Origin of the sequence: Oceanobacillus jordanicus (assembly GCF_022095695.1) — a bacterium.
In the GTDB taxonomy this organism is placed as follows: Bacteria; Bacillota; Bacilli; order Bacillales; family Amphibacillaceae; genus Oceanobacillus_B; species Oceanobacillus_B jordanicus.
Window position 1 is genome coordinate 1 of record NZ_JAIFZM010000001.1, and the last position, 115,343, is coordinate 115,343.

General features: G+C 38.6%; 112 protein-coding genes, 2 pseudogenes and 1 riboswitch. Of the genes and pseudogenes, 72 read left to right on the forward strand and 42 right to left on the reverse strand.

Annotated elements, in window-relative coordinates:
- Positions 1 to 228: 228 nt before the first annotated feature.
- The gene (locus K3T81_RS00005) at positions 229 to 588 is read right to left on the reverse strand and encodes a Lin0512 family protein (RefSeq protein WP_238017194.1); all 360 of its coding nucleotides are present in this window, start codon (positions 586 to 588) and stop codon (positions 229 to 231) included.
- A gap of 284 nt (positions 589 to 872) precedes the next feature.
- On the opposite strand from K3T81_RS00005, the gene dacB reads away from it, so the two are divergent.
- From dacB to K3T81_RS00030, 5 genes are all read left to right on the forward strand, one after another.
- Positions 873 to 2,402, forward strand: a complete 1,530-nt coding sequence (gene dacB, locus K3T81_RS00010; RefSeq protein WP_238017196.1) for a D-alanyl-D-alanine carboxypeptidase/D-alanyl-D-alanine endopeptidase — start codon at positions 873 to 875, stop codon at positions 2,400 to 2,402.
- Positions 2,403 to 2,623: 221 nt separating this feature from the next.
- Complete coding sequence (locus K3T81_RS00015; protein WP_238017198.1) at positions 2,624 to 3,376, forward strand: AAA family ATPase; 753 nt, start codon at positions 2,624 to 2,626, stop codon at positions 3,374 to 3,376.
- Between the two features lie 125 nt (positions 3,377 to 3,501).
- Positions 3,502 to 4,053: a glycerol-3-phosphate acyltransferase gene (locus tag K3T81_RS00020; RefSeq protein WP_238017199.1), complete on the forward strand. Its 552-nt coding sequence runs from the start codon at positions 3,502 to 3,504 to the stop codon at positions 4,051 to 4,053.
- Positions 4,054 to 4,081: 28 nt separating this feature from the next.
- Positions 4,082 to 5,680, forward strand: coding sequence for an aminotransferase class V-fold PLP-dependent enzyme (locus K3T81_RS00025; protein ID WP_238017201.1), 1,599 nt, complete (start codon positions 4,082 to 4,084; stop codon positions 5,678 to 5,680).
- Positions 5,680 to 7,533 carry an LTA synthase family protein gene (locus K3T81_RS00030; RefSeq protein ID WP_238017204.1) on the forward strand — a complete coding sequence of 618 codons (1,854 nt, stop codon included), beginning with the start codon at positions 5,680 to 5,682 and terminating at the stop codon, positions 7,531 to 7,533. Before K3T81_RS00025 ends, K3T81_RS00030 begins: the two co-directional genes overlap by 1 nt.
- Before the next feature lie 106 nt (positions 7,534 to 7,639).
- Here K3T81_RS00030 and K3T81_RS00035 read toward each other — a convergent pair whose 3' ends face one another.
- Entirely contained in the window at positions 7,640 to 8,050 is a 411-nt protein-coding gene (locus K3T81_RS00035) for a hypothetical protein (protein WP_106898386.1), read from the reverse strand.
- A gap of 229 nt (positions 8,051 to 8,279) precedes the next feature.
- Here K3T81_RS00035 and K3T81_RS00040 point away from each other — a divergent pair, with 229 nt between their 5' ends.
- Positions 8,280 to 8,726 carry a hypothetical protein gene (locus K3T81_RS00040; RefSeq protein ID WP_238017206.1) on the forward strand — a complete coding sequence of 149 codons (447 nt, stop codon included), beginning with the start codon at positions 8,280 to 8,282 and terminating at the stop codon, positions 8,724 to 8,726.
- Between the two features lie 263 nt (positions 8,727 to 8,989).
- Positions 8,990 to 9,676, forward strand: coding sequence for a hypothetical protein (locus K3T81_RS00045; RefSeq protein WP_238017209.1), 687 nt, complete (start codon positions 8,990 to 8,992; stop codon positions 9,674 to 9,676).
- 231 nt (positions 9,677 to 9,907) lie between these two features.
- Here K3T81_RS00045 and K3T81_RS00050 read toward each other — a convergent pair whose 3' ends face one another.
- Complete coding sequence (locus K3T81_RS00050) at positions 9,908 to 11,158, reverse strand: LysM peptidoglycan-binding domain-containing protein (protein ID WP_238017212.1); 1,251 nt, start codon at positions 11,156 to 11,158, stop codon at positions 9,908 to 9,910.
- A 297-nt stretch (positions 11,159 to 11,455) separates the two neighbouring features.
- Between K3T81_RS00050 and K3T81_RS00055 the strand changes: the two genes are divergently transcribed.
- Positions 11,456 to 11,983 carry an NUDIX domain-containing protein gene (locus K3T81_RS00055; protein WP_238017215.1) on the forward strand — a complete coding sequence of 176 codons (528 nt, stop codon included), beginning with the start codon at positions 11,456 to 11,458 and terminating at the stop codon, positions 11,981 to 11,983.
- Positions 11,984 to 12,038: 55 nt separating this feature from the next.
- Positions 12,039 to 12,305 carry a hypothetical protein gene (locus K3T81_RS00060; protein WP_238017218.1) on the forward strand — a complete coding sequence of 89 codons (267 nt, stop codon included), beginning with the start codon at positions 12,039 to 12,041 and terminating at the stop codon, positions 12,303 to 12,305.
- Between the two features lie 40 nt (positions 12,306 to 12,345).
- Here K3T81_RS00060 and K3T81_RS00065 read toward each other — a convergent pair whose 3' ends face one another.
- A complete protein-coding gene (locus K3T81_RS00065) occupies positions 12,346 to 13,548 on the reverse strand; it encodes a S8 family peptidase (protein WP_238017221.1) in 1,203 nt (400 codons plus the stop codon).
- A 313-nt stretch (positions 13,549 to 13,861) separates the two neighbouring features.
- A complete protein-coding gene (locus tag K3T81_RS00070; RefSeq protein ID WP_238017224.1) occupies positions 13,862 to 14,575 on the reverse strand; it encodes a DUF421 domain-containing protein in 714 nt (237 codons plus the stop codon).
- 130 nt (positions 14,576 to 14,705) lie between these two features.
- On the opposite strand from K3T81_RS00070, the gene K3T81_RS00075 reads away from it, so the two are divergent.
- Positions 14,706 to 14,861 carry a hypothetical protein gene (locus K3T81_RS00075; RefSeq protein WP_238017226.1) on the forward strand — a complete coding sequence of 52 codons (156 nt, stop codon included), beginning with the start codon at positions 14,706 to 14,708 and terminating at the stop codon, positions 14,859 to 14,861.
- Positions 14,862 to 14,908: 47 nt separating this feature from the next.
- Here K3T81_RS00075 and K3T81_RS00080 read toward each other — a convergent pair whose 3' ends face one another.
- Together K3T81_RS00080 and K3T81_RS00085 are read right to left on the reverse strand one after the other, a co-directional pair.
- On the reverse strand, positions 14,909 to 15,346 hold the full coding sequence (locus K3T81_RS00080) for a GNAT family N-acetyltransferase (protein ID WP_238017228.1): 438 nt from the start codon (positions 15,344 to 15,346) through the stop codon (positions 14,909 to 14,911).
- 24 nt (positions 15,347 to 15,370) lie between these two features.
- Complete coding sequence (locus K3T81_RS00085) at positions 15,371 to 15,694, reverse strand: hypothetical protein (protein ID WP_238017230.1); 324 nt, start codon at positions 15,692 to 15,694, stop codon at positions 15,371 to 15,373.
- 177 nt (positions 15,695 to 15,871) lie between these two features.
- Here K3T81_RS00085 and K3T81_RS00090 point away from each other — a divergent pair, with 177 nt between their 5' ends.
- On the forward strand, positions 15,872 to 16,222 hold the full coding sequence (locus K3T81_RS00090; protein ID WP_238017231.1) for a DUF2200 domain-containing protein: 351 nt from the start codon (positions 15,872 to 15,874) through the stop codon (positions 16,220 to 16,222).
- A gap of 238 nt (positions 16,223 to 16,460) precedes the next feature.
- Here the strand turns inward: K3T81_RS00090 and K3T81_RS00095 are convergent, their stop codons facing one another.
- From K3T81_RS00095 to K3T81_RS00105, 3 genes are read right to left on the reverse strand one after another with little or no spacing between them, the layout of a single operon-like run.
- The gene (locus K3T81_RS00095; RefSeq protein WP_238017233.1) at positions 16,461 to 17,231 is read right to left on the reverse strand and encodes a hypothetical protein; all 771 of its coding nucleotides are present in this window, start codon (positions 17,229 to 17,231) and stop codon (positions 16,461 to 16,463) included.
- Positions 17,228 to 18,097: an ATP-binding cassette domain-containing protein gene (locus tag K3T81_RS00100; RefSeq protein ID WP_238017235.1), complete on the reverse strand. Its 870-nt coding sequence runs from the start codon at positions 18,095 to 18,097 to the stop codon at positions 17,228 to 17,230. The genes K3T81_RS00095 and K3T81_RS00100 overlap by 4 nt, the downstream gene beginning before the upstream one ends.
- A complete protein-coding gene (locus K3T81_RS00105; protein WP_238017237.1) occupies positions 18,087 to 18,470 on the reverse strand; it encodes a GntR family transcriptional regulator in 384 nt (127 codons plus the stop codon). Before K3T81_RS00105 ends, K3T81_RS00100 begins: the two co-directional genes overlap by 11 nt.
- Positions 18,471 to 18,758: 288 nt before the next feature.
- On the opposite strand from K3T81_RS00105, the gene K3T81_RS00110 reads away from it, so the two are divergent.
- Positions 18,759 to 18,905 carry a hypothetical protein gene (locus tag K3T81_RS00110; protein ID WP_238017239.1) on the forward strand — a complete coding sequence of 49 codons (147 nt, stop codon included), beginning with the start codon at positions 18,759 to 18,761 and terminating at the stop codon, positions 18,903 to 18,905.
- A gap of 22 nt (positions 18,906 to 18,927) precedes the next feature.
- Here K3T81_RS00110 and K3T81_RS00115 read toward each other — a convergent pair whose 3' ends face one another.
- Both K3T81_RS00115 and K3T81_RS00120 read right to left on the reverse strand, forming a co-directional pair.
- Entirely contained in the window at positions 18,928 to 19,410 is a 483-nt protein-coding gene (locus K3T81_RS00115) for a DUF4188 domain-containing protein (RefSeq protein WP_238017242.1), read from the reverse strand.
- A 14-nt stretch (positions 19,411 to 19,424) separates the two neighbouring features.
- Positions 19,425 to 19,964 carry a PadR family transcriptional regulator gene (locus tag K3T81_RS00120; protein ID WP_238017244.1) on the reverse strand — a complete coding sequence of 180 codons (540 nt, stop codon included), beginning with the start codon at positions 19,962 to 19,964 and terminating at the stop codon, positions 19,425 to 19,427.
- A gap of 172 nt (positions 19,965 to 20,136) precedes the next feature.
- On the opposite strand from K3T81_RS00120, the gene K3T81_RS00125 reads away from it, so the two are divergent.
- From K3T81_RS00125 to K3T81_RS00135, 3 genes are all read left to right on the forward strand, one after another.
- Positions 20,137 to 20,682 carry a GrpB family protein gene (locus K3T81_RS00125; RefSeq protein WP_238017247.1) on the forward strand — a complete coding sequence of 182 codons (546 nt, stop codon included), beginning with the start codon at positions 20,137 to 20,139 and terminating at the stop codon, positions 20,680 to 20,682.
- Positions 20,683 to 20,921: 239 nt separating this feature from the next.
- The gene (locus tag K3T81_RS00130) at positions 20,922 to 21,062 is read left to right on the forward strand and encodes a hypothetical protein (RefSeq protein ID WP_161464866.1); all 141 of its coding nucleotides are present in this window, start codon (positions 20,922 to 20,924) and stop codon (positions 21,060 to 21,062) included.
- A gap of 90 nt (positions 21,063 to 21,152) precedes the next feature.
- Positions 21,153 to 22,562, forward strand: a complete 1,410-nt coding sequence (locus tag K3T81_RS00135; protein WP_238017249.1) for an NAD(P)H-binding protein — start codon at positions 21,153 to 21,155, stop codon at positions 22,560 to 22,562.
- 41 nt (positions 22,563 to 22,603) lie between these two features.
- Here the strand turns inward: K3T81_RS00135 and K3T81_RS00140 are convergent, their stop codons facing one another.
- A complete protein-coding gene (locus tag K3T81_RS00140; RefSeq protein WP_238017252.1) occupies positions 22,604 to 23,236 on the reverse strand; it encodes a pentapeptide repeat-containing protein in 633 nt (210 codons plus the stop codon).
- Between the two features lie 193 nt (positions 23,237 to 23,429).
- Here K3T81_RS00140 and K3T81_RS00145 point away from each other — a divergent pair, with 193 nt between their 5' ends.
- Complete coding sequence (locus K3T81_RS00145; RefSeq protein WP_238017255.1) at positions 23,430 to 23,609, forward strand: helix-turn-helix domain-containing protein; 180 nt, start codon at positions 23,430 to 23,432, stop codon at positions 23,607 to 23,609.
- A gap of 122 nt (positions 23,610 to 23,731) precedes the next feature.
- The gene (locus tag K3T81_RS00150; RefSeq protein WP_238017258.1) at positions 23,732 to 24,526 is read left to right on the forward strand and encodes a hypothetical protein; all 795 of its coding nucleotides are present in this window, start codon (positions 23,732 to 23,734) and stop codon (positions 24,524 to 24,526) included.
- 87 nt (positions 24,527 to 24,613) lie between these two features.
- On the opposite strand, the gene K3T81_RS00155 is transcribed toward K3T81_RS00150, so the two are convergent.
- Positions 24,614 to 24,817 carry a hypothetical protein gene (locus tag K3T81_RS00155; RefSeq protein WP_238017261.1) on the reverse strand — a complete coding sequence of 68 codons (204 nt, stop codon included), beginning with the start codon at positions 24,815 to 24,817 and terminating at the stop codon, positions 24,614 to 24,616.
- A gap of 209 nt (positions 24,818 to 25,026) precedes the next feature.
- On the reverse strand, positions 25,027 to 25,449 hold the full coding sequence (locus K3T81_RS00160) for an organic hydroperoxide resistance protein (RefSeq protein ID WP_238017264.1): 423 nt from the start codon (positions 25,447 to 25,449) through the stop codon (positions 25,027 to 25,029).
- A 121-nt stretch (positions 25,450 to 25,570) separates the two neighbouring features.
- Between K3T81_RS00160 and K3T81_RS00165 the strand changes: the two genes are divergently transcribed.
- Complete coding sequence (locus K3T81_RS00165; protein ID WP_238017268.1) at positions 25,571 to 26,005, forward strand: MarR family winged helix-turn-helix transcriptional regulator; 435 nt, start codon at positions 25,571 to 25,573, stop codon at positions 26,003 to 26,005.
- Between the two features lie 356 nt (positions 26,006 to 26,361).
- Positions 26,362 to 26,841 (forward strand): 23S rRNA (pseudouridine(1915)-N(3))-methyltransferase RlmH, encoded by a 480-nt coding sequence (gene rlmH / locus K3T81_RS00170; RefSeq protein WP_238017271.1) that lies wholly within the window; start codon positions 26,362 to 26,364, stop codon positions 26,839 to 26,841.
- A gap of 140 nt (positions 26,842 to 26,981) precedes the next feature.
- Here rlmH and K3T81_RS00175 read toward each other — a convergent pair whose 3' ends face one another.
- The gene (locus K3T81_RS00175) at positions 26,982 to 27,179 is read right to left on the reverse strand and encodes a hypothetical protein (protein ID WP_238017274.1); all 198 of its coding nucleotides are present in this window, start codon (positions 27,177 to 27,179) and stop codon (positions 26,982 to 26,984) included.
- A gap of 744 nt (positions 27,180 to 27,923) precedes the next feature.
- Between K3T81_RS00175 and K3T81_RS00180 the strand changes: the two genes are divergently transcribed.
- From K3T81_RS00180 to K3T81_RS00210, 7 genes are all read left to right on the forward strand, one after another.
- On the forward strand, positions 27,924 to 28,136 hold the full coding sequence (locus K3T81_RS00180; RefSeq protein ID WP_238017277.1) for a type II toxin-antitoxin system Phd/YefM family antitoxin: 213 nt from the start codon (positions 27,924 to 27,926) through the stop codon (positions 28,134 to 28,136).
- A 19-nt stretch (positions 28,137 to 28,155) separates the two neighbouring features.
- On the forward strand, positions 28,156 to 30,846 hold the full coding sequence (locus tag K3T81_RS00185) for an N-6 DNA methylase (protein ID WP_238017280.1): 2,691 nt from the start codon (positions 28,156 to 28,158) through the stop codon (positions 30,844 to 30,846).
- Complete coding sequence (locus K3T81_RS00190) at positions 30,840 to 32,039, forward strand: restriction endonuclease subunit S (protein ID WP_238017283.1); 1,200 nt, start codon at positions 30,840 to 30,842, stop codon at positions 32,037 to 32,039. The genes K3T81_RS00185 and K3T81_RS00190 overlap by 7 nt, the downstream gene beginning before the upstream one ends.
- A gap of 13 nt (positions 32,040 to 32,052) precedes the next feature.
- Positions 32,053 to 35,178 carry a type I restriction endonuclease subunit R gene (locus K3T81_RS00195; protein WP_238017286.1) on the forward strand — a complete coding sequence of 1,042 codons (3,126 nt, stop codon included), beginning with the start codon at positions 32,053 to 32,055 and terminating at the stop codon, positions 35,176 to 35,178.
- Positions 35,171 to 35,893, forward strand: a complete 723-nt coding sequence (locus tag K3T81_RS00200; protein ID WP_238017289.1) for a M48 family metallopeptidase — start codon at positions 35,171 to 35,173, stop codon at positions 35,891 to 35,893. Before K3T81_RS00195 ends, K3T81_RS00200 begins: the two co-directional genes overlap by 8 nt.
- A gap of 3 nt (positions 35,894 to 35,896) precedes the next feature.
- Positions 35,897 to 37,483, forward strand: a complete 1,587-nt coding sequence (locus tag K3T81_RS00205; protein ID WP_238017292.1) for an ImmA/IrrE family metallo-endopeptidase — start codon at positions 35,897 to 35,899, stop codon at positions 37,481 to 37,483.
- A gap of 452 nt (positions 37,484 to 37,935) precedes the next feature.
- Positions 37,936 to 38,340 (forward strand): phage holin family protein, encoded by a 405-nt coding sequence (locus K3T81_RS00210; RefSeq protein ID WP_238017294.1) that lies wholly within the window; start codon positions 37,936 to 37,938, stop codon positions 38,338 to 38,340.
- Between the two features lie 580 nt (positions 38,341 to 38,920).
- Here K3T81_RS00210 and K3T81_RS00215 read toward each other — a convergent pair.
- The 3 genes from K3T81_RS00215 to K3T81_RS00225 form a co-directional block, all read right to left on the reverse strand.
- Positions 38,921 to 39,148 carry a hypothetical protein gene (locus K3T81_RS00215; RefSeq protein ID WP_238017297.1) on the reverse strand — a complete coding sequence of 76 codons (228 nt, stop codon included), beginning with the start codon at positions 39,146 to 39,148 and terminating at the stop codon, positions 38,921 to 38,923.
- Positions 39,138 to 40,127: a DNA/RNA non-specific endonuclease gene (locus K3T81_RS00220; RefSeq protein WP_238017300.1), complete on the reverse strand. Its 990-nt coding sequence runs from the start codon at positions 40,125 to 40,127 to the stop codon at positions 39,138 to 39,140. Before K3T81_RS00220 ends, K3T81_RS00215 begins: the two co-directional genes overlap by 11 nt.
- A gap of 141 nt (positions 40,128 to 40,268) precedes the next feature.
- Positions 40,269 to 40,637 (reverse strand): Swt1 family HEPN domain-containing protein, encoded by a 369-nt coding sequence (locus K3T81_RS00225; protein WP_238017302.1) that lies wholly within the window; start codon positions 40,635 to 40,637, stop codon positions 40,269 to 40,271.
- A 289-nt stretch (positions 40,638 to 40,926) separates the two neighbouring features.
- On the opposite strand from K3T81_RS00225, the gene K3T81_RS00230 reads away from it, so the two are divergent.
- From K3T81_RS00230 to K3T81_RS00245, 4 genes are all read left to right on the forward strand, one after another.
- Positions 40,927 to 43,389, forward strand: a complete 2,463-nt coding sequence (locus K3T81_RS00230; protein WP_238017304.1) for an AAA family ATPase — start codon at positions 40,927 to 40,929, stop codon at positions 43,387 to 43,389.
- A complete protein-coding gene (locus K3T81_RS00235; RefSeq protein ID WP_238017306.1) occupies positions 43,364 to 44,431 on the forward strand; it encodes a 5-methylcytosine restriction system specificity protein McrC in 1,068 nt (355 codons plus the stop codon). Before K3T81_RS00230 ends, K3T81_RS00235 begins: the two co-directional genes overlap by 26 nt.
- Positions 44,432 to 44,517: 86 nt before the next feature.
- Complete coding sequence (locus K3T81_RS00240) at positions 44,518 to 44,658, forward strand: LURP-one-related/scramblase family protein (protein WP_238017959.1); 141 nt, start codon at positions 44,518 to 44,520, stop codon at positions 44,656 to 44,658.
- A gap of 214 nt (positions 44,659 to 44,872) precedes the next feature.
- Entirely contained in the window at positions 44,873 to 45,376 is a 504-nt protein-coding gene (locus K3T81_RS00245; RefSeq protein WP_238017308.1) for a hypothetical protein, read from the forward strand.
- A 245-nt stretch (positions 45,377 to 45,621) separates the two neighbouring features.
- On the opposite strand, the gene K3T81_RS00250 is transcribed toward K3T81_RS00245, so the two are convergent.
- From K3T81_RS00250 to K3T81_RS00260, 3 genes are all read right to left on the reverse strand, one after another.
- Positions 45,622 to 46,074 carry a staygreen family protein gene (locus tag K3T81_RS00250; RefSeq protein WP_238017310.1) on the reverse strand — a complete coding sequence of 151 codons (453 nt, stop codon included), beginning with the start codon at positions 46,072 to 46,074 and terminating at the stop codon, positions 45,622 to 45,624.
- A gap of 397 nt (positions 46,075 to 46,471) precedes the next feature.
- On the reverse strand, positions 46,472 to 47,335 hold the full coding sequence (locus K3T81_RS00255) for an RNA polymerase sigma-70 factor (protein ID WP_238017312.1): 864 nt from the start codon (positions 47,333 to 47,335) through the stop codon (positions 46,472 to 46,474).
- The gene (locus K3T81_RS00260) at positions 47,322 to 48,608 is read right to left on the reverse strand and encodes a phytoene desaturase family protein (protein ID WP_238017314.1); all 1,287 of its coding nucleotides are present in this window, start codon (positions 48,606 to 48,608) and stop codon (positions 47,322 to 47,324) included. The genes K3T81_RS00255 and K3T81_RS00260 overlap by 14 nt, the downstream gene beginning before the upstream one ends.
- 693 nt (positions 48,609 to 49,301) lie before the next feature.
- Here K3T81_RS00260 and K3T81_RS00265 point away from each other — a divergent pair.
- Positions 49,302 to 49,796 carry an LURP-one-related/scramblase family protein gene (locus K3T81_RS00265; protein WP_238017317.1) on the forward strand — a complete coding sequence of 165 codons (495 nt, stop codon included), beginning with the start codon at positions 49,302 to 49,304 and terminating at the stop codon, positions 49,794 to 49,796.
- 63 nt (positions 49,797 to 49,859) lie between these two features.
- Here the strand turns inward: K3T81_RS00265 and K3T81_RS00270 are convergent, their stop codons facing one another.
- Both K3T81_RS00270 and K3T81_RS00275 read right to left on the reverse strand, forming a co-directional pair.
- Positions 49,860 to 51,242 (reverse strand): M24 family metallopeptidase, encoded by a 1,383-nt coding sequence (locus K3T81_RS00270; RefSeq protein WP_238017320.1) that lies wholly within the window; start codon positions 51,240 to 51,242, stop codon positions 49,860 to 49,862.
- Positions 51,243 to 51,255: 13 nt separating this feature from the next.
- Positions 51,256 to 52,020 (reverse strand): DeoR/GlpR family DNA-binding transcription regulator, encoded by a 765-nt coding sequence (locus K3T81_RS00275; protein WP_238017323.1) that lies wholly within the window; start codon positions 52,018 to 52,020, stop codon positions 51,256 to 51,258.
- A 385-nt stretch (positions 52,021 to 52,405) separates the two neighbouring features.
- Here K3T81_RS00275 and K3T81_RS00280 point away from each other — a divergent pair, with 385 nt between their 5' ends.
- A complete protein-coding gene (locus tag K3T81_RS00280; RefSeq protein ID WP_238017327.1) occupies positions 52,406 to 52,924 on the forward strand; it encodes a TetR/AcrR family transcriptional regulator in 519 nt (172 codons plus the stop codon).
- Positions 52,925 to 53,323: 399 nt separating this feature from the next.
- The gene (locus K3T81_RS00285) at positions 53,324 to 54,283 is read left to right on the forward strand and encodes an SDR family oxidoreductase (protein WP_238017330.1); all 960 of its coding nucleotides are present in this window, start codon (positions 53,324 to 53,326) and stop codon (positions 54,281 to 54,283) included.
- 116 nt (positions 54,284 to 54,399) lie between these two features.
- Here the strand turns inward: K3T81_RS00285 and K3T81_RS00290 are convergent, their stop codons facing one another.
- Complete coding sequence (locus K3T81_RS00290; RefSeq protein WP_238017333.1) at positions 54,400 to 55,509, reverse strand: hypothetical protein; 1,110 nt, start codon at positions 55,507 to 55,509, stop codon at positions 54,400 to 54,402.
- A gap of 125 nt (positions 55,510 to 55,634) precedes the next feature.
- On the reverse strand, positions 55,635 to 56,837 hold the full coding sequence (locus tag K3T81_RS00295; protein ID WP_238017336.1) for an MFS transporter: 1,203 nt from the start codon (positions 56,835 to 56,837) through the stop codon (positions 55,635 to 55,637).
- Between the two features lie 57 nt (positions 56,838 to 56,894).
- Positions 56,895 to 56,993, reverse strand: a riboswitch (purine riboswitch).
- A gap of 374 nt (positions 56,994 to 57,367) precedes the next feature.
- On the opposite strand from K3T81_RS00295, the gene K3T81_RS00300 reads away from it, so the two are divergent.
- Positions 57,368 to 57,586 (forward strand): hypothetical protein, encoded by a 219-nt coding sequence (locus K3T81_RS00300; protein ID WP_238017338.1) that lies wholly within the window; start codon positions 57,368 to 57,370, stop codon positions 57,584 to 57,586.
- A gap of 47 nt (positions 57,587 to 57,633) precedes the next feature.
- Here the strand turns inward: K3T81_RS00300 and K3T81_RS00305 are convergent, their stop codons facing one another.
- Entirely contained in the window at positions 57,634 to 58,428 is a 795-nt protein-coding gene (locus K3T81_RS00305) for a serine/threonine protein kinase (protein ID WP_238017341.1), read from the reverse strand.
- A gap of 273 nt (positions 58,429 to 58,701) precedes the next feature.
- Between K3T81_RS00305 and K3T81_RS00310 the strand changes: the two are divergent.
- Both K3T81_RS00310 and K3T81_RS00315 read left to right on the forward strand, forming a co-directional pair.
- Positions 58,702 to 58,973, forward strand: a pseudogene (locus tag K3T81_RS00310) (23S rRNA (pseudouridine(1915)-N(3))-methyltransferase RlmH); the annotation flags it as partial.
- A 258-nt stretch (positions 58,974 to 59,231) separates the two neighbouring features.
- Positions 59,232 to 60,227 carry a virulence RhuM family protein gene (locus K3T81_RS00315; protein ID WP_238017342.1) on the forward strand — a complete coding sequence of 332 codons (996 nt, stop codon included), beginning with the start codon at positions 59,232 to 59,234 and terminating at the stop codon, positions 60,225 to 60,227.
- Positions 60,228 to 60,641: 414 nt separating this feature from the next.
- On the opposite strand, the gene K3T81_RS00320 is transcribed toward K3T81_RS00315, so the two are convergent.
- Positions 60,642 to 66,458 (reverse strand): DUF3320 domain-containing protein, encoded by a 5,817-nt coding sequence (locus K3T81_RS00320; protein ID WP_238017344.1) that lies wholly within the window; start codon positions 66,456 to 66,458, stop codon positions 60,642 to 60,644.
- A 560-nt stretch (positions 66,459 to 67,018) separates the two neighbouring features.
- Here K3T81_RS00320 and K3T81_RS00325 point away from each other — a divergent pair.
- Positions 67,019 to 67,417 (forward strand): MetQ/NlpA family ABC transporter substrate-binding protein, encoded by a 399-nt coding sequence (locus K3T81_RS00325; protein WP_238017346.1) that lies wholly within the window; start codon positions 67,019 to 67,021, stop codon positions 67,415 to 67,417.
- Positions 67,418 to 67,528: 111 nt separating this feature from the next.
- On the opposite strand, the gene K3T81_RS00330 is transcribed toward K3T81_RS00325, so the two are convergent.
- The gene (locus tag K3T81_RS00330; protein WP_238017348.1) at positions 67,529 to 68,560 is read right to left on the reverse strand and encodes a hypothetical protein; all 1,032 of its coding nucleotides are present in this window, start codon (positions 68,558 to 68,560) and stop codon (positions 67,529 to 67,531) included.
- Between the two features lie 232 nt (positions 68,561 to 68,792).
- Here K3T81_RS00330 and K3T81_RS00335 point away from each other — a divergent pair, with 232 nt between their 5' ends.
- The 5 genes from K3T81_RS00335 to K3T81_RS00355 all read left to right on the forward strand — a co-directional run bounded on the left by K3T81_RS00335 (position 68,793) and on the right by K3T81_RS00355 (position 73,473).
- Positions 68,793 to 69,164, forward strand: coding sequence for a DUF956 family protein (locus K3T81_RS00335; protein WP_238017350.1), 372 nt, complete (start codon positions 68,793 to 68,795; stop codon positions 69,162 to 69,164).
- 457 nt (positions 69,165 to 69,621) lie between these two features.
- Complete coding sequence (locus tag K3T81_RS00340; RefSeq protein WP_238017352.1) at positions 69,622 to 70,590, forward strand: mannose/fructose/sorbose PTS transporter subunit IIA; 969 nt, start codon at positions 69,622 to 69,624, stop codon at positions 70,588 to 70,590.
- A 35-nt stretch (positions 70,591 to 70,625) separates the two neighbouring features.
- Positions 70,626 to 71,432 carry a PTS mannose/fructose/sorbose transporter subunit IIC gene (locus K3T81_RS00345; protein WP_238017354.1) on the forward strand — a complete coding sequence of 269 codons (807 nt, stop codon included), beginning with the start codon at positions 70,626 to 70,628 and terminating at the stop codon, positions 71,430 to 71,432.
- A gap of 18 nt (positions 71,433 to 71,450) precedes the next feature.
- Positions 71,451 to 72,362 (forward strand): PTS system mannose/fructose/sorbose family transporter subunit IID, encoded by a 912-nt coding sequence (locus K3T81_RS00350; RefSeq protein ID WP_238017356.1) that lies wholly within the window; start codon positions 71,451 to 71,453, stop codon positions 72,360 to 72,362.
- 94 nt (positions 72,363 to 72,456) lie between these two features.
- Positions 72,457 to 73,473 (forward strand): oxidoreductase, encoded by a 1,017-nt coding sequence (locus K3T81_RS00355; RefSeq protein ID WP_238017359.1) that lies wholly within the window; start codon positions 72,457 to 72,459, stop codon positions 73,471 to 73,473.
- A 229-nt stretch (positions 73,474 to 73,702) separates the two neighbouring features.
- On the opposite strand, the gene K3T81_RS00360 is transcribed toward K3T81_RS00355, so the two are convergent.
- Positions 73,703 to 75,148 (reverse strand): DEAD/DEAH box helicase, encoded by a 1,446-nt coding sequence (locus K3T81_RS00360; protein ID WP_238017361.1) that lies wholly within the window; start codon positions 75,146 to 75,148, stop codon positions 73,703 to 73,705.
- 293 nt (positions 75,149 to 75,441) lie between these two features.
- Here K3T81_RS00360 and K3T81_RS00365 point away from each other — a divergent pair, with 293 nt between their 5' ends.
- The 9 genes from K3T81_RS00365 (at position 75,442) to K3T81_RS00405 (ending at position 83,818) form a co-directional block, all read left to right on the forward strand.
- On the forward strand, positions 75,442 to 76,206 hold the full coding sequence (locus K3T81_RS00365) for a TSUP family transporter (RefSeq protein WP_338044584.1): 765 nt from the start codon (positions 75,442 to 75,444) through the stop codon (positions 76,204 to 76,206).
- An 82-nt stretch (positions 76,207 to 76,288) separates the two neighbouring features.
- Positions 76,289 to 77,179, forward strand: coding sequence for a LysR family transcriptional regulator (locus K3T81_RS00370; protein ID WP_238017364.1), 891 nt, complete (start codon positions 76,289 to 76,291; stop codon positions 77,177 to 77,179).
- Between the two features lie 57 nt (positions 77,180 to 77,236).
- Positions 77,237 to 77,635 (forward strand): cytidine deaminase, encoded by a 399-nt coding sequence (locus K3T81_RS00375; protein WP_238017367.1) that lies wholly within the window; start codon positions 77,237 to 77,239, stop codon positions 77,633 to 77,635.
- 186 nt (positions 77,636 to 77,821) lie between these two features.
- Positions 77,822 to 79,102, forward strand: a complete 1,281-nt coding sequence (locus tag K3T81_RS00380) for an alcohol acetyltransferase (protein ID WP_238017370.1) — start codon at positions 77,822 to 77,824, stop codon at positions 79,100 to 79,102.
- Positions 79,099 to 79,764 (forward strand): DUF6320 domain-containing protein, encoded by a 666-nt coding sequence (locus K3T81_RS00385; protein WP_238017373.1) that lies wholly within the window; start codon positions 79,099 to 79,101, stop codon positions 79,762 to 79,764. Before K3T81_RS00380 ends, K3T81_RS00385 begins: the two co-directional genes overlap by 4 nt.
- 602 nt (positions 79,765 to 80,366) lie before the next feature.
- Positions 80,367 to 81,629: a cytosine permease gene (gene codB, locus K3T81_RS00390; RefSeq protein ID WP_238017376.1), complete on the forward strand. Its 1,263-nt coding sequence runs from the start codon at positions 80,367 to 80,369 to the stop codon at positions 81,627 to 81,629.
- Between the two features lie 40 nt (positions 81,630 to 81,669).
- On the forward strand, positions 81,670 to 82,941 hold the full coding sequence (locus K3T81_RS00395; RefSeq protein WP_238017377.1) for a cytosine deaminase: 1,272 nt from the start codon (positions 81,670 to 81,672) through the stop codon (positions 82,939 to 82,941).
- Between the two features lie 144 nt (positions 82,942 to 83,085).
- A complete protein-coding gene (locus K3T81_RS00400; RefSeq protein ID WP_238017379.1) occupies positions 83,086 to 83,223 on the forward strand; it encodes a hypothetical protein in 138 nt (45 codons plus the stop codon).
- Positions 83,224 to 83,392: 169 nt separating this feature from the next.
- Positions 83,393 to 83,818: an SRPBCC family protein gene (locus K3T81_RS00405; RefSeq protein WP_238017381.1), complete on the forward strand. Its 426-nt coding sequence runs from the start codon at positions 83,393 to 83,395 to the stop codon at positions 83,816 to 83,818.
- Positions 83,819 to 83,944: 126 nt separating this feature from the next.
- Here the strand turns inward: K3T81_RS00405 and K3T81_RS00410 are convergent, their stop codons facing one another.
- Positions 83,945 to 85,522 (reverse strand): Na+/H+ antiporter, encoded by a 1,578-nt coding sequence (locus K3T81_RS00410; RefSeq protein WP_238017383.1) that lies wholly within the window; start codon positions 85,520 to 85,522, stop codon positions 83,945 to 83,947.
- 367 nt (positions 85,523 to 85,889) lie between these two features.
- Between K3T81_RS00410 and K3T81_RS00415 the strand changes: the two genes are divergently transcribed.
- Together K3T81_RS00415 and K3T81_RS00420 are read left to right on the forward strand one after the other, a co-directional pair.
- Positions 85,890 to 86,153, forward strand: coding sequence for a CD3324 family protein (locus K3T81_RS00415; protein ID WP_161465161.1), 264 nt, complete (start codon positions 85,890 to 85,892; stop codon positions 86,151 to 86,153).
- Positions 86,154 to 86,350: 197 nt separating this feature from the next.
- The gene (locus K3T81_RS00420; protein WP_238017943.1) at positions 86,351 to 86,986 is read left to right on the forward strand and encodes a FusB/FusC family EF-G-binding protein; all 636 of its coding nucleotides are present in this window, start codon (positions 86,351 to 86,353) and stop codon (positions 86,984 to 86,986) included.
- Between the two features lie 52 nt (positions 86,987 to 87,038).
- Here K3T81_RS00420 and K3T81_RS00425 read toward each other — a convergent pair whose 3' ends face one another.
- On the reverse strand, positions 87,039 to 88,214 hold the full coding sequence (locus K3T81_RS00425; protein WP_238017385.1) for an MFS transporter: 1,176 nt from the start codon (positions 88,212 to 88,214) through the stop codon (positions 87,039 to 87,041).
- Positions 88,215 to 88,294: 80 nt separating this feature from the next.
- Here K3T81_RS00425 and yeiL point away from each other — a divergent pair, with 80 nt between their 5' ends.
- Positions 88,295 to 88,966: a transcriptional regulator YeiL gene (gene yeiL, locus K3T81_RS00430; protein ID WP_238017387.1), complete on the forward strand. Its 672-nt coding sequence runs from the start codon at positions 88,295 to 88,297 to the stop codon at positions 88,964 to 88,966.
- Between the two features lie 48 nt (positions 88,967 to 89,014).
- Here the strand turns inward: yeiL and K3T81_RS00435 are convergent, their stop codons facing one another.
- The 5 genes from K3T81_RS00435 to K3T81_RS00455 all read right to left on the reverse strand — a co-directional run bounded on the left by K3T81_RS00435 (position 89,015) and on the right by K3T81_RS00455 (position 94,837).
- Positions 89,015 to 90,139 carry an NADH-dependent flavin oxidoreductase gene (locus K3T81_RS00435; protein WP_238017390.1) on the reverse strand — a complete coding sequence of 375 codons (1,125 nt, stop codon included), beginning with the start codon at positions 90,137 to 90,139 and terminating at the stop codon, positions 89,015 to 89,017.
- A gap of 150 nt (positions 90,140 to 90,289) precedes the next feature.
- Positions 90,290 to 91,168, reverse strand: a complete 879-nt coding sequence (gene rbsK, locus K3T81_RS00440; protein ID WP_238017392.1) for a ribokinase — start codon at positions 91,166 to 91,168, stop codon at positions 90,290 to 90,292.
- 46 nt (positions 91,169 to 91,214) lie between these two features.
- Complete coding sequence (locus K3T81_RS00445; RefSeq protein WP_238017395.1) at positions 91,215 to 92,417, reverse strand: MFS transporter; 1,203 nt, start codon at positions 92,415 to 92,417, stop codon at positions 91,215 to 91,217.
- 206 nt (positions 92,418 to 92,623) lie between these two features.
- Complete coding sequence (locus K3T81_RS00450; RefSeq protein WP_106898606.1) at positions 92,624 to 93,166, reverse strand: NADPH-dependent FMN reductase; 543 nt, start codon at positions 93,164 to 93,166, stop codon at positions 92,624 to 92,626.
- Positions 93,167 to 93,550: 384 nt separating this feature from the next.
- Positions 93,551 to 94,837, reverse strand: coding sequence for an MFS transporter (locus tag K3T81_RS00455; protein ID WP_238017401.1), 1,287 nt, complete (start codon positions 94,835 to 94,837; stop codon positions 93,551 to 93,553).
- Between the two features lie 226 nt (positions 94,838 to 95,063).
- Between K3T81_RS00455 and K3T81_RS00460 the strand changes: the two genes are divergently transcribed.
- The 14 genes and pseudogenes from K3T81_RS00460 (at position 95,064) to K3T81_RS00525 (ending at position 107,741) form a co-directional block, all read left to right on the forward strand.
- Positions 95,064 to 95,813: a hypothetical protein gene (locus K3T81_RS00460; RefSeq protein ID WP_238017404.1), complete on the forward strand. Its 750-nt coding sequence runs from the start codon at positions 95,064 to 95,066 to the stop codon at positions 95,811 to 95,813.
- Positions 95,814 to 95,899: 86 nt separating this feature from the next.
- Positions 95,900 to 96,880, forward strand: coding sequence for a Gfo/Idh/MocA family protein (locus K3T81_RS00465; protein ID WP_238017407.1), 981 nt, complete (start codon positions 95,900 to 95,902; stop codon positions 96,878 to 96,880).
- A gap of 342 nt (positions 96,881 to 97,222) precedes the next feature.
- On the forward strand, positions 97,223 to 97,549 hold the full coding sequence (locus K3T81_RS00470) for a YrdB family protein (RefSeq protein WP_238017410.1): 327 nt from the start codon (positions 97,223 to 97,225) through the stop codon (positions 97,547 to 97,549).
- Positions 97,550 to 97,594: 45 nt separating this feature from the next.
- Positions 97,595 to 98,296: an MBL fold metallo-hydrolase gene (locus tag K3T81_RS00475; protein WP_238017413.1), complete on the forward strand. Its 702-nt coding sequence runs from the start codon at positions 97,595 to 97,597 to the stop codon at positions 98,294 to 98,296.
- A 12-nt stretch (positions 98,297 to 98,308) separates the two neighbouring features.
- Complete coding sequence (locus tag K3T81_RS00480; protein ID WP_238017416.1) at positions 98,309 to 98,872, forward strand: TetR/AcrR family transcriptional regulator; 564 nt, start codon at positions 98,309 to 98,311, stop codon at positions 98,870 to 98,872.
- 75 nt (positions 98,873 to 98,947) lie between these two features.
- Positions 98,948 to 100,342: a DUF1565 domain-containing protein gene (locus K3T81_RS00485; protein ID WP_238017419.1), complete on the forward strand. Its 1,395-nt coding sequence runs from the start codon at positions 98,948 to 98,950 to the stop codon at positions 100,340 to 100,342.
- Between the two features lie 263 nt (positions 100,343 to 100,605).
- Entirely contained in the window at positions 100,606 to 101,388 is a 783-nt protein-coding gene (locus K3T81_RS00490) for an ABC transporter ATP-binding protein (RefSeq protein WP_161464165.1), read from the forward strand.
- Positions 101,389 to 101,391: 3 nt separating this feature from the next.
- Positions 101,392 to 102,399, forward strand: a complete 1,008-nt coding sequence (locus tag K3T81_RS00495; protein ID WP_238017421.1) for an NAD(P)/FAD-dependent oxidoreductase — start codon at positions 101,392 to 101,394, stop codon at positions 102,397 to 102,399.
- Positions 102,400 to 102,402: 3 nt separating this feature from the next.
- Positions 102,403 to 103,380, forward strand: a complete 978-nt coding sequence (locus tag K3T81_RS00500; RefSeq protein WP_161464163.1) for an ABC transporter substrate-binding protein — start codon at positions 102,403 to 102,405, stop codon at positions 103,378 to 103,380.
- A 4-nt stretch (positions 103,381 to 103,384) separates the two neighbouring features.
- Positions 103,385 to 105,370, forward strand: a complete 1,986-nt coding sequence (locus K3T81_RS00505) for an iron ABC transporter permease (RefSeq protein WP_238017424.1) — start codon at positions 103,385 to 103,387, stop codon at positions 105,368 to 105,370.
- Positions 105,371 to 105,452: 82 nt separating this feature from the next.
- On the forward strand, positions 105,453 to 106,016 hold the full coding sequence (locus K3T81_RS00510) for a helix-turn-helix domain-containing protein (protein WP_238017427.1): 564 nt from the start codon (positions 105,453 to 105,455) through the stop codon (positions 106,014 to 106,016).
- Positions 105,959 to 106,843: pseudogene (locus K3T81_RS00515) on the forward strand (IS3 family transposase); the annotation flags it as partial. The gene K3T81_RS00510 and the pseudogene K3T81_RS00515, both read left to right, overlap by 58 nt.
- Before the next feature lie 269 nt (positions 106,844 to 107,112).
- Positions 107,113 to 107,322 carry a helix-turn-helix transcriptional regulator gene (locus tag K3T81_RS00520; protein WP_106898306.1) on the forward strand — a complete coding sequence of 70 codons (210 nt, stop codon included), beginning with the start codon at positions 107,113 to 107,115 and terminating at the stop codon, positions 107,320 to 107,322.
- The gene (locus K3T81_RS00525) at positions 107,319 to 107,741 is read left to right on the forward strand and encodes a hypothetical protein (protein ID WP_238017429.1); all 423 of its coding nucleotides are present in this window, start codon (positions 107,319 to 107,321) and stop codon (positions 107,739 to 107,741) included. Before K3T81_RS00520 ends, K3T81_RS00525 begins: the two co-directional genes overlap by 4 nt.
- Positions 107,742 to 108,039: 298 nt before the next feature.
- On the opposite strand, the gene K3T81_RS00530 is transcribed toward K3T81_RS00525, so the two are convergent.
- Positions 108,040 to 108,360, reverse strand: a complete 321-nt coding sequence (locus K3T81_RS00530; RefSeq protein WP_238017432.1) for a hypothetical protein — start codon at positions 108,358 to 108,360, stop codon at positions 108,040 to 108,042.
- A gap of 112 nt (positions 108,361 to 108,472) precedes the next feature.
- Between K3T81_RS00530 and K3T81_RS00535 the strand changes: the two genes are divergently transcribed.
- Both K3T81_RS00535 and K3T81_RS19435 read left to right on the forward strand, forming a co-directional pair.
- Positions 108,473 to 108,775 (forward strand): YfzA family protein, encoded by a 303-nt coding sequence (locus K3T81_RS00535; RefSeq protein WP_238017435.1) that lies wholly within the window; start codon positions 108,473 to 108,475, stop codon positions 108,773 to 108,775.
- 10 nt (positions 108,776 to 108,785) lie between these two features.
- Entirely contained in the window at positions 108,786 to 108,911 is a 126-nt protein-coding gene (locus K3T81_RS19435) for a hypothetical protein (protein ID WP_275949809.1), read from the forward strand.
- Positions 108,912 to 108,947: 36 nt separating this feature from the next.
- Here the strand turns inward: K3T81_RS19435 and K3T81_RS00540 are convergent, their stop codons facing one another.
- Positions 108,948 to 109,619: an SIMPL domain-containing protein gene (locus tag K3T81_RS00540; RefSeq protein ID WP_238017438.1), complete on the reverse strand. Its 672-nt coding sequence runs from the start codon at positions 109,617 to 109,619 to the stop codon at positions 108,948 to 108,950.
- A 173-nt stretch (positions 109,620 to 109,792) separates the two neighbouring features.
- The gene (locus K3T81_RS00545) at positions 109,793 to 110,857 is read right to left on the reverse strand and encodes an aldo/keto reductase (RefSeq protein ID WP_238017441.1); all 1,065 of its coding nucleotides are present in this window, start codon (positions 110,855 to 110,857) and stop codon (positions 109,793 to 109,795) included.
- Between the two features lie 525 nt (positions 110,858 to 111,382).
- Between K3T81_RS00545 and K3T81_RS00550 the strand changes: the two genes are divergently transcribed.
- Positions 111,383 to 111,667: a CD3324 family protein gene (locus K3T81_RS00550; protein ID WP_106898299.1), complete on the forward strand. Its 285-nt coding sequence runs from the start codon at positions 111,383 to 111,385 to the stop codon at positions 111,665 to 111,667.
- Positions 111,668 to 111,986: 319 nt separating this feature from the next.
- Positions 111,987 to 112,283, forward strand: coding sequence for a hypothetical protein (locus K3T81_RS00555; protein WP_238017444.1), 297 nt, complete (start codon positions 111,987 to 111,989; stop codon positions 112,281 to 112,283).
- A 208-nt stretch (positions 112,284 to 112,491) separates the two neighbouring features.
- Here K3T81_RS00555 and gnd read toward each other — a convergent pair whose 3' ends face one another.
- Together gnd and K3T81_RS00565 are read right to left on the reverse strand one after the other, a co-directional pair.
- Positions 112,492 to 113,892: a decarboxylating NADP(+)-dependent phosphogluconate dehydrogenase gene (gene gnd / locus K3T81_RS00560; protein ID WP_420830763.1), complete on the reverse strand. Its 1,401-nt coding sequence runs from the start codon at positions 113,890 to 113,892 to the stop codon at positions 112,492 to 112,494.
- A gap of 15 nt (positions 113,893 to 113,907) precedes the next feature.
- A complete protein-coding gene (locus K3T81_RS00565; protein ID WP_238017945.1) occupies positions 113,908 to 115,266 on the reverse strand; it encodes a gluconate:H+ symporter in 1,359 nt (452 codons plus the stop codon).
- Positions 115,267 to 115,343 lie beyond the last annotated feature (77 nt).

The window sequence follows — 115,343 nt, forward strand, 5'->3', positions numbered from 1 at the left end:
GTGGCGCGAGAAGAGCCGAAAGTGGCGCGGGAAGAGTGAAGAGTCGCGCGAGAAGAGTGAAAGTAGCGCGGGAAGAGTGGAGAGTCGCGCGAGAAGAGCAGAAGTCCCGTGTGACCACTTAAAAGCGAAACCAATTTAAATACACCAAAAAACAGGACAAGGGGCGTATGCCAGCCTTGTCCTGCTTTGGGTGGGAGAAAACCAGAAAAACCTTAAGATCAAAAATTCTTAATAGCCTACTTCAACCGCAGCATTCACAATATACATTAAGTCATTTTCATCGCCTTTGTCTTTCAGGGTGATCCCACTGGATGTGGCCATTCCACCATCTGTAACATCTACCGAAACGGAGCCGTACGGGATTGCCTTTTTAACGCTTTCCGTATCCAGCTGCTCTCGTTCAAGCGGTACAGCCAACTTCACATTTACTTTCATATTCTCCAATTGTTGTTCAGGAAGGCTTTTCTCAATGCCTGGCATGGAGTTAAACCAGATCGCATTTTCTACTGCACGGACAGCTGCCTTCGTTATATTCTGTCCATGAACGTCGATACCAGTTCCTGTTTGAATAAAAAGAACTTGATTCATTATAAAACTCCTCTCTTTGAAGGATGTATCGTTCATATTAGGCGGTTCCCGAGCTGGAGCGGAATCAAACACGGGATCTTGAAGACAAATCAAATAGAATAGAATAGACAGCTCATCTTGCCGCATTTCATAGAATAAATAACTAGGATAGAGGAAACCCTTCTATGGTTGGATCTTTGCATGATACCTAGGCCCATGTAACCCTTTTCTATTAGAACTCTACTAAGCAAAGATATTTTACTGTATAATTTAAATATTCAAAATTTAAAGGGGTGTACAAGGGTATGATGTCAAAGATGCGTTTGAAACAAGTGCTATTTTTATTGATCATTGCTGTCCTCGCCGTTTTTCCATTTCTTGATCAAGGTGGACAATCTGTTCAAGCAACCGATGAGATAACCGACATAGAATTTGCCGAAGCGAACTTGGAAGAAAAGTTGCGCCACATCCTAGATAATGAACAGTTGGACGGAGCAATAACAGGTGTAAACATCATGCAAGCTGAGACAGGAGAACAACTCTTTTCACAGGATGGAGATATTCGTTTACATCCAGCCTCCAATATGAAAATCCTTACAGCTGCAGCTGCTCTGGAAACATTGGGAAAAGATTATCGGTTTTCGACGGAAGTACTGACAAACGGAAAAAAACGTGGAAAAGTCCTACATGGAGACCTCTATCTGAAAGGGAAGGGAGATCCTACGCTATTAAAAGAAGATCTTGATCAATTTGCTAAAGAACTGAAAACTCAAGGCATTCAAAAGGTAAAAGGAGATCTAATTGGTGATGACACATGGTATGACGATGTGCGGCTTTCCCAGGACTTAAATTGGTCGGACGAACCTTTTTATACAGGAGCCCAAGTCTCTGCACTAACGCTCTCTCCAAATGAAGATTATGACGCAGGTACAGTTATTGTCCAAGTAAGCCCTGCCGATGAGCCCGGTGGAAAGGCGGAGATAAGCCTAAGCCCTGAAACAGATTATGTCACAATAGAAAACAAAACCAAGATGGTCCCTGCAGATGAGAGTAAGGATATCTCCATCCAACGTGAGCATGGTACTAATACGATTGTCGTAGAGGGAACGATGCCGGTGGATGGATCGAATTCTCGTTCGTGGGTATCTGTCTGGGAACCCACAGGTTATGCTCTAGATGTGTTTAAGAAAGCATTGGAAGAAGAGAACATTCAATTTATAGGTAAATCTGAAGAAAGGACTGGCACGACTCCTGAAGATGCTCAGCTGCTTACATCCAAGCAGTCAATGCCACTTCATGAGCTGTTGATTCCATTTATGAAACTAAGCAATAACGGCCATGGTGAGGTGCTTACCAAAGAAATGGGGAAAGTCGTCGCCGGAGAAGGAAGCTGGGATGAAGGTCTGGACGTAATCGAAGACGTGGCAGCCCAGTTTGGAATGGATAAAGATACGATTCAATTACGCGATGGATCTGGCATGTCGCATAAGACGATGATACCAGCAAGTGATCTTGCCCAGTTTTTATATGAAATTCAAGCAACAGATTGGTTCTCAGAATTTCAATATGCGCTCCCTATTGCTGGTGAATCAGATCGGTTTGTCGGTGGAACGTTGCGTAACCGGATGACAGAAGAGCCTGCAAAAGGGAATGTCACGGCCAAAACAGGATCGCTAACCGGCGTATCCACGCTATCTGGCTATGTAACGTCAGCAGACGGAGAGGAGCTCATTTTCTCTATTATGATTAACAACTATCTCGGATCAAGCTCCGGTGCCCGCGCCATAGAGGATGACATTGCAACCACCCTGGCAGAGCATCAATTTTCCGAATAAGTAAAACGAACGAAAGCTGCCCTTCTGTATGGAGGGTAGCTTTTTAGTATTTAGGCTTGCAAATAAGAGCGTGCTGTACCAAAGTAGGAAAATGAATCGAAATTGGCCAAGGAGAATCGTCAGCCTCCAAAAGTGAATCGAGCGAATACTTAAGCCTACCCACGCAAACTCTCCCAAAAGGCAAACAATTCTGTTAAAATAAAGAAAAAAGAGGTGGAACGATGCGACTTGATGAATCAACGGCTTTTATAAAAAGCATGGAATTAAAAAGAGATCATATTCCAAGCTATAATCGATTTCCCTTTGATCTTCCAGTTATTCGACATTTGGATAAGCTAGCTTTCCACCCAAATGTGACCTATATTGTAGGAGAGAATGGGATGGGCAAGTCAACCCTGTTAGAGGGGATTGCTGTTGCATTGGGCTTTAATCCGGAGGGTGGCACACGTAATTTCAATTTTTCCAGCTATGATTCCCATTCTGAACTCGACAATTATTTGCGAGTGGCGAAGGGCCCGTTACGTCCAAGGGATGGCTTCTTTTTTCGAGCGGAGTCGTTTTACAATGTTGCCACAAATATTGAGGAAATGGACAAGGAGATAGGGGGCAGACGTATAATTGATTCCTTTGGTGGCCAGTCGCTCCATGAGCAATCACACGGTGAGTCCTTCTTTGCGGCTTTTCTGCACCGATTCTCTGGCGAAGGGATTTACATATTGGACGAGCCTGAAGCTGCACTCTCGCCATTAAGACAAATGTCCATGCTTGCACGAATTCATGAGCTTGTTAATGAAGGAGCCCAATTTATTATTTCGACCCATTCCCCCATTCTGATGGCTTATCCTGGTGCAAAACTAATCGAACTGACAGAGGATGGCATGCAAGAAACCGCATTAGAGGAAACGGGCCACTACCGCACTATGAAGCAGTTTTTTGAGAATAAGGATAGGTTGCTGCATCATTTGTTTGAATAACAATAAAGAATACCCTTATTTCTTACAATGTATAGCGATATAATGGAGTTAAACGTGTACCATTTTCTGGCTAAAGTACAAGAATACTATTTCTAAACAAAGAGTGACTCGTTTGGGGGGAGCATATGGGTTGGAAGGTTATGTTAATCGTTCTGCTGTCTTATAGCCTTGGAAGCATAACGGGTGCTTTTTATATAGCGAAATGGATGATCGGAAAAGATATTCGCAAGCTTGGGAGCGGGAATGTTGGCGCAAGAAATGCAGGAAGGCAGCTCGGGAAGAAAGGGTTTATGTATACCCTTCTTATTGATGTTGTAAAGGTGATGATCGCCCTTTCTATAACAACTATCTTATTCCCGGAAGATGACATCATGTTATTGATTAGCACTTTCTTCTTGTTGATTGGGCACATTTGGCCGGTACAGCTTGGCTTTAAAGGTGGAAAAGGAGTCGTTGTATTTTTGGCCGCCACATTGTATTGCCTGCCACTTGCGATTGCCGTGTTAGGAATATGTGTAGGCATAGGTTATCTCCTTATCCGCAACTTTCAAATCATTGGGTTGGTCTCGATGACTTCCATTCCTATTACAGCTTGGATATTGGAAGAAACTGATTTAGCTATTGGTCTATTACTATTATTAATCGTGGTTATCATCCCACATATTATAAAGAAATAATATCCTACATGAATTGAGGAGGTTGGACATGGAACACCATACCTTAACATATAAAATAGCATCAGAACCAGAAGAAATGGAGCAAATCTATCAGCTAAACTATGAAACCTTTGTAGAAGAAATTCCGCAACATCAACAGAATCAAAGGCGTCGCTTAATCGACAAATTTGATAGGGAAAATACATATATTATTGCAAAGGATGAAGAGGAAGTAGTTGGGATGATTGCTGTTAGTGCTAATCGTCCATTTTCCTTAGATCATAAGTTAGAAAATCTAGATGATTATCTCCCGAAACACGCAACACCGTGTGAAGTGCGATTGCTTTCTGTGAAAAAAGCATATCGAAAAAGCATGGTGTTTTATCAATTGGTAGATTTGCTTGTTAGTTATTGTTTGGAAAAGAATTATAATATGGCGCTTATCTCAGGTACTGATCGACAAATCAAATTGTATAAAAGAATCGGCTTTGAATCGTTCGGTCCAATGGTAGGAACGGAAGGTGCAATGTACCAACCTATGTACTTAACCAAAGAGAAATTTGCCACCACTTCAAGAGCCTTTACTAAAATGATGCTACAAAAAAAGAAACCCAAGCAAATTAACTTTCTGCCTGGTCCCGTAGCAATAAATAAAGAGGTGGAGCGAGCATTCAAGAATACAGCTATATCTCATCGTTCAAAAGCATTTATTGATGAGATGAAGCACGTTCAATCAAAGCTTTGCGAACTGGTAAATGCCAATAATGCTCAAATCGTCGTTGGGACAGGTACACTTGCTAATGATTTAGTGGCTGCGCAAATGAAAAAACTACCTGGAAAAGGCCTAATCATTGCCAATGGAGAGTTTGGGTACCGGCTAATTGACCATGCAGAAAGGCTGGACTTACATTACGTTAAATTAGAAAAACAGTGGAACGAGAAAGTGACAATACAAGAGATTGAGCGTTACCTAAAAACGGATCGTGAAATAAGTTGGATCTGGACAGTACATTGCGAGACATCAACAGGCTATCTTTATGATTTGGATAAAATTTCTCAACTAGCAATACATTACAATGTGAAATTATGTGTGGACGCATGCAGTTCTGTTGGAGTTGTCCCAGTGGATTTACAAAATGTTTTTTTAGCTAGTACGGTAAGTGGCAAAGGGCTGGGTGCTTATCCAGGATTAGGCATTGTTTTTCACCAAGAGCCAATTGAACCTAGTAATGCTATACCAAGATATTTGGATTTAGGGCAGTACACAAAAACGGATAGCGTTCCATATACGCATTCATCAAACCTCATTTTGGCTTTAAGTGAAGCCGTAAAAAGGGTGAGTTTAGAGGGAAAGCAAACGTTAGCAAATGATGTAAGGAGCATGCTAACAGAAGCAGGCTTTGACTATTTAGGAATGGAGGATTATTCACCTGGCATTATAACCCTTCCGCTTCCAAGTAGTGTTTCCTCTAGAACCATAGGAGATCGGTTGAAGGATAAAGGAGTCATCGTCAGTTATGAAAGTGATTACTTGTTGAAGCGGAATTGGATCCAATTTGCCTTAATGGGAGATCATTCGTTGGCGGAGTTTGCGGAAGCACTTGCTATTTTAAAGCAAATTATAAACAGTAAGGTTGCGTTCGTTTAATGATGTCACAATATAAAAGGTTAGCAACCACGTCAGGAACACAATTTACCTTATTAGTAACTAGCATTCTTTGGTTAAAGACAGTTGTCACATGCTTTGTCGGCTTTAATCTTAGTATGCATTCTTTTTTTGATATTATCTTAACCTTAACCAGTTCGATAGGTTCCCTCTTACTCATTATGGGTTTTAGTTTCTATTTTGGTAAAAAGGTAAATAGATTTATACTGTTTGGCCTCCTCGTAATCGGGACAGGTATCCTCTATGGGGATCTGCTATACTATCGTTTTTATACAGATTTTGTTACGATACCAATTCTTTTTCAGTTTGATAATGTTGGTGGCTTGAGTGCCAGTACAGTTGAATTAATGAGTCCATGGGATATTTTTATGTTTATCGATTTATTTATAGTAGGATGGCTCCTTTTCAAAACCAAATCGAACCTTACTGTGTCAAAACAAAGGAAGAGGCGCTATATTCTAGTTGGCTCAACGCTTGTCGTGATGACAATTTGTTTAGGATTGGTTAAATCTGTCCACCTTTTCTCCGAATCGTATGACAGGGAGCAGATGGTGAAGACATTGGGACCACTGAACTACCATGTATACGATATAGCTTTAGGGGTAAAAGCTCCTCTACAGCGGGTAGTTGCTAATGAGACAGATGCCGTCACATCACAAAAGTATTTACAGCAAATTGATTCCAAACCAACGGATCTATTCGGCATAGCAGAAGGAAAAAATGTTGTCTTCATCACATTGGAGTCGACCCAAGACTTTGTTATAAATCAAAAAGTAAACGGAGAAGAAGTGACCCCATTTCTAAATGATTTAATTAAAGATAGTTTCTATTTTAACCAAATCTATGATCAAACAGCACAGGGAAAAACATCCGATGCTGAATTTATCGTGGATACGGGCCTCTATCCCTTAGCAAGTGGCTCTGCATTTGTAAGAAGGCCAGAAAATACGTATTTGAGTCTCCAGCATATATTAAAACAGAACAATGACTATTATGCAGCCACATTTCACGGGAATGATCGGACATTTTGGAATCGGGATCAAATGTATGAAGCACTCGGTTATGATACGTATTTTTCAAAAAAAGATTATAACGTAACAGAGGAAAACTCCATTAATTATGGGATTAAAGATATTCCGTTTTTTAATCAATCCGTTGATCATTTAGAGGAGCTATCAGAGCCTTATTATGCTAAATTCCTTACGTTAACGAATCACTTCCCTTTCTTGTTAGAGGAAGAGGATACATTGATTGATGAAGCGGATACCGAAGTGGGTGTCGTAAATCGTTATGTTACGACAGTGCGTTATTTAGATAAATCTATTGAAACATTTTTTGAAAAGCTAAAGGAGAAAGGTATGTACGAGGATACCGTCTTCATCCTAGTTGGGGATCATTATGGTATTTCTAAAAAATATGAACAAGGTTTGAGTGAATTATTAGATGAAGAGGCTGATATTGTTAACCATATGAACTATCAACAAGTTCCATTAATTATCCATGTCCCAGGGCAAGAGGGGCAAACAATTGAGACAAAAGGTGGACAAATTGATATTCGGCCAACGCTTCTTCACCTTCTAGGCATAGAAACAGATGACCTCTATTCTTTCGGGCGTAATCTCTTCACAAGAGATAATGATCATCCTGTCATTTTCCGAGATGGTAGTTTTATATCAGAGGATTACATTTATAAGGATAATGTTTGTTATGGGAAAGAAAATGGACAGGAAGTAGACAATCAGTATTGTGAACCAGACTCAGAAATAGTGAGACAAGAGTTGGAGCTATCAGATAACATCATTTTTGGTGATTTATTAAGGTTCCTTGTTGAGTAATATTTATGGCAGTTAGTTTTTAGTGGGAGTAAACGGACGCTAACACCCCGATTCGTTCAACTAACAATCAGTGGGGGAATAATGAAAACACCCACTGATTGAAGTTTCACTTTATCATAATCCCGAAACTGATGAGTAGTTTATCCATGATACGACTTCTGAGTACATATAGGGAGGCTTTGCTATAGCCGATAGTCTGAGCTGTCTTTTCAATGGAATAGTTCCGAAAATATCTCAAATTAATAAATTTCTGTTCGATCATATCTAAGTTTGAAATGGCATTTTCAATGGAATTTTCTATTAGGAGCGTTTCGTTTAACTTTTTGCGAATGATGATGATCTTTTCTTTTTCATCTGAATTCATAGAGAGGTGGCTTTGGTTTTCATCTGGTGTAAGGTACTGAAGCTGTCTTTGTAGATTATCATTCGCAACTTTAAATGTTGTGTAATTCTTTAAATAGTACTCTATTAATTTTATTTTATCCTTTTTTTCTTTCTTGGTGAGTTCCATCTGCAAACTATACCCCTCCTAAAAATAGAACATACATTCTGTTTTTATTGTACCATTGCCTTTTGCTAATTAAAAGGATAATTTTTCCAAATCGGATGATTTGGAAAAATACTGTACTTTATCCGTAGAATAGGTTGAGCTTTCTTGTAGCAACTTTTAATTAGATTAAGACTTCTTACTTCATATAATCCCTTAGCATTAAAAGTAATAAGTAGAATTACAGGGAGGTTTGCTAATGAATGGGAGTCTAAGGAAGGCAGAAAAGGATGAGATAAAGAAGCTAGAAACCCATTTGAAAAATTATACGACGTATAAAGTGGCAATAAGCATTATAAAGAAGCAATTAAATCACCTGGTCCCGGGCTTTGATTCACGCTATGAAGTGGATGGTAAGGTTACGATAGAATCTTTAGGCGAAGAATTGGATAGATTATCAAATGTAAAAGTTCTTAAGCTATACGAAGAATGGTTGCATTACCATATAATCGTTACATCTATTGAGGAAGCGATCGCGGAATTGGAAGAGACAGAATCTCAATTTGTAACATCTCGCTATCTAAAAGGGAAGACAATCGTGCAGACCTCTTTTGACTTGGGGTATAGTGAAAAATATGTCTTTAACATAAGAAAAGTAACGCTAAATAAATTGCTAATCTCCCTTAGATGTCTTATTTTTTTGTAGAGAATTAGAAAAAGCTACTATAAAAGCTTCCATCATAATAAATCTCAATTTATGATGAAGGCTTTTTACCGTTTTGCCGTGAACTACCTATATTGATCAATGAAAATTTTAACAAAAAATGTAACTTTATCTGTTATGGGGCGACTAATCATGCAGGTAGATTCAATGCGATTTGCGTTTTTCTCATTGCCATCTACTTGCCAAAGTTAACTTGACTCTAACGTGTAGTATGGTATCTTTTGATTGAAGAAAGGGATGATTGGATGAAAAGGCATACAAAGAAATATGATGGTAGTTTCCTATTACTTTTGCTTGTTCTATTGCTTGCTGGATGTGGCGGAGGTTCAGATGAAGAAGCGGATACAACAGAAAGTGACAATGCTTCACAATCTGAAGAGCAAACGAACGAGACAGATGAAAATGAATCTGACGTTGAGGAAGAGTCAGAAACGGCTACTACTGAAGCGGACGAAGATTCTAATGATACTTCTTCAGAGGAAACAGGAAACCAGGATGAAGAAAGTAATTCTGAAGACAAAGAAGATAAGGATAAGTCGCTTGAGGATTATTCTTCAGAGGAAATTGAATATGCGCGAGTTTGGCTAGAGCTTGGTCCTAACCAAGAGATCGATGAATTAAATGTTCGGCATATTGCTGCGGGAGAGCCGATTAATCCTAACGATGAAACCAGTGCGAATTATCCAGAAGATGTCATCCAGCTAGCAGGTTCACGCTTGGTTGATGGCTCCGTTACATATAGTGGTAATGGGGATGGCACGATTAATGTTTACAATGTTCCTTTACGTTGGGATAGTAGTGACGCGGAGGTAGATGAAGACTTCATGAAAGAGTACACAGAGCGTTTAATCAAAGAAACAGAGCTAGTGAAAATTGATCCAGGCAATGAGGAAGAAATTATAAAGCTCATCGACATCATGAAGATTCACTAGAAGTTCGTGTTCAAAAAGGAGGATAAAAAGGACCGAGAAGTTCGAGGCGGCGTAGCTTTGAGTACCGGAACGTATGCAATTAATACGTGAGGAACGGAAAAGCAAGCCAACGAAGAAATTCGATGTGTCATTTTTACTGGACTTTTTGAACAACCACTAGAAAGAAATAAGGGGCGGTTCACAAATCTGTGAGCCGCCCCTTGCTGTTATTTTTGATCTGTTTCTATTCACTTAGAATACTTGAAGGCAGCGGTTATAATACATTCTTCGATCCTCTAATCCATTGTAACCACCATTAACTCTTAACGTTACAGCCTCGACTGATGGATTCGTATCACAAAGTGCATTCATATTATTTAAGTCCCACCAGAATCCGGCGCTTGTCCATGGATAATTAGCAGCAACGTAATCAACACCTTGGTTTACAATTTCTGGATCACCAATATCATTGGAAAATCGTGTGTAATTATAGCGACCTGTCAATTGAATATAACCTCCACCTTTGAATTTAGGGCCATCACCAGGTTGGGTGTTCCCTAAATCTGTTCGGCCTTCGTAATCCCAACCGGATGCTAGTTCTTTTGTCCATCGACCAGCTCCCGACTCGTGGCTACATTGGCTAATAAAATGGCATAGTCGCGATGTTGTTGTAATATTATATCTTTCTAAGCATCTATTTAAGTCTTCTAAAATGGCGTTTGAAAGATAGGTGCTAGACCACCCAATTTGATTTAGTTGGCTTTCCGTTACATAGAGATCACCATCACCTGGTGGCAAACCACTATCCCCGTTATCATAAACGAGCAGCTCTTGTCCCACCTGAATAAGGTCCGGGTTACTAATGTTGTTTAATGCCATGATTTCATCCAACGTCATCCCAAAGCGCTCTGCAATCCTTCCCAACACATCGCCTGGCTGGACGATATAAATGATCGTGTCAGGAGAAGAACCACCATCGTCATTCCCATCACTATAAACAAGTAACTCTTGTCCCACTTGAATGAGATCAGGATTACTAATGTTGTTAAGAGCCATGATCTCAGATAATGTCATTCCAAATTGTTCCGCAATCCTTCCTAACACATCGCCTGGCTGGACGATATAAATGATCGTGTCAGGAGAAGAACCACCATCGTCATTCCCATCACTATAAACGAGCAGCTCTTGTCCCACTTGAATGAGATCAGGATTACTAATGTTGTTAAGCGACATAATCTCAGAGAGAGTCATTCCAAATTGTTCCGCAATCCTCCCCAATACATCCCCTGGTTGTACCACATAAACGGTGGTGCCAGGATTTGATCCACCATTTCCATTACTATAAACGAGCAGCTCTTGTCCCACTTGAATGAGATCAGGATTGCTAATGTTGTTAAGCGACATGATCTCAGATAACGTCATTCCAAATTGTTCTGCAATCCTTCCCAATACGTCTCCTGGTTGGACAATGTAAACCGTAGTACTTGCAATAGTTGTTGTCATCCTATTAACTCCTTTTTCTTAGTTTTTTATCTTCCTTGTCTACGTGCACGTAGAGGATGGTTCTATTAACCTTCATGAAGACTATGTACTTATCATAAATCTGGATAGCGTTTAATAACTGCCCGTTAAGTAAGGTAAATGTATTGTAAAACTATAGAATAAGTGAGAAGGCTTTTACATTTGAGGGAGAGCTTCAATTAGACATAGAACGTTCAGTGAGTAAGTTTATGCTACAATATATTTTGAATAGTAAGTACTTTGATTTGTGAAAGAAAAGTTATGCTATAGGGGGAATACATGACTACAAAATATGTTAAATGGGGAGAAGCGCAAGTAAAATTAACTTGGAACCGTAATACCAAACAGCTCCCACCAAGGGAACAAATAACTAGTGTTCATGGGTATTGTTTTATGGATGATAAATTGTTATTAATTAATTTAAGACATAGAGGTTGGGATTTTCCGGGAGGTCATATTGAAGAGGAAGAGACTCCTGAGGAATGTTTAAAGCGTGAAGCATATGAAGAAGCGTATATAACAGGGAGTTGTTCTCTCTTAGGTTATATAGTGGTTGATCATAATGAAAATCCAAACTGGGATGAGAATAGCCCGTACCCTTTAATTGGATATCAAGTCTTTTATCGTTTGGATATTGACCAATTACATGATTTCAAAGCACAGTATGAATCAAAAGAAAGAGCTCTAATAAATCCAGAAAACATAATTAGATATCATCATGGCTGGGATGATTTATACCAAGAGATACTTAATTATGCTTTGCAAATAAATACGAACCGTGATCTGCTGGAAGTAATTAACTCGTAAAAAGTTAAATAAGAAGAAAATTCATATACATATAAGGTAGAAAAAGGGGATTTAGATGGTTCACATAATTTTAACTATAATACTAATAATCGCTCTTATCTTTTCTGTTTATATTGTCATCCAAAAGAGAAAAAAGTTTGGAATAACAGGGATAAAAAGTGCTATCCCCTCAATTTGTTTTTTCCTTATCGCGATAACCCACCTCTCAGCTTATTGGTTTCATTTTGCTGGGATATTGAGTTGGTCAATGACGATTGTCTTGTTGATGATAGGTGCCTATTTCATAAGATATATGCCAGAATTCGTAAAATCTTCTACCTGAAAAAAGTAGCACCCAGATGGATGCTACTTACAAAGACTTCTTAGTATCGTACGGAATCTAACACATTAATCATTCCATAACGGACATAATAGCCGGTGCCACTAACACTGTCGGCTGTATTTTGTATTGCTGCGCGCACTTGCGCATTGCTCTTACCTTGACCAGTCAATAAAGCCGCTTGACCAGCAACATAAGGAGAGGCCATGGAAGTTCCGGACATATAGGTATAGCTATTCCCTGGATAGGTGGAAGCAATATCGACTCCTGGAGCAGACACATCTACCCACGTTCCATAGTTAGAGAAGCTTGCTTTATTATTATTCCGATCAACAGCGCCAACAGCAATTGCATTTGCATAAGATGCTGGCTGGAATTGTTGAGATGTACCGTCATTTCCTGCAGCAGCTACCACAACAGAGCCATTATTCCATGCATAATTAACGGCAGATTCTAACGTTTGCGTGTTACATGCACAACCTAAAGAGAGGTTTATTACCTCTGCACCATTGTCCGCTGCATAACGTATACCATTGGCTATGTTGGCAAGTGAGCCATTTCCGCTTGCATCTAGGACACGAACGGCTAATATTTTGGTGTTCGGCGCCATGCCAGCAATTCCGGTACCATTATTTGTTTCTGCTGCTGCAATTCCTGCAACATGGGTACCGTGACCATTCGCGTCAAAAGGAGTATAATCACGGTCCACAAAGTCATAGCCGCGGTTTGTTTTTCCGTCTAAATCTGGATGGTTATAGTCTACCCCAGTATCAAGAACAGCAACTTCTTGGGAGGAGCTTCCCCTTGCATAATCCCAGCCTTGATTTGCAGATGTATTAAATAACCCATATTGATACGATGTGCTGAAGTACGTATCATTGGGATTCCAGGTTGCTTTTAATACATAATTCGGTTCGGCGTATTCCACATTCGAATTCTTACTTAATGTTTTTACAACACTCTCCACATCCCCCACTTCTAACACGACAAACGGCGACTTCACGACATTGGGACTTGGTTGAACCTTTGCATTTAATTCGTTTAAAATCTGTTCTTGACTGTTTAATGAAACGCTATCCTTAAATTTAACGATAACTTCTCCTTTAATATAAGCATTCTTTTCAATACCTACATTAACAGAAACCTTCTCCCCATCTAATGGCTGATTCTCCTCGGCAAAACCTACTAAAGGAAAAGCCACCACCAAAAGCAAAAACACTAAAAAACTAAAGCCCTTCATTTTCATCTACTTTCCTCCCTTTTTTTGACTACAAAAAACTATATGGCAAGGAGGCTACCTTCATGTGTATATCCAAGCTGTTGCCATGTTGGGAATAATCGAAGAGAGGGACAAATAAATTGCGTTCCCTTTAGACCTATTTTTTCCTAAAAATGGAATATTTCAGCCAAAAGTAATGAAAGGACAGAGTTTACCGTTATACGGGGAGGAAATATCGTGGAAGGGGGAAGTGAAAAACAAGTAAAAAAAAAGGGCCTTTAAGCCCTCTTGCTTTAATGGAACCAAGCAATTAGGTTAAAGACCATAATAATGAAAAGGTTTATTCGGAGTTTTCTCCTCTTATATGCACGAACAATGTCCCATCTGTCTGGACTTGCCCGAATAATACGTCTGATGCGGAGGTTATACTGTGCTGCTGTAATTGCTGCTGAACCCAATTCGTATCAAGCTTTAACTTTTTCAAGTTCTTTGTTAGAATTCTGCCATCAGATATAACCTCTGTAGGAATAGGAAATGTTTTTGGTGTGATCGGTACATTCATATCTAACTTCGTTACAGGTTTTTTGGGGTCTAAAGGGAGAACGGTTAATTTCCCATTGGTTTCTAAAATAGCATAATCGACGTCAGCTATAGAAAAGATATTCTTTTGTCTAAGTAAAGCATTTAATGAATCCAAATCTAACCTGGTTGATTGAAGCGTTCTGTTGACGAGCTTCCCTTCCTTGATGACTACTACAGGGGTTCCGGAAATAACTTTTCGTGCGTTTTTAGATTTTAACTCCACGACCCCTAAAATGTACGTAATAATTGCCCAACCGACAATTGCCAACACGCCATTTAGAATGCTTAAATTCTGGTTGACGACAAGGTTTGCTGTAATGGATCCAATGGCGATAGCCGAAGTAAAATTTAAAAAGGTCATTTGACTAATTTCTTTCCTTCCAAGCCATCTCGTCATCGCAAATAGCACAAAAAAGCCGATCACGACTCTTAAAATTAGCTCATTAATATCCATATGTAATGCACCACCCATCTCGTTTTCCCACTTATTATGTGTAAAAGTTTAAAGATTAACCACCTATTGAGGGATGTTTAGCAAGCCAAAACAGTTGATTAAACTAAATACAGTGGGGCATTTTAATGGGGAAAGGAGACGTTTCATAATGGTTAATACAGACTTTGGAAAATTTATTAAAGCGCAAGGGAAAGACAGATCCATCTATCCTGGTCACGGGGAACGTGCAAAGAATACGGATCCGAAAACCAATAATACTAAAACCTCAAACCAACACCCAGGTACTTCAGGGAGAGAACTATAAATAGCTGTAATCAAAAAAAGGCCGCACAATGAACGTGTGGCCTTCACTTATTTTATCGATGATTTAAATACAAAACTAACTTTGTCATAATCCATTTTTTCTTCATAAAAACGATGTGCGTCGGTTCGCTGTAGTCCAGAAGATAATGCTACACTCTCATAGTTGTTGTCCTTAGCCCATTTATGAACGTATGTCAGCAGCTTTTCTCCGTATCCCATTGAACGCTTATTTGTATGTGTAACAAGATCGCAAACCCAAACAAACCGCCCGTAATAAAGGGTAATCATCGGTTTGAAGCCGATTACTGCTACTATTTCTTCTTGATCCATTAATGCAACTAGTTTGTAGCTATCTTTCTCTTTTGCTTCTAAAACTAATTCAAGGTATGTTTCTGCGTCGAGGTGAGTTCGTAATTGCTTCATGACCGGAAATGCGTCCATAATGTCATGTTGAGATTGCAGTTCTTTGATTTCTAAAGAGTCCATCGTAAGCCCCTTTTCGTCATATATTTAATCGGTAACGCGCCCCTTATGTTTCTTAAATAAAGTGAAGTCAAGAAGGATGGTTATAACGTGAATGAGCAACGCTACAATCAGTATCCCCGTCATCACATTGAATTGGTAGCTTTCGTGAATTTGAACAATATCCGATAACGGTTTTAAGAAAGATACAGCCCTGTCTCCACTAGGACTAAGCCTGAAAATATGCCAGCCATTATGGTAATCCCCGATAACAGAAAATGTTAGCTGGATGGATAGAAAAACAATGAGATGAAGAACCAGACCTAGCAGTGCCTTCTGTCCCTTTCGCAATTTCAACTTTTTCTTCGTCATGACCTTCCCTCACTTTAAATCCCCTCAATTTTTGCCCGTTCCGATATATGTTGCTATATATTCATTTTACCTTATTTGAATAAGGTAGTGGAGGTATTGTGTTAAAATAATACATAAGTAAACGGCGATATCTCTGACCGCGAGTTAGGATTGTATATACGCTAAGGAGGATGTAGCATGACGAAACACAGGGTCTTTACAACAAGTGTCGCAAGTGTCTATCCACATTACGTTACCAAAGCGGAGAAAAAAGAACGTACAAAATCAGAAGTCGATGAAATTATCCGTTGGTTAACAGGTTATACCCAAGAAGAATTAGAAGAGCAATTGGAAAAAAAGACAGACTTTGAGACCTTCTTTGCGGAAGCACCAAATATGAATCCTTCACGCGATCTTATTAAAGGTGTGATCTGTGGTGTCAGAGTAGAAGACATCGAAGAACCAACGATGAGGGAAATTCGTTATTTGGATAAATTGGTCGATGAATTAGCAAAAGGAAAAAAGATGGAGAAAATTTTGCGGAAGTAATAAAGTGAAACTTCAATCAGTGGGGGGGGTTTCATTCTTATCCCACTGATTGTTAGTTGAACGAATCGGGGTGTTAACGTCCGTTTACTCCTACTTAAACAACACGATTTCACCTCATGTTTTGAAGTGGGAGTCTTACGGACGGTTGCACCGGGATAAATACTAACGAAGAACTTGCTCCCATTTATATCGATACAAAAGGGTAACCTTTGTGTGGCTACCCTTTCTTTAGATTCAGTTACATTCGAATAGAAACACGTTTTGTCAAAACACGGATTAAGTAAAACATGCCAAGAGGAATAAGGAGTAGGGCTACAATAGCGATTCCTTCTGGCACCTCAAGGAAAGCAAATCGATTAGGGATTGGCAGGCTTAATATCGATCTAAGGAGTACATTTTCCACTGTTAGAAGAACGATTGAAATAGCAATAGCCCCTAAGCCGGCAATAACCGAAAATTTATAAAAGGCGGCACTAATTAACCAACCAGCCAAATAATAGACTAAAATCTTTAAACTAAAGATACCAATCGCCAAAACCCAATTACTCTCAGGCTCCACAAAGGGCGTTACAATAAGAAACTCAACAATATCCCCTATGAAATTACTATCTTCTGTAGATACATCCATATTGGGTTCTCTAAATGAGAAACTCGTAACATTTTCAATAATGAGTTCTGTTATGACGGAAGTACCCCAAATGATAAACGGGAGGATAACGGTCAAACCAACCAAGGCGAGCGTCGCCCCTTTAAAGTAATTCTTCCTTGTCACACCAAGTCCCACATAGTGTGGGAGGTAGTATGTGGCCATGACCCCAATAACAAAGACGAAAAAAGTCGCTACAACAAAGAAGGAATTATACAAATTATCTTGGCCGTTTTCTTGCATATGAAAGATGAGCCTTACAAGTCCTATAATCAGCATTACCCCCATAATGCCAAATGCCCAAAATAGCTGTATTAAAAACATATCCGTCATCACTTTGAGATAGTTATTATGTTTTTTCATTCCGCTTCCTCCTCGGTTAAGTGGACAAATAGTTCATGGAGCGATAGTGGTGCGATTTCCAACCCTTTAGCGATTGCAGCCTGTTTTTCCTCTTCGCGTAACGTGCCATAAATCATGACCGATTTGGTCCCACCTAATTGCGTTTCATTTATCTGTTCCATGTCTTTAACGAACTCCTCCACGATCTCCTTGCTCCCTGTAATAGATGCACCTTTAGCAAGAAGTGTATCGTATTCCTCGTGAAGCAAAAGCTTTCCGTTGTTTAATAACAGCACGTCATCAAATAGATAATCCATTTCGGAAACGAGATGTGTGGAAAGAATAATCATTCTTGGATGCTCTTGCTGATCTGCTAATAATTCTTTATAAAAGATATCCCGTGATGGGGCATCCATACCAAGGTATACCTCATCAAAAATTGTGATCGGTGTTCTGCCCGCGAGACCAATGATGACATTGAGAGCGGACTGCATTCCTTTTGAAAAGTGTTTAACTGCTTTATCTTTGGGCAGTTTAAATTTTGCAACAAGCTCTTCTGCATAATCCATATCAAAATTAGGACGATAGTGCTGAACATCTTGAAGTAAGGAAACTATCTTATCTGTTTCATCCTTATAGTCTTTATCATATAAAAAGGCGACCTGTTGCATAATGTCCGCATTTTCAAAAGGGGCTTTCTCGTTAATGGTAAGCGAGCCACTAGACTGCTCATTAAAGGATGCGAGGATGGATAACAGACTTGTTTTCCCAGCACCATTTCTGCCAAGCAGACCATAGATTTTCTTTTCTGTTAACGCAAAGTTTATATCATGCAGGGCGGTATGATTCCTATAATGCAGACTCAAGTTCTTCACTTTAATAGTCATTTTGATCACGGCCTTTTACTTTTTTTATTAATTGAATGATCTCATTCTCTTCAATTTCCAGTTTGTCAGCTTCCTGAACTAATTTGACAACATAGTCCTCCATGAAGGAGAGCTTACGCTTTTCCTTCAGCTTTTCCTTTGCCCCAACGGCAACAAACATTCCAATCCCTCTCTTCTTATAAAGGATCCCTTCCTCCACCAGCGGATTAATCCCTTTCGTTACGGTGGCATGGTTAATCTTATAAAAATCAACCAACTGATTGGTGGAAGGTGCCTTCTCCTCTTCTTTTAATTGATTATTTAATATCTGATCTTCCAATCTTTCACGCACCTGGACATATATCGGTTTGTCTTGCGTAAATGCACCTCTCATGTTATCTCCCACAATCCTTTTTTGTGTTATACACTTATATGGTTATATACTTATGTGTATAACCATAACAGGTAATTTTTTTGAAGTCAATATAAACTGTGAAAGTTGGGTGGAGGGGTTTTATGGGAACAAAAAAAACCACACATAGCCCATTAAGCATGACGTGTGGCTTTGGATGTATGCTGCAAGAAGCGTTAATGAAAGTAAAGGTTTACTAGAGAATCCTAGTTTGCTTATCTATATGTTGTTACAATAAAGGAGATGAAAAAATCTAAGGAGGTGAAGGTTTTGGAAATGGCATGGATTATCATTATTATTATCGTGGCATACCTTCCTATGTTCTATCGAATTCATAAACGGCTTGACCATTTAGAAAAAGAAGTGAAGAAATTTAATAGCGGGCAAACGGATTATAAAAAGGGACCGAAAGCCTAGAGCAAGCAATGAGTGTGGGGCATTATTTAGCCGACGATGTTAGGCGCTTCCTAGCTGATCTTTTCTCAGGATTAATTGGAACGTGGGGCATGGCTTTTGCCAACCCATACTGTGGCATGTTGCCATAAACAGATTCATAGTTGCCTTGCTTCACTACATAGTTTTCATGGTAGATGCCGACTGCGGGATTGTCCCCCACTTTTTTGTTGAATTTTCTCCAAGCCTTTAAATGGTTGCTCCCTTTCGCATAGGCAAGCAGGTCTTCCGTAGAGCGCCAGTACTGGATCATGACGGTTGTGCGAAGACCGAAGAAACTTTCCATAGATAGGAAGCCAAGCTCTTCCTTGTTCGAGTATAGTTCTCTAATCATAGGTGGCATAGATTTCATGACAGGGAGCCATTTATGGATAGCCCTTCGCTTGTTAATGCGCATTCCAATAATAAATACAACAAGGTTTTCCTCATTCTCTGTTGTAAACCTTCCACTGAAAATGGTTTTACCCATTTTGTTTCCTCCTTTTAAATTGCTTTTATTGTGGCATTGCACCAATCGATGGCAGCCGCGGTAGTCCGCTTTCCATAATCGAGGGTGAATAGCCAATATTGTGCATCAGGGTCAGTCTCGTGATTTGTACGAATTGCTTGCTCAATCGAAGTATAAGTCTGCAGTCGTTCCACTAACTTTTGTTTATAGTCCTCCAGTTGGGCGAGCGTTTTATCTGTGGGCTGATGTCTCCCGAAAAAAAGTTTGAGTAGAACTTCATTTCGTTCCACTGGAGTCTGCTCAATTGGTTGTAAGAGCCACTTTTCCAATGCTTCCATTCCTTTGCTAGTGAGATCATATTCCTTTCTATCTGGCTTTCCATCCTGCGTGGTTGTCGTGACGGTGACTAATTCGCTCTCCGTTAGCTGTTTTAGTGTGGGATAGATCTGGCCATAACTAATTTTCCAGAAGTGGGATAGGCTCCGGTCCATAAGCTGCTTAATGTCGTAACCTGATTTGCATCCAGTTGTAAGAATCCCAAGAATTGCGTAGGTTGTATTATTGTACTTTTCCATGAAATTCATCCTATCTTTATGTTATGTATCATTTAGATATATAGTATATGAAAAATGTAGTAAAGGGAAGTTTTAATTTAAAGATTTACAAGGAAGTTAAATTGTTAGTAAGTCTAAACAGTAGTAATATACAAATAACTTAATGTAGTAAACCTTTAGAAAGGGGTACAATATGAGTAATATTCATGATGAATCTACATGGCCGATATGGGCTACAGAAGAAGTTGAGATCGAGGAGCCAAACCAAGCTTGGTTAGAAAAAGGAGAACGAGAGAAACAGTTACTTCTAGATCTTTTAGACCCTATAGGAATACAGGAAATCGAACACTATGGAAGTACATCTATCCCCAACTTACCATCTAAGCCAATTATCGATCTAATGGCGAAGGTTGATTCCTTTAAAAGCCTAGAGGATAAAGCACTCTCTATATTAAGTAATCATAACTGGCACTATGTACACCCAGATTTAGACCAGCGACCTTGGCAACGGTTTTTCGTAAAAGTAAGTAATAATAAGCGGGAAGCGCATCTACATTTATTGCTAAAAGGTGATGATAGGTGGGATAAACAGTTATTGTTTCGGGATCGATTACGATCTAACCAGGATCTGGTGAATGAATACGCAAAACTAAAAAGGAACTCAGCCGTAAAATTCAAAAATGATCGGGAGCAATACACAAAGTCTAAAACAGAGTTTATAAATTCTATTATAAATTAATTATTTAGAGTTTGGCGTATTGATGAAAGGGGAAAACGGTGTGAATTCTATAACATTTAGATTCTCCAGTAAACGAAAGGTTGTTTTTCTATAAAAGAACCTTACCAAATATTTGCGGCGATTTCATACTCTGTAAGGGATGATATAATTGTTTAATCTAATACTTTTGTTCTATCACGCTAGTTTAATATAATTTGGATAGACTAGCTTTTTCAAACCCTACTAAAAGGAGGGCTTTTATGAGTCGAAATAGTAACGATCGAGAAAGGGAAGATAAACAAGACACTTTTGACAGAGCGTTTGTAGGAAAGCCTGGCTTTATGATTATCCTTACTTTATTGGTCATTATAGGTAGTATAGTAATTAATTATTTTAAGTAGCATTCCTTTTAAATGAAATTAATGCCCATTGGTTACAGCCGCCCTTTAGAGGGTACAACCTAGTAGAAGAGATTAAAAGGATGTGGACCTATGTCAGAAAACAAACCCGTCGTCGCAGTAGCCGGAGCGAGTGGTTATATTGGACAGAACTTACTTGCCAAGCTACGTGGACGCATGAACATTATTGGGCTTTCTCGAAACGGAGATAAGCGTGAGGATACAGAAGATATCACGTGGCGTTCCTGTGACTTGTTCTCCTTAAAGGATGCGGAAAAAGGTCTAGAGGGAGCGGACATTGCAGTATACCTCGTGCATTCCATGATGCCCTCAGCTAAACTTACACAGGGTCATTTTGCAGATATGGATGTGATCCTTGCTGACAACTTCGCGCAGGCTGCAAAGAAGCAAGGTGTTAAGAAAATTATCTACCTTGGCGGCATTGTGCCTGAAGGGGTAGAAAAGCTTTCCGCCCATCTGAAAAGTAGATTGGAAGTGGAGCGCATTCTCCGGGCATATGGTACGCCGGTGACTGCATTACGTGCAGGGCTGATTGTTGGGCCAAAGGGATCTTCCTTTCCAATTCTAGCTAAGCTAGTTAAGCGTCTGCCGATTATGATTCTACCAAAATGGACACGCACCAAGACACAGCCTATTGCGTTACCGGATGTGCTGAACTCCTTGGATACAACGGTTTCAGAAGAGAAGGCAGTCAATGATTCCTATGATCTTGGTGGTCCGGAGGTTATGACATACCGCCAGATGATGGAGCAAACGGCAGAAGTCATGGGGAAAAAGCGGGTCATGTATAATGTTCCCTTCTTCTCCTTGTATCTGTCCCGTTTATGGTTACGAATAATTACGCAAACACCAAAGGAAACGGTTTATCCGCTTTTGGCGAGTCTAAAGCATCCCTTAACTGCCAATAAAGATGCAGATGGAGTCAGCCATGGAACGATTTCCTTTAAAGAAGCGGCAGCATATTCGCTAAGGGAGGGGGAAAATAAGCGCAAGCTATTTCCAAAACCTGAAATCGGACCATTGAAAAGAGATGTGCGGTCCGTTCAGCGTATTCCACTACCAGACGGCTATCGTGCCGATGAGGTGGCAAAATATTACGTGCAATGGCTGGAACGATTCCTAAATCCATGGGTTCGTACAACGGTTGATGAGGATCTAAATTGCCAGATTGGCTGGATTGGTAACAAGAAGCCTTTGCTGGAGCTTGCCTATGCACCAGAACGTAGTACAGAAGATCGTACGCTTTATTATATAAGTGGTGGCTTTCTGTCAGATTCCAGCCGGAATGAACGCGGCCGCATGGAATTTAGAAAAATACCAGAATCGAACGAAGCGATCATAGCTATTCACGATTACCTACCGTCCCTCCCATGGTTTGTCTATCAATACACCCAGGCTCACGCTCATCTATTTATTATGACTTGCTTCCGACACCATATGAAGCGGCTTGGTAAACAGCAAATGAAAGAACAACTGACCTGATAAAGAGCGATACTTTGAGGTATCGCTCTCACCTTCGAAATTTATCGAATATCCAACCCCAACATAGACGCAAAGTAAATGGCTTGATGCTGGGAAACGATGCAGTCTTTCAAGTCTTCCATCTTAACCACAAGGGTTTCAAAGTAAGATGTACTAATATCAATCCCCTTCAGCTTGGTGCTATCAAAACTAACCCCATTCAAATCACAATACGAATATAACGTTTGTTTCAGTTTGCAATTGAAAAAGTCTGCACTCTGCAGGTTGGATTCGGTAAACTGTGTTTTTTCAAATTTGGAGTCACCGAAATTACACATGGATAGCAAGCAATTTTCAAAGGAAACATTGCCAAAGCGTCCCTCGACAAACTGTACACCTAAAAGCTTACAGTTCTTGAACATAACGCGATGAATGCTCGCTGTGCTTAAATTAGCATTGGAAAAATCACAATTCTCAAAGTGGACGTCCGTCATATCAATATTCTCAAAAGACGTATTGTGAAACGTCGAATGCTTAATCACCATGCCATTTAAATGGACACGATCCAGTACCTCGTTATCAAAATAAGAGCCTTCAATTTCCATATTACTTAGATGCGGATCTTCCTCAAATAAAATATCTTGAAAATTCCCCTTCGGTAGTGCTTCTAATATGTTCGGTTTAGTTAATTTCATATTTTCCACCTTCAATTTTAAAGTAGTAGTAAAAAACGGTGCATGTCATTTCTACCGATATTATACCATTTCAATAAAAAACACTGCCTATAAAAAGTTTTTTTAAAGAGATGCCCCCAAAGCGTCTCTTTTTTCGATTATAGAAGTGAGTAGGAAAAATAGAAGGATTATAGCGTAGGGAGGAGGGAGCATGATGAACCGTACAACATTATGTGTAAGAGAAGTTGCAGCATATCTTGGCATACATAGAGACATGGTTTACTTATTGGTGAAGCGAAACAAAATACCACATTTGGTCATTCTTAATACAATCATATTCACGAAGGAATCGCTGGACGTTTGGGCTGGGGGTAGCGGATGTAATGGCGCATGAGCATTCCAACTATAACCTAAAGTAAATAACGAAATTTGAAATTAAAATACCGCACGCAAGGTCTGTCTCAGCGTTATTGGGAGGATGGCCTTTTCGCCTGCGAATAAAAGGGATGGACAAGTATGAATTATATTGAAAAAAACCGTAAAGAATCTGGATTCGTTAAGATTGGTAACCAAACAGTGCAAAAAGACTTAAATGACTTGGCGGCAATTGGATTACTCACACACATTCTAAGTCATTCTCCAACTTGGAGAATACGTAAATCAGAGCTACATAAGCAATTCACTCGCCGAAAGGTGGATAGTTCTTGGAAGGTGTTGCTTGAGCATCGATACATAATGGGTTTTTTCTGTCATGTGGATGGACACCATGAGTATTTCTATAAGGCAGCAGATCATCCTTTTTCACAAAGCTACTTTGAAACATTTATTGGGGAACAGAAAAAGGAGCTTGAAGAAAAAGGTCTAGCCGTGTTTAATATTAAAGCGATTAAGGACTCGCCCCTTGTAGTACCTGATTTTTTTTCTAATTTACAAAATGTACAATGCAAACCGGACAGTGCAAAAAGTGCTACTAAAAATGAAACAAATACAAAAGAAATACATACAAAAAAACATTCATTAGCAACTGTTAACAAGCCAGCCAATAAAGTGGATCAAATTATTAATATCGCCAATGAATTTTATGCAGACTTCGCTGCAGGGAGGTGGGCGAAGGAACAGTGGCATAAAATTATCGAAAAATACGCAAGAGAGTTCGTGGACAATGATCGAAACGTTCCTGATAATAAGCTAAAGGCATACGTATACGGGTCATTGAAGAAAATAGCCGAACATCATGACTACAAAAATTCCGAGGAATATGCGGATTATAAACGGGTTGTAAAAGAAATGTTTGTGGATCATGGTGTTTAAATTATTAGGTGTCGAATGCTAAAAATTAGTACACCTAGCAAGAAGAAAGGTCGCCGCATATTCCACTTTACTATTTTTCAATTTGCATTACGTCTGTTTTGTAAATCTCTCATACGCTCTTGACGTGATGGTTGAAATATAGAGAAGGCTTGCAAATGATACAGCTGCTACAAAAGGTAAATATAATGCCTTATTCATCAATGGCATATCGACGGAGAAAAAAGCAGCTATTGTAATAACGAAAGAAATGACTAATGCTTTCACTACATTGCGTTTTCTTACTTTTTGCATGGTTTTCGATCCTCCTTATCCCAAGTATATATTTATAGTACAAGGAAACGAATATTTTGCAAACTTATAAATGAGAAAAATATTACCGTGGTGGGAAATAGTTGTTTACATTAGACTACTCAATAAAAATTTAACGCAAAAAGCCCCATAAAAGGGGCCATTGCGGTAATAAGGGAGATTCAAACTGAAACGCTTTAACTTCCTCTTCTTTATTTCGCGATTGCTGTTTTCTTCACTTTTACATTTCCTTCAATGGCGCGAGAATATGGGCAAGCTTCATGCGCTTGATCCATTAGTTCCTCTGCTTCTTCTTGTGTAACGCCTTCCATCTCAGCTTTTAGCTTTACACTCAAGCCAAAGCCTTTCAGTTGTTTTTCAATGCTTACTTCTGCTGTTACTTCTGAGGTGATTTTTTTCTTCGCATTCCCGGCAACCATTTGCAAGGCACTGTCAAAGCAGGCAGCATAGCCAGCTGAGAAGAGCTGTTCTGGGTTTGTGGTGCCTTCTTTTTCATTTCCACCCAATCCTTTTGGTAAAGATAAAGCTAGATCCAATGTGCCATCAGATGATTTCACCGTTCCTTGACGACCACCTGCTGCAGTTGAAGACGCTGTGTATAATGCTAATCCCATAATAAAACACTCCTCTTTTTTGTATTGTGCACAATTCGATTGTACACAATTAAATAGTGTGACGTCAATTATTATAATTCTGTTTCGTAACTTGTTATAATAAGTCCAGGAGTGATCAACAATGGCAAATGAAATATTAAAATTAGATAATCAAATATGCTTTCAACTATATGCAACAACACGCGAAATGACGAAGCGGTATCGTCCATTATTAGAGGAATTGAACGTCACCTATCCACAATACCTAGTGTTACTTGTCCTCTGGGAAACAGATCGCATCTCGGTAAAAGCATTAGGTAAACGACTCTTCTTAGATTCTGGAACACTGACACCAATGCTGAAGCGGATGGAAGAGCATGGTCTAATACAGCGAGCGCGTTCAAAAGAAGATGAACGAGTCGTAGAAGTCGTCTTAACAGAACAAGGGCAGCAAGCAGAAAAACAAGCAGAACAGATCCCACTACAATTTATTGAACAGACCAATCTAAACGAAGAAGAAGTGATCCAGCTAAAACAAACCTTGTCTAAAATGCTTGCTCAGTTGGATGAGGCGTAGATTTGTGAAAAAATGTTAAAAGCCTAAGTGTCCTTTTGTGATAACTAGGCTTTTACTATAGAAATATAGAGTAGAGTGATTTCGAAGTGGGAGGCTGGTTATGAAGGAGAAGCTTATTTCAGTTGTTGCTTTTTTTATGCTGTTTTGGATCCTATTAAAAATCTTTGTATCTTACTGGGGGAGCTTTATACCGTAGACCCCTGTATCGGATCTATGGAGTTTATTGGTGGTTTTTATTCTTCTAGTTCCGTTGGCTGCCATATTAGCAAGGCTACTCGTCAACGCGATCCCGCGTTAACTATAGAATAACTGTGGTAAAATATAGGGAATAAAAGACGGCAAAGGATGTAGCTACAATGAAAATAACCCTCGTATCAGTTGGAAAATTAAAAGAAAAATACCTCAAGCAAGGCATACAGGAATATTTGAAGCGGTTGAGTGCATATGCCAAGGTAGATATTGTGGAAGTCGCTGATGAAAAGGCTCCAGAGAATATGAGTGATGCAGAAATGCTAGAAGTGAAACGAAAAGAAGGCGAGCGCATCCTCTCCCATATTAGCCAGGATACCTATGTCATCACCCTCGAGATCAACGGAAAGATGCTAAGCTCTGAACAGCTTGCAGCAAAAATGGACGAGCTTGCGACCTATGGGAAAAGCAAGATAGCTTTTGTGATTGGCGGATCATTGGGGATTAGTGAAGATGTGCAAAAACGAAGTGATTTGGCTTTGTCTTTTTCTAAAATGACGTTTCCTCATCAGGTTATAAGGTTGGTATTATTGGAGCAGGTTTATCGGGCGTTTCGGATAAATCGAGGTGAACCTTACCACAAATAGGTAGCGGTTTTCTTTAAAATTTAATCCCCTAAGTATGAGGGGAGAGCTTTTCGTAACCATATTATGTAGTGAGGAGTCATCTGGACTTCTGCTACTTTCTGGTATATGGGCAATAAAAGAAAATTGAATATCTTTTAATTCTAGAATTCTTTTAGTTGCTCTTTTAAGAAGTCTGTACTAACTTCTTTCATTATATTTTCATTCGTTTCTTGTGTGTTCTGTAATTTTGATAATGTATGCTTTAAGTCATATTCCTCTTCTCTTAGTTCTGCAATTCTTATTTTAGCTTCTTCACGAGTATAAAAACCGGATCCCGTTATTACCTCATCTTGAATCACTTTCTTTTGAATTCTTTTAAATCAAGGGATTAGCATGTGTTGATAAATCAACATTCTTACTAAGTAATAGAGGGTTGGAGCATCAGTGTCAGAATGACGGTTTTTCATTACCCGAAGGGATTTAGTCTAACGTAATGACAGATTTTTAATGTTTTTACTCATGAAGATTGACATAGCCGGGGCACGAATATTTATAGAAAGAATAATAACTAGTACCTAGTAGGGGCAGGAAATTTTTATTATTTTCTCTTTTCTATATGGAACTTTTATTTGAGTGTTTTAATTTCTATTTAGAGTGTCAAAGGAGCAATCCTCTCTGAAGACCATCTTTATAACCTCTCGATTTTATAAGAATTTACCGCAAATCTTTTTACGGAATCTATCAAATCGTTACGATATGCGCAAGGAAGAGATAGACAATTTAGTGGAGGACTAGTAGTGACAGGTACGCTTCTGATGAAGAAACCCAACAGATAATTAAAGAAGACGCGGACATGAATATGTCTGAAAATGCGTATATTGTGAAGAGTCACGCGGAGTGCGCGTTGACAGAGTTAACCCTAAATAATGAAGTGCGTTTTATGCTCCCTCAGACTAATGGTTCGGGGGATTTTTGACCTCCGAGGTCTAACTTTCTCGCGGTAGATAACATAATATTTGAGTTGAAAAGGTAATTACATTTCGAGTATAAATAGGCATTTCAATAAGCTTGTGGTAAAATAAGAAGAAAAAGTAGGTGAGAAAATGGATAGTCAAGATAAATTACAAAAACAGCCTATGGACTTTTATAATATGTCAAATTTTTTAAAAGGACAATCTTCGAAATTAATAACTAAATTATCTGATGAGGATAGGACAGCTTTCGTTTTAAAAAATGGAAAGCCTATTGCTGTTCTAATTTCTAATGAACGCTATGAAAGGCTTTTAAAATCAGGAATTGATATAGCAGAATATTAAAGACAGTGAGGTTAAAAAAATGGCAGTAAAAAAATCAGAATTGTATTCTCTATTATGGGAGGCTTGTAATAAATTAAGAGGTGGTGTGGAACCGTCAAGATACAAAGACTACGTTCTTGTATTATTATTTTTTAAATATGTATCAGATAGATACAAAGGACAACGCTTTGCTGAGTTTACAGTAAGTGAAGGCGCATCATTTGATGACTTGATTGCTGCAAAAGGTAAAAGCGATGTTGGTGAGCGAGTAGATAAAATAATTCAAAAATTCTTAGAAGAGAACCGTCTTCAAGGTTCTTTACCTGATGTTAGTTTTAATAATCCAGATGAACTAGGTTCTGGTAAGGAACTAGTTGATAAAGTTTCTGGACTTATTGCTATATTCCAAAACCCTGCTATCGACTTCAAAAATAACAGAGCTAGTGGCGATGACATCATCGGAGATGCTTATGAGTATTTCATGATGAAATTTGCTCAAGAGTCTGGTAAGAGCAAGGGACAATTCTATACGCCCAGTGAGGTATCACGTATTATTGCTAGGCTTATCGGTATTGGTGACATTAAACAAGAAATGGGCAAAAAGTGGACGCTTCATGACCCTGCAGCGGGGAGTGGTTCTTTACTAATTCGTGCAGCAGATGAAGCTCCTACAGATGAAAATGGTGACTCTATCGTTACAATATTCGGACAAGAAAAATACCCTGATACTGCAGGTTTGGCAAAGATGAACTTTATCCTTCACAATAAAGGTACAGGTGAAATTAAGAGCGGTAATACATTAGCAAACCCCGCATATACGGATGATTTTGGTGGACTTAAGAAATTTGACTTTATTGTTATGAATCCACCATTCTCAGATAAGGATTGGATTGATGGAATTAAACCATCAGAAGATAAATATAAAAGGTTCGATGGTTATGGCATTCCACCAGAGAAGAGTGGTGACTATGCTTGGTTTTTACATGTTTTAAAGGCATTAGAGAGTAATGGTAAGGCAGGCATTATTCTACCTCATGGTGTACTGTTTAGAGGGAACGCTGAAGCAACTATCAGAAAAGCAGTTCTTGATAAGCGATATATCAAGGGTATCGTTGGGTTGCCTGCAAACTTATTTTATGGTACAGGAATTCCTGCTAGTATCATCATCATTGATAAAGAGAATGCTGATAAACGTGAAGGTATCTTTATGATTGATGCAAGCCATGGATTTATGAAAGACGGAAATAAGAACCGTCTTCGTGAACAAGATATTGAAAAGATAGTACAAACCTTTGTTAATAAAGAGGAAATTGAGGGATACTCTCACTTTATTACTTATAAAGAAATTTTAAAAGAAAACGATGGAAATCTAAATGTGCCTCGTTATATTCAAAAATCTGATGATACATTGCCACAAAACATCACATCACATCTTAAAGGTGGTATTCCAGAAGCTGATATTGATTCAATAGAAAGGTTATGGAAAGTATCACCGCAGTTAAAGCAAAAGATTTTTAAATGTAATGATGGAAAAGACAGTATCTATACCCTTGCAATTTCACCAAATGAGATAGAAACGGTTATCTCTGAAGATGAAAAGATCAAGAGCGAAAAGGAAAACGAATGCGGAGAGTTATTCAGTGCATGGCGAAATGAAATAAAAGATATGATGCTAAACATCAATGCAGATATAAATCCAAAAGAGTTAATCCGTAATATTGGTTTACAAATATTACACAGATTTGAGTCAGCGCAACTTTTAGATAATTACGATGTGTATGACTTTCTGCTTAATTACTGGAATGAGAGTATGCAAGATGATGTATATATAATTAAAGCTAGTGGGTATGAGGCAGGTGGTGAAGTTGAATATGTATATGCTCAAAAGAAACAAAAAGACGAGAGCGGTGAAACTGTATCAGTTGATGATACTACTAAAATGAAATCTTTTGAAGGGGCGCTAATTTCAAGAGAGGTTATTGAAAATGAGTATTTTGAAAAAGAGCTATTAGCACTTAAAGATCTAATTGAAAAGTCAGCATTGCTTGAATCTGAACTCGATGAAATGCGTGAAGAAGAATCGGGAGAGGACGGTTTACTTGTAAATGCCTTAAATGAAAAAGGAGACAGTATTCCTAAGGCGAATCTTAATAAGCAAATTAAGGAACTCGAGAGTAGAAAGACATCATCTGTAATGAGCGACATTACAAAACTGATTGAATTATTGGATGTAGGCGACACAGACGAAATGGAAAAAACCGTAAAAGCTAATAGCGAGCTAAAGGGTTACGAACTTAGAAATAAGAATGGTTCATTTGGTAAGTCTAAGTTAAAAGCGGCCTTAAAAGATGCAATTCATAATGCAGTCATGCCCGAAGTTTATGCTGATGAATATAAAGCATTGCTTGCATTTCAAGCGAAGATGACAGAAAAGGAAGAAGTCGACAAAGCAGTAAAAGAAACACAAAAAGCGTTTGAAGAGCTAGTGCTTGAAAAATATGGGGAACTATCAGTAGATGAAATTAAGTATTTGCTTTTTGATAAGAAGTGGATGGCAAAGCTTGAGGATGATATTACTGATGCGATAGATCAAGTACTAAATGATCTTGCATCAAGAGTTGTACTAATTGCAAAACGCTACGAGCATACTTTAAGTGAGCTTGAGGAAAAAGTAGTTCAGTCTAAAGTAAGAGTAAAATCTGCTTTAGAAAGGATGGGGTACTCATGGTAACTTATCCTGAGGATTGGAAAGCTTTGCAATTAAAGGACATTGGCAATATACAAATGTGTCGAAGAATTTTCCAATACCAGACTAAAAAAAATGGTCAAATTCCTTTTTATAAGATAGGGACTTTTGGTAGAAATGCGGATGCATATATTTCGAGAGAACTCTTTGAACAGTTTAGAAAGATGTATCCATATCCTTCAAAAGGTGATGTTCTATTATCTGCTGCTGGGACGGTAGGAAAAGTAGTTTTATTTGATGGACGTGAATCGTATTTTCAAGACTCTAATATTGTTTGGCTCAAAGTAGATGAAAGTAAAATAGATAAAAGGTTCTTATACTATTTTTATAAATCTTTTCCTTGGAAGGCTTTAGAAGGAACAACTATCCGAAGACTTTATAACAATATAATATTAAATACAGACATTTTTCTTCCTCCTCTCTTAGAACAACAAGTCATCGCCTCAGTTTTATCAGATTTCGATGTGCATATCGACAACCTAACCGAACTAATAGAAAAGAAAAAAGCTATTCGTGCTGGTGCTTTGGAGGATTTGGTTAGTGGTAATACTAGACTTGGTGGATTTGATGGAGAGTGGGAAACTGTTGCATTTAACGATGTAATTACGCCTAAGGCTAGAATAGGTTGGCAAGGTTTAAAGAAAGGTGAGTATTTGAAGCGTGGTTACAGTTATTTAATAGGAGGTACAGATTTTCAACGTGGAACTATAAATCTCAATGATATTTCATATGTAACTAAAGGTAGGTACGAAATGGATTCTAACATTCAAGTGGAACAAGATGATGTACTTGTTACAAAAGATGGAACAATCGGCAAGGTTGCTTTAGTCCCTGAAATTAGTAAACCCGCAACATTAAATAGTGGTGTATTTGTATTTAAAACTAAGGAACGGTTGAAATCAATATTTTTATTTAGGATACTAATGTCGTCAGTTTTTAGAGATTTCATAGCAATTCTTTCAGCTGGTTCGACAATTAAACATCTATATCAAAAGGATCTTAAAAACTTTGAATTTAAAATTCCTGTTGATGTCGCGGAACAACAAGCCATCGCTCAAGTCCTAACAGCGATGGATGAAGAAATCGAGTCACTTGAAACTGAAAAAGTCAAGATGATGGGTATTAGAAAAGGTGCAATGGATGACCTTTTAACTGGTCGTGTACGTCTTAAAGTATAAGGAGGTTAAGTTTATGTCTGTAGATTTGGAAAGAAAATTACAAAACAAAGTCCTCCACTGGTTAATAGATGAAGAGAAAGATGGTGGCTTAGGTTACACATATCTTGGCAATCTTGAAGACCAAGACAACACACCAATTAAAGAGGATTTGCTTAAGAAGAATCTTGAAAATCGTGGCTACAATGAAGATCAAATTTCAAAGGCAGTAACTGAAATAGTATCAAAAGCAAGCAATCAAGTAGACAATCTTTATCAAATTAATAATGAAGTTTACTCTCTTCTTCGTTATGGTAAACAAGGTGTCAAAGATGAAAATAGAAATCGTCAAACGGTGCATTATATCGATTGGGATAATGTGGAAAATAATGATTTTCATGTTGCTGAAGAAGTAAGTGTTCGTTGCTTTGATCATGTGACAAGAAAGCGCCCCGATGTGGTGCTATTTATAAACGGCATTGCTCTGGGAGTGTTTGAATTAAAGCGTTCATGCGTAAGCATAGGCGAGGGCATCCGTCAAAACCTTACTAATCAAAAGAAAGAGTATATTCAAAGTTTCTTTAGCACTGTTCAATTACTTTTTGTCGGTAACGAAGCAGAGGGTCTTAAGTATGGGACAATTGAGACATCTGAGAAGTATTATCTAAAGTGGAAAGAAGATAATAAAGCGACAGACGAACTATCTACTGCAGTCAAGAATATTCAATCTAAAGAAAAAAACAAGCTAAGAAATGCAATCGTTTCTCTTTGTCAAAAAGAACGCTTTTTGTCATTGATTCACGATTTCATTATCTTTGATGCAGGTGTGAAGAAGGTAGCTAGGCATAATCAATACTTCGCTAATATCGCAGCTAGAAAAAGGATTCTTTCAGATGAAGGCGGTATTATCTGGAATACCCAAGGTTCAGGTAAGTCCTTGATTATGGTCTGGCTTACCAAGTGGATTATTGAAAATGTAGCAGATAGCCGTGTAGTCATCATTACAGACCGTGACGAACTTGATGATCAAATAGAGAGCTTGTTTATTGATGTTAACGAGAAAGTAAAAAGAGCGAAAAGTACATCCGATTTAAGAGATTTACTGAATAAAAATGAGGATTCTATCATATGCTCTTTGATTCACAAGTATGGGCATAATGCAGGTAAACAATCTGATGTGGATCAGTACCGTAAAGAATTATTGAAAAATTTGCCTGCTGACTTTAAAGCAAAAGGAAACATCATTGCTTTTATCGATGAGTGTCACCGTACAAATTCTGGGAAATTGCACGAGGCTGTTAAGGTGCTTATGCCAGAATCTTTACTTATCGGTTTTACAGGAACACCACTTCTGAAAAAAGATAAATCTACTAGCATCGAAACTTTTGGTCCATATATCCATACCTATAAATTTAATGAGGGCGTAGAGGATGGAGTGGTTCTTGACTTGCGTTATGAGGCAAGAGATGTTGACCAAGAATTAAGCAATGAAAAAAAAGTTGATTTATGGTTCGATAATAAGACCACAGGCTTAACGGATAGAGCGAAGACAAAACTAAAGCAAAGTTGGACTTCTATCAATAAGTTATACAGTTCAAGACAAAGACTTGAAAAAATTGCTGGCGATATCATCTTTGATATGAATTTAAAACCACGTCTTAAAAAAGACCGTGGAACAGCTATGCTAGTTGCAAATAGTATTTACGAGGCTTGCAGATACTGGGATATCTTTACGAGCCACGGCTTTAATAGGTGCGCAATTGTTACTTCGTATGATGCTTCTGATGCAAGTGTTAGAACTGCTACAAGCGACTTAAATTCAGAAGGTGAAGAAGAGTACAAGAAGTCCATTTATGAGCGTATGCTTAGAGGTAAAAAACTGTCTCAGTTCGAAAAAGAAGTAAAGGAGCAATTCAAAAAATACCCTGCCAAAATGAAACTTCTTATTGTGGTGGATAAACTTTTGACAGGTTTCGATGCTCCAAGTGCGACATACTTATATATCGACAAATCCATGAGAGACCACGACTTGTTCCAAGCGATCTGTAGAGTGAATAGACCAGATGGTGAGGATAAAGACTTTGGATATATCGTTGATTATATGGACTTATTCCGTAATGTGCAACTTGCGGTTGCTGATTATACAACTGAGGCGTTTGATAACTTTGATAAAGAAGATGTTGATGGACTTATTAAAAATCGTTATGATGAGGCGAAATCTGAAATGGTAGGTGCAATTGCATCGCTTAAGGATTTGTTTGAAAATGTCAATGCACCAAAAGAAGACATAGATTATATTGAATATTTCTGTGGTGAAAATAGCGAGGATGATGAGAATACAGGTCGTAGAGATATTTTGTACGCTTTAACTGCCTCTTTGACTCGTTCATTTGCGAATTGTTGTGACAAACTTGTGAGCGACTATGATTATTCAGACGATCAAGTAAAACAACTTAGAAGTAATATTTCTGGATATAATAAAATAAAGGAAATGGTTAAACTTGCTAGCTGTGATTATATCGACCTAAAGCCCTACGAAGCTGATATGCGTTATATCCTTAACACCTACATCCGTGCAGATGATTCTAAAATAGTTAGCGAGCTTGGCAATATGTCATTGGTTGAGTTACTACTAGACAACACAACTACAACGCCAATAGATGCATTAGTGAAAGAACTGCCAGGAAGTGATAACGTAAAGGCTGAGACCATTGAAAATAACTTGCAACATGAAATCGTTAAGAAGATGTCTTCAAATAAAGTCTACTATGGTAAGCTATCGGAAATGCTCCAAATAATCATTGACCAAAGACGAATTGAGGCTATGAGTTATGAGGAGTATCTTCGTCAAGTTGTAGAATTAGCACAGGCGATTTTACATCCGGAAGAAAATTCTGGTTACCCTGATGCTGTTAAAAATAGCGAAGCAAGAAGAGCTTTCTTTGACTACTTTGATAGAGATGAAAAACTGGCTGTAAATATTGATAGTGCTATCCGTAATGCAATACGTCCTGATTGGTTGAGGAATTTCCAGAAACAACAAATTATAAGACTTGCTATATATCAAAATCTATTGGTATATGGTTATGACGAAGACGAAGCAACTGAAAAAACTAATGCCGTCTTCGATATAGCTGGAAGGCAGGTAGAATACGATGAGTAGTGAAGCAATAATTGGTGGCATGCCAATAGAAATTATCAAAAAGAAAAATCTTAAAAATCTTTATATAAGAGTTAATCCGCCAGAAGGAAATGTAACTGTCAGTACTCCTAGCGATTATCCTGATGAAGAAATAAGGCTTTTTGTTTTGAAGAAAATGCCAGAGATTACCAAGGTGAGAGATAGGATGTTGGCACAACCACGTCAAACTGAACGTGAATATGTATCTGGCGAATCACATTATTTATGGGGAAAGCCGTACCGTTTGCAGGTCGTCTATGAAGGAAACAAATACGAAATTACTAAACTACCAAATAAGATTATTTTAACTGCACCCGAAAGATCAACCAAAGAATCTAGGGAGAGTGCTTTTAACGAATGGTACAGAGAAGAACTTAAACGAGTATTGAATGGTGTTATTTCAACGTGCGAGTCAAAGACAAATCTGCATGCTAATGAATATAAAATAAAGAACATGAGGACAAAGTGGGGCGCTTGTAATATTAATAAAAAAAGAATATGGATTAATTTGCAGCTTGCTAAAAAGCCAGTTGAATGTCTTGAGTATGTAGTTATTCATGAACTGGTACACTTGATAGAAAAGAATCACACTAATAGATTCCATGCACTTGTTGAGGAGTTCTACCCTACTTGGAAAGAGGCAAGAAAGCTATTAGCAGAGATGCCTTTAGATTATATTGAAAAAGGAGAAGGGTAGAGGATGAAAAGCAAAATAACAACTAGTGATATTTTTGATATTAATAGAAAATCAGGAGCTTTAATTCTTGGTAAAAACAGACTAGACGATTATGCAACTAAATTTCTAACAAAATATTGCAAAGAGGCGTTGGTTAATCCAATGCCTCTTCCAGTCGATGAGATAATTAATGAAATGGGACTTAAAGTACAAGAAGTTTCCCTATCTAGTAATTTGGACGTTTTTGGTTGCTGTTTGCTACTTGATGCACATGTAGATGTTTATAACCGAGAAACAAGGCAATATACGTCAACTACTTTTAGTGCCGGAACTGTACTGATTGATCCATTATCTGAAGCTGTATATGGAGAAGGTTCGAAAAGAAATACACTAATCCATGAGGCGCTGCATTGGGAAAAGGATAAAAAGTATTTTGAAATCCTTGAAATAAAAAATAAAAGTGTTTCTGAAAAGTTATACCCTATTTTATGTCGTCAATCCGAGACTTTCTTTGAACCTCCTGAAGGAAAGAAAACAAAGGAAAATGAAGTAAGGTGGTTGGAATGGCAGGCACATAGACTAGCACCTAGAGTCCTTATGCCGAAAAACAGCTTTAAAAAGAAGGCACTAGAGTTTATTCAGCGATATAAAGACGCTGGTGAAAATGCTATACTATCGTGTGACGCTTTGATTGAAAGTTTAAGTAGCTTCTTTATAACGTCACGGTTATCAGTAAAATATAGATTGATTGAGGTTGGTCTTAAAGATGCAATTACAAGATTTTCAGATTATGAAGATGTCTATGAAGAAATCAATAGCAATAAAGACTTTGTCAAATTAACTCCAGTAGAAGCGTTAAAGATCATTGACACAGATTTAGTTCTAAAAGAATGGATAAGTGAGGGGCGTTTTGTTTACGCTGATGGGTACCTTGTTCTTGCTGATAGCCAGTATGCAATACAAAAGGACGGAGTGCTTCATTTAACTGCTAAAGCAAAAAAGAATCTTGCTAAATGCGTTATTAATATTCGTGAGCAAAAGTTTACTACATATGAAAATGCTGATAAAGATTTTCTTGGTTATTCGGTACTTAGAAAAGTTGAAGGAATTGACAATAGACTTCTTACATTCCATCCCAAATATCAAGCTTATATAATGTGTGAACCAGAAGAGGCTTACCAAGCATTTTATAAACAGTTAGCTTCATATGATGAACAAGAAGAAATTAAGCTTATGAAGATGTTAGGAGATCCAACTAAATCCCTGTGCGAGTGTTTATGGTTTTTGATGGAAAATAGAAAATGGAACTATCCTGAGCAATTTAACGGAGAGACAGGACTTCACAAAAACTATCATGGTAAAATTAAGAAGAACAACTATAACAACATGACTACTAATGTTTTGATGGCAATTTGTGTAGGCATGGGATTAGGCTCGAGAATAACACAAAGATTATTTGATAAATCGAATAATAAACTAGACTATTATAATAATCCAGACAAAACATATATCCGGATTATGGAGACCATTCCGGGGCTATCTCTCGATGATTTCAATGGCATTTTAGGGCAATTTGGTATCCCAGAATTAGGAAGTGAAATAAAATCATAAAAACTCATTAACTCATTGAGTTGGTTTTGAACCCCGAAAGGGGTTCTTTTTTTTATGGTCAAATTGAAGAAACCTCTGTATATAGGCAGATTGTAGCCAACTCTGTGAATTGGTCGTGAAATTTTAAAACTCTTTATATTTATAAGTGTAAGGTATTAAGTCTTACAAAGTATAAGTGCGTCTATAGCTGGCCAGCAGAAGACGGTGGATACAAAATGAATCGAAGATAGTCAATGACAGGCTATTGGGGAAAATTTCGTCTTGCAAGACGGGAAAAGTAGAATCTAGTGAGATTGGTAGGGTATGAAGAAAAAATACAGTATTGGTAAAAGTTGTTTCACCTATGAAAAATCAAAGATTATCTATTTTTCATCATAACGAACAGCATTTTCAAGTATTTTGCACTTATTTGCAGGTTCGAGAAATATCCAAATAAGGAAAGGATAGTTGGTATGAGTTGCATTTATTTAACTATAACAGAGGGGTTTGAAAAACTCACTGCTGGATACAGAGCATTGGAAAACGATGGGCTTCTTTATACTTTAGTTGCATTAATGGTAATTGACTGCATCACCGAACTTATGATAACAGTTATTGAAAAGAGCCCATCCCAGAATATTGGCTTTAGAGGTGTTTTCAAGAAGGTTCTTATCTTCTGTTTTGTGGGTATTGGCCAAATGGTTGATTTGCATATTATCCAAAATGAAAGTATCATTCGCACAGCTGTTATTTTTTTCTATATCTCAAATGAAGGAATCAGCATTCTTAAGAATGCTGCATTAATTGGATTACCGGTTCCAAAGAAACTAAAAGATATATTGGAACAGTTAAAAGATAACGATAAAAAGGAAAAATGAGATTGAGATTAGGGTTTATCTAGATATGTTACATTATGTGAAGAACTATCCCTCTACTAAAATTATCCGTGCTTATTTTAGGGCGGTCACGGGCTTTGAAACTATTGATATGATGAAACGTTTATGCAGTGACAGAAATAAACCACCGTTAATCTAGAGCTATTTTGTGTGGTTTATTTCTTTAATATATTTAATGGACATTGGCTAGTGCTACTATAGAATTTGTCATTTTATATAATGTCACCTCCGTACATGTGGATTTAGCCTACATGGGGTTTAATATTAAGTACCATAAAATTAAATTTATACTTAACCTTTTAAGTCGTGTTTTTGCTACCTTTAAATTGTTACGGAGAACCGTATCGTAAATGAATAAGGTTTTCCATCCAGTGAGCTAAATAAAACTGAAGGCCATTACTTCTATAGTTAAATAGTTATAATTTCTGTTCCAAAGAAAATAATTAAAATATCCATTAGGGGTGTTTTAAGCGACAAATGATACTAAAAATTTTGGGTTTTATTATTCCAAGACTCGCATTATTTAATTTTAGTGAAGAAAATAAGTAATACAACACTTAATTCAATACGAAATACGAGAATTTACACTCCTTAATCGATTCTTTCGGAATTCATGGTTACAACGCTTTAGGTGATAGCCCTCCAACTCTTCTATCTCCATAACTGTATAATTTTCAATTTCTTCTAGTAATATATTAACTTCAGTTGTTCCTGTATAGACACCCATTTGCAAATTGTTATAAATTTTCCTGCTAGGTAAACGTTCTTTCTCATTTATTTTACTCGCCAACCATCCCATCTCCATCATTATCTCGCATATAGGGGTATAACCAATGATCATCCCTTATCGGCATACTGAAACCTGCGTCTTTCGCTTCTTTAATTGTTACTTGTCCATTACCATTAGTATCGACGCTAGAAACATCACCTTTTTCATCAGAACTAGAGTTATCTGAACTAGAAGTTTCGTTACTTCCTGTTAATCCTAACGACTCATTAACTTCATCGGGATTTAAATTATCGAACGTATCTACAACTGAGTTACCGTTTATATTATACGAATATTGGTACTTTGAAGGTATTTGTGTTTCCGTATCTGAGTAAGAGATAACTGCTTCAAAATTAGTGGCCCCACCTGCGTTACGTATTGTGTCCTCTAAGTACGCTTGGTCACCATGTCGGTTAAGTGTGCTTTCTTGAGGTGTAATATTATAAGCATTTGATACTCCACCTAAAGAGTCAGCAATAACATGACCCTCATCTAATACATCACTTTCGATACCTGGAACTTTTGCCTCGTCAGAGAAGTATCTACCAGACGATAGGACTGGTTCTGTACTGTCATCTTGTAGAATGATTTTTTCAGCAACGACTCTCACTAACTGACCATACTCATTAGTGAATGCCCAGTACTCCCTATCACCATATCCTATATCTACTACAACACTTGATTCTCGGTCTCCGCTTAAATCACCACCATCTACCTCTATTAGTTCGTATCCTGAAAAAAGGTCATCGTTTGTTTTGGTTGGTGTTTCTTCTAATACTGGTTCATCAACAACCTTAGTGGTATCTACTTCTTTTTCACTAATTCTATTAGGTGTGTTTCCTTCTTGTGAATCTGTTTGATTATCCTTTGCAGAATTATCTGTATTTATTTCTTGTGGTTCTATTTCCCCCTCAGTAATGGTTGCATCATTTACCTCGGTACAACCAACCATAAAGATAATTGTTAAGAGTAAAATTATATAGTTCATTTTCTTTTTCATTTTAGGACTCTCCTATAATAGTTTTAATATTGTTCGTTCTAAAATCTCGGAATGTAAATATAGATTACCATTAACCTATTGATAATAGTATCTTCCAAGATTAACTTTTATCTCAGTATCTATTATTTTATATCTTAAGTATTATTGAACTGATATTATCAACCTATGTAAATTACTTAAGATTGTTGCTTCCTGTAAGTCTAGTTTGTGACAATGAGCTATTTTATTTCTTATTGAAGGTAGATGACTTAAATAAGCTTTTTCTTTTGTAGTGAATATATTCTTAAGAGAGGGATAAATATTGAAGAAGTTCAATAACTCATGAAGGTTAGTAGAATCAATGGGTTTTATAAACCTCTTCATATGTTTCATAGGGGCAATACAAAACCAATTTTCTCCATAATCACTAGTAAGTCTATTTTTAATAATATTTCTTAATGTAGTTTCAATTTCGTATAGCTGCTTGTAAGCAGTTACCATTAATTCTGTATCTGAAGCTGTATTGTGCATAAATGAGGCACTCCTAGATATGTTATTCGTTATAATAGTTGTAATGCGAAAAAATGCTGGATAGGATGAATCACCGGGAGGTAATTTAGGGAGTTTAAAGGGAGATGACAAATATTAGTTGAAGGTTTATATGTATTAAATTTAAAATGTTCATACAAATATGTCAACAAAAGTGCCTCAAAGCGAGTAAAATATTTGATATTTTATCTAATTAACAAGGAAAAGTTGGAATTAAGTGAATTTCTTAATATACTTAAAACAAAAGATTTTAACAGGGGGAGTATGATTTATGCCAAAGTGGATCTTCCAAGGGAACCCTAAGCAATTCTCTATAAATGAGGACAAGTATCCTGACCTGCATGATATTAATCAATATGTGAAAGATGGGAAAATTATCGACTGGAGTATTCGTCAAAAGCAACATACGCATGAGGTTAAGACAGGCGATCAGGTGTTTATTTGGCGTTCAGACGGTGGTGATAAAAATACTGGGGGTATTATTGCTTTAACAGAGGTGTACTCAGAGCCTAAGGATAATGGTGGAGCTTATTCACAAGTTGAATTGAAAGTTAAAGAAACGCGGTTGAATGAGTCAGAAGGTATGCTGCTTCGTCATAAGTTAAAGAAACTTCCTGAAACTCGAAACCTATTAATCATGCGGCTAGCGCAGTTAACTAACTACAAAATAACGGATGATGAATTTGCTACATTACTAAGATTCTGGGCGGATCCTGAGTTAGTAGAAAAAAGGGTGGATAAATCATTAATTGAAAGATACTTACTTTATTATAATGATGAGTATGATAATTTTTCTAAGGAATTTGAATACTTGGAAGACAGTTATCGTTATTTTCAAAAATTCAGAGACCCAAAATATATTAAGTCAATGGAATGGGAAGATTTTCAGCAAATAGGTGAACATGTCAATGCATACCGGATGCCACTTGCAAAGGGGCGCGCATTTGGAAAAATGAATGCTTCAATAGAGAAATATCGCGCGTCCTTTCTTAATTTAATTCATGGAAGTGATCCATTAGAGTATCGTATGGAACAATTTTTGAACAATGATCAACATAAATTGTTTGGCATAGGCGCAAGTGCACTTAGTGAAATAATCGGCAATGTTTATCCTGAAGACTACTGTTTTTATAACCAGCGGGATCGAGTAGCGGTTGAAAATGAATTGGAAATTGAACCTGATTATCAGAGAGGCGATACTTTTTCTTCTAAGTTTATAAAGTTTCAAAAAGCAATAAAAGAGCATGATATAGCAGCAACTTACGAAAATGTTGTGGGAAGAAAAACCAATCTGCCAATCTATTATGAAGTCGATCAGTTTTTCAGTTTTATATTTGATAAATTTAAGGATAAACACGCCATTGAGAAAGAAGCACCTAAATACTGGTTGCTTGCTGCAGGTGAGAACGGAAAGTATTGGGATTATTTCAGGGACAATGAACAAATATCTATCGGCTGGAACGAACTAGGTGATTTGAGGAATTATAAAGATAAAAAAGAAATAGCGCAGTCGTTGAAAGAAAAGCATGATTATGATCACCACCCTAGAAATGACGCATTAGCCAATGAGCAGTTTGTCAGAGAAATAAAAGAGGGAGATTATGTCCTTATTAAAGCTGGTACATCTCAATTGGTTGGATTTGGCCAGATAACGTCTCCTTACCAGTATAGTCCAGGAAATGGTGCCCAGCATTCTTTTAGAGATGTCGAATGGATCAGGCATGGTGAATGGGATGTTTCCGACTTGCCTTTTCATCAGAAGACGTTAACAGATGTCACTCCATACGAAGATTTTTTGCAGAAAGTTATGCAGAAAATAGAAATTATTAAAGATCTTGAAGGTGAATATGGTGTAAACGAAAGTAAACCCTATACAACTGAACATATAAAAAGAGACTTGTTTATGGATCTGAAAAAAGTAGAAGATGCAATAGAATCGTTAGACTATAAGAAGAATATTATATTACAAGGGCCTCCAGGAGTCGGTAAAACGTTTGTAGCGAAACGTCTGGCTTATTATCATTTGGGTTCTAAATCTCCTAATAACATTGACATGATCCAGTTTCATCAATCTTATTCTTATGAGGAGTTTATTCGTGGGTTTAAGCCTAATACGGAAGGCCATTTCGTGCTACAGGATGGATTGTTTTATAAATTTTGTCGCAAAGCACAGGAGCAGCCTGAAGAGAATTTTTATTTCATCATTGATGAAATAAACCGCGGCAACTTATCTAAAATATTTGGCGAAGTAATGATGTTGGTTGAAGCGGATAAACGAGGGAAAGAATTTGAAATACAAACCACATACAGCAAAGAAGGAGAACATTTCTATATTCCCGAAAATGTGTATGTAATTGGTACAATGAATACAGCTGACCGTTCACTAGCTATGGTGGATTATGCATTGCGCCGTCGGTTTGCTTTTATTGAGTTAGAGCCTGGGTTTAATACAGAATCATTTAAAGAGTATTTGCAGACGAAAGGTATTAGTCAGGGTTTTATTGATACAATTGATTCACTTATGAAAGAAATAAATACAGAGATTGTGAATGACAAAGTTAATCTGGGTAAAGGGTTTGAAATTGGGCATAGTTATTTTACACCAGACCATGATATTGAAGATGAACAGGGATGGTTTGAACGTGTTCTACGGCTAGAAATTAAACCACTTTTACAAGAATATTGGTTTGATCAGGAGGATAAGGTTCATGAACTCCTCAGCCGATACCAGTAAAATTCCTGTTAAAAATATTTACTATATGTTGGCATATGCGTGGGACCATCCCCACGAAAGTCGCATGATAGACGTGTACGGTGAAGATGAAAAAGATATTATCAATTTACTGAGTAAAATCCTTATCTTAAAGGTGAGATCCTTAATCAAAAGAGGATTTTATAGGGAGTACACCCCAGTGAGAGAAGAGTCAGGGGTTATTCGGGGTAAGGTGCTTTTCAAAGAATCATTTGAAAAATTCTCCTATAAAAAAGGGAAGATGCACATTAAACATGAAGAGTTTACCGATGATATTTTGCATAATCAATTAATTAAAGCAACATTACTTCGATTGAGTATGTATGAGCATTTGGAAAAAGAATATTATGAAGACTTAAAAAGGATGTTGATGTACTTTCGAAGCATTTCAAGAATTGAATTAAAACCCAAGTTCTTTAACCAGGTTACATTACATCGAAATAATCAACATTACCGATTTATATTGAATATTTGTCAATTTATTTCTGAAAATGTGTTATTGCATGAGGGATCAGGAGAATCAGCATTTAATGATTTTTCCCGTGATCATATGAAAATGGCAAGGCTCTTTGAGAATTTTGTAAAAAACTTTTACAGGCGCGAACATCCAGAATCGAATGCCAGAAGTGAAACATTGGATTGGGGAGCAATCGGTGAGAAAAATGAATACTTGCCTCTGATGCATACGGATATCTCCATGATAGTTGAAAATCAAAAATACATTATAGATACAAAGTTCTATCAGCATGGTTTGCTCGAATTTAAGGGCAAGGAAATTATTCGTAGTGGCCATTTATACCAGCTATATGCCTATTTAGAGAATGACAGGAGAAAGCGAAATGGCGATAAAGCGGTTGGAATTTTGTTGTACCCAAGAGTTTACCAATCATTTCATTTTAATTATGAAATACAAGGTTTTCACATGAAAATATGTAGTGTAGATTTAGCTGAAAACTGGAGAGATATTGAGAGAAGGTTGAAGGGCATTTTGAGTAAGGCTGATGCATTAAATATTAACAATTAAAAAGGTCTGGCTCCCAATCCTGTAGTTGGATTTCACCACCCAGGTTTGCCCATCCTAGATGGAACTTTGAAGTATTCGTGGGGAGGGTGAATAAAGAATGGTTCACACGGGGTGATAGCTACAAGGTTCAAGTCCTGAACGAGGAGATGGAGATGGTCATTACGCTCGTAATAGCCATTGATTGTGTGAAAGCTGATAATGGAGAAGCTTCGCCAGCTACTACATAACATCTGATGAAACTGCATTTATTAATGACATAAACAATACAGGCAAAGCTATTTTTTCATGTTGTTCACTTCCTTATGTAAATCTGTAACTTTGTGTAAAAGAAATTTCCATTTTTAAAAGGTACATGCCGTTGATTTTGTTATGCGAAAGTTGAGTCAATTACAAAAGGGACCAAAGAAAATCATATAATAGAGAAGGTAAGGTGAGAAGGTTATGACACCAGGGAATAATTTTAATATGTACACTGAAGAGATTGAATTGATAAGAAGTCAAAATCGTGTTGAATGTGATCTATATTCAATAATTGCTTGTATTATAAGAGAAAGAAAGCAAAGTAATGAGATTTCTTTAAGAGATGTCTCGGCTCGTCGAAAAACCGAATTTTCTTCAGAGTTTATAGGAAGTTCGGGGTTTCCAGACTTTGTGATAAGAGAAAGAATTAAAAGCAATAATGCAGACACTCTAGGAGCGATTGAGGCTAAGTACATAGAAGAAGATTTAGAGCAGCATTTAATACAGGTAGAAGGTCATTTAGAAACATATAAAAAAGTTATCTACACTAATGGTCTAAAATGGAGGTTTTATGAGGGATCTGTAGAAAACCCTGTCTGGGATGTTGAACTTGGAAAAATCAAGGATGGAATAATCAATTGGAATAGTGAGGAGAATTGGAGAAAATTATTGAGTAATTTAGATGATATTAAATGGATTAATTAATGTAGTCTTTATAAGCAATAATATAGTTGAGTTAAACCCCATTTAGATAACAACATCACAAGAAACGTACCACAAGAAAATGAGGTTTCTATAAATGAATAATAGCAGAGTCCTAAAAAGAAGAGGTTCCAATATACTGTACAGTACCCCGAATAGTAGACAACTTAAAAGAGTGGACCTATTCGGGGGTCAATACAAACTTTGACCATCTCCTCTTTTTATTTCCATTGGTAATGAAAACGGAGTTACGTATACTTTACAAAAGTTACCCAATTTTCTATCTTATTAAACTGAGGATAGATTGAAATAAAGTGAACTATTATTGGAGAATTATTCAACTCAGGATGGGAAATAAAAAGTCTCCTATCTCCATATCTGATTGCTTTCAAGGCAAGTGGTAATTCACGTCTAAATATGTCATTTCGTTTTGCTGCAACAGTCTGATTAAATTGTCCATCTACATCTACATCCACATACACATGATATACATAACAACCTCTAGTTTTAGTCCATTCACCAAGTACATCATCTCTCATAGGATTAATTTTATCGCTAGCAAATCTTAATCCAATTGTCAAAAAAAGTTCAGCAGTAATATCCGAATGGGTCAGTGTGTAGCGCCTATGGATTATAGGTTCTGTATAGGTAATTCCTTCTCTAAACTCAACATAAAGCTTATCCGGGTTAAAAATGCTCAAGCAACCACTTCCCAACACTTTTTTCCTAATATTATGATGTTTATTAATCATTTATACTTGTGTACAGTCAAGCAGAAGCGGTTTATCTCCTCTCCGTGTGAAAGCGGGGCTTTATTTATAGAACAGTATTTGAGAATGCCTCTTCAAATTTGCTAACATGTTAAATTCCATCCCAAGTGCTTTGCTGGTGATCCTGCAAGATACTTGGGATTTGGCTTTCAAATCCTATACCAACTAAAATCTATCGAAATACAATTTATTTATTTCGTGTCCTTCCCTTGGGAGTGTTACTAATTTTGTGCAAGTCCGGTTAAATTAAGTAGGAATAATCCAATGAGGTCTTCCTTTCTCTAAAGGCAATACAGCGAGCGGAATTTGGTATCTTCGCTTTAAGGGTCTATAACCACTTACTTAGCTTATCAGGATTCATCGTAATGTAAATCTCGTTAACCGTCTCCTTATAAATATAAAAACTGATGATACTCTGTAATGTGCCGTGCATATAAATCAATATGGCAGGCTGTTTATTGACCTCTCTTACGTGAATAAAGAAATCTGCTGGAGCCTTCTTGTAAATTCCAAATAGAAAGGCGAGTACATTGGAGAAGGATTTGATTGGACGGACAGCTGCGTTAACTTTTCCACCCCCATCGGAGAACAGTGTAACCTTGTCAGAAATTAGCTCCAATAAGACATTGGTATCCTGGATTTGAAAAGCTTCAATAAAACGATTAATAAGTCTCTTATTTTTTTCGTAATCTAAACTCTCCCCTTCTACTACAGCTATCCTTTGCTTAGCTCTACTAAAAATTTTTCTGCAGTTTTCTTCTTTCTTGTCGATGATACACGCTATTTCTGAATACGGGAAAGCAAATACTTCTCTTAAAAGGAGAACTGCTCGTTCATCTGGTTTTAAATGCTCCATCATACGTAGATAAGCAATACTTAAACCTTCTTTTTGTATTAATAATTCTGATGGATCAAGTGCTCTTACATAATCGAACATTAATGGTTCCGGGTTCCAGGGGCCAATATAATTTTCTCGTTTGGAACTAGATTTTAAAAGATCAAGACAGCGGTTAGTCATCATTTTACAAAGATATGCTTTTTTATTATCTATGTTTTCTTCGTTTATTAAGGAAGCTTTTAAAAAGGTTTCCTGTAGCATATCTTCTGTCTCCATTACCGAACCTAGTAACCTATAACCTAATGAAAATAACAGTGGTTTAAATTGCTTATATTCTTGATTACTGATTTGCACTTTCGTCCCTCTTTTCCTTTATGATAAGTTCCTCAGCAGCTTGTTTGCCGCTACTAACTGCTCCTTCCGATAAAATGTAATCAGGAGAAGCCCAATCGCCAGCTACATATAAGTGTGGAATTGTTGATTTAAGACGTAACAGTTTTTTTGCATCTCCTAATTCTGGTAAGCGTTGGTTCACCGTTATATGTGGGAGAAAACGTTTTGTTATCACATATTTCTCCCATCCTGGCTGTAGTTTTTCTAAGAATTGCTCTAGAGAATGTTTATCCAGTGTGCTATCATGATGCTCTTCGGGATGGTGGTATTTAAATACGTGAAGAATGATATTATTTTTATTATCAGAGAGATGAGCATATGTTGAATGAACAGAATAATAGAGTGGATTAGTGAGGTCCATTGCAAAAAGTTTCTCTGGGTTAGGAAGCTGTGATAAAGCAACATCTAATGTTGCTCCTTTTATTGCGGTCATTTTATTGGAAAAGCAGTTACCCTTATCTAGAAACATGCTTTCTAGTTCTTGTGGACCAGCTGTCCAAATCACATTTTTCGCTAAGATTTTTTCGTTATGTGGTGTAACTAATTGAAATGACCCGTCGCTCAGTAGTTCTATTTGTCTAACGGGAGTCTGTGGCTGAACTTGGACTCCTGAGAGGACTGCTTTGTTGTGAAGTTGATCAATGATTGTTTGCCAACCACCATCCAGATAAAGTACACCCTTCAAAGCTATTTTCAAATGGGAGACCATTACTTTTGCATCCATCTTTTCAGGAGTGTGACTATAGGTGGCTAGTCTCCCGAGCGTGTATAGTAATAATTTAACCTTAGGAGAATGAGTGATTTCTCCCGCCCATTGGTGAAAGGTCTTTCCTTCTAGAGGTTCCGTGTTTACACGCACTATTTTTAGCAAAACCGTCATCCATTCAATTCGTTCTTTCCAATTCAAAAGGTTTGTTTTAAACAAATTCAGAGCTGAAAAGGGTGCAGGGAATTCAATATTATTTTCTATCAAGATACCACCTGACTTGGTTGGTTTACCAGGAAGCGTAATACGTAATTCTTCGAGAATAGATCTAGCCTTTCCTTTTTTATAAAGCGCATGTGGACCTAAATTAAAATATTGTTGTTCAATTTTAGTTGTTCTAGCTCTTCCACCTACAAATTTCCCTTTCTCTAAGATTACTACAGATAAGTTCGTTCTTGCTACATAATTTGCTGCAACATAACCTGCTAAGCCCCCACCAACAATAACTACATCGCATTTTTGATTCATAAGATAACCTCCTCAAGATTCTTTCATAATACAAGACGATTAAGCTTAATAAATGTGACAAAAATAACGATATGATGGAGGTTATGTTATTAAATCCACCGCTTCTTGCACTTCTGCACCGTATACTTGGCCAAGGTCGACACCTGGAGTTGTTTTAATATATGAATAAAACCAACGATGTAATTAAAAAGTACAATAGAATCCTAAAAAAGTTTACAGGTTTCTTTTTTATTATTGGCGTCATCTCGTTTTTTACTTTCTAATCAGAGGTGGAGAAATAAAGATAGAGGCAATTTATTTAACAGTATTAATGTTAACTGGATACATCTATTTAAGAAGGTAAATGGAAAATAGTCTAACCCTTTATTCGTGACTTTTTCTGGATATCCAACTTGGAACAGACTCCATCTTATATCAAGTTAACCTACTTGAGAAATGGTTAAAGCTCCCTCATGTCCACCCAGCACAATTGGCACAGAATTCCATGGGAAAGAGGGACAGGACAAGTCTTTATATTTTAATAAGGGCAATCTTTAAATCTCCTTCTAATAAGAAAATATATGATAAAGCAGCAGTTAAGTCTCTTTCTCTTATCAATGTTATGAAACCTTATTGGGGCTGAAATCGTTAAAGAAGGTATATGTTTAGTAACTAGATAGATAAGTATCCCACCAAAGGAAGGGTGTTCTTATTTTGAAACAATTGTATATAAAACAAAAAGTGATGAGTTTTAAAGATAAGTTCACGATAAAGGACGAGCAGGAGAATGATGCTTATTATGTGGAAGGAAGTTTTATGAAAATCCCAAAAACGTTCTCCATCTTGAATACAGTGGGAGCAGAGGTTGCACTTATAACGAAAAAGGTGATGAGCTTTCTGCCGAAATTTTATGTTGAGGTAAACGGCCAAGAGGTATTAACGATTAATAAAGAGTTTTCTTTCTTCAAAGCCCGTTATTCTATTGATGCCGCGGGGATAGAAGTGCATGGTAACTGGTGGGATATGAACTTTGAAGTATTTCAGTATGGGGAAGCCGTAGGGAAAGTGAATAAAGAATGGTTTACATGGGGCGATAGTTATAAGGTTCAAGTATTGAACGAAGAGATGGAGACGATCATAATTGTGCTCGTCATAGCTATTGATTGTGTGAAGGCTGACCAAGCATCATCTCCGCCAGCTACGACATAACTTCTGATTTAGGATTTAAGCCAGGATCTGTATGACACCGTTACAGGCCCTGGCTTAAAAAAGTTATTGTTTTTTACTAAATGCCAATGTTTTATTCAACAGAAGCGGGGTGTAAAAGGCGACTGTATCGCTTAACGGGAGTAATTCTGCGCTAATGTATAGATTTAAAACTTCTCGTAAATAGCGTTTTCGTGTTTGAATTCTATCCCATACCTCTGGATAAGTGTTTTTAATATCTGCTTGCAATGCTTCATCTGCAATGGCAATTGGTTCTTCACATGATGCTCCTGCATAACCTGGAACACTTGGGATAATGTCAATCTGATACATTTGACCACTTTTAACGACAGCTGTTGAATCCTTCGTGAAGGGCGAGGCTAGCCATTCTTCATCACTGGTGAAGTGGCCAGGGTTTAATGACCACCCATAGTCCTTTTTAGGTAATACCTCTTCTATAATCGCATACATATCTTTGCCTTGTTGACCGATTTTGATGGATTCTAACCAAGTCGCATAAGCAGTAAAGTAAGGCTTTGCTAGTCGCTCAAGATAGTCCTTTTGCTCTTCCGGTAATTGCTCGGGATCTTTCACTACATAGCCCGCTCGACTGCTTAATCCACCTTTGTAGCCTACTGTTATGGAAAAGTTATCTTTATAATGGATTGCTTTATCTCTTGGATAGATTATAGCGTTGGTAAATCTAACACCTGCAGCAGTAATGGTCGTTACAGAATTCGGCTGTCCATCCGCCGCTAGTATGGAAGCAATTTCTTTTTCCGTTTTTCCCACTTCAATGTTTTGTAGAGCATGATATAAACGAGACCCAGCTAATGATGCTCCGTATTCATAATGAGCAATTTCATTCGCATTATTAATAGTGCGAAGCCCCTCAAGAGGAGAGAGAAGGGCTGGCGAAAAGTTGAACACTTTTCCTTGTGCCACATACTTTTTCAACTCATTTACAATAAAATAAGGAATGTCAAAAAGGTCGCTATTCTCATAGATAGTGCTCGTAAACATTTTCCAACCAATTAACCCAACTTTGGAGTTTGGAGAAATATCGGCTTCTTTAAAATATTGAGCTAGTTCCTTTTCATTATTCATCGGCTGATTAGGCAGGGAAAAGTAAGGAACATGAATGGCTTCTGCTTTTACCCTGGATTTACTTGCCAACTTTAAATTTTCATTACCTAGCAATAAATAGCTTGTTCCGTTGCTGTGCAAAACAAGACAGGCCTCTTCAAAGCGGGGAATAAACCCTGTGAAATATTCGAAGTTGGCACCATGTTCACGGTCTGCATAGATAATCGCTGTATCCACTTGGTGTTCTCTCATTTTTTCCAAGAAATTTGTGTGGCGTTGGGCTAATGTTTCGTCTGTTAAAATAACGGATTGATTATTATGATGAATTTTCGGTGGTGTTAGCTGTGTTAATTGTATATCCATTTTTATTCTCCTTTTATTCTGCTACTGAGATGATATTGGTCACTTGACTCATATGTTTAAAGCTCTCGTGATCCTTTGGTATGTCGGTTATAATTACATCAAAATCTTTCACAGAGCCTGCCTTATAAAGGTGGGAAATGCCAAACTTTGTCTTATCGGCAACTAGCACTACTTGCTTGGCCTGGTTGATAATCGCCTTTTTTGTAAATGCGTCTATTTCGTCTGGTAATGTTACACCGTGTTCAAGTGTAATCCCTTCCGTACCTACAAACACTAAATCGAACTGAAAGTCTTTTATATAATCAATTGTTTGCACGCCCAAAAAACCTTGAGATAAATCTCTGTACTCTCCCGGAACGCTAAATAGAGAGATTTCTTTATGTTTTGATAAAGTTGAAAGGACCATTAAGGAGTTGCTATAAAAGGTGCAGTTCTCTGCTCTAAATATTTCGTGGGCCACAGCTAAAGTGGTTGTGCCGGTTTCAATAAATATCGAGGAATAGGGTTTTACAAGGCGCTTACAGTATTCTCCGATTAGTTTCTTGCCATGGGCATTTACTTCTCTTTTAATCGTCATCGGATATTCGGATAGATCCGTTTTTTTGTAAACAGCGCCACCATAAACCAACACTATCTCACCATTTTCGGATAATGCTTTCAAATCCCGATTAATGGTCATTAAAGATACGTTGAGTTCCTCGGCTAAGTCTTTAGAGTTAACCTCACCATGTACCTTTACTTTTTCTAAAATAAACACATGTCTTTTTGTTTGATTCAAGCTTTTCCACTCCATAGCATAAATTTCTTTGTCTAATTAACTTCATCTCTCATAACACGAGAATGTGTGAATTAACATTGTTCCTATTTGTCATTTGGGGAAATAATAACATTTGTTAACAAAACGATCAATATTTATGTAACTATTTAACATTTTATAAACGTATATGTTATATAATGTTGATAATTAGGTTTTGGAGTTTGGGGCATTTCTACGAAGTAGTAACTTCAACTTTGAGTCATTACCATTAGCATTCTTAATGGCGAGATCCAGCCGTTTTAGGTGTAAACAGTACAGCTATTAAAATTTTATACTTGAATTAAAGCGTACTGTTTCTTATAATGTAATTGATCAATAAATAACTAATGATAAGCAGGTGTTTGATATGGGGCGGCCAAGTGGGGGAAACCGTAAAGAAGAGATACTTGAAGCGGGATTAGAAGTGTTTGCAAAGAAAGGTTATTATAATACAACTACCGCACATATAGCAGAAAAAGCGGGGATATCGCAGCCATATGTCTTTCGGTTTTATAAAACAAAAGAGGAATTGTTTATTGCCGCGTTAGACCGCGCATTTGAAAGAATTCTCGATACTTTTAAAAATGTAGATGCTAGTGCAGAACAACTTGTTGAGAAAATGATTGACGCTTATGATAAACTTTCTGAACTTCATCCTAATGAAATCGCATTACAGGTTATAGGCATTTCCGTTACAGAAAGCGCAATCCGAAATGCAACGCAGAAAGGACTATCCAATATTCGCAGTTATACCTTAGAAAGATTTAGAGATGCGGGCATAGAAAATGTGGAAAGAGAAGTTACTACATTCTTGGCCCGAGGGATATTGTGCAATATATCTTATTTCTTAGATCTCCCGGAGCTTATAGATACAAAAAATAAATAATGTAGGCTAAGCGAGTTATTTATTTTTTACATATTAGTTATTGATCAATCAATAACTAAAGAATAAGGAGGTGAAAATATGAAGCTAAGTAAAATAGACTTCCTATCAATAGGAATTATTGTGGTATGTATTATAAGTTGGTGGGATTAAGCCTGCTAAAATCAAACATAATCGGGGAGGTGGAATGATGAATAATGAGAAGACGCCTGTTTCATATTTATCTATTGGATTGGGGATTATTGAAGTTGTGATCGTTTTATTCACATTCTGGGATTAATAACAGATGCTATATATGCGAATATTCCCTAGGAATAGGTGAAATAAAAGTCATGACGAATAAGGCATAATTTTTTAATACAGTTATTTATTGATCAATCAATAATAAAAGAGGTGTTTTAAATGAAAAAAGCAGTTGTATTAGGAGCAACTGGTGGAACAGGCCAAGTTATTGTCTCAGAATTATTGAACAGAGGAATAGAAGTCATAGCCTTCGGACGTTCTCAAGAGAAATTGAATGAAATAATGAAGGAACATGATAACCACCCCAAATTAACATATAAACTGGGTGATATATTTGATTATAAAACCATTGTAGAAGCTGCCAAAGATGTAGATGTTATTTTTCAGTGTGCGAATGTCAAATATCAAGAGATGAAATCAAAGCTATTATTACTTGGAGAGAGTGTAATGAAAGCAGCTGATACTTTAGGGAATAAAATTGTTTTTGTAGATGGGATTTACGTGTATGGGCACCAAGTTGCAAAAGGAGATGAAAATCATCCACACCAGCCCCATACGAAAAAAGGTAAACTTAGAGTGGAATTCGAGCAACTGATTTTCAGTTCTAAATGGAAAAGTGCTAAAGCATTAATTGTCAGGCTACCAGATTATTATGGACCCACGTCACAAAATTCCTATTTACAGCCTACCCTAGAAGGGATAGCTGCCAATAAAGCCTCTGTTTTTATTGGGAATCTAAAAACTCCTCGTGAGTATGTCTATTTGCCAGATGCGGCGAAGATGATTGTAAATATAGCGGAAAAAGACGATTCTTATGGAGAGAATTGGAATATACCAGGAGCGGGGTTAATTTCGGGAAAAGATATTATTAAAATAGCTCGTAACGTAACGGGGAGTCAAAAGATAATTATTCCACTTTCTAAAATTGCCATTCGTTTTATTGGGTTATTCGATGTATTTATGAGGGAAGTTGTTGAAATTATGTACCTTACTAAAGAAGGGTTTGTTTTAAGTGGTGAAAAATATGAAAAGCGAATTGGTGCCATTCCAAAAACTCCTTTTAAACAAGGCATGGAAGAGACATTACAGCTGTTGATGTATAAAGAAAATTTGGGTTAACGTAAAAACAAGGGCGGTTATTGCTAGAAGTGATTAAACCGCCCCATGCTTTGTTATCATTTTTGGACATTAATTATGGAATTACATTAACTAATAAGATTAAAACCAAACCATTCCTACTGATAATTAATAATCGCCGGATTAGGATCAAGCTTCAAGACCTCTTCTGGACTCAACACCGGCTCATCTTTGTTATAAAAGATTTTAAATCCTCCATATTGGACTGCTTCGTTTCGCACGAATTTACGATAGAGCGACATTTTGGTGGCAGAATCGCCCCAACCGTCATAGTTCAAGGCAACTTCTACATTTTCAGTTGGTTGAATGGCTTCTTTATTCGTTAATGCTTCATCCATAAACTGGTGGACGAGTACAATTTTATCTGGTAAATCATTTTCCTCCACCATTTCCGTTAAGTAATCCACCGCTTCTTGTACTTCAGCACCGTCTACTTGACCAAGATCGATACCCGGGGTTTCTCCCTCTTTTACATGGAATTCGGTATCAATAGCTAGGTGCACATGAGGCATCTTAAGCCATTTCTCTAGTGATTTAACTTGATTGATGACGGAATCTGTTCCGAGTTGGACATCCAGCATAAGTAACGCATCATTTTCTTCAGCTAGTTTGGCATATTCGTCAATTTTCTCTGGTGGAGTTGGATGGACGTACGTCCCTTCAGTCCCCGGGTCGCGCTGTGCTACGGTAGAAATGAGTTCAATCATTGGCACAGCAGGGCGTGAAGGATCTGCATCTGAATATGCTTGGGTCTGCTCTTTTAATTTCTCCATCAATTCATCTGGTTCCATTTCTCCCAATATCCCCATATTGCTAGAGTTAGGATGTCCGTAATAAGCTACGAGTCTATGATCCTTTAATGGACCATCGGTTTGATCCTCGGCTCCTTTTACCAATGTTTCTCCAACTGGAACCATTCTAGTACGATCCCCTCCGCGAGCTTCTTCACTAGGCATCTTCTCTAGTTCCTCTTCAGATAACGTTTCTTTTAGAGGAGAAGCATCTTTTGATGGTTCCATCGCTTTGTAAGGTTGAGGGGGCTTCTCTTCTTCTGTTTCTTTCTTGTCTTCCTTCTCATCTGAAGCGCCCTCTTCCTGTGCCGGTTCTTCATCACTTTTTTCATTCTCTTGGGTAGTGGTGTTTTCCGAACAAGCGATCAGGAAAAACAGGATAAGCACTCCTGAGAATAGCAAAGCTGATTTTTTCATGTTGTTCACTTCCTTATGTATTAATTTCTACTATCTATTATTCTAGATATATACCCTGTTTTCAATAAAGTTAACAGGGAGATTTAAAAAAATGGAGAGTTCAACTAGCGAACCCTCCAATCTGTTTAGTTTTGTTCTTGTAAAGGACGCTCTACTACAAAACTCTCCTTTGTCTTTTCGCTTCCTTTTGTTTTTCTTGTTAAAGAAATGACTGCGCATGCTAGGGAGATGAGGACAATCACGCCACCAAACCAAGCTGTGCTGGAAACATTTCCGGTTTGATTTAGCACAACACCACCAAATGCTGATCCGAGAGAGATCCCGATTTGTAATGCTGAATTATTAAAGCTCTGCTGGATATCCGATGTTGCAGGATCTGTTTGAATCAAATAGCTTTGTTGTGGTGGAGCTAAACTCCAGCTTAATGCTGCCCAAATCATCATAATTGGCAGGAATACAATAAGTGAAAAAGTAGTAAATGGCAGTATGAATAGCACGACAGCAAATGAAATTATCACAGTAATGATGCTTTTTGGAGCTCCGATCGAATCGGAAAGAAAACCTCCGAAGGCGCCGCCGCTTACCGCTGCAATCCCAAATAATAGATAACAAATGCTAAGCCAACTAGAACTTAGATGAAGTTCTGTTTCTAAAAATGGTGTGAAGTACGCATAAAGCGTGTAATGTCCCGCAAGCATAAACATGGTTGCAAGATGTGCGCTACCTAATTTTGCGCTACTCACTGCTTTTAGTTGTTTTGATAGTGGGATCGTTTTTTCGCCAGGGAATCGATCTAAAAAGATGGAAATAAGCACAAAAGAACCGATCGATAACAACGCAATTCCGAGAAAAATTACTCGCCAGCCAAATTGATCGGAAATCAGAATTCCCAGTGGAACGCCCATAACAAGCGATGAACTAATTCCCATGTAAACAAGGCCTAGAGCTTTTGCTCGATGTGCTGGTGAAACCACTTTTGAAGCGATGGTTAACGAAAGTACTACAATGAGTGCTGTACTCATGGCGGTAATGACCCTTGCGACCATCATGAAGGTAAAGTTCGGACTGAAATAGGTCATGATGTTCCCAATAAAGAAAATAGACAAGGATATGAGATATAACTTTTTTCGCTCCATTTTACTCGTTAGAACTAGTAACACAGGACCGGAAACAGCATAAATAAGTGCGAACACCGTGATGAGTTGTCCAGCAGAGCTTAATGAGATGTTTAAATCGTTCGCGATAGTTGGGAGTATTCCACCAACGACTAATTCAACAAGGCCAACCGCTACAGTAGATAATGCGAGTATAAAAACTTTTAAATTCATCTTCTTCTTACTTCCTTTCGAATGAAAAATAATATAAAAAAATCCTGATTACAAAAAATGATTTAACTCATTTTCTGTAATCAGGATTTTAAGGTTCCTGGTAGACACCCTCAAGCCATATTCTGAGGTTATACAGGTTATATTAATTTATTATTTAGTATAAGCGAGCACTTTAGATAGTTTACTAGCTTTCATCTAGTTTATCAAGTAGCAATTTTTAGCTTTAAAATGTATAGTACTTTCTAAAAGTGTGAACAGTGTGAACAGAGTTCACGCGCTCATTATATTGATTAAGATTATTTCAAAGGGATATCAACTGTATCATTAGTAAATTAATAAGGTTGTCGGGTATTTTTCCTATAAAAAGTTAAGTGAATTGGTTCGGTTTACTACTACCTACCTTATGGGTATACTTAAAGAGTAAGCCGAATATATGAAACCTACCTAAAAGGTCATTCGTATATACACAAAAGGAGGGAACTCAATGTTTAAAAAGTTCCTAAAAGGCATTTCCAAAGAGATGAAAAAACGTGGTAGCAGCAGTGGCCGATCGAAATACCGCCGTCATGGCTCTAGTAGTGGAAAAAAGCGGAGATATTACGGAAGTAGCAGCAGCGGACGACGCGGACATAATGCCTATCGTGGCTCAAGCCATTACAGAAAAAAAGGCCGTTACGCTAGCAGCTGATCGTTATTTGAATAAAATACAAAAAGACTCCATTTGGTGGGAAGATTACACTCCCTGCTAAATGGAGTTTTTAAGTCCACACTATGTTCTGCTATCCCGGTGTTCCTTCTAATCGCTTGCTGATAGAAGACTGATTGCTTCCCAGATATCTGTAAGAATAGCTTCACACTGGTGATACGGCGGTTCAATCTGTAACAATCGTTTCAGAATCTGGGTTGTTTTCGGATGGAGGCTTAGCTCTTCAGTCCAGGGCCTATTCCTTTTCGTTTCCCCATCATAGGAAGAGTAGAGAAGAAAAAGCAGGAAGTCTCCTATATCAAAAAAGTCATCGCGTGCTAATTGTTCTCCGTTTTCTTTTGCTTTGTCGTCTGTATGCAAATTGTGTGCTAAACCAAAATCTATTAGATGAAGTTCATCGTTGTGAAGGAGCACATTTGGAATTCGGATATCACCATGGAACACGCCTTTTTCGTGAATATAGCAAATGATAGCAGTTAGCTTTTTAACGATTTCTAGACATTCCCTTTCACTGTATTTCTGCTTTGTGTCGAATAACGTGTCTTCTACGTTTTTCCCCTCGACAAACTCCATGGAAAAGAACTGCTCATCCTCATACTCGAATGTCTCTATTAATTTTGGAATGCCAGCATGGTCTAACATCTGTAGAATAGTTGTCTCTTGCTTGTAATTCTCCATATTTTCTTTCCTCTTGCTTTTACGCATTTGTTTGACCACACATCTTTGGTTGGCGTCCAAGTCCCAGCACAAATAGATGATGCCGTAACTCCCATTCTGTAACACTTTCTCTATTTCATATCGTCCAGCCAGTGTTTGACCGATCGAATATTGCTGATCCATTATCCTCTGTCGCACTTTCTTTATCATCCAATGTAGAACTTCCATGCGCACCTCTTCATTTACGTTTGTTTGTATTATATCAAACTTATAAAAATAAATTCAGAGCCATAGAATTTCTCGTGGGAAAGTGTTATGAACTAGAGGTAGGTTTATTTGCTTAATAAGTGAGGGAATTTCAAGGTATGGTGCTGGTTAATATGGTTCGGAGATAGCTACAGAATAACTGTGGTAAATTATACGGGACCACGGACGACAAAGGATGTAACTACAATGAAGGTAACCCTCGTATCAGGTGGAAAATAAAAAGAAAAATACCTCATGCATGGCATTCAGGAATAATGAAACGGCTAAGTGCATTTGCCAAGGTAGACATTATCGAAGTTGCTGATAAAAAGGCACCAGAGAATATGAGCGGAGCGGAAATGCTAGAAGTGAAACGAAAAGAAGGCGAGCACATCCTCTTCCGTACTAGCCAGGATACCTATGTCATGCCCCTCGAGATTAATGGTAAGATGCTTAGCTCCGAACAGCTTGCAGCAAAAATGGACGAACTCGCAACCTACGGAAAGAGTAAGATAGCCTTCGTAATCGCGAGGGGAACCTTCCCACAAATAGTGGAAAAATAAAGGATGGAAAAACTGAGTTAAGTAAAACGTTTAAAACAAATTAATTAATAAAATACACCCCTTTAATTCTCTAAAGAATTTGAAGGGATTTTTATATTAGAAATAATTTTTTGGTAATGGGAATATACGTTTCCCTTTTATTAAGCTATCTCTTGTTGAAATGGTATAATAGTACAAATAAGAAGGTGGTAATTGAACTTCAATTTAAAGGGAGTGATTACAATGCAGAATGAATCCAATATACTAATCTACCAAACGGAAGAAGGCAACACAAAAATAGACGTAAGATTAGAAAATGAAACAGTTTGGATGACACAAAAGGCCATAGCGGAATTATATCAGACCTCATCTCAAAATATTACGCTTCATATAAGAAATATTTATGCGGAAGAAGAATTACAGGAAGAAGCAACTTGTAAGTATTACTTACAAGTTCAAAATGAAGGGTCAAGAGAAGTGAAAAGAAAAGCAAAACACTATAACCTAGAAATGATCATCGCAATCGGTTACCGAGTACGCTCCCATCGTGGCACACAGTTCCGCCGGTGGGCAACAGATCAATTAAATGAATATCTTGTTAAGGGTTTTACCATGGATGATGATCGCTTGAAGGAAATGCGTAACTTTGGACAAGATTATTTCGATGAATTACTAGAACGAATCCGTGACATTCGTGCTTCGGAAAAAAGGTTTTACCAAAAGATTACAGATATTTACGCGACATCTGTAGACTATAATCCAAACGCAGAAATCACACAAGATTTTTTTGCAACTGTTCAAAATAAATTACATTTTGCGATCCATGGTCAAACAGCGGCCGAACTTATAGTAGACAGAGCAAAAGCAGAGAAGGAGAATATGGGCCTCACCACATGGAAAGGTGATAAAGTACGCAGAAGGGATATCACGGTTGCTAAAAATTACTTGTCTGAAAAGGAACTAAAATCACTTAATCGAATTGTCACGATGTACTTAGACTATGCTGAAGATCAAGCGGAAAGACAACAACCGATGCATATGAAGGAATGGATGGACAAACTGAATGCCTTTCTTCAGTTTAACAACCGTGAAATTCTTGAACACGCAGGAAAAATCTCTAAGTCTGTGGCTGATAAATTAGCAATAGAGGAGTATGAAATGTATAATCAAAAACAAATTAATACGAAGTCAAATGATGATTTTGAGCGCTTTATTGAAAATAATAACCTAAAGAAATAAACAAACATATATAACCTAAATACACGTACGTAGAGTTTTGATGGACATTATGTGAGTACTGCGGATAGTTTGAGCCAGTAATTACAGAAGGTCGCTCCAATGCGCAATGTTTGGCCATAAGTAGCAGAAATACTATTCTTTACCACCACTGATTTTACTTTAACTACTCATAAGCAGCTCAATTCATCTCCTATATTTATTCTTTCGATGAAAAATATTAAGTACTATTAAAAAAATCCTGATTACAAAAAATGATTTATTCATCTTCAGTAATCAGGATTTTAAGGTTTCTCTATCATACCTTATCTTTTAGTGATCTCATCTGTTTCAGTCCTTTTTGCCGTGGTCTAGTGGAATAAACAGGTATTTAAAAAAGGTGAGCCCTAACCTATTGATTAAGACTCCCTATATATTCTACTTACCTACATACTCTATATTTCCCTCAGCATCTTCCTTGATCAGTCCTTTTTTCGCATTTAGATTAATAGCTTCCTGAATATATATTTCCGTGTTGGAGGTGGTTCGGCTATAACCAAGCAGTTTAGAAATCTCCCGGACTAGATCAGCCTTTGGCAGTCGGAGTGCAGTCTTCATTATATTCATCACACCATTGGCGTACTCCACCTTGCTTATATCCTGTAGCCCTCTGCGATAGCGGTTCTTTATCCGAAAACCACTGTAAGAGGTGGACTGGTCCTTGTCTTTCCATAAGAATCTCCCCTTATCTTCGATGGTTTCATAAACCATCAATCCAGTAAGAGAGTCCTGAATTACTTTCTCAAGCTTGGCACCACTTCTGGAGAATCCCCAGGCATTTATAATTTCTTTAGATAATCTCGAAAAGCTCACAGGTGCCTCTTTATCAATAATCTGTTTAATCTGTTCATGGATTACTGGTTTGCCTTCAAACGTATAGTAGTAATCGTTAGGTAATGACACCTCTTCTAGTACAGCAGGATCATAATAATTCGCTTTCTGTTTCTCTTCTGGGGGCATCGTTAGGCCACTGATTTTTTCGTGAATCGATTCTTGCACTTTAATAGGCTTGGCTTGTGTCTCTTTCTTCGTGTCAGCACTAAGTTTTTCAGCTTTCTGAAGTTGTACAAGTAGGTCTTCTATCTGTTTTTCTTTATTGTGCCACCATTCAACTGACCAGACTTTGATGATTTGCCATCCCAGTCGGCCTAGCATTAGGTCTCCCTGTTTAACACGGTCCCTTGTAGTTGTAAAACTAGCAAATCGATGACCATCCACTTGTATTGCAGCAAGGTATTTCCCGCGATTATTACGATCAACCACCGCTAAGTCCACCTTAAAATCACTATTTCCCACATTTGTCTCTACTTGATAACCATTTTGCTGTAGAGCCTCTTTTATTTTGGGAATAATGACGGTGGAATTTACTCGTTTGCTGTCTCCCCGATTTTCGACATCGGTTGGAATTTTACCTCTCTTGGCAAACTCAATAAACGCTCTAAGGCTGTGCACGCCCTCAGCTTTTGTTCGGGAGAGGTTGATTTTATCTGGTTCCATGGATGCAAAAATCACCATTTCTTTTTTAGCGCGGGAAACTGCGACATTTAGTCGGCGCCAACCTCCATCGCGGTTTAACGGCCCGAAGTTCAATGTCATGTGCCCCGTATGGTCAGGTCCGTAACCTACAGTAAACAGAATGATGTCACGTTCGTCTCCCTGCACATTTTCCAAGTTCTTAACAAAGACAGGCTCCTCTACTTCGTCAGTAAAGTACTTCTCCAGGGAGGCATCTTGTCTTAGACGTTCATCAATCATATCTTCAATTAGTGTTTGTTGTGGCTGACTGAAGGTGACTACTCCAATACTCTCATGTTGTTTTTCTGGGTCACTCAGTCGTGAGAAGATGTCGTTGACTATCGCCTCTGCTTCATGCTTGTTTTGTTTGGTCTTCCCGCGGTCGTATACACCATGAACATTTTTAAATGATACTCTTGAGGCCATATCGTCTGTCGATGGGAAGGTTACCAATTTATTTCCATAGAAATGATTGTTTGAAAAAGAAATTAAACTTTCATGTTCACTGCGATAATGCCACCTCAAGTGTTTCTGCGGCAGCTGTACTGCAAGGCTGTCATCAAGAACGCTCTCCAGGTCCTGTAAATCAAAGTTATCCTCTTCCTGTTTTGTCCCAAAGAAGCTCGTTGGAGGTAATTGTTTAGGATCACCAACCACGATGACATTCTTACCTCTACCCATCGCGCCTATTGCTTCGCTCGTTGATAACTGAGACGCCTCATCGAAAATGACCAAATCAAACTTAGGGAATGATGGATCCAGATATTGAGCAACAGATAATGGGCTCATCAGCATACAAGGTTTAATCTTAGGTAATAGATTTTTAATCCTGTCAAATAATTGACGAATAGCAATACCGCGCCCCTTGCTTTTAATTGCCTTGGCCAGAATTCCTGGCTCAGAACTCTGGATGGTGTTATTCACTAAATCAGGTACACGGCTCATCAACTTAACGTACACTTCCAGTTTGGTCAGCTCACTAAGTTCATCATCAAAGGTATAAAATTTATCAAGCTTATTCTCAAAACTTGCTTTCGAAAACTGGGACAGCTCTTCTCTTGCTGAGATTTCTCCGTCTATTCTGAGACGGTAGAACCCATATAAATATGAAGATAGCAGTTCATCATGATCCAGGCTGCCAGACAGATAAGGCTTCGTTACATTCTTCAACCCGAACTCTTCCGCCTCTTTAACAATGCTGGCCAGTTTACAGTTATCTTTTAGACCAGGTAACGCTTCAATCAGGAGAGCAGCTTTACCTCTGCTATAAGCAGCCCAGTTTGCTTGATTCGGCTCGTGCAGGTTTTCAGCAACTAATTCCTTCTCAACTTTATTCCAGTGACCCATTATTGACTCATAGCCTTCTGTATAACTATTCATTTGTTCTTTTGCCTGGGTAGTGGAAAGGTTCTGCTTATTGGCCTGTAGAATCTTAGCAAAATTAGCGAGCATTTCCTGTGATGGCTGCAACTCGTTGATAGAAGTTCGGACATCTTCCATCCACTTTACTGCTGCCTCTATCCCATTCCAATCCCCTTTTCCATCATTCCACAGATTAGAGAAGTGCTTTTTCATCAGATCTTCACTCTGAGTTAAAAACTCTTTCTTTTCCTGAATATCACGGATTGCTGTAATTATGCTTTCCAATTTATCCGTTTCAATTTTATTTTTAGCTTTCAGAAACTTCTTAAGCTCCTTCTTAATCTTCCCTTTCTCCAGCTTTCCTTTAAGGAACCAGCTGTTCTCAGCTAATCTATAATCCTGTAGTAGGGTCTCCGCATTTATCTTTAAGATAGAGTTATCGAACCATTCATCGATTTTACCGACAGCCTCATCGTGCTCTCTGCCTGTAGTAATGACTTCCGTGATTTCTGGTTTCATTCTATCAAACTGATCGACCCCAATAAGCTCGATCTGAACATCCGGTATAGCTTGCAGTAAAGGAATTATTTTATAGAGGAAAAGGAACCAGCTATGATTTTTGAGCTCATATGTTATTCCCATTCCAGCTAAACTCTTGTCTAGCTCAAGAAGTTTGTCTGTATCAGCTAAGATGGAGGACAGCTCTTGCTTGACGGTATCCTGTAGGGCCAGTGAATAGTTCGTTTGTTTAATTCCCATCCATGGATTATCCGATACACGGCCACACGTCTCTCCGATAATTTCCAAATCCTCTATGGTTTGTTTGGTCCGTCGAAGTTTAACTTCATCCATTTCCATAACTTTATCTCTGTCGAACTTTATCATTTCTTTAGGTTCTTCGAGAGTGGAATAGGTTTCAATCATTTCGAAACTACTTTGGCCAAGTAAAGTGGTTTGGTGAAGCTTCTGTACATACTTATTCAACGCTTTTTTTAGAACTTTAACTTCCTCGAACTTCTCAGTCCAGTTAGTACCTTTTACAGTTCGCTGCGCTTCAAAGGATCGCTCTAGTTGATTAAGAATATCTTTCTTCTGTCCCTTATTCGAGTAAACTTCCAGACAAAAGTCACCTAGACCAATAGAGGCCAGTCGATTTTGAACAACATTTAACGCTGCCATTTTTTCCGCGACGAAAAGGACAGACTTTCCTGTTGCCAGCGCATGGGAAATCATGTTGGTGATCGTTTGCGACTTACCTGAGCCTGGAGGGCCATGCAGCACAAAACTGTTGTCTTCCCCGGTTGCCAAAATTGCCTCGGTCTGTGTACTGTCTGAGCTTAAAGGTGCATATAGCTTAGCTTCCTCATCTTCTTCTGTTGTCATGGAGCCTGAGAAAGAACCATCCTGTTTTCTAGTATAGCTTCCTTCCAGTAGGCTTTTAACCACCTTGTTTTTCTTCAGTTCATCTGAGTGATTGACAAGGTCATTCCACATAACAAATTTGGAGAAGGAAAATACACCAATGCTGGCGGATTCCTCTACATCCCAGTTCTTCATTTGCATAATGATTCGCCGCATGGTTGTCAGAACTTTCCTGACATCTGCCCCATGTTCATCTTTCGGTATGTTATAGAGCCTGGAAGCATCAATACCAAACGTCTGCCTCAGATATTCAATCAGAGAAATATTAATCTGTATCTCCTCGTCACGAGCTCGTATGAAGTAACCTTTTTTCGCCGATAGACGTACAAGGTCTACAGGAAGGAGTAGAATTGGCGCATAACGTTCCTGAGAATAAGATTTAGGGTCATACCATTTTAAAAAACCAAGAGCAATGAATAACGAATTAGCTCCTGTTTCCTCAAGTGTATTTTTAGCCTTTCTGTATAGCTTGACGAGTTCTTTCTCCAATTTCATCTCAGATAGAATCGACCTTAGCCTGTCATTTTTCATATCATCTGATAATATCTTACTGGTCAGTAATTCCTTTTGGTCTCTGAAATCTCTTACCTTATTGCGCCACTCGTTTGGTAAGGGTTCGATAAAGACCTTCTTGCCCATGGACAGGATGTCCTCAATCTGATCTAGCTTGGAGGTGACGACAGGGATTCCCTGTGTATGAATGCGGTAATTCAATAGGTTGTTGCGCAAACTCATATCAATTAATTTATTTTGCCAATAGGTAATCTTATCTTCATGCTCGCTTCTTTGATCTGGTAATTGCTCATCTACCTTAATGATTTCTACCTTTTCAAAAGCAAAGTTATTGTTGATCCGTACAGGTTCATCCGGCTGAACAGCAACCTGGATGCTAGCCCCCATGCTGGTTTTCAGGGAGAGAGGTTTTATTTGACCGATTCTACTTCTATGCACGTCCACAAAAAAGTCGAAGTAGTCCGGTTTATTTAAACTACTTTCTGCTGATTGAATAGCACTATTAAAGGTGGATTTCTCATTGGTTAGGAGAGTAGATTCCACAGCAACAATATCATTAATGCCGCCAGCCATACTCTTGGTTAGTACACTTTTGTCATCCTGATAACTCTCTGGGGAAGCATATTCTTTTAACCAGAAAGCTGGATAGGCATGCCCACGGAAAAATACGATGAGCGGATGAATCCCAATTGCTTCTGCACAAGCCGCATATAATAGCGTTAAGTCTAGACAGGTACCCAGTTTGTGTTCTTTTATCACATCAGGAAAACGAATTTTCTGTCCCTGTGCCTCAAAGCTCGCAGGAGGGTTGGCATATGTAATCATCTGAGCTTGAATAGCGGAATAGATGGCGGACAGTTGTGCAATAATGCGGTTGGGATCACCACTTTGATATCCATCCATTGCATTATTGTCGGTTTTTGTCTCCATAATTCTGGACGCCTGTTTAATAATCTCCATCACAAACGGCCGATTTGGAGTGATAAAGCTTGAGATAATCTCTGGGATTACGTTGGAGCCCGGCCACGAATCGAATGATAGAATATCAACAGGTAAACTTTTATCGTAAGCTTCCTTCTCGCCGATTAAAACTCTAATGCTAAAATACCCGGTCATGCTCTCTTCCAGGCTACTAAGGTACTCTGCTGATAATTGGATATCTGGATGCAGTTCAATAGATTCTTCAGGATTTAATGCATCAAGGTGAATTGTTTTGGATTCGAAAAACGAAGGGTTTGAAGATAGTTCTATCTTAATATCATTGTGTTCTGCTTCACTAGTATTCTCAATGGCCAATCGTTTAATAAATGGTACATGATTCTGTTGAAGGGCAAAGCTAACTCTCTCGTCATATTCATACTCACAAGCTATAATTCTTTCCACAGTCTTACCCCCTTTTAGGCTACTCCTATTTTATTAGGTCCATGTTACTATTATAACAACTTATCATTATCCTTTGTTACATAAAATGTAGAAAATTGTAAAAAGGATTGTTGTTTTGTGGAATAGGAAGTAGGGAGAAATAATGGGTAGGCTACAAAACCAAAGGGTTGTATTAAGGGTGATTACTACCTAAACAGCGGAATTAGAAGATCCGGAAGAGATAAAATACGGGTAGACCAAGCGACAGAATATGTCAATCTTGATTAGCTTTGCCAGTAGTCTAAAGCGGATTTGCTTCAACAGAAGAGGGGAGTCTTATCACTCAGGAAGAGTAATGAATCTGCTAGTGAAAATGGAGAAGGAGAAGAAAAGAAAGAAGTTGTCGCAGGTTTTGCAGTTAATAGGTATGAACAGTAGCTATGTGAAGAAATTGTACTAATTTTGGAATAAAAAGGCTATGAATTGACGGTGAAAGTTCTCTAGCAAAATATGCGAGTAAACCACGCAATGAAAGAGGGAGCAATTGATGCAAGTCAAGTGTTTTCCAAAGTACAGCATACATGGAAGGGATTAATGATGAGTTAGATTTGGCTATTACAGGAATTGCCTTTTCACTAACTGCACCAATAGGATTATATACTGTTAACCATGATTCATTAGATGCAGTACAAGACGGTAATACCGTTGCACTTTCAAATGATCCTGACAATCAAGAACGTGCAATACGTATTTTAGAAGAACTGGTTTGGGAAGAGCGCCGAGCCATTGTTTCTATCCACGGAGAAGATGAGATAGCCAATGGGCACATTAAAAAGCAATATATAAAATCCCCTGAAATTGAAGACTATGTTTATTCCAATGAAACGTTGGTGGATTTATCTTACTTGAAGCCGTTATTTGAACAATTATTCAAAGTGAAACGATTTCTAAAGATATATAACCACGAAAAAATGCCATAAAAACAACAACAACTAGTTTTTATGGCATTTGATGTATGGAAAAATATTGCATAACTGTTTTGTTACCTCTTAAGCTAGATACTTGCTTAAAGCTCAAACCGGCAAAACGATTTAAAACTTCTCCTCAATAAATTCAAGTATTTCCTTCTCTTCTTGTTCCGTAACAGAATACTGCTGCTCCAATTCTTCCAAGTATTCTCCAGCCTTTTTCAGTTCTACAACGCCTTTTTTCATATACGATTTGTAATTGTCATTTACTTTGTTAATTTCATCCGCATATTTTTCATCAGTTCCAGGTGTAACGGCCCCTTCGTATAAATCAATGACTTCTTCGTTCTCCTTTGTTGGAAAAAATTCATGGGGGTCCGTGCTGTCAAAGAGACAAAAATGTAAATCTGGAACCAACACCATATCAAGACTGTTTGGATCGAAACTACAATGATAAATCTCCGTATCATAACCATGTTCTATACAAGCACTTACTACTTTCTTCATAAAGGTAGATTTGCCTGTTCCAGCACGCCCTTTTACATAAAAGACACGGGAGAGGTTTTCCGTAATATGGGGGATGACATTGACAGGGCCATCCACGGTTGTCGTACCAAAAAGGCGATGGTATTCATGGGCATCACGGGTCTTCTTTGGCTGCCCTTGTAATCTTTCTTGAATAAATCTATCTGTCATTTCATCTGCCTTTTCAAAATGCATCTCTTTAATATAGATTTCTTCCAGGTCATCATGGATGCGTAATCCTGTTTCAAAATCTTTATATGCCTTTTCGGTGTGATGCTTGAAGTTTTCATTTTGAATGGTGTTTTTTACCGAGGGCTTCTGTGTAAAGTTCCTTAAATCCAGTTCGATAACCCCATCCATATCACTTGGCACAATGGAATCATTTAAAAATGCGATCCCTTTTTCACGAATAACAACACCATCCAAGTAATCCTCACCTAACGCACTCTTCAACACTTCCACTGCATTAGTAGATTCATATTTTAGAACCAATTGACGGAGAATCTTTGCTTTTACCTTTTGGGAAGGGTGTTTTAGACTAATGACTTGCTGCAAGCCCTCTACATTGGAAGGTAGTAAGTTCAGAAATCCCTTGGCTGTATTGGCCGTTACATAATAATAATTTTTCAAGGAGTCACTTCCTTAATGGATTAAATTTTGTGTTTCACTTAATCAGTCTCATTTTAAATAGCCTATGCCCAATCTGTCTTTTGGGTGAATGTAATGCTTTTTATTATAATGATGAATTGACCAATGAATTAAATAAGTCTTACTAGCATCCTCTTCCTCAAAGCATTTTTGGCTTAGAGGTATAAAACGTGTATAATGATTTTTAGTAATAGAAAGAAATGAGGTAGGTCAAATGGTCCAATCTATCAACACAAAAGTTGATTTAGTTATTAATGGAACCTCACATATAAGAATGACTGATTATGGTAAGATCATGATTGGTGATAAAGGGTTTGAATTCTACAACACTCGTGATGCTCGGAAGTTTATTCAAATTCCGTGGGAAGAAGTGGATTCTGTGATCGCTTCTGTTATGTTTAAAGGAAAGTGGATCCCGCGTTATGCAATTAAAACAAAAAGTGACGGGACATATACCTTTTCTTCAAAGGATCCAAAGAAAGTGTTGCGAACCATTCGGGAGTACGTGGACGAGGATCGCTTGGTTCAATCATTAGGTTTCTTTGATGTTATAAAACGTGGGTTTAAAGGGAGATTTAATAAGTAGTCATTTTACTAGATGTGGAAGAACGATTCTATTTTTGTAGGAGCATTTGACTATGCCGTTAAATAGGATTCGTAGTGAAAAGGAACTGCGTTAAAAATAATAACTTACTTCTTGAAATGGGTAAAATGGAGTGCTATAATACTCTTAGATAAACTCATTAAAGTATTAATATACTTATTATTTGAGGTATAATTGAAGCGTTTGCAACTAAAACTTAATAGCCATCGTATATTTTTTACGTGTTACTGATTCGATCAGGCATGAGTGAAAAGTATTGATTAAACACGAAGAACTAGGGTCCTACTATACCTCTACCTTCCTTTAATCTACTTTTTACTTATGTCTTTTTTATTTTTTTGTTTCTAATGTAATCGTTTTAGTTGAGCTGGGAAATAATACACTTTAGGAGTTTATCATATTCAAGATTTAACAGATCAAATTAATAGGAGGTAAAGTGATGGTAGGAATTGTCATTGCTAGTCACGGCGAATTTGCCACTGGTATCTTGCAATCTGGAGCGATGATCTTTGGAGAACAAGAAAATGTAAAAGCTGTTACATTGATGCCAAGCGAAGGGCCTAATGACGTAAAGGCAAAAATGAAAGAAGCAATCTCCTCTTTTGACAATCAAGACGAAGTATTATTCTTAATTGATCTTTGGGGTGGAACTCCTTTCAACCAAGCCAGCAGCTTGATTGATGAACAAGAGGGTAAATGGGCGATCGTTACTGGTTTAAATTTAGCAATGGTCATCGAATCTTATGCAGCGCGCATGTCTAAGGACACAGCGTATGAGGTTGCTGAACAGATTCTGGGAACAGCTAAAGAAGCAGTTAAAATAAAACCTGAAGAGTTGGAACCAGCGGATACCGCGAAGGCTGATGCCGGACCAGCTAGTACAGGCGCTCCTGGTACATTTGACTACGTGTTAGCGCGTATTGACACGCGTTTGTTGCATGGACAAGTAGCAACAGCCTGGACAAAGAATACACAGCCTACGCGAATTATTGTCGTATCCGATGTGGTAGCAGAGGATGAACTTCGTAAGAAATTGATCCAGCAGGCGGCTCCATCAGGTGTTAAGGCTCATGTTGTGCCAATTAAAAAAATGGTCGAGCTTGCAAAGGATGATCAGCACTTTGGTGGTCAGCGCGCGTTACTGCTTTTCGAAAACCCGCAGGATGTGCTTAGAGCAGTGGAAGGCGGCGTTCCATTAGAAACCATTAATGTTGGTTCGATGTCCCACTCACCTGGTAAAGTACAGCCGAATAAAGTATTGGCTTTTGATCAAAATGATATCGATACGTTCCGCAAATTAAAAGAGTTTGGCGTGGACTTTGATGTACGTAAAGTTCCAGCTGATCAATATGGCAACATGGATGAAATTCTAAGAAGAGCTCAAGCAGAGTTAGATAAACAGAGATAATTTTAATTACCAGACAAAAAGGAGGATGAATAATCATGGATTTGACTATTATTCAGATAATACTCGTTATTATCGTAGCATTCTTAGCTGGTGTGGAAGGAATTTTGGATGAATTCCACTTCCATCAGCCAATTATTGCTTGTACGTTAATCGGTTTAGTTACAGGAGAATTAATACCATGTCTTATCTTAGGTGGTACCCTTCAATTGATTGCTTTAGGTTGGGCAAACATTGGGGCTGCCGTAGCACCGGATGCTGCATTAGCATCGGTCGCATCAGCAATTATTTTAGTTTTAGGTGGACAAGGGGAATCTGGTGTTTCCTCAGCAATCGCGATTGCAGTACCACTTGCAGTAGCTGGATTACTATTGACAATTATTGTTCGTACGATTGCAACAGCGTTTGTCCACTTTATGGATGCCGCAGCGAAAGAGGGTAACTTCCGAAAAGTAGAAATGTGGCATATTATCGCGATCATTATGCAAGGTTTGCGTATTGCTATTCCTGCTGCATTAATTGTAGCAATTGGTGCAGGTCCGGTGAGAGACTTGCTCGAATCAATGCCTGCTTGGTTGACAGACGGCATAGCAGTCGGTGGCGGAATGGTAGTAGCGGTTGGTTTTGCGATGGTTATTAACATGATGGCAACAAGAGAAGTATGGCCTTTCTTGGCAATTGGTTTCGTAGTAGCAACAATTCCATCTCTTACGCTTTTAGGTCTTGGTGGTATTGGTGTAGCACTTGCACTTATTTATATTGCATTATCAAAACAAGGTGGCTCTGGTAATGGCGGAGGCGGTAATACTGGTGATCCGTTAGGCGACATTATTGATAACTACTAAAAGGAGGAGGCTTAAAAAATGGAAAAAGGATTGAAATTATCAAAAAGAGATCGTATAGCTATTTGGTTCCGTTCCATGTTCATTCAAGGTTCTTGGAACTATGAACGGATGCAAAACGGTGGTTGGGCATTCTCTATGATCCCGGCAATCAAACGATTATATAAAACAAAAGAAGATCGTTCTGCTGCATTGCAGCGTCACTTAGAGTTTTTTAATACACACCCATATGTAGCATCACCAATCATTGGTGTAACGCTTGCGCTTGAAGAAGAACGGGCAAATGGTGCTCCGGTAGACGACAAGGCCATTCAAGGGGTTAAAGTCGGTATGATGGGACCTTTAGCTGGTATTGGGGATCCATTGTTCTGGTTCACGGTAAAACCTATCCTTGGTGCCTTAGCAGCATCGCTTGCAATGAGCGGTAATATTCTTGGTCCTATTCTTTACTTCGTATTATGGAATCTGATTCGTATGGGCTTCATGTGGTATACACAAGAGCTTGGTTACAAAGCCGGTTCTAAAATCACAGATGACTTGTCTGGCGGATTACTTCAAGATATCACCAAGGGAGCCTCGATACTCGGTATGTTCATCCTTGGTGCCTTAATTAACCGGTGGGTAGCCATATCCTTTACGCCAACCGTTTCGGAAATTAAACTTGATGAAGGTGCATATATCGATTGGGAGAACCTACCTTCTGGTGCCGAAGGAATTAGAACGGCATTAGAACAGCAAGCCGCAGGGCGATCGTTAAGTGAGTATAAGGTCACGACCTTACAAGATAACTTGAATGACTTATCTCCTGGTTTAGCTGCATTGGCGTTAACCCTTCTATGTATGTGGTTACTTAGAAAGAAAGTTTCTCCAATTATTATGATTCTTGGATTGTTCGTTCTAGGTATTGTCTTCCACGTAATTGGTTTAATGTAATGCTAAACTTTATTTAAATATTGAAGTACCTCCTTGGATGACATCTGCTCATCCAAGGAGGTACTTTTACATAATGTTATAAAAGGAGATTACTATGCTTACTATTGGTTATATTGGAAATGGAAAAAGTACAAACAGGTACCATCTACCATTCGTACTGCAAAGAGAAAATATAAAGGTAAAAACGATTTATCGTAGAACGCCTGCAAATGATAGCTGGGATAAAATTGCAGGAGTCCATTATACTTCTGATTTAGATGCGTTACTAAATGATGAGGACATTCAACTTATTGTGATTTGTACAAAACATGACAGCCATTATGATTACGCTAAACAAATATTAGAACATAATAAACACTGTTTGGTTGAAAAGCCGTTTATGGAAACCTCAGAACAGGCTAAAGAAATATTTGCATTGGCAAAAGAGAAGGACTTAATTGTGCAGGCATACCAAAACAGACGTTTTGATAGTGATTTCTTAACCGTCCAAAAGGTCATTGAAGAAGGGAAAACAGGGGATTTATTAGAAGTAGAAATGCATTATGATTACTATCGTCCTGAAGTACCTGAGTCTGTGCATTCTTTTGACCCTGCTTCGTCCTTTTTATATGAACATGGCTGTCACACACTAGATCAGGTCATTAGTTATTTCGGCAAGCCAGATGATATTCATTATGACGTAAGGCAGATTTTAGGACAGGGAAGAAAAAATGATTACTTCGATTTGGATTTATATTATGGCGGGTTAAAAGTATCTGTGAAATCCAGTTACTTCAGACTGAAGGAAAGGCCTAGCTTCGTCGTCCATGGTAAGAAGGGTTCCTTTGTCAAAGAAACGAAAGATCGCCAGGAAGAACATTTGAAGCTATTTTACATGCCGGATAACAAAGACTTTGGTGTCGATACAATCAACCACTATGGTGTGCTGACATATATCGATGAAGAAGGTACCGTTCACGAAGAAAAAGTGAAGTCTGTGGATGGGGATTATGGAAGAGTATATGATGACATATACGAAGCGATCCTACATGGTAAAGATAAAACCATCACAGATGAGCAGACACTACTGCAAATGGAGATATTAGAAACCGGTGTTAAGAACTTAAAATAAATTACGTGGTTGGGATATTATTTACGCCAAAGAAAAATCCGAAAGATTTGCTTTTGAAAAACCGCTTCAGAAATATACTACGCTTGTTATATCGTTTATTCCGTCTTTTGGCTAATATGCCCTAGCCTCGTTCAGTGCCTTTAGAATCGACTCTAATTTAAACGCTAATTGAAAACTAAGCAATCCCCCTCACCTTTCTAGTGGAGGGGGATTTAAGCTTATACGTATATTATTTAATTGCTTTGTTTACTTTTAGTTTCTTTCCTTTGACCGTTGTATTCTCCATGGCTTGTATAACGACGGAGCCTTTCCCATTGAGAATATCCACATAAGACATTTGGTCATGGATGGTGATAATGCCGATGTCCTCTGCTGTGACGCCTGGGATTTTGGCAATTGTTCCAACAAAGTCAACAGCACGAATCTTCTTCTTTTTGCCACCATTGAAATGAAGTTTCATAATGTCCTGATTAATTCGGGCGGTTTTATTATTTCTTACAATGCGTCTGCTGCTAAGTTTTTCTTCGAAGGCAGCTTTTCCAGTAGCCACTTCCTGTGGGCTGGGAGCTTCTATAGTAGGTATTTCAAAGCCGATGTATTTTTCAATTGCTTTAAGGAATTTCCCTTCAAAAGGTGTCGAAAACGTCATGGCTTTTCCTTTATTACCGGCACGGCCGGTTCTTCCGGTTCGGTGTACATAGCTCTCTTTTTCCATAGGAACGTCGTAATTGATGACGAGTGTTACATTATCAATATCAATCCCTCTAGCAGCTACATCGGTGGCCACGAGATAGCGGAAGTTCCCCATTTTGAACCCTTCCATAACAGCGAAGCGATCTTCTTGTTCCAGTCCCCCGTGGAGTCTCTCACAAGGATATCCAGCTTTATCTAGTTCGCTGTACACTGTATCTACATGTTCTTTCGTTCGGCAGAAAATCAGGCAGCTATCTGGATTTTCTACAACGGTGATATCTTTAAGAAGTGAAATCTTTTCTTCTTCTCTCACTTTAATTAAGAAATGTTCAATGGACTCGGCCGTTACCCCAGTCGATTCAATCTCTATCTGAGTAGGGTCTATCATATATTTATGGCAAAGATTTTCAACATCTTTAGGCAAGGTAGCAGAAAAAACCATGGTTACGCGGTTTGAAGGTAATGCTTGGATAATCGCTTCCACTTCATCAATGAAACCTCTATTAAGCATCTCATCAGCTTCGTCTATAATAAGATACTTTATTTGATCCAAATCTAGGGTTTCTCGATCAATGTGGTCCTTGACCCGTCCGGGTGTCCCAACAACTACATGCGTTTTTTGTTTCAATTCATCCTTTTGTTTCGTAAAAGGTTCTTTTCCATAGACGGCTACTGCCTTCATACGCTTAAACCTGCCGATATTCGTGATATCTTCGCGGACTTGAACGGCAAGCTCCCGCGTTGGGGTAAGGATGAGAGCCTGTGGTTTCTTTTCCTCCCATTCAATCATATTGCAAACAGGAATACCAAAGGAAGCCGTCTTTCCGCTACCTGTTTGAGCTTTTACGACAAGATCTTGGTTCTCCATTGCTAATGGGATGACTTTACTTTGAACTTCTGTTGGCGTTTCGTATTTTAACACAGCAAGTGCTCTTTTTATTTCGTCGCTTACTTGATAATCCGCAAAACTTCTTTTACTCATTATATAACCTCTTTAATCGTTTTTTCGTCATATGTATAGGATTCTCTCCAGGAAATATCATATGCATGATCTGAATATGCTTCATTATACTTGAAAAATAGGAAAGATATTGGCTTTTCTACTAAATTTAATATTAAATGACCAATTTTACTTTTGATTTAGCACCCCATACTAAATGGTTATACCCTATGACATATTGGTATTTTTACAATCAAGGTTTGTTTGCTAAACTTTTAAAGTAGTAAGGTATTTGTTTTTGGGAGCTGGTCGATATATTCATTTTATATTTTATTATTGGTTTATTCGCCTCAACGCTTGGGGCTATTGCTGGTTTAGGTGGCGGGGTCATTATCAAACCAGTGTTAGATTTCTTTGGTGATTTTGATTTACCGACCATAGGTGTCTTATCCGCTGCAACCGTTCTAGCAATGGCAACCATGTCGTTAATCAAACTTAAGAATAAGGAAGTACAAATTGATAAAGCCATTAGTTCCATTCTTGCTGGAGGCTCTATTCTTGGCGGGGTTGTAGGGAAGAGTATCTTCAACGTTATTGCGGTGTCTATGAACATTCCAACCATCACGGCAATTATCCAATCCTCTGTCTTAGCGGTGCTGTTAACGCTTGTCTTTATTTATTTTCTAAAGAAAGATAAAGTAAAATCGTTTGCTTTTAAAAATAAAGCTGGTATTTTTTCCATCGGCCTTGCATTAGGTTTTTTATCGGCATTTCTGGGAATTGGTGGAGGGCCATTAAATGTTACGGTGTTGATTTTATTGTTTGCTATGAATACAAAGAGTGCGGCTGTTAATTCTATTTTTATTATATTTTTCTCTCAATTATCTGCACTGCTGCTCATTGCCTTTACCACTGGATATGCAGAATATGATTTGTCCATGTTACCTTACATGATCGCTGGAGGAATTTTGGGTGGGATTATCGGCTCAAATTTTAGCGTTAAACTGACAGATAACCAAATAGACAAGATATTTAGTGTTACGATTTTGGTTATTATTTTTATTAACCTATATAATATTGTGGAGGTCGCTTTCTTCTAATAAAACATACTAAAGATAGTATGTTTTTTTCGTTTATCACTTTATACTTAAAAAAATAACGTTATAAGAAGGAGGGATAAGCATGAATATAGATACATTAAGTATCTTCTGTCTCGTTGTAGATACAGGTAGTATAAGTCAAGCAGCTAAATTATCTTACGTTTCCCAACCGGCTGTTACTAAACAGATCCACCAGTTGGAAACAACGTATAATGCATTGTTATTTGACCGAACAGACGGCAGATTAACATTAACAGATAGCGGACAGACCCTATACCCGTTTGCAAAATCTATTGTAGCAGATTTTAATCGTTCAAAATCGGCCGTTTCCGACAATTTAAAGGGGTATCACGATTCCCTTAATGTTGGGGCTAGTTTAACGATTGGGGAGTACCTTCTCCCAGGGATGTTAGGTCAATTGAAAAAGAACTATCCAACTGTTAACGTATCGCTATTGGTAGAGAATACTCCACGCGTAATCGAAGCATTGTTAGATGATGTTATTGACCTTGCCTTGGTAGAAGGGGAGGTATTGAATGATAATGTTCTCGTGGAAGCTATTGCCGAGGACGAGTTAGTACTTATTCATTCCCCAGAACACCCATGGGTAGAGCGGGGTGCGATCAACATAGCCGAATTAGCGCACGAGCAAATGCTTTGGCGAGAACCAGCCTCTGGTACAAGGTTAATTATTGAGAATTTCCTCAGAAAGCATCAAGTATTGGATAAGATTCAAAGCTATATGGATCTAGGTAGCACTCAAGCCATTAAAAGTGCAGTAGAAGCAGGTCTTGGTGTTAGTATTGTCTCGAAATTAACGGTTGCAAGGGAGCTTGAACAAGGGTCGTTGTGTAGAACGAAGATAGAAAATGTGGAGCTTAAAAGAAATCTTTGGCTCGTTAAGAAGAAGCAACGCTTTAATAAAAATAGTGTAGGTATTTTTGAAGCATTTATAAAGGAAAACAGGTTGTAGAGTATCATTTTATATTTGTGCATTACATATAAGCAGCATTCATTTAGGGAGGATAAGATGGACATAGAACAACAGCTTTACCAATCAGCAATCGAATTAATAGAAGATAGATACCCTTCTGGATGGGGAGGCGCCGCTGCAATGTATACGGAAAGCGGGCAAATCCTCACCAGTGTAGCACCAGATGTTATTGTTGCTTCCACAGAGCTATGTATAGAAACAGGCGCTATTCTAGAAGCGCATAAGCTTAATACGAGAGTAACACATACTATCTGTGTCGTAAGAGATGATGAAAATGCTCCGTTAACGATTTTAACACCATGTGGTGTATGCCAAGAACGGCTTTTTTACTGGGGAGAGGAAGTAAGAGCAGCTGTAACCACTCCGTCTGGTGAACTTCAATATAAAACGTTAAAGGAAATTCAGCCGTATCATTGGTATAAAGCTTATAAGTAATGAATATTCCCCTACTTCCCTTTTTTAAAGGGCTGGGTTCATAGCAACCCTCATCCTTTATTTAAAAGCATAGGATTCTTATATTGACTTTGTTACTAAAAAAGTGGCAAAGATGATACGATAAGAACCACGGATTTACCAACTAAAATGGCAGAAATTTTTATCATAGGTAAAGAAGGTACGTTTATGAGTAAATGGTATAAAGTTGATAATGCAGGTAAGGTGTTTCATGCAGTAACAGAAGCTTCTAATTCCTCCGTATACCGTGTTTCTGTACTAATGAAAGACTTGGTAGACGAGGAGATATTGCAAGAGGCGCTCGATCACGTCATCAAACGATTCCCGACACTAGCTGTCAAAGTACGCAAAGGGATCTTTTGGGACTTTATGGAGAGTAATGAAGAAAAACTTAGCGTTCAGCAGGAAACGACCTACCCCTGTCACCCCATTCATCCAAAGGAGAATAATGGCTATTTGTTCAAAGTCTTATATTTTAACAAACGAATAGCGGTGGAAATTTTTCATTCCCTTACAGACGGAACAGGTGCAGTTGAGTTTCTTAAAACATTAATTTATCAATATTTAACTTTGCAAGGAGAAGACATAGCAGTAGACGGGGATGCGTTATTATTTTCGGATCAAGTGCCAAGTAAGTATGAAACAGAAGATAGTTTTGAAAAGTATTATCAGAAGTCGACTCGAAATTATCTTCAGGATAAAGTACAGCGAGCCTTTCAAATTAAAGGAACGCCATTTGACCCTTCAGGCGTAAATGTTATTCATGGCGTAATCCGTGCTTCGGCTTTAAATCATGTTGCAAAGCAAAAGGGCATGTCTGTAACGGAATTTATTACCGCAGTGCTCATCCATGCTATTTATTCCGAAACAATGAAGTACGGCGTATACAATGAAAATATTACAATAGCGCTGCCTGCTAATCTCCGTCGTAAATTTCCTTCCATAACATTAAGAAACTTCTTTTCCGTAGTCAATGTAAGGGTGGATGTTTCGGGTGACATTACATTAGAGGATATTATTAAAACAGTATCGGAGCAACTAAGAAGTAAGACGGATAGACAGCACTTACAGGATGGGATAAATCGACACGTGCAACTACAAAAGAGCTTAAAAACAAGAATTGTACCATTGTCCATAAAGTATCATGCGATGCGCTACGGGTTTAGACATTATGGGGAATTAGCGAAAACGCTCACCCTGACTAATCTAGGAAGCATTAATCTGCCTGACTCGATGAAAAGTTATATTGAAAGAATGGAAGTTGTCCTGTATCCCACCAAAAATAGTCCCATTAATTGTGGAGTCTCTTCTGTTAATGACCAAATGACCATAACGTTTGCGCGCTCGATTGTAGAATCGGAAATAATTAAGTCGTTCTTTAATCAACTGTCTCGTTTAACAGGCCTTAATGTGGAAGTTTACTCCAATAATTGGGGGGAGACGAAATGAAGTACTGCTATCATTGTGGGGTGTCGGTCGATCACGTGACATGTCCCTTATGTCATCGTAAAGTAGCTGAATCAATAGATAATGAGGTAAAGTTATATCCAGACTATCCGGATATGACACTGAAAAAAAGAAGGACATTTATCGCAAAGATAGTGACCTTTCTATCTATTGTTATGGCAAGTACATGTTTTGTTATAAACCTTCTAGTAAATCCCGACTACCTTTGGTCGCTGTATGTAGTAGGCGGGGCGCTTTATCTTTTCGTAACAATGAACCATACAATCCTTTCATCGGCACATACAGGCTCGAAAATTGTTTTACAGGTAATAAGCCTATCTAGTGTACTGGTAATCATGGACATTACATCAGTTTTCCAGCGATGGTCAGTAAATTTTGCCATCCCTTTGATAATTATTATGGCTACGCTTCTGATAACCATCATTATTTTGAAAAAGCGAATGCGCTGGCGGGAATATGTGGGCTATATATTAGCCATGATTGGGATCGGTTTTGTTCCGATTGGCTTGTATATTACCGGGATTGCTACAATCCTCTGGGCATGCGCAGGAACTTCTCTCTATGCACTGCTAACACTTATTGGCATGCTGTTATTTTCATCCAAAACATTTAAAGAGGAGTTCATTCGACGGTTTCATCTATGAGCGCTTTTTGTAAAAGGAAATCTACTTCTGTCCACACACCCAATTGACACGAACTAGTTTTCCTGTCATAATCTACTTAATTGCATATGGTACCTTTAATTCAGTCCAGAGAGGCTGACAAGGACAGCGGATTTTTACAATACACGAGGAGTAGGTGTGCTTTACCCTATGCTGGTGTATTGTATAAAAAAAGAGGCTAATTGTCAGGTTAACTGGTAATTAGCCTCTTTTTTTGCTGTATAGGAAATTGGAAAGTATGTGTGCTGTGGATAACGAAATAACTGAATCATCCACGTCCAGCTCCAGCGCCCAGAGACTAGCGAGACTTCCCTCGCCTCCGTACGATAAAGAAGACTTGCCGATTGGTGACAACCAGAGGCTTAGTCGCCCTTATACCCGGAGGGTGAAAGTCAACATCAGCTCTAAAGGGAAGGAGGGTCGACTAAAACCGGCCTTGACGGCCAACGTCGACATACCCCTGTTGCAGGGGCATGTTTCCTTTATCTCCTACGGCTCAGTCCAGTCCGTACGTCTCTAAACGGTCGCTTTCGCTTTTGATTTTGATTTTTGGTGCCGGAAAAATCATAGTTGGGGGAATAATGATGAAAAAAATAGATGTTGAGTATTCATTACAAGCAGTACCACAGTCAGAACGAAATAATTTTTGGAAGACATTATCCGTTATGCTCGGGTTTACGTTCTTCTCTGCAAGTATGCTAGCTGGTGGGGAATTGGGGGCTGGCCTATCATTCTCACAATTTATTTTAATCATGTTAATCGGAAATATAGCGCTTGGGATGTATACAGGATCGCTTGCTTATATTGCGGCAAAGACAGGCTTGTCTACACATCTTCTGGCTAAATACGCGTTTGGTGAAAAGGGATCGTATTTGCCTTCCTTTTTACTAGGATTTACGCAGGTTGGTTGGTTTGGTGTTGGAGTCGCGATGTTTGCCGTGCCTGTGGCAACCGCCATGGATTGGAATGTCTATGCTTTAATCTTTATTTTTGGAGTTGCCATTACAGCATCAGCTATCTTTGGCATGAAAGCTTTAGTCGTCTTAGGATTTATTGCTGTACCTGCCATTGCGATTTTAGGAAGCTATTCTGTATTTGAAGCAACAGAGTACTTGGGCGGTTTTGATACACTGTGGAGCTATGAACCTACAGAAACATTGACCGTAGCGGCAGCTCTTACGATTTGCGTTGGCTCCTTTATTAGTGGCGGAACGTTAACACCAGACTTTGCGCGGTTTGCCAAGACATCCCGTTCAGCCGTAGTAGCAACGGTTATTGCGTTTTTCTTAGGGAACTCGTTAATGTTCTTGTTTGGCGCAGTCGGAGCAATGTCTTACGGACTACCAGATATTTCAGAAGTCATGTTTTTACAAGGATTGATGATTCCGGCAATTATCGTGTTAGGGTTAAATATTTGGACGACCAATGATAATGCACTGTATGCTTCTGGATTAGGGTTTGCGAATATCACCAAGCTTCCTAAAAAGGTATTTGTTGTTGTAAATGGACTCGTTGGGACACTGCTTGCCATGTGGATGTACAACAACTTCGTCGGCTTCTTAAACATTCTGGGCGCCGCTATCCCTTCCATTGGGGCAATCATTATCGCGGATTATTTCTTTGTTAGAAAAAGGAAGTATGGTACGTTTAAAGAAATGACGTTTAAACCAGTGAACTGGGTTGCGATTGGGGCATGGGCAAGTGGTGTTGTAATTGCACAGCTAGCACCAGGAATTACTCCATTAAATGCCTTAATTGGAACAGCAGCTGTTTATATCGTATTTATGTATCTAGCATCAATAAAAATTAAAAAAGAAGAAGCGCCTGTTTTAAGGAAGGCCGACTAGGAACGGCTATATTCATACTTTTAGAAAAGGGAGATATCAAATGCTCATAAAAAATGCAACATTACGTGGAAAAGAAGGACATTGGCATATATTGATTGAAGATGGCAAGTTTGCTGCTATTACACAAAATCTTGAGGAAGTTTCGGGTATAGAAGAGGTAATTGACGCAAAGGGCGCACTTGTTTTACCGCCATTCATTGAGCCACATATTCATTTAGATACAACCTTAACTGCCGGGGAACCGGAATGGAATCAAAGCGGCACCTTATTCGAAGGAATTCAACGGTGGTCCCAGCGTAAGGAGTCGTTAACAGAGGAAGATGTGAAAACAAGAGCAACAAAGGCATTAAAATGGCAAATTGCACAAGGAATCCAACATGTACGTACACATGTTGATGTAACTGACCCAAGTCTGACTGCATTAAAAGCCATGATAGAAGTGAAGAAAGAAATGGCGGACTTTGTTGACATTCAGCTTGTCGCGTTTCCACAAGAGGGGATTCAATCTTTCCCAAATGGTGTCGAATTACTTGAAGAGGCATTGAAATTGGGTGCGGATGTTGTGGGTGGTATTCCTCACTTTGAATTCACAAGAGAATATGGTGTGGAGTCGATGAAGACAGCCTTTGATCTAGCGGAAAAATATGATCTTTTAGTAGATATCCACTGTGATGAAATCGATGACGAGCAGTCTCGATTTGTGGAAGTGGTAGCCAAAGAAGCATACGAACGTGGCATGGGCGAGCGAACAACTGCGAGCCATACCACAGCAATGGGCTCTTACAATGATGCCTATACAACGAAATTGTTCCGCCTATTGAAGTTGTCGAATATTAATTTTGTATCCAATCCACTTGTGAACATTCATTTACAAGGAAGATTTGATACCTACCCGAAGCGCCGTGGTCTGACGCGGGTAAAAGAATTACAGGAAGCTGGCTTAAACATTTGCTTTGGCCATGATGATATCTTTGATCCATGGTATCCACTCGGAACAGGGAACATGCTTCAGGTCTTGCATATGGGAATCCATGCATCGCAATTAATGGGCTATGAGCAAATTGTAAACTCGATTGATCTAATCACAAAAAACAGTGCGAAGACATTGCATATTGAAGACAAATATGGAATTGAAGAAGGAAAACCAGCGAATTTCATCGTAATGACAGCAGAGAATGAATATGAAGTCATTCGTAAGCAAGCAGCAGTACGATATTCCTTCAGAAATGGCAAGCTCATTTCTCAAACAAAACCAAGTGAAACAGCTATCACGTTGGGAAATGCAACAGAAAGAGTTACATTTAATCGATAATAGAAGAGATGAGGGCACACCTTTTGTTGGTGTGCTCTTTTTTTGATGGTCAGGTGGTAACTAGAATATTTCTGAGAGTTGAAACAATTTTGCCGTTCGTACGTATTGAATAAGGATATCCTTCTTACACATGTAGACCCTATTGTGTCGGAAGAACAAGTCGAGCAAATTTCTGACAAGATAAATTTTTGGTATGACTTCTATGAAAGAAGTTTAATTTGGCGGTATGGACACATCCCTGCTGAACGGAAAGAGGGAGAGAAGGAAGCGTTAGAACATTAAACAGGTGATTGTAATTAGTATGGATAGTTTAGGATTATTTCCCGGGTAATGCACTTTTTAATAATTCTAAGTAGTAAAATAACTGTTGGCCTTTTATAATATATAATAAGACATCTCATGTAACCAACTCCGATAAAAAAATCATGTGATTATTTAGGAGGGTATTAAATTGGGAACATCAAAAGAAATCAGAGTAGAAGCAACTGTTCAAGCACCAATAGACAAGGTGTGGAAGTATTGGACAGAGCCAGACCACATTAAACAATGGAACAATGCTTCAGATGATTGGCACACCCCATTTGCAGAAAATGATCTTAGAGTAGGCGGGACATTTGTTTCAAAAATGGAAGCCAAAGATGGCAGTACAGGTTTCGACTTTGGTGGAATCTATGATGAAGTAATATTACATGAGGTTATTGCTTATACCATGGCGGATGGAAGGAAAGTAAACATCACGTTTAAAGGTGATGACAAGGAAACCGAAGTAGTGGAGACGTTTGATGCAGACGCTTCACATCCAGCAGAGTTTCAGCAACAAGGTTGGCAGGCGATCCTAAGCAATTTTAAAAGCTATGTAGAACAAAATGAACACTAAATTTATAAGTCATTAAAATGGAATAATGGCGTATCTGTCTATGTAATGACAGATACACCATTATTATTTTTCTCGCTTTATCCCGCCTCAACTGGCAGTAAAACCCCCACCAAATGAAGTTTCACTTTATGACTCTTCCTCTAATTCCACGATTTTGTTGGTAATCAAATCCTGTTCCTGTTGTGCAACTTCACTCGAAATGATATCTTCCTTCAATAAATGCCCAACGGCTTCGTGTTGCGCGTAGAGCGAATGTTTTAAGAGGGCAATTTCCTGTTTTTTTCTAAGGTCAGGGTGTTTATGGAAAAGCGCATTGATATCATTGTGCAATTTGGTACGTTGCTTTTTATACTCATCGACAACAGATTCTGAAACCAATTCGGTTATAAACAAGTTCTTTTTTACCTTATTGATTTCTTCAATTCCCGTCTCGTAACGATGAGCACGGGCAATAAGGGCTTCATACTCTTGGTAACCTTCTTCTTTTTTATTTACGCCAAGCCATGTTATCAGCGGTTTAATGGAAAGTCCCTGCACGACGAGGGAGAACAAGACGACACTAAAAGCAAGAATCAAGATCTCCTCACGACCTTCAAAATCTCTCGGAAGACTAAGTACGAGTGCGATGGATAAGGATCCTTTTAGACCGCCCCAATTTAAAATATGCTTCCAGGAGAGTGGGATGTTTTTAAGGAACAGAAGGCTGCCATAGACTGCGAAGCTTCTGGCGATTAGCACGATTAAAATGGCGGTAAAAATAAGCCCCCAATGTTCTGCCACATTAATCCGTGTAATTTCTAACCCGACCATTAAAAAGACGAGGGAATTGGCTAGCAGTGTTACGACGTCCCAAAAATTACTGATGTTTAATTTGGTGGCAGGACTCATGCCAATCTTTGATCCATAATTTCCAAAAATAAGGGCTGCAACCACAACGGCAATAACTCCAGATGCCTCAAAGCTTTCCGCCAGTAAGAAGGCACCGTAGAAAAGAATAATGCTAAATATAATTTCTAATGGATAATCATCAAAGTATCGAGTAAGACGCGAAAAGCCGTAGCCAAGTAATCCTCCAATAAGTAAGCCTAAAGAGATGACTTTAATAAATTCCCATACACCATGTCCAGCACCTAGTATCCCCATGTCGAGGTAGGAGATCAGGGAGAAAGCGGAAATATTGAATAAGACAACCGCTAATCCATCATTAAACAGACTTTCCCCTTCAATTACAGTAGAAAGTCTCTTTTTCACACCGACACTCTTGAAGATGGATAAAACACTAACAGGGTCTGTAGCACTCATTAATGCTGCAAATACAAAGGCTGCAGGGATGGAAAGTCCAAGAAGCCATAAGGATGAAAAGCCAATGATTAGAAAGGATAAAAAAGTTCCGCCAAACGCAAGTGCCAAAATCGGCTTTTTGTTTTCATTTAAATGGGAAAAAGGGAGCTTTAACGCTGCTTCCCCTAATAAAGCAGGTAAGAACAACGTGATAATAACAAAGTTAAACACTTCTCCTTCTGTAATAAAGTCTTTTAATGGCTCTAATACAGGAATGTTCACAAGCCCAATGATTGCCCCGACAATGACTAACGCAATGGGGTAGGGCTGTTTAAATTTCTTTGCAATCGCCGTAATTCCAGCTGCAATCATAACTAAAATAAGTCCAAGTTGAAAAATATGATGTAAATCCAAGTCATACATGATTCGTTCCTCCCGTACATGCAATTTTTATCTCATAGTATTCATACTTCCCTATTGAGAGAAAAACATTTCTCGTTAGGTTGATTTAGAATCAATGAAAACTCTATAAAAAACAATGGAACCTAATTCCTGTATTGAAAAGGAGAAGAAATTTCATTACAGTAAAGAGGAGAGTCATATAAAATGCGTTATAAAGAGTAGGTGATAGATATGGCATTTATCATGTCTGATATTGTAGCTTCTCATGCAAAGTCTAATAATGAATAGGCGAATCTTTGCAGGAGTTACCATTAAAAAATATATTCGTCTAAAGTAGTTATAGGCTTTGCCCCTTATTTTCCATATTACGGATAAGGAGCTGTCTATGATGAGCTATGTTAAAGCGAATTCCATTTTACCAGAAGAGTTAATAAAAGAAATTCAGCAGTACATTCAAGGTGAAACAATCTATATACCGAAAGAGAAGTCAAGCTATCAAAAGTGGGGATCTTCTTCTGGAGCAAGAAAAGCGATTGCTGAAAGAAACGTTTCCATTAAAAACGCCTATAAAGATGGGTTTTCAATAGATGATTTAGCAGAAGAATATTATCTGTCAGTAGATACCATTAAGAAGATTATCTATTCTAGCTAGACATAAGGAGATCATGAAGCACTGGAAGTCTTTCTGAAAGGATGATTTCCGGTGCTTTCTTATATGCATACAACGAATAGAAAGGCTCTGCCTATGTACAAAACGTTTTCTAATTGTTTTCTGCATAGGAATAAGAGGGTTTCTTTTCTATAATGGGTAAGGAATCTGAGTTACGTTTAAAGATTGGAGAGATAGAAATGGAGCCTTTTATTCGGGTGGACCAATTCAATTTCATTGCACGGCAAGCGCAAGATTTAGTTAGTGGCCACTCAACTTCTAATGAAAAATCCGTATTAGGCGCATTAGAATCAATGGCTAAAGAAAGAGTATTAGCATTAATACCTGCAATCACAGAAGAACAAGCACAGTTACTTCAACCTATTACATTGGTGGATGATAAAGATAAAGCGGAAAGGTTTTTATTTCAGTTGAAACCATACGTCATTCCGTTTCAAGTGACAGAGCAAGGAATCAAAAAATTGTTTCCTAAAGTTAAAAAGTTAAAAATACCAGCTTTACAAGAATTAGACTTGCAGCAAGTATGTTATTTGAGCTGGATTGATTACAGTACGAATAAAAAGTTTATTGTGCTGAAACAAAACGGGAAATTAACGGGGTTACACGGTTCCTTCGATATGATAAACCAGAAAGGAATATGTTCAATTTGTCATAAACATGAAGAGGTAGGTTTATTCCTTGCACATAAAAAAGGAAAAGTACAAGGGACGTTTACCAAGAAAGGGAATTATATCTGCCGAGACAATGAAACATGTAACCAGAACATTACCTCACTCGATTATTTACATGACTTTGTAAATCGGTTAAAAGCTTAATCAGGTGAGAAAAATAACAGGCTTATCCACTAGGGACAAGCCTGTTTGCTTTTTAGATGGTCTCCAGCACATTACCTTGCTTCGTCTCCACGTTTCGATAAACCAACGCTAACAACATGGCTGGAATGGTACAAATGACCATGCCGATAAAGGCAAAGCGTGGTTCGATTTCATATAAAAACCCACCGAAAATGGTGAATACTGCAGTACTCCAGCTAAGCGCTAATGCAGAGTAGATGCCCTGTGCCTTTGGTATCTGTACTTGCGGAATATTGTTAATTAAGTATTTCATAAAGGCATAATGCGCCATTGCAAAGGAAAATGCATGTAGAACTTGCGCAATACTAAAGATAACGACGCTTGGAAAGGCAAATACAGCAATCCAACGTACAGAGGAACCAATTGCTGACAGTGTTAGTAAGGCTCCTACTGAAAAATTACCAAACCTTCTATCGGCAATTGAGAAAAAGATGATTTCAGCTATAACGCCAATGTTAATAATAAGACCGATTAAGTATGTTGGTGCATTAATATCCTGTAAAAAAATATAACCATAATTGTAGTAACTCGCATGTGCTGCCTGTAGCAATATAACAATTAGGAGTACGAGGCTAAAATGTTTGATTTTGAATACAGAGAAAAGGCCAATCTTTTGTGTTTGTTCCGCTGGTGGTTTTACAGATAAGACAGCGGGTGCTTGCAACAGACTAAGCACCACAAAAGCTACTATTCCTAGTAATAGCGCCCAAAAAATGATCTCATCGCCAAACCTCGCTGTGAAAATAGTAAGAACCATGCCAATTGAAACAAACCCAATCGATCCCCACTGCCGGCTTCTCCCATAATGTTTTAATTGTTTGTTTTGTACAAGCACACCAGCAGCACTATCTAACGCAGGCATAAGTGCTGGATAGAAAAGGTGCAGAAGGATGGTTGCTCCCATTAAACTCGTAAAGGATCCTGCCGGAATGTAAGCGATAAGGGCAATGAATGTCCCAATCCCCGCTATGTTTAATAATCGCTTACTGCTAACCTTATCGGAAAGGTAAGGAAAGGCAAATAAGGTAGAGAGTCCTCTTGCGACCAAGCCTACACTCATGATCAAACTAGCTTCTGAAACAGAGATGCCTTTTGTATAGATCATCCACCCGGCCCAATAGGGTAGAAAAATGCCCCATGTCATAAAAAAACTAAAAAATCGTATGCCCATCCAACGTTGTGTATTCATTCTATATCCCCCTCATTGATTGCATGGTATCATGGAAAGAAAATAGAAAATATGAGATATCTCCTATTTTGAGGTGAATAATGGAAATTTATAAAGCGAGCAAAAAACGCCTATTTGTAGAAAGACACTCAATTGAACATTTGTTTTCTGCCCCGGTGGAAGCGTATATGGAAGTACATGAATATCAGCGTGATGATTGGATTATTCAAGAAGGAACGAGACCTGACTTTCTATATTACGTGGTAGAGGGAAAAGCAAAGATCTATATCACCCATCAAAATGGAAAAGTATCGTTAATTAATTTTATCAATGCTAATGAATTTATTGGGGAAATGGAATTACTGCATGATGTGTATTACACAAAGGGGATTCAAGCCTCAACAAAGACCATTTGTTTCGCTCTGCCGATGCATTACTATCGAAGGCAACTAATGGAAGATGCGAAATTCTTGCGCGAACTAACGCGGTTTTTAAGCGTAAAGGCAACCCAGATGGCAATGAAATATACGCAAAGTCTTGCCTTCCCACTTGAAAACAGACTTGCTGATTTCATCCTGCAAACGGCGGATAACGGGGTTTATAAAGAGAAACATGTTACAGTTTGCGATTATTTAGGCGTGTCCTACAGACATTTATTACATGTGCTAACTCAATTCACTGAGAAACAGTACTTACAAAAGGAAGGCCGGAAATATCACATTAAGCAATATGATTCCTTGAAAAGTTTGTCCCAGATTTTAAGGAATAAGTAAGAAAAGCCAGGCCCTACAGTTTGGTGCAGTGGCCTGGCCTTTTTGTTCTTACACTCCTGGGAACCAACCGGGTGTGTTTATGATATTTTTCCAAAGTGGGTCTGGTACTACTAATTCTTCTTGCTTCTCTTTATTAATTTCCGTAATGATTTCACTTTCTCTTCCTTCGGCTATCTTTTGAACCCAATCAGGATCAATAATGAGCTCTCTACCTAGGGCAAGAAGTGGGACACCTGTATTGAATGCTAGTTTCGCATCTTCTGCAGTATAAATAGAACCTACACCGATTAAAGGTACACGCTCGCCAATTGTTTCAAGCAGGTGTGCGATACGAGTTTTCTCTAAATCTTCTACACCTCGTCTTGGCTTAGAGAAGAAATCGAACAAGGAAACATGTAGGTAATCTAGATTTTTATCTGCTAACACGTCTACTAAATGAAGTGTCTCTTCCATCGTAATTCCTGGTGTTTCAGGCTCTTCCGGAGAAAAACGATATCCCACGATAAAGGAGTCATCTGCATGTTCCGCAACGACGCTTTGTACTTTATCAACAATAGCAAGTGGGAAAGTCATGCGTTTTTCCAGGCTTCCACCAAACCGGTCCTCACGTAGGTTGGAATGTGGAGAAAAGAATTGCTGGATTAAGTAGCCGTTCGCTCCATGTATTTCCACACCATCATAACCTGCTTCAATGGCACGACGAGTTGTTTCACCAAAAGCTTCAATAATCTCTTCTACCTCTTCTTCGCGTAAAGGACGTGGCTTGGCAGCACCTTCTCGATCCGCTGGAACGTCACTTGCACTCACAACATCGCCATCTGGAACAAGATCTGTGGGACTCATTTTTCCAGCATGGAAAATTTGTAAAATGGCTTTAGCACCCTGTGCTTGAATTGCTTTTGCTAGTTTGCTTAAGCTCGGAATCATGGCATCACGATCTGCCGCAAATTCATTAGGAAATCCTTTTCCATTCGGTATAACATATGTTGTAGCCGTGATGACCATGCTTACGCCTTTAGAGCGGCGGGCATAGTAGTTTACCTCTGCATCCGTTACAGTTCCATCGGGATTGGATGAAGAGTTAGTCATTGGCGCCATCACTAAGCGGTTCTTTAATTCAACACCATTTTTTAACGTTAATGGAGAAAACAAATCTTGATATTCTGGGTTCATTTTTTACTCCTCCTTGTTCTCGATATGATAATAGATCAAGGTGGGTTTGTATAATATTATGCTCGCTAATCGCTTTCATTGGAGCGGGGTCGAATTCCTTAAAAAAGGCATGGAATCAGTGTTAGTACATCTTGATCCCATGCCTTTCATTTACTCCAATTCACCTAATCGCTCTAAAACGGCTTTTCTCAGCGGCATTCCTTTTTGTGCCCCGTAGTGCTGGACAGATAAGGATGCTGCCGCATTTGCAAAGGAGACAGCTTCCTTTAAAGCTAGGCCCTCAGCAATAGCAGAAGCTAATGCACCGTTAAATGTATCTCCTGCACCTGTGGTATCCACTGCTTTGACAGGGAAACCTGGAATGCGCACGAGGGAGGTGCCGTCATGGTAGAGTGCCCCTTTTTCTCCTTCTGTGACGATTAATTTGTTAGGAAATTGAGCGACAGCCTCTTCTGCTTCCATCCCAAAGAGTTCCTTACATTCTGTTTCATTAGGTGTGAGGTAATCAGCTAGTGCAATTAAGCCAGCTGGTAAGGCTTGCGCTGGTGCAGGATTTAAGATGACCGTAGTTCCTACCTTGTTCGCCATATCCGCAAATGCCTCTACCACGTCGAGCGGGATTTCGAACTGCAGGACTAACACATCGCTCTTTTGAATGATGGTCGTGTATTGCTTCCACTCCTCCGCTTCCCACGAGAAGTTAGCGCCTGGTATGACGATAATAGAGTTGTCACCTTCTGCCACCGTTATCGTTGCAATGCCTGATGAGCCATCCTTTGTTTTTACATATTCGGTTCCGACGTTTTGTTGGGTTAAGTTTTCTATTAATGAAACACCAAATGCGTCTTTCCCCACGTGTCCGATCATTTTCGTCGTGTTACCAAGGCGAGCGGCAGCAACTGCCTGATTTGCCCCCTTGCCACCAGGGTTTGTTTGAAAGTCTTTCCCTAACAGTGTTTCACCTTTGTTCGGTGTTCGATCCGTTGTGACGACAAGGTCCATATTGATACTTCCAGCTACCGTAATCATGTTAACCACTCCTATCAATGTGAAAGGTCACTCAAGAATTACTAGATTATGCTTTCACATAATTCCGCGCCCTAAAGTATATGATAAGCGCTACAATTAATCCCGCAATACCAAATGTGAGCAGGGTCAGTTTTACCGAAATCCCTATCGTTATAAGGGCACTGACTACCCCATATGCAATCGGGTCAAAACCATTCATGGCAAGAAAAATAATGCTCATGACTCTTCCCATTAAACGATTATCCGTTGTTTCCTGTACTGCTGTAAAAAACGGGATATAGACAAAGGACATGGAGAAGCCAATAAAGAAGACAAGAACTGTCAGTAAGATAAGGCTAGGTGCCTGACTAAAAATCAAAAAGCTAAGGATGGCAGCAAGTAGCCCAATAATAGATGCCCTTCCTTTTCGCTTAATATGAACTTTACTAAGGATAATCGTACTGAATATCATTCCCACGCCTAAGCTAACTTCCATGGCACTTAAATTAATTGGGCTACCACCATGCAGGTCAACAACAAGGGGGAAGGCAATGTTCAGTGTACCAAAAATGAAAAAGTTAAGTGTTATTAGGACAAGAATACCCGTTAATAAAAAGGATGAACGGCGAATATAAGAGATTCCTTCTTTTAAATCGTGTAAAGGTTTAGTTTGGTCCGTCTTTTCTACATTTCCTTCCTTCACAAATGGTGGAAAGATAATAACAGCTGAGAGAAACACGAAAATAGATGCTACGAAATAGCTTGTTGCCACACTGGATACTTCCATAATAATTCCAGCCAGGATGGGTCCGATAATGAAGGAAATCTGGTCGATACCTTGAAAATAGGCGTTTGCCTGTTGTAATTGCCACTTCTCCACAATTTTGGGAATCATAGAGGAGCTAGCAGGGCCGAAAAATGCATCAAGCATACCAAACAAACCAGATAAAATAAGTAGTAGCATAAGACTCATGTTATCGCTGGAGACCAAAAGAAAAATACTAAATAAAAGCATGCTTTGGATTAAGTTAGTCCAGAACATGATCAGCGATTTTTTATATTTATCTGCTAGAACCCCACCGAAAACCATCATAATTAAACGGGGGACCGTTGCAGAGATTAAGACTAGACCCAAGGAGCTGGCACTAAGTGATGTTGTAACATACCAGGTCGTTGTGGTTAGAAACATACTGAATCCCACAATCGCAAAGATCCCAGCGAGAAGTAATATAGAGAAAGTCCGATTTTTAAACAAAGATTGCTGTACCATTGTGAAAACTCCTTTCACCGACTATGACACCAAATTTAGACTGACGAACGTTCGGTAGTTAAAATCATAACCTCAATATAGTGATTTGTAAAGGAGGAGATTTTGTTGGTGAACTGGCCATTTGGTAGTATAGGAGAGTGAAAAAATGATACGTAAAAAAACCTCTATCCATAATGGGTAGAGGTTTTGGACTGTTTATTTTATACTTAACGAATTGTTTTCAATGCAGTAGACCAAGGGATAAGCTGGTCAAGCATTTGGTTAACGGAATCTGCTTGAACCGCAGCTGGCTTGAAGTCTGCTCCGTTTTCGAAGTCTGTGAATAAAGAAAGAGCTGGGTGAACACGAACATCTGCTACTAGCAATTCACCTAGGATTCCACGTAAATGTTCCGCAGCACGTGCTCCACCAACAGAACCGTAGGATACGATACCTGCAGCTTTGTTGTTCCATTCTACGCGGAGATAATCTAAAGCGTTTTTAAGTGATGCTGTAATAGAATGATTGTATTCTTGTACAACGAAAACGAATCCATCTTGTTTCGCAATTGCTTCTGCCCATGCAGCTGCACCTGAAGTGTCTCCGCCATTTTCGCCAAGTAGTGGCAATTTGTAGTCTGCAAGATCAATAACCGTATAGTTTGCATCACCGCGTTGGTCTGCTAATTCTTGTACCCAGTTTCCTACCTGTGGACTTAAGCGTCCTTCACGTGTTGAACCTAGAATAATACCAATGTTTAATTTTTCCATTGTTGTTTCCTCCTCTTTTTCTCTTCCAAAAAATCTATCGAGTAAACCCATTTCTTCCTCCATCTTAAAGCACTTATCTTGGGTTCCATTTGGCAACCGCAAGGAAAATTACTTTAATCAATTCATTTATTTTAAATTAAATTATCTTTAATTCAGTATAATCATAGCAGTTACTTTTAGTAACGTCAACCTTTTAGTTTTGAAGTCGCGTAAGAACACGCTCAAGTCGCACGGGAAGCTACAAAAGTCGCGTGGCCACTACCACAACTCGCGTATCCACCATCCAAACTTTCGTGATGGTACCTAAGGTCGCACCCCAGCACAAACAAAAAACCGTCTACCCTCACGGATAAACGGTTTATCTCTAACAAAAATTCAATTAAACTAAGAAATATTTACTTCAGGAGTTTTTAGGCCTTCCATCTTCTTATCAGACGGTACGAAGTTTAAGATGATCATGCCAATAATGAAAAGAATGATAAGACTTAAAATACCAGCATTGGTTTTTCCAGTGATTTGCGCTGTTGCACCTACTAGTATAGGTCCTGCAACAGATGCAAATTTGCCAAAGATATTGTAAAAACCAAAGAATTCATTGGCATTAGCTTTTGGAACGAGCTTCGCAAAATAAGATCTGCTTAATGCTTGAATGCCGCCTTGAGAGGTGGCAACGAGCATAGCAAGAACCCAGAAGTCAAATGCTGTTTCAAGGAAATAACCATAAATACATACGATCGTGTACACAATGATTCCTACGTTTAACATAGCTTTAGCGGAAAAGCGATCTGCTAGTTTTCCGTATAAAACAGCAAATGGAGCTGCTACAATTTGAGTAACCAAAAGGACGACGAGTAATATGGTGGAGCTAACGCCAACATCTGTCCCATATGCGGTAGACATGGAAATTATCGTTCCCACCCCATCTATATAGAAAAAGTATGCGATGAGAAAAATAGTTAAGTACTTATATTGGCTAATATTTTTTACTGTGTTTTTAAGGCGTAAAAAGCTTGTACGAATTGGTTTCGGACCGCGTTTGATTCCATGGATTTGTTTTACGTTTTTTAACATAGGAATAGAGAATACGCCCCACCAGATGAAGGTGATAACAAAGGCGATTTTACTAGCTGTCGTACTGGAGATGGGTATAATTTCTTGCTGTGCCATCAAAATGATTCCAATACTGATTACAAACGGGATAGCACTCCCGATATAGCCTAGTGCATAGCCTCGTGCTGATACTTTATTCATCCGCTTATCCTCTGTTACGTCAACGAGAAACGCGTCATAAAAGAGATTCGCCCCTCTTAATCCTAGCGAAGATATCGTAAAGATAATCAGTAATAGCAACCACTCTCCTTCAGGAACGAAGATGAGTGAAAAGGTGGAAACCAGACCTATTAATAAAAAGCCAAAGAAAAACTTTTTCTTGTATCCTTCATAGTCAGCAAAGGTTCCTAATATTGGTCCTATCATTGCCAGGATAAAGGTGAAAATAGCAATCGTGTAACCAAGGTATGCCGTAGAATCTGCAGCCTCTACACCTGCAGCTGTTGCTTGTGCTTTATAAAAAATTGGAAAAATGGCAGTAGTAATAATGATAGAGTAAGCACTATTTGCCCAATCATAGTACATCCAACTCGTTTCTTGCTTCGTAAACTTTTTCATCAACTCTCCCCCTTGGTTCTATTTTACTAAAATTTACAAGATAAAGAAGGCGAAGTTTAAAAAATTACAGAAATTTTATATAACTTCATAGCTTCTGCCAAGACATTCCCTTAATATAAAGCGTATGAAAGGATTTTATCGACGATGGTTATTATATTAATATGAAATTATGGCTGCCAGATATTCTCATTTATAGAGTTAAAATTGTGAAGGAAAGGGGCGAAAATAATTGAAGCACATCTACGCTTTCGAAAAGAAAGAGGAATATGAAAAATATCAGAGTATAATTGATCGATTTAGTAATAAATTGGTGAAGTTCCAAAGAGTACTAGAAAAAGATTTTGCTTTAAGAGATTTACCTAAAGGGATTGTTTGGACTTCGGAAGAGTTGGCGACCACTACTTTTTCCAATGTACCAATCCCAGCTTTTACAAATAAAGACCTTATTTATATTTCTCCAGATTTACCAAACTGGAGAAGATTATTTGTTGATCAACTAGAGGGACGGGAGAACGCCAAAGTAAAAACGTTTTATGAAAACCTTTCGGAAGAGCATATATTTACAATAGTGGGTCACGAACTAACACACCACTCTGATTTGTTTTTGGATGAATTTGATGATGAGCGAGAGGATGGAATCTGGTTCGAAGAGGGAATGTGCGAGTATTTACCTAGAAAACTGATATTAGATGAAATAGAGTTTACCAACATTACGAATGTCGAAAGGGAGCTAGTGGACATATTTAAAGATAAATATGGCGAGCGCTCTTTAGAGGAATTTGGCAGTGCTAGTTATCAAGGGAGCTTGAGTAGTATAATGTATGACTATTGGCGTAGTTTCCTCGCTATTACATATATCGTAGAGGAAAAGGCGAACCATGATATCCATCAGGTTTTCAGAGATTATCATAAGTGGCATAATGAAGGTAGAAAAGTACCTTTGACGGAGTACTTTGAGGTTCAGACCTTATTTGTGTAGCCTCACAAGTAAAGGTATGATTATACTGCTGTATACAAAAAAGATTTCACTGCAAAAAGAGGGCGAATAAACAAGGGGGAGTTCATTTGAAATTAGAAAAAGTTCGTTGGGGAATAATTGGTTGTGGAAATGTGACCGAAGTGAAGAGCGGGCCAGCCTTTCAAAAGGTGAAGAATTCCGAGTTAGTAGCGGTGATGCGACGTAATGGCGAATTAGCGAAGGACTACGCTGAGCGACACAATGTCCCGAAATGGTATGATGACGCGGATGCGCTTATACAGGATCCCGAGGTAGATGCAGTCTATATTGCAACACCACCTGGGTCACACAAGGAATACACGTTAAAAGTTGCCGCGGCAGGGAAGCCGGTTTATGTGGAAAAGCCTATGGCCATTGATTTCGAGGAATGCAGTGAAATGATTCATGCATGTAAAGCTGCCGGAGTACCATTATATGTTGCCTATTATCGAAGGGCGCAGCCGCGTTTTCTAAAAATAAAAGAATTATTGGATCGTAAGGCGATTGGAGATGTGCGTTTTGTTTCGAGTACACAGTATCAAAAAACAGCAGATGAAGTGAAAAAGGGAGAAGAACTTCCATGGAGACTGCAGCCTGCAATGTCAGGTGGGGGGCTATTCTACGATTTAGCTAGTCACACACTTGATATCTTAGATTTTCTACTCGGACCGATTAAAGACGTTCATGGAATTGCGTCAAATCAGGCTGGTTATTACCAGGCTGAGGATATCGTGACAGGTACGTACCGTTTTGATTCTGGTGTACATGGTGTAGGAAATTGGTGCTTTGCTGCTTTTGAGAATGTGGATGTAAACGAAATTGTAGGCAGTGAAGGAAAAATTACCTTCTCTACGTTTGGGGATGATCCAGTTGTATTAACAACTGCAGCTGGAGAGCAGCAATGGAAATTTGACCGTCCCCAGCATGTCCAGCAGCCTCTTGTAACAATGATGGTAGAAGAATTAACTGGAGTAGATACTAAATCCCCAAGTACCGGCGAAAATGGAGCTAGAGCTAACTGGGTATTAGATAAATTGGGGAAGCATTAAGGGTATATTTTTAAGCAAGTATGGCTCGTTTTTTAGATAAGGCTGAAGTATGGAAGCAGCAAACAGGACAGGGTTAGAGAGCCTCTTAATTATCCAGATTCCGAACCCACGAGGATACAATATAATTAGTAGGGCAGTCATTAACATGGCTGTCCTATTTTTCTTGGCCTTAAACGAAATTCAGATGATTATCAGTATGTTCCAATAAAACTTGTCAAACTAAGGTTGTTAGTTATATTATTAAACTAATGGCATTAGTTTTTAGGTAAGCGTACTTATTATAAGCTTGCTTAGAGCTTTTAGCATGTCATTTACAGTTGCATGGGCAAAGGGGGATTCACTGTGGTTTTAAATGTAATGCTTCGCTTTCTGTTAGAAGTTCTCGCACTAGTGGCAATTGGTTTTGGGGGATTCCAAAAAGGTAGTGGAATGATAACGAGTTTTCTACTGGGGATTGGAGTACCACTAATCATTGCAGTAATCTGGGGAATGTTTTTTGCACCAGCTTCCACTGTCAATGCACCACTTTGGCTGAAATTTGGCTTTGAGGTTGCGATCTTTGGGTTAGCCTTTTTTGTCTTATTAAGCATGAGATTTTCTACGAGTGCTTATATATTTGGCTTAGCTGTTGTAATTAACCAAACGTTGTTGTACGTATTTAAACAGTAAGTAATACTTATAATGACGTGTCATATAAAACAAGGGGGTTATACAATGGAAAAACTTCATCCTGTCATGTTCTTAAAGAGAACCTTTCCTGTCAATTGTTACTTAGTAGAAGAGGAGAATGAGTTAACACTTATTGATGCGGCGTTACCGTATAGTGCGAAAAAGATTGTAAGAGCCGCAAAGGAAATAGGAAAGCCTATCACCAAAGTAATATTGACACATGTTCATGGTGATCATGTAGGTTCACTTGATCATGTAAAAGAACTGCTTCCCAATGTAACGGTTTATATATCCAAGCGGGATGCGAAATTATTAGCAGGCAATCGCACTTTGGAGTCAGATGAGCCCCAAACACCAATTCGTGGAGGCGTCCCTAAAGGGATAAACACGAAGCCAGATGTGCTGATTGAGGAAGGTGATCAGATAGGTTCTCTAAAAGCCATATCTACGCCGGGTCATACGCCAGGTTCCATGTCTTTTCTCGATACAAGAACGAACGCTATGATAGTTGGAGATGCTTTTCAAATTCGGGGTGGGATAGCTGTAGCGGGACAAATGAGATGGACATTTCCGTTTCCTGCCATCGCTACATGGAATAAAGAGTTGGCACTTGAAAGTGCGCGTAAAATTGAAGCATATAAACCTTCCTGCTTGGCTGTAGGCCACGGAAAGCCGCTGAAGAATCCCTTAAATCAAATACGCCACGCTATAAAAAATGCGGAAAAAAATATACAAAGAATCGATTAAGGAGAGGTTACGTTGTCACCTATACCAGGACTTAACAAACAAAAATTAGTAGAAGCAGCAATCGAATTAGCAAACCAAGGCGGCATGGAGGCTGTTACCATGCATGCTTTAGCTAAAAAGCTAGAAGTGCGGCCACCTTCGTTATATAACCATATTAAAAGCTTAGAAGATTTACGTCAGCAATTAGCTTCGGTTGCCATAATCGACCTATACAACAACATGGAAAAAGTCGCTAAGGGAAAAGAAGCGCTTGAAGCAATTTCTGCGATCTCCAAAGCTTATATAGCATTTGCCCATAAGTACCCTGGTTTGTATGAGGCCACGTTAATTAAGTCAGATAATAGTATATTGGTAGTTAAGGAAACAGGCGATAAAATGGTTCAATTATTTAAAGAATTATTGGCAGTCTATCATTTAGATGAGAAGGAAACGATTCATCATATCAGAGGATTGCGAAGCATCCTGCATGGCTTTGCTACATTAGAGCAAAAGACAGGATTTGGCATACCGATTAATATAAATGAAAGCTTGGAATATGTATTACACACTTATTTTAATGGCATTAAAAAGGGCTAAATGATAAAGAGAAATCTGGCCAAAACTTTGCATTTAAGAGTTAAATAGATGAAGTATTCGTTAAGGAGCGACCTCATGAAAAAGATCATAATTATTCTAGTTCTTACAGCAGTAATTATTATTGGAATAGGTATAACAATTAGTGTGACTACAGAGAAAGATAGCGCTATCTACGTAGCAACTAATGGAAATGACGAGCAGAATGGCACCAAATCACAGCCATATCGTACATTAAACAAAGCTGCATCAGAGGCGAAAGCAGGAACAATCGTTTATCTACGAGAAGGGACGTACAAGGAAAAGCTTATCGTGCAGCACAGTGGTACAAAATCAAGACCTGTTGTTTTTCAGCCATATAAGCAAGAAAAAGTGGTGCTCAGCGGTGAGAAGCTACTAAACGAAGAGGGGGATACTGCCCTTGTCACAATAGAAAATCAAGATCATGTGACCATACGTGGCTTAACCCTTGAAGGTTTGACAACAAACTTAGCTGACGAAACAGTAATGGGAATGTATGTCACAGGAACTAGCAGTCATATTACATTGGAAGATAACCATGTACGCTCTGTGGAGACCCATTCAGATGATGGAAATGCCCACGGTATTGCAGTTTATGGCACAGGCCCCATGAGCGACATCAATATTTTGCATAATACGGTAGAAGATTCAAAGCTTGGTGCAAGTGAAGCCCTCGTCTTAAATGGGAATATTGATGGTTTCAAGGTTGAGGACAATCTCGTTCAGCGAAATGACAATATTGGAATTGATTTAATTGGTTATGAAGGTATTTCTCCTGATGATGATTATGTAAGAAACGGAATCGTTAAAAACAATGAAATAAACGACATCTCCTCATATGGCAATCCAGCTTATGGTGAAGATTATAGTGCCGGTGGCATTTATGTGGATGGTGGAAAAGATATAATCATCGAAGAGAATACCATTTATAAGAGTGATATTGGAATAGAAGTAACCTCGGAACATGCTGGGAAGTATGCCGAGAACATTGAAGTGCTGAACAACACAGTGTATGAGAACTTCTATACCGGCATTTCAATAGGAGGATATGACGAGGAACGTGGGGGAACGATCCATTCTACCATCTCACAAAATACAATGTATCTTAATGACACGGTGGGACTAGATGGTGGGCAACTTTTAATTCAGCATGACACGAGAAATAACGTCATTGAAAAAAACATTCTCACTGCAGGATCTTCCCGTCTGTTTATCGCCAACTATTTTACAACAAACCAAAACAATACGTTATCCCGGAACGTCTTTCATAAGGAAGAAGGCAAAGGAGCTATATGGGTGTGGAAAGATGAAGAATATACTTCGTTCCCATCGTTCAAAGCAGCATCTGAAAGTGATGAGGAGTCAGACTATCTGGAAGTGAATTATATTAATACTGAAGAAGGAGACCTTCAATTGGAAGAGAATTCTCCTGCGGCAGAGATTATAGAATGAAAATCTAGCAGCTTGCTAGATTTTTTTATGTTTCCATTTGCTCCGTGGCCTGTGGAGTGGGTGTATCGCCCGAGAACGAGGAAACATCAGCCGAGAAAACTGCGCCCGCCTGCAATAAGCTCCCCAGTTAAATAAGGGAACTTTTTCGGACTTGTGAGAAAACTCCTACAAAACAGTGAAAACTTTGCGAATTCAATTGACAAATTAAACATATACCTATAGTATCAGTAGTAATGATAATCATTATCAATTGAGGTGAACACATGATACAGGTAGAAGATGTGCAAGTCGGATACGGTGATGCACTTATTATAGATTCTTTAAACCTTACCATTCCAAAAGGAAAAATCACGACAGTAATTGGCCCGAATGGATGTGGGAAATCTACATTAATCAAGACAATTGCCCGAATATTAAAAGCGAATAGTGGTGCGATTTACTTAGATGGAAAAGCTATTAGTCGAACCTCTACAAAAGATATAGCTCGTAAAATGGCTATTTTGCCACAATCAGCGGAAGCACCTGCTGGTTTAACGGTGAGAGAACTGATTACATACGGTCGTTTTCCTCATCAGTCAAAGTTTGGGAAACAAAAGCAGGAAGACTTGGATGCGATCGACTGGGCTCTTGAAGCAACCGGGTTAACGGACTTAGAAGCCCGTCCAGTTGAAGCGTTATCTGGCGGCCAACGCCAACGTGTCTGGATTGCGATGGCACTTGCTCAGGATACCGAAGTCGTCATTCTGGATGAACCGACAACATACTTAGATATGGCCCATCAGCTTGATATTTTACAGCTGCTGGATAAGCTTAATAAAGAACAGAACAAAACCATTGTGATGGTATTACATGACTTGAACCATGCTTCAAGATTTTCACATAACCTTATTGCAATGCGAGACGGAAAAGTCTTACAACAAGGTGCACCACATGAAGTGATGACAGCACCGAATCTGCAGGATGTGTTCCAAATTCAGGCGATGCTGACAGTCTGTCCATTTAGCCAAAATCCAATATGTCTTTCGTACGGCATGAAGGAGGCATAGTCCATGTATGATGTAACCATAATAGGGACTGGTCCAGCAGGTTTATACGCATCTTTTTATAGCGGGTTGCGTGGCATGAAGACGAAACTCATTGACAGCCAGGCTGTGCTAGGTGGAAAAATACATGCGTACCCAGAAAAAATGATTTGGGACGTCGGAGGAATGCCACCACTTTTAGGTGAGCAACTTATTACGCGACTTTCTGAACAGGCTATTCTTTTCGATCCAACTGTTGTGCTCAATTCAAAAGTGGAAGGGATTTCACAACAAGGTGGAGGGTTCCTTTTATCTACTGAAACAGGAGAGACTCATACCAGTAAAACGGTTATTCTCGCAACAGGTAGTGGAATTTTAACACCGAAAAAAATTGGCCTGGCAGGTGAAGAGAAATTCATTCAAACAAATTTACATTATACGGTGAAATCTTTAGCCCGTTTTAAAGATAAAGTAGTGTTGATTTCTGGTGGCGGAAATTCTGCCGTTGACTGGGCAAATACTTTAGAGCCAATTGCGAAAAAGGTGTATGTCACATACCGTAAGGATCACCTATCAGGCCACGAAGCAGAAATTGAAAGACTCTTGAACAGTTCCGTAGATGTAATCTATCAATCTGTTATTACAGGGTTGAATGGTACTGATTATATTGAAAGTGTAACCTTGGATGGGTCAGAACAGCTTCCAGTTGAGGAAGTGATTATTAATCACGGTTATGATAGTCAAAACGATTTACAGCAGCAAAGTGAAGTGGATATTAAAATGCATCCTGAATTCGGAATTCAAGGAACCAGCATGGCAGAGACTTCAGTTCCGGGAATTTTTGCAGCAGGAGATGCGGTTAATTATGATGGAAAAGTTCATTTAATTGCCGGTGCGTTTCATGATGCAGCGAATGCTGTAAACCGTGCAAAGCAATTTATTGAGCCAACTGCTGTTAAAACAGCGATGGTTTCTTCCCATCATGAGTCATTTAAAACGAAAAACAAAAAAATATACGCAGAATTGGAGTTATAAGAAATGAAAAAGATCTTATTTATGTTATTAGTAGGGGTTCTTGTTTTAGCAGGATGTATGCAAAAAGATGAAGAGGATACTAGCTCATCCGAGTCAGAAGATACAGCAAGTGAAAAGATTGTAATTGAAGATGGTTTTGGTGAACAGGAGTTTGATGAGGCACCACAAAAAGTTGTTGCAATCGAGTGGAGTATTGTTGAGGAATTACTAGCTGTTGGTGTACAACCAGTTGGGGTTACGGATATTGAAGGATTTAATAAATGGGTAACCATTGATGAGGAGTTAGATGATAGTGTAACAGAGGTCGGACTGAGAACAGAGCCGAATATTGAAGAAATTGCGAAGCTTGAGCCAGATGTCATTATCGGCATGAAGGGGTATCAAGGCGAACTAAAAGAAGAGTTAGAGAAAATTGCTCCGGTCGTTATGTATGAAAACACCACCGATGAGGCAATTGGGGATTTATATGCAGACATGTTAAAAACATTTAAGCAAACTGCTAAGTTAGTTGGAAAAGAGCAAGAAGCAGAAGAACATATTACGAATCTAGAAGAAAAAATGTCTGCAGCAGCCGAGAATATTGAAGCGGCGGATTTACCAACGAAGGATTTTGTCTTTACACAAGCATATACGGTAAATGAAGCACCTACCTTCCGCTTGTTTACTGAAAACTCTACTGTGAGCCATGTATTGGAAGGTCTAGGACTAACCAATAAAATCCAGGATCAGGAACCACAATCTAGTGGGTTTATTGAAGCGAATGTAGAAGGTGTATCTAACTATGATGAGGCGCTCTTTATCCATACGGTGCAAGAGGATGATCCGTTGTTTGACAACTTGTCAGGAAACAGTGCATGGAACGGCTTAAACTTTGTAGAAGAAGATGCAATGTATGATGTAGGAGCAGGAGTGTGGACATTTGGTAGTGTTTTATCAATGGAGACGTTGATTGAGCATGTAGAAGAAGCACTCGTGAAATAAGGCTATGAATGTAAAAGCTACGCTATATTCTATTGGAAGTATCCTATTGTTTCTTGTCCTTGGGCTCATTCACGTGAGCCAGGGACAAGCTTCAGGTGGATTTTTTGCATTTTGGACAGAGGTTTGGCACGATGATCAACAAATGAATTTCTTATTACATAGTCGTATGCCCCGTTTTGTGATTGGTTGTTTGGCGGGTGCTGCATTAGCGGTAGCTGGAATGCTATTGCAAACGATGACGAAAAACCCACTTGCCAGTGCAAGTACGCTAGGTATCCATGCAGGTGCCTACTTTTTCGTCGTTTTTTTCACGATTTTCTTTCCAGGCATTAGCGGGGCTTCCCCAATTGCAGTTACCATGGCAGGTGGTATATTAGCGGCTCTCTGTGTAACGTTCCTTGTCGGAAAGTCGCTAGACCCTGTGCGTATTGCATTAACTGGAATGATTGTCACGATGTTGTTTTCCTCGTTTACAAGTGCATTGCAGCTATTGTTTCAAAATGAAGTTTCAGGGCTTTTCCTTTGGGGGGCAGGTACCCTCTTACAACTAGACTGGGGTGGGGTGCAATTTGCTGCACCATGGATCCTGATTACCCTTGTCGTAGCACTTATTGTAAGTCGAAGATTTGATATTTTACTATTAGGTGATGAAACAGCGATTGGGCTGGGACAAAATATTACATTAAGCAAGCTTCTAGGCTGGGCAATTGCTATTTTGCTAGCGGCGGTTACGGTAACTGTTGTAGGGCCAATTGGGTTTGTTGGTATTATAGCGCCACATTTAGTCCGCTTAATGGGTTTCAGAATGCATCGCACCATGATCTTTGGCAACATTGTTGTGGGGGCCAGCTTGTTAATCGCGGCAGACATTTTAGTACGTATCATCTCGCAAACTTCTGAACTGCCTGTCGGCGCAATGACCGCAATTGTTGGAGCTCCATGGCTTGTTTACTTAGCATTGAAAATGAGTTCCCAGTCACGCGCGGCAGGGAACGCCTTAGAAGGCAAAATACGTATCACGCGCTACAAACTGTTTTATCCCATTCTTGCCGTTGTAACATTACTAATTGTGATGACGAGTCTATCCTTCGGTGGAACCAGTTTTACGAAGTTGCTAGAATTACCGCAGGAAATCATGTATAACACATTTGTTTGGGACATCCGTGTGCCGCGTGTATTTGTTAGCTTCGGTGTCGGCATGATGATGGCAATAAGTGGCCTTTTGATGCAAACGGTGTTGCGAAACCCGCTTGCGGACGCTTCTGTACTTGGAATAACGTCTGGAGCTAGTGTGTTTGCCATGTTGTTTATCATCGTTTTCCCACAAGCTCCTTTTATATTCGTTCCAATCGGTGCATTACTTGGTGCCCTTATTACCATGGGGATCGTACTCGCAATTAGTGCACGTAGTGGGTTCCAACCTATGATTCTCCTTTTAATGGGGATCGCGATTTCTGCTGTTGGTGCTGCCATCATTCAGATTTTGCTGGTAAAGGCCAACGTGCATGCTACACAGGCCCTAACGTGGCTAGCTGGTAGCACTTATGGCGTGGGCTGGGGTCACTTTATCATCTTCATCATTGCGATGATTATTATTTTTCCAATTGTGGTTTCCTTGGCTACAACGTTTGAGATCATGTCCTTTGGGGATGCCGTTTCGATTGGTCTTGGGGTTAAAACAGATCGTATAAGATTATTAATGATTGTGCTAGGTGTGGTTTTATCGGCTATTTGTGTGTCAATTGTTGGTGCGATCAGCTTTGTTGGACTGTTATCTCCTCACATTGCAAGGCAGCTTGTCGGCCCTAAATTGCTACGATTATTGCCGTTAACCTTAGCGGTCGGTGGGATACTCCTGTTATCTGCTGATTTTCTTGGTCGCTTTGTCCTTGCACCTAAAGAAATACCAGCTGGGATCATTGTTTCCTTAATCGGCGCACCATATCTTCTATATTTATTGAAGAAAACCAATACGGTGAAGAGTAAATAGAAAAAAGCATCCTCCCCTTTATTATTGAGGTGTACTGCACCCCAAAAGTTAGAGTAAAATCTGACTTTTGGGGTGTTTATTTATGGCTAAATATAGTGAGAAGTTTAAACTAATGATAGTGAGAGAATATCAAGAAGGGAAATTAGGATATAAGCTTTTGGCTAAGAAATATAATATGAAAGATAGTACCCCAATTAAGAGATGGGTAAAAGTATATGAGAAATTCGGAGCGAAAGGATTAACGAGGAAAAATCATAAGGAAACTTATCCTGTTCAATTCAAGTTGGATGTATTAAGATTTATGGAGAGAACAGGTGCTTCAGAAACAGAAACTGCCCTTCAATTCGGGCTAACAAACCCTCCTATACTAGCTTCATGGAAGAAAGCTTTTCTAGTGGGTGGTGCTGAAGCCTTGGATAGACCGAAAGGACGGCCACCCATGTCTGATAAAGCTAAGGATAGTAGTGCCAAACACATAAAAGAAAGTGAAATGACGTATGAACAAAAATTGGAAAGAGAAAACGAACTTCTACGCTTAGAGGTAGAGTACTTAAAAAAGTTGCAAGCTTTTCAGATAGATCCGGAAAGTTATCTCGAAAAGCACAAGCAGCGTTATCATTCGAACTCAAAGAAAAATTCCGATTAAAAGATGTTCTGCAGATCGTTAGTATTCCTGAATCATCGTACCACTATTATATAAAGCAAATGAAAAAGAAGAATCCAGATCAGGAACTTGAAAGTTGTATTCAAACAATTTTCGTAGAAAATCATGGCAATTATGGTTATCGTCGTATCCACCTTGAGCTGAGAAACCGTGGGTTTAAAGTGAATCATAAGAAGGTTCAAGGTATCATGAATAAACTCAAACTTAAAGGAGATAAGTTTAGAAGAAAATCACGCAAGTACAGCTCTTACAAAGGGACTGTTGGCACTGTTGCGAAAAACCGCATTCATCGTCGTTTTTATACAAATGTATGTCATCAAAAGTTAACAACAGATATTACAGAATTTAAGTGTTTAGGCGGCTTGAAACTGTATCTAAACCCCATTATGGATATGTTTAACAGTGAAATTATTTCATATGAGGTAAGTAGGCGCCCAACCTTAGAACTTGTGCTTAAACCTCTAGAGGAAGCCCTAGAAATCGTAAAAGACGCAAGGTATAGAACGACTCTTCATTCTGATCAAGGCTGGCATTATCAACATAAAAAATGGGTAAAAACACTTAAGGAAAACAAAGTGTTCCAGAGTATGTCGCGAAAAGGAAACTGTATAGATAATTCACCCATGGAGAACTTTTTTGGTTTATTGAAACAGGAGATGTATCATGGAGAGGAACTGTGCTCGTTTGAAGAATTAAATAAGAAAATTGAAGACTATATCAATTATTATAATACGAAACGTATTAAGCAAAAATTGGCAGGCATGAGTCCGGTTCAATACCGTATTCACACCAGCCAATCAGCTGCTTAATATAAAACTCTAACTTTTGGGGGTCACATCAAGGGGATGGATGCTTTTTTTACTAGGAGAAGGATACCTCCCGCGCTTCGTCATTAAAGTGTTTCCTATTAACTAGTTTGCTGTCCACCCTCAACACGATATTCTGAACCGGTGATAAACTTACTTTCATCGGAAGCGAGGAAGAGACCAAAAGATGTGTAAAGATATCTTTACGTATCAGGATAACTTTGCTATGCTACGTGTAAAGATATCTTTACCATGACATGGAGGTCGAACATATGGGAGTGATCAATCACATTAAAAAGATCCGGATTGAAAAAGGGATCACGCAAATTCGAATGGCAGAGGATCTTCAAGTTACACGCCAAACAATTAATGCCATTGAAAAAAATAAATATAATCCGAGCCTAGAATTAGCTTTAAAGCTAGTAGATTATTTTGATGTTCCTATAGAAGAAATCTTTATCTTAGAGGAGGATGAAACGTGAAAACAAATGAAAGGAAAAAGTGGGTAGCGTTTTTCGAGAAATGGAGAGGGATTTTTATTATTGTATGTACTGCAATTGGGGCTAGTTTGGGAGCATCTCTCGTTTATCTTTTTAATGGAGAATTCCCTTATGAGGTTGTAGTTGGTAGTTTAGTTGCGGCAGTCATTCTAGCAGTGATAGAAGTGATCAAGAAAAAACGCAAAAAGGACAATGTACCGGAAGCCGATGAACGAGTAGCGCGCAATGTATTTCGCTTTTTTGCATTCACCTCGCATATCTTCCTAGCAGTTTTATTCATTGGGATGACGATCTTTACGCTTTTAGGGAATGAAGAAGTCCCACTGCTTTACTTATGGATCTTTTTCTTTTTGTTCATATGGATATCCGGGATAGGGGCATTCATTGCTAAAAGGAGATGATGCATTTAATGGTGTAGCAGAAGTTTTGTGTGCGAGGTTGTACTAGATCAAATTAGGGACTTAATTTTATCAGAAGCCTTCAAAGTATCCACCTTTCCTAATTAATGTGCTACATTAATGGAAAGTAACTATAAAAAAGAAGTCGTCTACTAGATATGCTCGGTCGCTAACACCCCGATTCGTTCAGCTAACAATCAGTGGGGAAAAAACGAAAACCTCCACTGATTGTAGTTTCACTTTATGAAGATTTAAGTAGAAAGACAGTGGAGTGACCATGCCTCTCTTTAGATAGAGGTACTTACGCTTTTAAAAGCGCCATATCTTGCTTAGATAGTGCTTGATCCATAATTTTAATCTGCTTCGTAAGGTTTACCTTATCTCCATGGATGGCAGCTTCAGGTAACACACAGGGGATGGCCTGCTGAATGGGTTTCCCTTCAAGGTCATAAAACACATAACCTTCCTTTTCATCTAGAAAAAAGGAGTTAATTTTCATATTTGGTGTGATCAGCAAGGTAATCTTCTCTTGATCATTCCACATTACTTTTAGAATCGTTTTCTTGCTTGTTTTCTTTTCAACGTATGCTTTTAGTTCTCTTAATGAAACGGTCTCTTCCATGGGTCAGCCTCCAAGTATTGCTGGTTGTTATTCGTTACTATTAACTTTAGCATAGAATTATATGAGTGATAAGCATCATCTGATTTTTAACCAAGTAGAGAGGAGTGCGCATATGGGGAAAAAGAAAGAGAAAGGATCAAAGAATCTTATCCGAAAATGGGTCATTACAATAGGTGGCTTTGTTGTGATGCAAATTGTATTCATTCTGACAGATGGAACGTTCCTTGAGGCAAACAGCAAAAAGCTGGGTGATGTGGCATATAATATAGTAGATTCGAAGTTCTTTTATGATTGGTTGATATTGTATGTAAGCCCGTTTTTCAATATTATTACATTGCTCGCTGTACTGCATATTATTTTTCATGGAACGAAAGATTTGGCCCGAATTAGCATTCCGAGAAGGTCATCTAATTAGGGGGGAGACCATGTTTGAAACGACTATTGAAAAGTTCATTTTATTTTCTGTAACAAGTATTGGTGTCATTTTCTTTCTTCTGTATGTAAAAATGCAGAAGCTGTATCAGCAAGAAAGGGAAAAGAATGACTTGTGATAACAGCTTCTCACCTCCCGATAGTAGCTAAGAAAATTAATAGCGAAACTTTACTTCCAATGTAGCACGAATGACAATCTGTCCTGGCTCTATAGGTGTTGCTCCAGCTTCTGCGGACAAGGCTAGTTTAGAAAAAGGGACTGGCATCGTATCTGTTCTTTCTTCGATTCTGAAAGGGATGGGGTTCAAGTTTACTTTCATAGATGTAGCAATCGCGTTTGCTTTATCATAGGCGTTGGCTAATGCCTCCTGGAGTGCCTGTTGTTCGTATGTGTCGCTATTTTGGACGGTGAATTGAATAGAGTTGACTTGGTTTGCTCCACTCTCTACAGCTGCATCCAATATATTCCCAATTTGATCGATTGCTGTTATCTCCACTGTAATCATGTTTGTTACCTGGTACCCTCTAAGAATTTGTTCCCCCTCAATGAAGTCATAACGTGGGTTCACTGTATAACTAGTGGTTTGTATGTTTTCCCGGGGCACCCCGAATCGTAACAGTGCTTCGATAACCTGGTTCATGGCAGTGGCGTTTGCTTGTTGAGCTTCTAGGAGGGAGACGTTTTCTGTCATGACTCCCAGTTCTACATTCGCAACGTCAGGCTGCACGGAAACGGATCCATTTCCTATTACCGTCATAACCTGGTTTGATCCGTTATGCTCGTTGGGCGTGTTTTGCCTATAAGCATTTACATATGGATAATACATACTTATTTCCCCTCTCCGGTCTTTTTTAAATACTATGCTGATTCAGGAGAAATGATTAGAATAGTTTATTTGAAAAAAGAGGAGTTAGGTATTCATATCAATTCACTTCGTAATAAACATGAGTAATGAAGGATACACAAAAGGCATTGGGTCGATACCCAATGCCTTTTCTTTTAAATACCTAATGTTTTTTTATATTCTTCTAAATATGGCATTTCAGAAGGCGATCCTTGTTCCATGGCAGCCATTACACGGTGCCATAGAGGATAGATTGGTGCCGGACGTGCGACAGATTCAATCTTGTCATGCTCTTCCTTTGTTAACTTTATTTTATAGGAGTCAATATTTTCCCGTAATTGTTCTTCGTTTCGGGCTGCGATGACCATAGGCCCAATATTAGGTCGATCTTTTACCCAAGAAAGTGCGATTTGCGGAACGCTCGCTCCGCGTTTTTCAGCTACTTCTTTTAAGGCGTCTATGACGTTGTATAATCTTTCATCATCCATTACCCAAGGCTCTGGCCATCCCTCGCCCTGTCTTGTGTTTTTCGGCGCACCGTTATTGCGATCAATTTTGCCTGTAAGCAGGCCTTCACCAAGCGGGCTCCAAATCATGGAGCCAATGCCCATTTCACTCGCTGCTGGTAGTAGCTCATATTCCGCTTCACGTGCTTCTGGTGTATAGTAAATTTGCTGACAAACCGGCGCAATATAGCCAGGTTTTTCGGCGATCGATAGCGTTCTAGCTAACGCCCAACCACTATAGTTGGATACACCCCAGTAGCGAATTTTTCCGGATTTTACGAGTTCTGTCATGGTTTCAACCGTTTCTTCAATCGGTGTACGTCCATCCCATAAGTGAACAAAATAAAGATCAATATAGTCTGTACCAAGACGCTCTAATGATGCATCAATGGAGTTTTTTAGATTGATTCGGGAAGCACCACGAGCGTTCGGATCATCGCTGAGAGGGAAGCCTGTTTTTGAGGTTAATATCACTTCATCTCGGCGCCCTTTGATTGCTGTACCTAATACCCGTTCAGCATCACCGCGAGAATAAAGGTTTGCTGTATCAAACATATTGATGCCAGCGTCCAATGCAATATCTACCATCTTGTGGGCCTCTTCTTCTTTTACATCTCCAGCAGGTTCAAAACCGTTTGTACCACTAAATGGAATCGTTCCAAGTATATACTTCGGTACACGAAGACCGGAGTTTCCTAAATTAATATATTCCATTATATCCCTCCATGTATTTTATAACGCTTTGTTATAGAAGTACCCTAATTGGAAGGGAGGGTAAACGTTAGGGTTCAGTAAACATAAGGAAATGGAAAGATGGTAAAATGACCAAACAAGGTTTGACAAAAACATCTCGGATTTCTATTTTACGCCATGGGTATTGATGGCAAAAAACAATTATAATCATTCTTTCCCTTGTGCTTACTGCCTGTCCTATGAGTTAATAAGGGTGTCGGACCGACAGACTCTTGTGAAAGGAGGCTGATTATGAATTACGCAGAATTTGAGGTGATTTCCGCATAGCGGGAATCTCAACGTTTGGGGTCGCATTAAGCGACCCCATTTATTATCTCGTTATTATTCGGAAAATTAGCATCTTTCCGTAACTGAAAAAGTCGATTATACTTAAAGACAAAGAAGTAGAAATAAAAAAACTGGAAGAAAGGAGATGAAGTTTGATGATTAATTGGAATCTGTTTGAACACCGTAGCAATGGAGACCTTTTGAAGGAGGACGTAAACCGTGCAATACAAAAATGGAAAAGAGGTTCTTCCCCCTAACCTTTTGAAAGAAATGCAGAAATATATTCAGGGAGAACTGATTTACATTCCCAAGAAAAAAAGTCAACGGGCGGGATGGGGAGAAGTAAACGGTTCACGGGAGATTATTGCCCAGAGAAATGAAGAGATTTTTAAGATGTCTAGAGAGGGAACCTCCCTTGAAGAGCTAGAGCAGATGTACAATTTGTCTATAGACAGCATTCGAAAGATCATATATAAAACGCGTAATATTTGCGATGAAACGTAAAAACGTTCATAGGAAAAGCCGAGTTGAATTAAGGAAAGCGTGGTGAAAAAGTGGCATCTTTTCATCACGCTTTTTCATGTTGCTTATAGTAACCCCATATTTTTTCTAAAGGATAGAGGGTGTAAAGAATGGTTATAACCATTCTTTCCCTTGTTTGGTAAGGTTGTTTCGTGAGTTAATGAATATGAAGCGATAGCTAATGGTGAAAGGAGGCTGCATTATGATGAATGCGTTAAATAAGGTGATTTTAGTATAGGTTGTTCAAAAAGTCCGGTAAAATTTTTTTGAACACACACCCTATAAACAGAAGTTGAAATAATTGGTATTACCACCTGAAAGTATGCTTGCTTTTATAAGTGAGTGGATTTCGGGGATATGTCTGTCACCATGCCGACCTGAAGCCTTCCCAGTTGTTGAGAAACAGGTAAAACAACGTAAGGGGGGAATCACCGTGTGTTATCATTTAGATATTTATAGAAGTATCACAAACGACCGTATAGAAAATCTAAGAAAAGAAGCTAATGGAAATAGAAGAATGAATGACAATGAGGTTATCGATTGGTGGATAAGTACAAACATGCTTTTCATATTGTTTTTTCGATCGGGGAAAGGCTAATTGAGCAAAAGGCAAGAGGTGGATATTACACTCTCGGAGACGAGTATGGTTTAACCTATATATTAATAAAATTTCAGTTTACTACTAAAATCATGGAAATGATAATTACAAAAAAGCCAAGAGCTAGTTTTTTTATAGACTCTTGGCTTTTTATATTACTCTTTACATTCTTAGCGGTTACTAGCAATCAGGTATAGTTTTTAATCACCTAATACCATTCCGTATGGAAAATTCCATCTTTGTCTTTCCGTTCGTACGTATGGGCACCAAAATAATCACGCTGTGCCTGAATCATATTGGCTCCACTTTGAGAAGCACGATAGCCATCATAGTATGTTAATGAGGCACTAAAACAAGGTAAGGACATGCCATTTTCCATGCCCTTCATCGTAACCTGACGAAGTGACGCTTGGTATTTACCTGCTTTTTCCTTGAAGTAAGGGGAAAGCAATAGGTTTGGTAAGTTAGGATCTGCCTTAAAGGCTTCACTAATCGGATTAAGGATATCAGCTCGGATAATACAGCCGCCTCTGAAAATCAACGCGATCTCATCGAGTTTCAATTCCCATCCATAGTGGTCAGATGCTTGTTTGTATTGATGGAAGCCTTGCGCGTATGCCGCAATTTTTCCCATGAAAAGTGCTTCCTTAACTAAGTTGAGCCATGTATCTTTGTCGATTTCCTCATCTATAATAGATGGACCCGTTAATTCAGATTCCGCTAAAACGCGTTCTTCTTTTAGTCCGGAAAGATATCTAGCAAATACGGACTCTGTGATGATGGAGAGTGGTACACCAACATCTAAAGCATTTTGACTTGTCCATTTACCAGTACCTTTTGAGCCGGATTTATCAAGAATGACATCAATCATTGGCTGCTTCGTCTCCTCATCCACATGGGTGAGGATTTCGCTTGTAATCTCGATCAGATAGCTTTCCAGCTCTGATTCATTCCATGATTTAAACACATCTGCAATTTCGTTTACATTAAGTCCCAGCTTTTCTCGTAAGAATTGGTAAGCCTCCGTGATTAATTGCATGTCCGCATATTCAATTCCGTTATGGACCATTTTTACGTAGTGCCCTGATCCTTCATTCCCTAAATAGGTGCAGCACGGCTTTCCATCAACCTGTGCAGCAATTCCCTCCAAGATTGGAGCAACCTGTTTGTATGCTGCCAGGTCGCCACTTGGCATGAGAGCTGGTCCGTTAAGTGCCCCTTCTTCGCCACCAGAAACACCCACGCTTAAAAAGTGAAGTCCTGCACGTTTAAGTTCATGGTATCTTCTGTTGGAATCTTGAAAATTGGAATTACCACCATCCATGATGATATCCCCTTTTTCGAGTAGAGGGATCATTGATTTAATAACAGAGTCTACAACAGGGCCTGCTGTCACCATCATGAAAATCTTTCTTGGCTTCTCTAAAGAAGCGATAAAGCTTTCAAGCTCGTAATGTGCCTCCGCATTTTCATTTGGAAATTCGGCAATGAAATTTTCTGTTAGATCCGGCGTGTAATTATAAACAGCAACCTTCTCTTGGTGGTTCACCATATTTTTTGCAAGGTTTGCTCCCATTACACCGAGACCAAATACACCTATTGAATTCAATTTATGACACATCCTTTAAACAAATATACTTAGTAGTAAAATGAAGCCTAGACCCACAACGGAAATCACGGTTTCTAGTAAAGTCCATGTGGAAAAGGTTTCTTTCATGGTTAGACCAAAGAATTCCTTGAACATCCAAAATCCTGCATCATTTACGTGTGAGGCGATTACACTACCGGCCCCTGTTGCTAAAACCATTAATGCTAGATTGACATCTGTTCCTTCCATTAACGGAATCACGAGTCCTGCTGTTGTTAATGCGGCTACTGTGGCTGAGCCTAGGGAAATTCTTAAGATTGCAGCGATAATCCATGCCAATAGAATTGGTGACATACTACTACCCTCAAATAATTCTGCCACAGAATCGCCAACACCACCATCAATAAGTACTTGTTTAAGGACACCGCCACCACCAATAATGAGTAACATCATACTAATGGAACGAATGGATTCTTCTGCAGATTTCATGACATCTTTCATTGGAATGCTTCGTGCAATGCCCATTGTGTATATAGCTAGCAACACTGATAAAAGCAATGCAGGAGTTGGCTCCCCGACCAGGTGAACAATTTCAAAAAATAGATTGTCTGAAACGCCCCAGACATCTTGCAGCAAATCAATAATCGTGGCGAACGCCATAAGAATAACTGGGAAAATAGCCGTAAATACGCTGATCCCGAAACCTGGTGTGTCTTCTATTTCAAATTGTTTTACTTCACCTAATGATTTAATATCCCCGGTTTTCTGGAAGGCATCCGGCACAAGTTTTTTTGCAACAATGGTAAATAGCGGACCCGCTATAACCACGGTTGGGAGTGCAATGATTAAACCATAAATTAAGACCATTCCAATATTTGCTCCGTATTGCTGGGCGATAACTGTTGGCCCAGGATGTGGTGGTAAAAATCCGTGGGTCACAGATAACGCTGCAATCATCGGAATCCCTAAATAAAGGGTAGAAACTTTTAGCTGTTTTGCAATCTGATAAACGATTGGAACTAGCAATACTAGACCAACCTCGAAAAATAGGGCAATACCAATAATAAAGGAGGCAATTACGACGGCCCATTGGATATTTTTTTCCCCGAATTTATTAATTAATGTAAGCGCGATACGTTGGGCGCCACCCGCGTCAGAAATGAGTTTACCTAAAATGGCACCAAACCCAAAGATTAGCGCAATGTCTCCAAGTGTATTGCCCATCCCGCCTTCAATTGAACTAACAATTTCATGAAGTGGCATTCCTAATGCTAAAGCCACTAAAAACGAGACAACGATTAGCGAAATAAACGTATTTAAATTTAATTTCATAATTAATAGTAATAAGACGACAACCCCTAAAGCTACGATAAAAAGGGGTGTGAGATTTTCCATTACAGACACAACATTCAGCTCCAATCTAGTTAGTAAGTGTTATTGTTTTATTGTTTTTTCTCAAATGCACTGCGCTT

Excerpts from the sequence above, each read along its gene's own strand:
- K3T81_RS00005 (WP_238017194.1), bottom strand. The coding sequence starts at position 588 with ATGAATCAAGTTCTTTTTATTCAAACAGGAACTGGTATCGACGTTCAT.
- dacB (WP_238017196.1), top strand. The coding sequence starts at position 873 with ATGATGTCAAAGATGCGTTTGAAACAAGTGCTATTTTTATTGATCATT.
- K3T81_RS00015 (WP_238017198.1), top strand. The coding sequence starts at position 2,624 with ATGCGACTTGATGAATCAACGGCTTTTATAAAAAGCATGGAATTAAAA.
- K3T81_RS00020 (WP_238017199.1), top strand. The coding sequence starts at position 3,502 with ATGGGTTGGAAGGTTATGTTAATCGTTCTGCTGTCTTATAGCCTTGGA.
- K3T81_RS00025 (WP_238017201.1), top strand. The coding sequence starts at position 4,082 with ATGGAACACCATACCTTAACATATAAAATAGCATCAGAACCAGAAGAA.
- K3T81_RS00030 (WP_238017204.1), top strand. The coding sequence starts at position 5,680 with ATGATGTCACAATATAAAAGGTTAGCAACCACGTCAGGAACACAATTT.
- K3T81_RS00040 (WP_238017206.1), top strand. The coding sequence starts at position 8,280 with ATGAATGGGAGTCTAAGGAAGGCAGAAAAGGATGAGATAAAGAAGCTA.
- K3T81_RS00045 (WP_238017209.1), top strand. The coding sequence starts at position 8,990 with ATGAAAAGGCATACAAAGAAATATGATGGTAGTTTCCTATTACTTTTG.
- K3T81_RS00050 (WP_238017212.1), bottom strand. The coding sequence starts at position 11,158 with ATGACAACAACTATTGCAAGTACTACGGTTTACATTGTCCAACCAGGA.
- K3T81_RS00055 (WP_238017215.1), top strand. The coding sequence starts at position 11,456 with ATGACTACAAAATATGTTAAATGGGGAGAAGCGCAAGTAAAATTAACT.
- K3T81_RS00060 (WP_238017218.1), top strand. The coding sequence starts at position 12,039 with ATGGTTCACATAATTTTAACTATAATACTAATAATCGCTCTTATCTTT.
- K3T81_RS00065 (WP_238017221.1), bottom strand. The coding sequence starts at position 13,548 with ATGAAAATGAAGGGCTTTAGTTTTTTAGTGTTTTTGCTTTTGGTGGTG.
- K3T81_RS00070 (WP_238017224.1), bottom strand. The coding sequence starts at position 14,575 with ATGGGTGGTGCATTACATATGGATATTAATGAGCTAATTTTAAGAGTC.
- K3T81_RS00075 (WP_238017226.1), top strand. The coding sequence starts at position 14,706 with ATGGTTAATACAGACTTTGGAAAATTTATTAAAGCGCAAGGGAAAGAC.
- K3T81_RS00080 (WP_238017228.1), bottom strand. The coding sequence starts at position 15,346 with ATGGACTCTTTAGAAATCAAAGAACTGCAATCTCAACATGACATTATG.
- K3T81_RS00085 (WP_238017230.1), bottom strand. The coding sequence starts at position 15,694 with ATGACGAAGAAAAAGTTGAAATTGCGAAAGGGACAGAAGGCACTGCTA.
- K3T81_RS00090 (WP_238017231.1), top strand. The coding sequence starts at position 15,872 with ATGACGAAACACAGGGTCTTTACAACAAGTGTCGCAAGTGTCTATCCA.
- K3T81_RS00095 (WP_238017233.1), bottom strand. The coding sequence starts at position 17,231 with ATGAAAAAACATAATAACTATCTCAAAGTGATGACGGATATGTTTTTA.
- K3T81_RS00100 (WP_238017235.1), bottom strand. The coding sequence starts at position 18,097 with ATGACTATTAAAGTGAAGAACTTGAGTCTGCATTATAGGAATCATACC.
- K3T81_RS00105 (WP_238017237.1), bottom strand. The coding sequence starts at position 18,470 with ATGAGAGGTGCATTTACGCAAGACAAACCGATATATGTCCAGGTGCGT.
- K3T81_RS00115 (WP_238017242.1), bottom strand. The coding sequence starts at position 19,410 with ATGGGTAAAACCATTTTCAGTGGAAGGTTTACAACAGAGAATGAGGAA.
- K3T81_RS00120 (WP_238017244.1), bottom strand. The coding sequence starts at position 19,964 with ATGGAAAAGTACAATAATACAACCTACGCAATTCTTGGGATTCTTACA.
- K3T81_RS00125 (WP_238017247.1), top strand. The coding sequence starts at position 20,137 with ATGAGTAATATTCATGATGAATCTACATGGCCGATATGGGCTACAGAA.
- K3T81_RS00130 (WP_161464866.1), top strand. The coding sequence starts at position 20,922 with ATGAGTCGAAATAGTAACGATCGAGAAAGGGAAGATAAACAAGACACT.
- K3T81_RS00135 (WP_238017249.1), top strand. The coding sequence starts at position 21,153 with ATGTCAGAAAACAAACCCGTCGTCGCAGTAGCCGGAGCGAGTGGTTAT.
- K3T81_RS00140 (WP_238017252.1), bottom strand. The coding sequence starts at position 23,236 with ATGAAATTAACTAAACCGAACATATTAGAAGCACTACCGAAGGGGAAT.
- K3T81_RS00145 (WP_238017255.1), top strand. The coding sequence starts at position 23,430 with ATGAACCGTACAACATTATGTGTAAGAGAAGTTGCAGCATATCTTGGC.
- K3T81_RS00150 (WP_238017258.1), top strand. The coding sequence starts at position 23,732 with ATGAATTATATTGAAAAAAACCGTAAAGAATCTGGATTCGTTAAGATT.
- K3T81_RS00155 (WP_238017261.1), bottom strand. The coding sequence starts at position 24,817 with ATGCAAAAAGTAAGAAAACGCAATGTAGTGAAAGCATTAGTCATTTCT.
- K3T81_RS00160 (WP_238017264.1), bottom strand. The coding sequence starts at position 25,449 with ATGGGATTAGCATTATACACAGCGTCTTCAACTGCAGCAGGTGGTCGT.
- K3T81_RS00165 (WP_238017268.1), top strand. The coding sequence starts at position 25,571 with ATGGCAAATGAAATATTAAAATTAGATAATCAAATATGCTTTCAACTA.
- rlmH (WP_238017271.1), top strand. The coding sequence starts at position 26,362 with ATGAAAATAACCCTCGTATCAGTTGGAAAATTAAAAGAAAAATACCTC.
- K3T81_RS00180 (WP_238017277.1), top strand. The coding sequence starts at position 27,924 with ATGGATAGTCAAGATAAATTACAAAAACAGCCTATGGACTTTTATAAT.
- K3T81_RS00185 (WP_238017280.1), top strand. The coding sequence starts at position 28,156 with ATGGCAGTAAAAAAATCAGAATTGTATTCTCTATTATGGGAGGCTTGT.
- K3T81_RS00190 (WP_238017283.1), top strand. The coding sequence starts at position 30,840 with ATGGTAACTTATCCTGAGGATTGGAAAGCTTTGCAATTAAAGGACATT.
- K3T81_RS00195 (WP_238017286.1), top strand. The coding sequence starts at position 32,053 with ATGTCTGTAGATTTGGAAAGAAAATTACAAAACAAAGTCCTCCACTGG.
- K3T81_RS00200 (WP_238017289.1), top strand. The coding sequence starts at position 35,171 with ATGAGTAGTGAAGCAATAATTGGTGGCATGCCAATAGAAATTATCAAA.
- K3T81_RS00205 (WP_238017292.1), top strand. The coding sequence starts at position 35,897 with ATGAAAAGCAAAATAACAACTAGTGATATTTTTGATATTAATAGAAAA.
- K3T81_RS00210 (WP_238017294.1), top strand. The coding sequence starts at position 37,936 with ATGAGTTGCATTTATTTAACTATAACAGAGGGGTTTGAAAAACTCACT.
- K3T81_RS00220 (WP_238017300.1), bottom strand. The coding sequence starts at position 40,127 with ATGAAAAAGAAAATGAACTATATAATTTTACTCTTAACAATTATCTTT.
- K3T81_RS00225 (WP_238017302.1), bottom strand. The coding sequence starts at position 40,637 with ATGCACAATACAGCTTCAGATACAGAATTAATGGTAACTGCTTACAAG.
- K3T81_RS00230 (WP_238017304.1), top strand. The coding sequence starts at position 40,927 with ATGCCAAAGTGGATCTTCCAAGGGAACCCTAAGCAATTCTCTATAAAT.
- K3T81_RS00235 (WP_238017306.1), top strand. The coding sequence starts at position 43,364 with ATGAACTCCTCAGCCGATACCAGTAAAATTCCTGTTAAAAATATTTAC.
- K3T81_RS00245 (WP_238017308.1), top strand. The coding sequence starts at position 44,873 with ATGACACCAGGGAATAATTTTAATATGTACACTGAAGAGATTGAATTG.
- K3T81_RS00260 (WP_238017314.1), bottom strand. The coding sequence starts at position 48,608 with ATGAATCAAAAATGCGATGTAGTTATTGTTGGTGGGGGCTTAGCAGGT.
- K3T81_RS00270 (WP_238017320.1), bottom strand. The coding sequence starts at position 51,242 with ATGGATATACAATTAACACAGCTAACACCACCGAAAATTCATCATAAT.
- K3T81_RS00280 (WP_238017327.1), top strand. The coding sequence starts at position 52,406 with ATGGGGCGGCCAAGTGGGGGAAACCGTAAAGAAGAGATACTTGAAGCG.
- K3T81_RS00285 (WP_238017330.1), top strand. The coding sequence starts at position 53,324 with ATGAAAAAAGCAGTTGTATTAGGAGCAACTGGTGGAACAGGCCAAGTT.
- K3T81_RS00290 (WP_238017333.1), bottom strand. The coding sequence starts at position 55,509 with ATGAAAAAATCAGCTTTGCTATTCTCAGGAGTGCTTATCCTGTTTTTC.
- K3T81_RS00295 (WP_238017336.1), bottom strand. The coding sequence starts at position 56,837 with ATGAATTTAAAAGTTTTTATACTCGCATTATCTACTGTAGCGGTTGGC.
- K3T81_RS00305 (WP_238017341.1), bottom strand. The coding sequence starts at position 58,428 with ATGGAAGTTCTACATTGGATGATAAAGAAAGTGCGACAGAGGATAATG.
- K3T81_RS00315 (WP_238017342.1), top strand. The coding sequence starts at position 59,232 with ATGCAGAATGAATCCAATATACTAATCTACCAAACGGAAGAAGGCAAC.
- K3T81_RS00325 (WP_238017346.1), top strand. The coding sequence starts at position 67,019 with ATGGAAGGGATTAATGATGAGTTAGATTTGGCTATTACAGGAATTGCC.
- K3T81_RS00335 (WP_238017350.1), top strand. The coding sequence starts at position 68,793 with ATGGTCCAATCTATCAACACAAAAGTTGATTTAGTTATTAATGGAACC.
- K3T81_RS00340 (WP_238017352.1), top strand. The coding sequence starts at position 69,622 with ATGGTAGGAATTGTCATTGCTAGTCACGGCGAATTTGCCACTGGTATC.
- K3T81_RS00345 (WP_238017354.1), top strand. The coding sequence starts at position 70,626 with ATGGATTTGACTATTATTCAGATAATACTCGTTATTATCGTAGCATTC.
- K3T81_RS00350 (WP_238017356.1), top strand. The coding sequence starts at position 71,451 with ATGGAAAAAGGATTGAAATTATCAAAAAGAGATCGTATAGCTATTTGG.
- K3T81_RS00355 (WP_238017359.1), top strand. The coding sequence starts at position 72,457 with ATGCTTACTATTGGTTATATTGGAAATGGAAAAAGTACAAACAGGTAC.
- K3T81_RS00360 (WP_238017361.1), bottom strand. The coding sequence starts at position 75,148 with ATGAGTAAAAGAAGTTTTGCGGATTATCAAGTAAGCGACGAAATAAAA.
- K3T81_RS00370 (WP_238017364.1), top strand. The coding sequence starts at position 76,289 with ATGAATATAGATACATTAAGTATCTTCTGTCTCGTTGTAGATACAGGT.
- K3T81_RS00375 (WP_238017367.1), top strand. The coding sequence starts at position 77,237 with ATGGACATAGAACAACAGCTTTACCAATCAGCAATCGAATTAATAGAA.
- K3T81_RS00380 (WP_238017370.1), top strand. The coding sequence starts at position 77,822 with ATGAGTAAATGGTATAAAGTTGATAATGCAGGTAAGGTGTTTCATGCA.
- K3T81_RS00385 (WP_238017373.1), top strand. The coding sequence starts at position 79,099 with ATGAAGTACTGCTATCATTGTGGGGTGTCGGTCGATCACGTGACATGT.
- codB (WP_238017376.1), top strand. The coding sequence starts at position 80,367 with ATGAAAAAAATAGATGTTGAGTATTCATTACAAGCAGTACCACAGTCA.
- K3T81_RS00395 (WP_238017377.1), top strand. The coding sequence starts at position 81,670 with ATGCTCATAAAAAATGCAACATTACGTGGAAAAGAAGGACATTGGCAT.
- K3T81_RS00410 (WP_238017383.1), bottom strand. The coding sequence starts at position 85,522 with ATGTATGACTTGGATTTACATCATATTTTTCAACTTGGACTTATTTTA.
- K3T81_RS00415 (WP_161465161.1), top strand. The coding sequence starts at position 85,890 with ATGAGCTATGTTAAAGCGAATTCCATTTTACCAGAAGAGTTAATAAAA.
- K3T81_RS00420 (WP_238017943.1), top strand. The coding sequence starts at position 86,351 with ATGGAGCCTTTTATTCGGGTGGACCAATTCAATTTCATTGCACGGCAA.
- K3T81_RS00425 (WP_238017385.1), bottom strand. The coding sequence starts at position 88,214 with ATGAATACACAACGTTGGATGGGCATACGATTTTTTAGTTTTTTTATG.
- yeiL (WP_238017387.1), top strand. The coding sequence starts at position 88,295 with ATGGAAATTTATAAAGCGAGCAAAAAACGCCTATTTGTAGAAAGACAC.
- K3T81_RS00435 (WP_238017390.1), bottom strand. The coding sequence starts at position 90,139 with ATGAACCCAGAATATCAAGATTTGTTTTCTCCATTAACGTTAAAAAAT.
- rbsK (WP_238017392.1), bottom strand. The coding sequence starts at position 91,168 with ATGATTACGGTAGCTGGAAGTATCAATATGGACCTTGTCGTCACAACG.
- K3T81_RS00445 (WP_238017395.1), bottom strand. The coding sequence starts at position 92,417 with ATGGTACAGCAATCTTTGTTTAAAAATCGGACTTTCTCTATATTACTT.
- K3T81_RS00450 (WP_106898606.1), bottom strand. The coding sequence starts at position 93,166 with ATGGAAAAATTAAACATTGGTATTATTCTAGGTTCAACACGTGAAGGA.
- K3T81_RS00475 (WP_238017413.1), top strand. The coding sequence starts at position 97,595 with ATGGAAAAACTTCATCCTGTCATGTTCTTAAAGAGAACCTTTCCTGTC.
- K3T81_RS00485 (WP_238017419.1), top strand. The coding sequence starts at position 98,948 with ATGAAAAAGATCATAATTATTCTAGTTCTTACAGCAGTAATTATTATT.
- K3T81_RS00490 (WP_161464165.1), top strand. The coding sequence starts at position 100,606 with ATGATACAGGTAGAAGATGTGCAAGTCGGATACGGTGATGCACTTATT.
- K3T81_RS00495 (WP_238017421.1), top strand. The coding sequence starts at position 101,392 with ATGTATGATGTAACCATAATAGGGACTGGTCCAGCAGGTTTATACGCA.
- K3T81_RS00500 (WP_161464163.1), top strand. The coding sequence starts at position 102,403 with ATGAAAAAGATCTTATTTATGTTATTAGTAGGGGTTCTTGTTTTAGCA.
- K3T81_RS00505 (WP_238017424.1), top strand. The coding sequence starts at position 103,385 with ATGAATGTAAAAGCTACGCTATATTCTATTGGAAGTATCCTATTGTTT.
- K3T81_RS00510 (WP_238017427.1), top strand. The coding sequence starts at position 105,453 with ATGGCTAAATATAGTGAGAAGTTTAAACTAATGATAGTGAGAGAATAT.
- K3T81_RS00520 (WP_106898306.1), top strand. The coding sequence starts at position 107,113 with ATGGGAGTGATCAATCACATTAAAAAGATCCGGATTGAAAAAGGGATC.
- K3T81_RS00530 (WP_238017432.1), bottom strand. The coding sequence starts at position 108,360 with ATGGAAGAGACCGTTTCATTAAGAGAACTAAAAGCATACGTTGAAAAG.
- K3T81_RS00535 (WP_238017435.1), top strand. The coding sequence starts at position 108,473 with ATGGGGAAAAAGAAAGAGAAAGGATCAAAGAATCTTATCCGAAAATGG.
- K3T81_RS19435 (WP_275949809.1), top strand. The coding sequence starts at position 108,786 with ATGTTTGAAACGACTATTGAAAAGTTCATTTTATTTTCTGTAACAAGT.
- K3T81_RS00540 (WP_238017438.1), bottom strand. The coding sequence starts at position 109,619 with ATGTATTATCCATATGTAAATGCTTATAGGCAAAACACGCCCAACGAG.
- K3T81_RS00545 (WP_238017441.1), bottom strand. The coding sequence starts at position 110,857 with ATGGAATATATTAATTTAGGAAACTCCGGTCTTCGTGTACCGAAGTAT.
- K3T81_RS00565 (WP_238017945.1), bottom strand. The coding sequence starts at position 115,266 with ATGGAAAATCTCACACCCCTTTTTATCGTAGCTTTAGGGGTTGTCGTC.